115 protein-coding genes and 1 tRNA gene (2 of these 116 only partly in view) are annotated in these 109862 nt (G+C 62.8%); 66 read left to right on the top strand and 50 right to left on the bottom strand.

Features of this window, described 5'->3' with window-relative positions:
* Positions 1–598, bottom strand: partial view of an exopolysaccharide biosynthesis protein gene (locus tag ACN2XU_RS12350; RefSeq protein WP_419410748.1) — the 5' portion only. 80 nt of this gene lie to the left of the window's left edge; 598 of the gene's 678 nt are visible here — the first part of the coding sequence; its start codon is at positions 596–598; the stop codon falls past the left edge of the window.
* Complete coding sequence (locus tag ACN2XU_RS12345) at positions 564–1439, bottom strand: SDR family oxidoreductase (RefSeq protein ID WP_419410747.1); 876 nt, start codon at positions 1437–1439, stop codon at positions 564–566. Before ACN2XU_RS12345 ends, ACN2XU_RS12350 begins: the two co-directional genes overlap by 35 nt.
* Before the next feature lie 151 nt (positions 1440–1590).
* Between ACN2XU_RS12345 and ACN2XU_RS12340 the strand changes: the two genes are divergently transcribed.
* The gene (locus tag ACN2XU_RS12340; protein WP_419410775.1) at positions 1591–2058 is read left to right on the top strand and encodes a transglycosylase SLT domain-containing protein; all 468 of its coding nucleotides are present in this window, start codon (positions 1591–1593) and stop codon (positions 2056–2058) included.
* A 24-nt stretch (positions 2059–2082) separates the two neighbouring features.
* Here ACN2XU_RS12340 and ACN2XU_RS12335 read toward each other — a convergent pair whose 3' ends face one another.
* Positions 2083–2841 carry a class II aldolase and adducin N-terminal domain-containing protein gene (locus ACN2XU_RS12335; RefSeq protein ID WP_419410746.1) on the bottom strand — a complete coding sequence of 253 codons (759 nt, stop codon included), beginning with the start codon at positions 2839–2841 and terminating at the stop codon, positions 2083–2085.
* 144 nt (positions 2842–2985) lie between these two features.
* Between ACN2XU_RS12335 and ACN2XU_RS12330 the strand changes: the two genes are divergently transcribed.
* Together ACN2XU_RS12330 and ACN2XU_RS12325 are read left to right on the top strand one after the other, a co-directional pair.
* Complete coding sequence (locus tag ACN2XU_RS12330; RefSeq protein ID WP_419410745.1) at positions 2986–4470, top strand: AMP nucleosidase; 1485 nt, start codon at positions 2986–2988, stop codon at positions 4468–4470.
* Positions 4471–4601: 131 nt separating this feature from the next.
* Complete coding sequence (locus tag ACN2XU_RS12325) at positions 4602–4889, top strand: HU family DNA-binding protein (protein ID WP_419410744.1); 288 nt, start codon at positions 4602–4604, stop codon at positions 4887–4889.
* Positions 4890–5059: 170 nt separating this feature from the next.
* Here the strand turns inward: ACN2XU_RS12325 and ACN2XU_RS12320 are convergent, their stop codons facing one another.
* Together ACN2XU_RS12320 and ACN2XU_RS12315 are read right to left on the bottom strand one after the other, a co-directional pair.
* Positions 5060–5755 carry a GNAT family N-acetyltransferase gene (locus tag ACN2XU_RS12320; protein ID WP_419410743.1) on the bottom strand — a complete coding sequence of 232 codons (696 nt, stop codon included), beginning with the start codon at positions 5753–5755 and terminating at the stop codon, positions 5060–5062.
* A 4-nt stretch (positions 5756–5759) separates the two neighbouring features.
* Positions 5760–7148: an aminotransferase family protein gene (locus ACN2XU_RS12315; RefSeq protein WP_419410742.1), complete on the bottom strand. Its 1389-nt coding sequence runs from the start codon at positions 7146–7148 to the stop codon at positions 5760–5762.
* A 371-nt stretch (positions 7149–7519) separates the two neighbouring features.
* Between ACN2XU_RS12315 and ACN2XU_RS12310 the strand changes: the two genes are divergently transcribed.
* From ACN2XU_RS12310 to ACN2XU_RS12290, 5 genes are all read left to right on the top strand, one after another.
* Positions 7520–8527: a taurine ABC transporter substrate-binding protein gene (locus tag ACN2XU_RS12310; RefSeq protein ID WP_419410741.1), complete on the top strand. Its 1008-nt coding sequence runs from the start codon at positions 7520–7522 to the stop codon at positions 8525–8527.
* A gap of 152 nt (positions 8528–8679) precedes the next feature.
* On the top strand, positions 8680–9456 hold the full coding sequence (locus ACN2XU_RS12305) for an ABC transporter ATP-binding protein (protein WP_419410740.1): 777 nt from the start codon (positions 8680–8682) through the stop codon (positions 9454–9456).
* Positions 9453–10718 carry an ABC transporter permease gene (locus ACN2XU_RS12300; RefSeq protein WP_419410739.1) on the top strand — a complete coding sequence of 422 codons (1266 nt, stop codon included), beginning with the start codon at positions 9453–9455 and terminating at the stop codon, positions 10716–10718. Before ACN2XU_RS12305 ends, ACN2XU_RS12300 begins: the two co-directional genes overlap by 4 nt.
* A gap of 126 nt (positions 10719–10844) precedes the next feature.
* Positions 10845–11978 carry an alkane 1-monooxygenase gene (locus ACN2XU_RS12295; protein ID WP_419410738.1) on the top strand — a complete coding sequence of 378 codons (1134 nt, stop codon included), beginning with the start codon at positions 10845–10847 and terminating at the stop codon, positions 11976–11978.
* A 137-nt stretch (positions 11979–12115) separates the two neighbouring features.
* A complete protein-coding gene (locus ACN2XU_RS12290) occupies positions 12116–13036 on the top strand; it encodes a manganese-dependent inorganic pyrophosphatase (protein WP_419410737.1) in 921 nt (306 codons plus the stop codon).
* 88 nt (positions 13037–13124) lie between these two features.
* Here the strand turns inward: ACN2XU_RS12290 and sfsA are convergent, their stop codons facing one another.
* A complete protein-coding gene (gene sfsA / locus ACN2XU_RS12285) occupies positions 13125–13829 on the bottom strand; it encodes a DNA/RNA nuclease SfsA (protein WP_419410736.1) in 705 nt (234 codons plus the stop codon).
* Positions 13830–13877: 48 nt separating this feature from the next.
* Here sfsA and ACN2XU_RS12280 point away from each other — a divergent pair, with 48 nt between their 5' ends.
* Genes ACN2XU_RS12280 through ACN2XU_RS12265 form a run of 4 tightly spaced genes read left to right on the top strand, consistent with a single transcriptional unit; the run spans position 13878 to position 16901 of the window.
* Positions 13878–14600, top strand: a complete 723-nt coding sequence (locus ACN2XU_RS12280) for a competence/damage-inducible protein A (RefSeq protein WP_419410735.1) — start codon at positions 13878–13880, stop codon at positions 14598–14600.
* A 57-nt stretch (positions 14601–14657) separates the two neighbouring features.
* Positions 14658–15401, top strand: coding sequence for a GNAT family N-acetyltransferase (locus ACN2XU_RS12275; RefSeq protein ID WP_419410734.1), 744 nt, complete (start codon positions 14658–14660; stop codon positions 15399–15401).
* A gap of 50 nt (positions 15402–15451) precedes the next feature.
* A complete protein-coding gene (locus ACN2XU_RS12270; protein WP_419410774.1) occupies positions 15452–15985 on the top strand; it encodes a peroxidase-related enzyme in 534 nt (177 codons plus the stop codon).
* A complete protein-coding gene (locus tag ACN2XU_RS12265) occupies positions 15957–16901 on the top strand; it encodes an OmpA family protein (protein ID WP_419410733.1) in 945 nt (314 codons plus the stop codon). Before ACN2XU_RS12270 ends, ACN2XU_RS12265 begins: the two co-directional genes overlap by 29 nt.
* A 17-nt stretch (positions 16902–16918) precedes the next feature.
* Here ACN2XU_RS12265 and ACN2XU_RS12260 read toward each other — a convergent pair whose 3' ends face one another.
* Entirely contained in the window at positions 16919–17437 is a 519-nt protein-coding gene (locus tag ACN2XU_RS12260) for a DUF2937 family protein (protein WP_419410732.1), read from the bottom strand.
* A gap of 85 nt (positions 17438–17522) precedes the next feature.
* A complete protein-coding gene (locus tag ACN2XU_RS12255) occupies positions 17523–18566 on the bottom strand; it encodes a zinc-ribbon domain-containing protein (RefSeq protein ID WP_419410731.1) in 1044 nt (347 codons plus the stop codon).
* A gap of 152 nt (positions 18567–18718) precedes the next feature.
* On the opposite strand from ACN2XU_RS12255, the gene ACN2XU_RS12250 reads away from it, so the two are divergent.
* From ACN2XU_RS12250 to ACN2XU_RS12235, 4 genes are read left to right on the top strand one after another with little or no spacing between them, the layout of a single operon-like run.
* On the top strand, positions 18719–19396 hold the full coding sequence (locus ACN2XU_RS12250; RefSeq protein ID WP_419410773.1) for a cell division ATP-binding protein FtsE: 678 nt from the start codon (positions 18719–18721) through the stop codon (positions 19394–19396).
* A gap of 14 nt (positions 19397–19410) precedes the next feature.
* Positions 19411–20298, top strand: a complete 888-nt coding sequence (locus ACN2XU_RS12245) for a cell division protein FtsX (RefSeq protein ID WP_419410772.1) — start codon at positions 19411–19413, stop codon at positions 20296–20298.
* On the top strand, positions 20298–21032 hold the full coding sequence (locus ACN2XU_RS12240) for a lysophospholipid acyltransferase family protein (protein WP_419410730.1): 735 nt from the start codon (positions 20298–20300) through the stop codon (positions 21030–21032). The genes ACN2XU_RS12245 and ACN2XU_RS12240 overlap by 1 nt, the downstream gene beginning before the upstream one ends.
* On the top strand, positions 21010–21612 hold the full coding sequence (locus tag ACN2XU_RS12235; RefSeq protein WP_419410729.1) for a pyridoxamine 5'-phosphate oxidase family protein: 603 nt from the start codon (positions 21010–21012) through the stop codon (positions 21610–21612). The genes ACN2XU_RS12240 and ACN2XU_RS12235 overlap by 23 nt, the downstream gene beginning before the upstream one ends.
* A 14-nt stretch (positions 21613–21626) precedes the next feature.
* Here ACN2XU_RS12235 and ACN2XU_RS12230 read toward each other — a convergent pair whose 3' ends face one another.
* From ACN2XU_RS12230 to sucC, 12 genes are all read right to left on the bottom strand, one after another.
* Positions 21627–22076 carry a hypothetical protein gene (locus ACN2XU_RS12230; protein WP_419410728.1) on the bottom strand — a complete coding sequence of 150 codons (450 nt, stop codon included), beginning with the start codon at positions 22074–22076 and terminating at the stop codon, positions 21627–21629.
* Between the two features lie 330 nt (positions 22077–22406).
* Positions 22407–23801 carry a dihydrolipoyl dehydrogenase gene (gene lpdA / locus ACN2XU_RS12225; RefSeq protein ID WP_419410727.1) on the bottom strand — a complete coding sequence of 465 codons (1395 nt, stop codon included), beginning with the start codon at positions 23799–23801 and terminating at the stop codon, positions 22407–22409.
* Between the two features lie 85 nt (positions 23802–23886).
* Positions 23887–24276 carry an MAPEG family protein gene (locus ACN2XU_RS12220; protein WP_419410726.1) on the bottom strand — a complete coding sequence of 130 codons (390 nt, stop codon included), beginning with the start codon at positions 24274–24276 and terminating at the stop codon, positions 23887–23889.
* Positions 24276–24668: an MAPEG family protein gene (locus ACN2XU_RS12215; protein ID WP_419410725.1), complete on the bottom strand. Its 393-nt coding sequence runs from the start codon at positions 24666–24668 to the stop codon at positions 24276–24278. Before ACN2XU_RS12215 ends, ACN2XU_RS12220 begins: the two co-directional genes overlap by 1 nt.
* Positions 24665–24895 (bottom strand): hypothetical protein, encoded by a 231-nt coding sequence (locus tag ACN2XU_RS12210; protein ID WP_419410724.1) that lies wholly within the window; start codon positions 24893–24895, stop codon positions 24665–24667. Before ACN2XU_RS12210 ends, ACN2XU_RS12215 begins: the two co-directional genes overlap by 4 nt.
* Positions 24892–25248, bottom strand: coding sequence for a hypothetical protein (locus ACN2XU_RS12205; protein ID WP_419410723.1), 357 nt, complete (start codon positions 25246–25248; stop codon positions 24892–24894). The genes ACN2XU_RS12210 and ACN2XU_RS12205 overlap by 4 nt, the downstream gene beginning before the upstream one ends.
* Before the next feature lie 55 nt (positions 25249–25303).
* Complete coding sequence (gene odhB / locus ACN2XU_RS12200; RefSeq protein ID WP_419410722.1) at positions 25304–26833, bottom strand: 2-oxoglutarate dehydrogenase complex dihydrolipoyllysine-residue succinyltransferase; 1530 nt, start codon at positions 26831–26833, stop codon at positions 25304–25306.
* A 43-nt stretch (positions 26834–26876) separates the two neighbouring features.
* Positions 26877–29843, bottom strand: coding sequence for a 2-oxoglutarate dehydrogenase E1 component (locus ACN2XU_RS12195; protein WP_419410721.1), 2967 nt, complete (start codon positions 29841–29843; stop codon positions 26877–26879).
* Positions 29844–29943: 100 nt separating this feature from the next.
* Complete coding sequence (locus tag ACN2XU_RS12190) at positions 29944–30705, bottom strand: hypothetical protein (protein WP_419410720.1); 762 nt, start codon at positions 30703–30705, stop codon at positions 29944–29946.
* A 2-nt stretch (positions 30706–30707) separates the two neighbouring features.
* Positions 30708–31595: a succinate--CoA ligase subunit alpha gene (gene sucD, locus ACN2XU_RS12185; RefSeq protein WP_419410719.1), complete on the bottom strand. Its 888-nt coding sequence runs from the start codon at positions 31593–31595 to the stop codon at positions 30708–30710.
* 69 nt (positions 31596–31664) lie between these two features.
* Entirely contained in the window at positions 31665–32249 is a 585-nt protein-coding gene (locus ACN2XU_RS12180) for a hypothetical protein (RefSeq protein ID WP_419410718.1), read from the bottom strand.
* Complete coding sequence (gene sucC / locus ACN2XU_RS12175) at positions 32246–33439, bottom strand: ADP-forming succinate--CoA ligase subunit beta (protein WP_419410717.1); 1194 nt, start codon at positions 33437–33439, stop codon at positions 32246–32248. Before sucC ends, ACN2XU_RS12180 begins: the two co-directional genes overlap by 4 nt.
* Positions 33440–33662: 223 nt before the next feature.
* On the opposite strand from sucC, the gene ACN2XU_RS12170 reads away from it, so the two are divergent.
* Positions 33663–34688, top strand: coding sequence for a glycosyltransferase family 2 protein (locus ACN2XU_RS12170; protein WP_419410716.1), 1026 nt, complete (start codon positions 33663–33665; stop codon positions 34686–34688).
* Positions 34681–35694 carry a glycosyltransferase family 2 protein gene (locus ACN2XU_RS12165; RefSeq protein WP_419410715.1) on the top strand — a complete coding sequence of 338 codons (1014 nt, stop codon included), beginning with the start codon at positions 34681–34683 and terminating at the stop codon, positions 35692–35694. The genes ACN2XU_RS12170 and ACN2XU_RS12165 overlap by 8 nt, the downstream gene beginning before the upstream one ends.
* Positions 35695–35760: 66 nt before the next feature.
* Here ACN2XU_RS12165 and mdh read toward each other — a convergent pair whose 3' ends face one another.
* Positions 35761–36723: a malate dehydrogenase gene (gene mdh / locus ACN2XU_RS12160; RefSeq protein ID WP_419410714.1), complete on the bottom strand. Its 963-nt coding sequence runs from the start codon at positions 36721–36723 to the stop codon at positions 35761–35763.
* A 123-nt stretch (positions 36724–36846) separates the two neighbouring features.
* Here mdh and ACN2XU_RS12155 point away from each other — a divergent pair, with 123 nt between their 5' ends.
* On the top strand, positions 36847–37638 hold the full coding sequence (locus tag ACN2XU_RS12155; protein ID WP_419410713.1) for a sulfite exporter TauE/SafE family protein: 792 nt from the start codon (positions 36847–36849) through the stop codon (positions 37636–37638).
* 112 nt (positions 37639–37750) lie between these two features.
* On the opposite strand, the gene ACN2XU_RS12150 is transcribed toward ACN2XU_RS12155, so the two are convergent.
* Positions 37751–38044, bottom strand: a complete 294-nt coding sequence (locus ACN2XU_RS12150) for a hypothetical protein (protein WP_419410771.1) — start codon at positions 38042–38044, stop codon at positions 37751–37753.
* Positions 38045–38380: 336 nt separating this feature from the next.
* Between ACN2XU_RS12150 and ACN2XU_RS12145 the strand changes: the two genes are divergently transcribed.
* From ACN2XU_RS12145 to ACN2XU_RS12090, 12 genes are all read left to right on the top strand, one after another.
* Complete coding sequence (locus ACN2XU_RS12145) at positions 38381–39232, top strand: HpcH/HpaI aldolase/citrate lyase family protein (protein ID WP_419410712.1); 852 nt, start codon at positions 38381–38383, stop codon at positions 39230–39232.
* Between the two features lie 36 nt (positions 39233–39268).
* Positions 39269–39814, top strand: coding sequence for an NnrU family protein (locus ACN2XU_RS12140; RefSeq protein WP_419410711.1), 546 nt, complete (start codon positions 39269–39271; stop codon positions 39812–39814).
* Between the two features lie 4 nt (positions 39815–39818).
* Positions 39819–40022, top strand: a complete 204-nt coding sequence (locus ACN2XU_RS12135) for a DUF1737 domain-containing protein (protein WP_419410710.1) — start codon at positions 39819–39821, stop codon at positions 40020–40022.
* Positions 40022–41050, top strand: a complete 1029-nt coding sequence (locus ACN2XU_RS12130; protein ID WP_419410709.1) for a MaoC family dehydratase — start codon at positions 40022–40024, stop codon at positions 41048–41050. The genes ACN2XU_RS12135 and ACN2XU_RS12130 overlap by 1 nt, the downstream gene beginning before the upstream one ends.
* A 158-nt stretch (positions 41051–41208) precedes the next feature.
* Positions 41209–41352: a hypothetical protein gene (locus tag ACN2XU_RS12125; protein WP_419410708.1), complete on the top strand. Its 144-nt coding sequence runs from the start codon at positions 41209–41211 to the stop codon at positions 41350–41352.
* Between the two features lie 217 nt (positions 41353–41569).
* On the top strand, positions 41570–41953 hold the full coding sequence (sdhC, locus tag ACN2XU_RS12120) for a succinate dehydrogenase, cytochrome b556 subunit (RefSeq protein WP_419410707.1): 384 nt from the start codon (positions 41570–41572) through the stop codon (positions 41951–41953).
* 13 nt (positions 41954–41966) lie between these two features.
* Entirely contained in the window at positions 41967–42338 is a 372-nt protein-coding gene (sdhD, locus tag ACN2XU_RS12115) for a succinate dehydrogenase, hydrophobic membrane anchor protein (protein WP_419410706.1), read from the top strand.
* A 70-nt stretch (positions 42339–42408) separates the two neighbouring features.
* Entirely contained in the window at positions 42409–44211 is a 1803-nt protein-coding gene (sdhA, locus tag ACN2XU_RS12110; RefSeq protein ID WP_419410705.1) for a succinate dehydrogenase flavoprotein subunit, read from the top strand.
* The gene (locus ACN2XU_RS12105) at positions 44211–44594 is read left to right on the top strand and encodes a hypothetical protein (RefSeq protein WP_419410704.1); all 384 of its coding nucleotides are present in this window, start codon (positions 44211–44213) and stop codon (positions 44592–44594) included. The genes sdhA and ACN2XU_RS12105 overlap by 1 nt, the downstream gene beginning before the upstream one ends.
* The gene (locus ACN2XU_RS12100; protein ID WP_419410703.1) at positions 44582–44908 is read left to right on the top strand and encodes a hypothetical protein; all 327 of its coding nucleotides are present in this window, start codon (positions 44582–44584) and stop codon (positions 44906–44908) included. Before ACN2XU_RS12105 ends, ACN2XU_RS12100 begins: the two co-directional genes overlap by 13 nt.
* 7 nt (positions 44909–44915) lie before the next feature.
* Positions 44916–45686, top strand: a complete 771-nt coding sequence (locus ACN2XU_RS12095) for a suppressor of fused domain protein (protein ID WP_419410702.1) — start codon at positions 44916–44918, stop codon at positions 45684–45686.
* A 3-nt stretch (positions 45687–45689) separates the two neighbouring features.
* Positions 45690–46472: a succinate dehydrogenase iron-sulfur subunit gene (locus ACN2XU_RS12090; RefSeq protein ID WP_419410701.1), complete on the top strand. Its 783-nt coding sequence runs from the start codon at positions 45690–45692 to the stop codon at positions 46470–46472.
* A gap of 72 nt (positions 46473–46544) precedes the next feature.
* On the opposite strand, the gene ACN2XU_RS12085 is transcribed toward ACN2XU_RS12090, so the two are convergent.
* A complete protein-coding gene (locus ACN2XU_RS12085) occupies positions 46545–47159 on the bottom strand; it encodes a VPLPA-CTERM sorting domain-containing protein (RefSeq protein WP_419410700.1) in 615 nt (204 codons plus the stop codon).
* Between the two features lie 387 nt (positions 47160–47546).
* Between ACN2XU_RS12085 and ACN2XU_RS12080 the strand changes: the two genes are divergently transcribed.
* From ACN2XU_RS12080 to ACN2XU_RS12065, 4 genes are all read left to right on the top strand, one after another.
* Complete coding sequence (locus ACN2XU_RS12080; protein WP_419410699.1) at positions 47547–47690, top strand: hypothetical protein; 144 nt, start codon at positions 47547–47549, stop codon at positions 47688–47690.
* Between the two features lie 125 nt (positions 47691–47815).
* Complete coding sequence (locus tag ACN2XU_RS12075) at positions 47816–48010, top strand: hypothetical protein (protein ID WP_419410698.1); 195 nt, start codon at positions 47816–47818, stop codon at positions 48008–48010.
* Positions 48010–48723 carry a hypothetical protein gene (locus ACN2XU_RS12070; protein ID WP_419410697.1) on the top strand — a complete coding sequence of 238 codons (714 nt, stop codon included), beginning with the start codon at positions 48010–48012 and terminating at the stop codon, positions 48721–48723. Before ACN2XU_RS12075 ends, ACN2XU_RS12070 begins: the two co-directional genes overlap by 1 nt.
* A 355-nt stretch (positions 48724–49078) precedes the next feature.
* Entirely contained in the window at positions 49079–49924 is an 846-nt protein-coding gene (locus tag ACN2XU_RS12065) for an urea carboxylase-associated family protein (protein ID WP_419410696.1), read from the top strand.
* Between the two features lie 99 nt (positions 49925–50023).
* Here ACN2XU_RS12065 and deoD read toward each other — a convergent pair whose 3' ends face one another.
* The 3 genes from deoD to ACN2XU_RS12050 all read right to left on the bottom strand — a co-directional run bounded on the left by deoD (position 50024) and on the right by ACN2XU_RS12050 (position 53201).
* Positions 50024–50728: a purine-nucleoside phosphorylase gene (deoD, locus tag ACN2XU_RS12060; RefSeq protein ID WP_419410695.1), complete on the bottom strand. Its 705-nt coding sequence runs from the start codon at positions 50726–50728 to the stop codon at positions 50024–50026.
* A gap of 12 nt (positions 50729–50740) precedes the next feature.
* Positions 50741–51049 carry an H-NS histone family protein gene (locus ACN2XU_RS12055; protein WP_419410694.1) on the bottom strand — a complete coding sequence of 103 codons (309 nt, stop codon included), beginning with the start codon at positions 51047–51049 and terminating at the stop codon, positions 50741–50743.
* Between the two features lie 175 nt (positions 51050–51224).
* The gene (locus tag ACN2XU_RS12050) at positions 51225–53201 is read right to left on the bottom strand and encodes a methylmalonyl-CoA mutase family protein (RefSeq protein WP_419410693.1); all 1977 of its coding nucleotides are present in this window, start codon (positions 53199–53201) and stop codon (positions 51225–51227) included.
* A 362-nt stretch (positions 53202–53563) separates the two neighbouring features.
* Between ACN2XU_RS12050 and ACN2XU_RS12045 the strand changes: the two genes are divergently transcribed.
* The 5 genes from ACN2XU_RS12045 to ACN2XU_RS12025 all read left to right on the top strand — a co-directional run bounded on the left by ACN2XU_RS12045 (position 53564) and on the right by ACN2XU_RS12025 (position 59823).
* Positions 53564–54922: a 1-acyl-sn-glycerol-3-phosphate acyltransferase gene (locus ACN2XU_RS12045; RefSeq protein WP_419410692.1), complete on the top strand. Its 1359-nt coding sequence runs from the start codon at positions 53564–53566 to the stop codon at positions 54920–54922.
* A 167-nt stretch (positions 54923–55089) separates the two neighbouring features.
* A complete protein-coding gene (gene ccrA, locus ACN2XU_RS12040; protein ID WP_419410691.1) occupies positions 55090–56376 on the top strand; it encodes a crotonyl-CoA carboxylase/reductase in 1287 nt (428 codons plus the stop codon).
* Positions 56377–56768: 392 nt separating this feature from the next.
* Positions 56769–57458, top strand: coding sequence for a helix-turn-helix transcriptional regulator (locus ACN2XU_RS12035; RefSeq protein ID WP_419410690.1), 690 nt, complete (start codon positions 56769–56771; stop codon positions 57456–57458).
* Between the two features lie 114 nt (positions 57459–57572).
* The gene (locus ACN2XU_RS12030; protein ID WP_419410689.1) at positions 57573–58211 is read left to right on the top strand and encodes an acyl-homoserine-lactone synthase; all 639 of its coding nucleotides are present in this window, start codon (positions 57573–57575) and stop codon (positions 58209–58211) included.
* Between the two features lie 70 nt (positions 58212–58281).
* The gene (locus ACN2XU_RS12025) at positions 58282–59823 is read left to right on the top strand and encodes an ATP-dependent DNA helicase (protein ID WP_419410688.1); all 1542 of its coding nucleotides are present in this window, start codon (positions 58282–58284) and stop codon (positions 59821–59823) included.
* A gap of 129 nt (positions 59824–59952) precedes the next feature.
* Here the strand turns inward: ACN2XU_RS12025 and hisD are convergent, their stop codons facing one another.
* A complete protein-coding gene (gene hisD, locus ACN2XU_RS12020) occupies positions 59953–61254 on the bottom strand; it encodes a histidinol dehydrogenase (RefSeq protein WP_419410687.1) in 1302 nt (433 codons plus the stop codon).
* 39 nt (positions 61255–61293) lie between these two features.
* Positions 61294–61497: a DUF6324 family protein gene (locus ACN2XU_RS12015; RefSeq protein ID WP_419410686.1), complete on the bottom strand. Its 204-nt coding sequence runs from the start codon at positions 61495–61497 to the stop codon at positions 61294–61296.
* Between the two features lie 81 nt (positions 61498–61578).
* On the opposite strand from ACN2XU_RS12015, the gene ACN2XU_RS12010 reads away from it, so the two are divergent.
* The 3 genes from ACN2XU_RS12010 (at position 61579) to ACN2XU_RS12000 (ending at position 63244) form a co-directional block, all read left to right on the top strand.
* Entirely contained in the window at positions 61579–62058 is a 480-nt protein-coding gene (locus ACN2XU_RS12010; RefSeq protein WP_419410685.1) for a GNAT family N-acetyltransferase, read from the top strand.
* Between the two features lie 75 nt (positions 62059–62133).
* Positions 62134–62210 (top strand) — tRNA-His (locus ACN2XU_RS12005).
* A 104-nt stretch (positions 62211–62314) separates the two neighbouring features.
* Complete coding sequence (locus ACN2XU_RS12000; protein ID WP_419410684.1) at positions 62315–63244, top strand: SMP-30/gluconolactonase/LRE family protein; 930 nt, start codon at positions 62315–62317, stop codon at positions 63242–63244.
* Between the two features lie 32 nt (positions 63245–63276).
* Here the strand turns inward: ACN2XU_RS12000 and ACN2XU_RS11995 are convergent, their stop codons facing one another.
* Positions 63277–64287 carry an NADP-dependent oxidoreductase gene (locus ACN2XU_RS11995; RefSeq protein ID WP_419410683.1) on the bottom strand — a complete coding sequence of 337 codons (1011 nt, stop codon included), beginning with the start codon at positions 64285–64287 and terminating at the stop codon, positions 63277–63279.
* Between the two features lie 99 nt (positions 64288–64386).
* Here ACN2XU_RS11995 and ACN2XU_RS11990 point away from each other — a divergent pair, with 99 nt between their 5' ends.
* From ACN2XU_RS11990 to ACN2XU_RS11970, 5 genes are read left to right on the top strand one after another with little or no spacing between them, the layout of a single operon-like run.
* On the top strand, positions 64387–66021 hold the full coding sequence (locus tag ACN2XU_RS11990) for a long-chain fatty acid--CoA ligase (protein ID WP_419410682.1): 1635 nt from the start codon (positions 64387–64389) through the stop codon (positions 66019–66021).
* Positions 66011–66451, top strand: coding sequence for a MaoC family dehydratase (locus ACN2XU_RS11985; protein WP_419410681.1), 441 nt, complete (start codon positions 66011–66013; stop codon positions 66449–66451). The genes ACN2XU_RS11990 and ACN2XU_RS11985 overlap by 11 nt, the downstream gene beginning before the upstream one ends.
* A 23-nt stretch (positions 66452–66474) precedes the next feature.
* On the top strand, positions 66475–67710 hold the full coding sequence (locus ACN2XU_RS11980) for an acyl-CoA dehydrogenase family protein (RefSeq protein WP_419410680.1): 1236 nt from the start codon (positions 66475–66477) through the stop codon (positions 67708–67710).
* 52 nt (positions 67711–67762) lie between these two features.
* Positions 67763–68785 carry a phosphotransferase family protein gene (locus tag ACN2XU_RS11975; RefSeq protein WP_419410679.1) on the top strand — a complete coding sequence of 341 codons (1023 nt, stop codon included), beginning with the start codon at positions 67763–67765 and terminating at the stop codon, positions 68783–68785.
* Positions 68778–69179: a PaaI family thioesterase gene (locus ACN2XU_RS11970; RefSeq protein WP_419410678.1), complete on the top strand. Its 402-nt coding sequence runs from the start codon at positions 68778–68780 to the stop codon at positions 69177–69179. Before ACN2XU_RS11975 ends, ACN2XU_RS11970 begins: the two co-directional genes overlap by 8 nt.
* Positions 69180–69225: 46 nt before the next feature.
* Here the strand turns inward: ACN2XU_RS11970 and rpe are convergent, their stop codons facing one another.
* The 7 genes from rpe to ACN2XU_RS11935 form a co-directional block, all read right to left on the bottom strand.
* Positions 69226–69909, bottom strand: a complete 684-nt coding sequence (rpe, locus tag ACN2XU_RS11965; protein WP_419410677.1) for a ribulose-phosphate 3-epimerase — start codon at positions 69907–69909, stop codon at positions 69226–69228.
* A 158-nt stretch (positions 69910–70067) separates the two neighbouring features.
* A complete protein-coding gene (locus ACN2XU_RS11960; RefSeq protein WP_419410676.1) occupies positions 70068–71003 on the bottom strand; it encodes a 2-hydroxyacid dehydrogenase in 936 nt (311 codons plus the stop codon).
* Positions 71004–71019: 16 nt separating this feature from the next.
* Positions 71020–72159: a rod shape-determining protein RodA gene (gene rodA / locus ACN2XU_RS11955; protein WP_419410675.1), complete on the bottom strand. Its 1140-nt coding sequence runs from the start codon at positions 72157–72159 to the stop codon at positions 71020–71022.
* Positions 72156–74072 (bottom strand): penicillin-binding protein 2, encoded by a 1917-nt coding sequence (mrdA, locus tag ACN2XU_RS11950; RefSeq protein ID WP_419410674.1) that lies wholly within the window; start codon positions 74070–74072, stop codon positions 72156–72158. Before mrdA ends, rodA begins: the two co-directional genes overlap by 4 nt.
* Positions 74069–74608, bottom strand: a complete 540-nt coding sequence (locus ACN2XU_RS11945) for a rod shape-determining protein MreD (protein WP_419410673.1) — start codon at positions 74606–74608, stop codon at positions 74069–74071. Before ACN2XU_RS11945 ends, mrdA begins: the two co-directional genes overlap by 4 nt.
* Positions 74601–75512: a rod shape-determining protein MreC gene (mreC, locus tag ACN2XU_RS11940; RefSeq protein ID WP_419410672.1), complete on the bottom strand. Its 912-nt coding sequence runs from the start codon at positions 75510–75512 to the stop codon at positions 74601–74603. Before mreC ends, ACN2XU_RS11945 begins: the two co-directional genes overlap by 8 nt.
* Positions 75513–75621: 109 nt before the next feature.
* Positions 75622–76668 (bottom strand): rod shape-determining protein, encoded by a 1047-nt coding sequence (locus tag ACN2XU_RS11935; RefSeq protein WP_419410671.1) that lies wholly within the window; start codon positions 76666–76668, stop codon positions 75622–75624.
* A 482-nt stretch (positions 76669–77150) separates the two neighbouring features.
* On the opposite strand from ACN2XU_RS11935, the gene ACN2XU_RS11930 reads away from it, so the two are divergent.
* From ACN2XU_RS11930 to ACN2XU_RS11920, 3 genes are all read left to right on the top strand, one after another.
* Positions 77151–78122, top strand: coding sequence for a hypothetical protein (locus ACN2XU_RS11930; protein ID WP_419410670.1), 972 nt, complete (start codon positions 77151–77153; stop codon positions 78120–78122).
* Positions 78123–78329: 207 nt separating this feature from the next.
* Positions 78330–78689 carry a hypothetical protein gene (locus tag ACN2XU_RS11925; protein ID WP_419410669.1) on the top strand — a complete coding sequence of 120 codons (360 nt, stop codon included), beginning with the start codon at positions 78330–78332 and terminating at the stop codon, positions 78687–78689.
* 123 nt (positions 78690–78812) lie between these two features.
* A complete protein-coding gene (locus tag ACN2XU_RS11920) occupies positions 78813–81320 on the top strand; it encodes a GcvT family protein (RefSeq protein WP_419410668.1) in 2508 nt (835 codons plus the stop codon).
* A 94-nt stretch (positions 81321–81414) separates the two neighbouring features.
* Here ACN2XU_RS11920 and ACN2XU_RS11915 read toward each other — a convergent pair whose 3' ends face one another.
* Positions 81415–82401, bottom strand: a complete 987-nt coding sequence (locus tag ACN2XU_RS11915; RefSeq protein ID WP_419410667.1) for a sensor domain-containing diguanylate cyclase — start codon at positions 82399–82401, stop codon at positions 81415–81417.
* Between the two features lie 185 nt (positions 82402–82586).
* Here ACN2XU_RS11915 and ACN2XU_RS11910 point away from each other — a divergent pair, with 185 nt between their 5' ends.
* Together ACN2XU_RS11910 and ACN2XU_RS11905 are read left to right on the top strand one after the other, a co-directional pair.
* Positions 82587–83036: a YtoQ family protein gene (locus ACN2XU_RS11910; RefSeq protein WP_419410666.1), complete on the top strand. Its 450-nt coding sequence runs from the start codon at positions 82587–82589 to the stop codon at positions 83034–83036.
* Positions 83036–83470, top strand: a complete 435-nt coding sequence (locus ACN2XU_RS11905) for a hypothetical protein (protein ID WP_419410665.1) — start codon at positions 83036–83038, stop codon at positions 83468–83470. Before ACN2XU_RS11910 ends, ACN2XU_RS11905 begins: the two co-directional genes overlap by 1 nt.
* 83 nt (positions 83471–83553) lie before the next feature.
* Here the strand turns inward: ACN2XU_RS11905 and ACN2XU_RS11900 are convergent, their stop codons facing one another.
* The gene (locus tag ACN2XU_RS11900; RefSeq protein WP_419410664.1) at positions 83554–84255 is read right to left on the bottom strand and encodes a glutathione S-transferase family protein; all 702 of its coding nucleotides are present in this window, start codon (positions 84253–84255) and stop codon (positions 83554–83556) included.
* Positions 84256–84395: 140 nt separating this feature from the next.
* Here ACN2XU_RS11900 and mscL point away from each other — a divergent pair, with 140 nt between their 5' ends.
* Both mscL and ACN2XU_RS11890 read left to right on the top strand, forming a co-directional pair.
* Positions 84396–84824: a large conductance mechanosensitive channel protein MscL gene (gene mscL / locus ACN2XU_RS11895; RefSeq protein WP_419410663.1), complete on the top strand. Its 429-nt coding sequence runs from the start codon at positions 84396–84398 to the stop codon at positions 84822–84824.
* Positions 84825–84972: 148 nt separating this feature from the next.
* Positions 84973–85860 carry a cation diffusion facilitator family transporter gene (locus ACN2XU_RS11890; RefSeq protein WP_419410662.1) on the top strand — a complete coding sequence of 296 codons (888 nt, stop codon included), beginning with the start codon at positions 84973–84975 and terminating at the stop codon, positions 85858–85860.
* Positions 85861–86002: 142 nt separating this feature from the next.
* Here the strand turns inward: ACN2XU_RS11890 and ald are convergent, their stop codons facing one another.
* Entirely contained in the window at positions 86003–87118 is a 1116-nt protein-coding gene (gene ald, locus ACN2XU_RS11885) for an alanine dehydrogenase (RefSeq protein ID WP_419410661.1), read from the bottom strand.
* A 139-nt stretch (positions 87119–87257) separates the two neighbouring features.
* Between ald and ACN2XU_RS11880 the strand changes: the two genes are divergently transcribed.
* Positions 87258–87716, top strand: coding sequence for an Lrp/AsnC family transcriptional regulator (locus ACN2XU_RS11880; RefSeq protein ID WP_419410660.1), 459 nt, complete (start codon positions 87258–87260; stop codon positions 87714–87716).
* 129 nt (positions 87717–87845) lie between these two features.
* Positions 87846–89429, top strand: a complete 1584-nt coding sequence (locus ACN2XU_RS11875) for a GMC family oxidoreductase (protein WP_419410659.1) — start codon at positions 87846–87848, stop codon at positions 89427–89429.
* Positions 89430–89876: 447 nt separating this feature from the next.
* Here the strand turns inward: ACN2XU_RS11875 and ccoS are convergent, their stop codons facing one another.
* From ccoS to ACN2XU_RS11850, 5 genes are all read right to left on the bottom strand, one after another.
* Positions 89877–90035 (bottom strand): cbb3-type cytochrome oxidase assembly protein CcoS, encoded by a 159-nt coding sequence (ccoS, locus tag ACN2XU_RS11870; RefSeq protein WP_419410658.1) that lies wholly within the window; start codon positions 90033–90035, stop codon positions 89877–89879.
* Between the two features lie 4 nt (positions 90036–90039).
* On the bottom strand, positions 90040–92226 hold the full coding sequence (locus tag ACN2XU_RS11865) for a heavy metal translocating P-type ATPase (RefSeq protein WP_419410657.1): 2187 nt from the start codon (positions 92224–92226) through the stop codon (positions 90040–90042).
* A gap of 1 nt (position 92227) precedes the next feature.
* A complete protein-coding gene (locus ACN2XU_RS11860) occupies positions 92228–92695 on the bottom strand; it encodes a FixH family protein (protein ID WP_419410656.1) in 468 nt (155 codons plus the stop codon).
* A complete protein-coding gene (ccoG, locus tag ACN2XU_RS11855; protein WP_419410655.1) occupies positions 92695–94119 on the bottom strand; it encodes a cytochrome c oxidase accessory protein CcoG in 1425 nt (474 codons plus the stop codon). The genes ACN2XU_RS11860 and ccoG overlap by 1 nt, the downstream gene beginning before the upstream one ends.
* Before the next feature lie 94 nt (positions 94120–94213).
* Positions 94214–95122 (bottom strand): LysR family transcriptional regulator, encoded by a 909-nt coding sequence (locus ACN2XU_RS11850; RefSeq protein WP_419410654.1) that lies wholly within the window; start codon positions 95120–95122, stop codon positions 94214–94216.
* 130 nt (positions 95123–95252) lie between these two features.
* On the opposite strand from ACN2XU_RS11850, the gene ACN2XU_RS11845 reads away from it, so the two are divergent.
* Complete coding sequence (locus tag ACN2XU_RS11845) at positions 95253–95423, top strand: hypothetical protein (RefSeq protein ID WP_419410653.1); 171 nt, start codon at positions 95253–95255, stop codon at positions 95421–95423.
* Between the two features lie 325 nt (positions 95424–95748).
* Here ACN2XU_RS11845 and ACN2XU_RS11840 read toward each other — a convergent pair whose 3' ends face one another.
* Positions 95749–96396 carry a TetR/AcrR family transcriptional regulator gene (locus ACN2XU_RS11840; RefSeq protein WP_419410652.1) on the bottom strand — a complete coding sequence of 216 codons (648 nt, stop codon included), beginning with the start codon at positions 96394–96396 and terminating at the stop codon, positions 95749–95751.
* 129 nt (positions 96397–96525) lie between these two features.
* On the opposite strand from ACN2XU_RS11840, the gene ACN2XU_RS11835 reads away from it, so the two are divergent.
* The 6 genes from ACN2XU_RS11835 to ACN2XU_RS11810 all read left to right on the top strand — a co-directional run bounded on the left by ACN2XU_RS11835 (position 96526) and on the right by ACN2XU_RS11810 (position 103307).
* A complete protein-coding gene (locus ACN2XU_RS11835) occupies positions 96526–97359 on the top strand; it encodes an FAD binding domain-containing protein (protein WP_419410651.1) in 834 nt (277 codons plus the stop codon).
* Positions 97356–97856, top strand: coding sequence for a (2Fe-2S)-binding protein (locus ACN2XU_RS11830; RefSeq protein WP_419410650.1), 501 nt, complete (start codon positions 97356–97358; stop codon positions 97854–97856). Before ACN2XU_RS11835 ends, ACN2XU_RS11830 begins: the two co-directional genes overlap by 4 nt.
* Complete coding sequence (locus ACN2XU_RS11825; RefSeq protein WP_419410649.1) at positions 97853–100234, top strand: xanthine dehydrogenase family protein molybdopterin-binding subunit; 2382 nt, start codon at positions 97853–97855, stop codon at positions 100232–100234. Before ACN2XU_RS11830 ends, ACN2XU_RS11825 begins: the two co-directional genes overlap by 4 nt.
* Positions 100235–100282: 48 nt before the next feature.
* The gene (locus ACN2XU_RS11820; RefSeq protein WP_419410648.1) at positions 100283–101335 is read left to right on the top strand and encodes a C4-dicarboxylate TRAP transporter substrate-binding protein; all 1053 of its coding nucleotides are present in this window, start codon (positions 100283–100285) and stop codon (positions 101333–101335) included.
* Between the two features lie 77 nt (positions 101336–101412).
* Positions 101413–101979: a TRAP transporter small permease subunit gene (locus ACN2XU_RS11815; RefSeq protein WP_419410647.1), complete on the top strand. Its 567-nt coding sequence runs from the start codon at positions 101413–101415 to the stop codon at positions 101977–101979.
* Complete coding sequence (locus tag ACN2XU_RS11810; protein ID WP_419410646.1) at positions 101976–103307, top strand: TRAP transporter large permease; 1332 nt, start codon at positions 101976–101978, stop codon at positions 103305–103307. The genes ACN2XU_RS11815 and ACN2XU_RS11810 overlap by 4 nt, the downstream gene beginning before the upstream one ends.
* 486 nt (positions 103308–103793) lie before the next feature.
* Here the strand turns inward: ACN2XU_RS11810 and ccoP are convergent, their stop codons facing one another.
* From ccoP to ccoN, 4 genes are read right to left on the bottom strand one after another with little or no spacing between them, the layout of a single operon-like run.
* On the bottom strand, positions 103794–104687 hold the full coding sequence (gene ccoP / locus ACN2XU_RS11805; RefSeq protein WP_419410645.1) for a cytochrome-c oxidase, cbb3-type subunit III: 894 nt from the start codon (positions 104685–104687) through the stop codon (positions 103794–103796).
* Positions 104688–104699: 12 nt separating this feature from the next.
* Complete coding sequence (locus ACN2XU_RS11800; protein ID WP_419410644.1) at positions 104700–104891, bottom strand: cbb3-type cytochrome c oxidase subunit 3; 192 nt, start codon at positions 104889–104891, stop codon at positions 104700–104702.
* 11 nt (positions 104892–104902) lie between these two features.
* Complete coding sequence (ccoO, locus tag ACN2XU_RS11795; RefSeq protein ID WP_419410643.1) at positions 104903–105631, bottom strand: cytochrome-c oxidase, cbb3-type subunit II; 729 nt, start codon at positions 105629–105631, stop codon at positions 104903–104905.
* A gap of 15 nt (positions 105632–105646) precedes the next feature.
* Complete coding sequence (gene ccoN, locus ACN2XU_RS11790; protein WP_419410642.1) at positions 105647–107260, bottom strand: cytochrome-c oxidase, cbb3-type subunit I; 1614 nt, start codon at positions 107258–107260, stop codon at positions 105647–105649.
* Between the two features lie 214 nt (positions 107261–107474).
* Here ccoN and ACN2XU_RS11785 point away from each other — a divergent pair, with 214 nt between their 5' ends.
* The gene (locus ACN2XU_RS11785; RefSeq protein ID WP_419410641.1) at positions 107475–108314 is read left to right on the top strand and encodes a universal stress protein; all 840 of its coding nucleotides are present in this window, start codon (positions 107475–107477) and stop codon (positions 108312–108314) included.
* A gap of 95 nt (positions 108315–108409) precedes the next feature.
* Here ACN2XU_RS11785 and fnrL read toward each other — a convergent pair whose 3' ends face one another.
* The gene (fnrL, locus tag ACN2XU_RS11780; RefSeq protein ID WP_419410640.1) at positions 108410–109156 is read right to left on the bottom strand and encodes a transcriptional regulator FnrL; all 747 of its coding nucleotides are present in this window, start codon (positions 109154–109156) and stop codon (positions 108410–108412) included.
* Positions 109157–109217: 61 nt separating this feature from the next.
* Here fnrL and hemN point away from each other — a divergent pair, with 61 nt between their 5' ends.
* On the top strand, positions 109218–109862 hold the 5' portion of the coding sequence (gene hemN, locus ACN2XU_RS11775) for an oxygen-independent coproporphyrinogen III oxidase (RefSeq protein ID WP_419410639.1). 711 nt of this gene lie beyond the right edge of the window; only the first 645 of its 1356 coding nucleotides appear in the window; its start codon is at positions 109218–109220; the stop codon falls past the right edge of the window.

Raw genomic sequence — 109862 nt, 5'->3', positions numbered from 1 at the left:
ACAGTGCGGTGCCCTGAACGTAGCCTGCGACCACGTAGGCGCCGTCGCGGGTCATCATGCCGAACATGATCATCGCAATGGCCCCGGCACCAAAAGAGGTGACAAACGGTAGGATTTCCAACACCGGCCACGACACGGCAATCGCAATGGTTGCGACGTAGGCAAGCCATTTCAAGGGTTTGCGCGTCAGGAAGCACAGGCGTCCATGGCTATGCCTGTCCATCCACGCCGCCGGTTTGCGCAGCCAATCGACACCGCGTTGCAGTTTTCCGGCCTTTATCTTGCGACGGGTCAGGAACCCGGGCAGCCAAAGATGCTTGCGCCCGAAGAGCGCCTGCAGGGCGACAATCACCATGATGAGCCCCCCGAATGTCGGCACGGTCGGAATGCCGGACACCGGCGAGACGAGCAGCACAGCCGGGGCAAGCATGATGGCCGGGAAGGAGCTTGTCCCGATGCGTTCGAGCATGGTTTCCACGGAGACAGCGTCTTCGCCATCGCGCGGTTCGACCCGGTCCAGCACGTCACACAGGCTTGTCGGGCCTGTGTCTTCCTCGGGGATGTCAGGAGGGTTTGTCAGTGTGGTGACCTTGCTCATCCAATAGCGCTCTCAGTCCGCTGCGATAATCCGGGTGGTACAGCGCGACGCCAAGCTCATGCTTGATGCGGGTGTTGGAGACACGCTTGCTTTCCGAATAAAAACTGCGCGCCATCGGGGAAAGTTCCGCTTCATCGAATGGAATCTCCGGCGGGACGGGAAGGCCGAGCAATTCGGCGGCATAGGCGATGACATCCTGCGGCGGCGCCGGGTCATCATCGCAAAGGTTATAGGCCGCGCCGGGGTTCGGGGCCTTGATCGACGCTTCGAGACACTGCGCGATGTCGTCGACATGGATCCGGCTGAACACCTGTCCGGGTTTGATGATGCGCCGCGCCGTGCCGTTGCGCACCTTCGAGAAAGGACCGCGCCCGGGGCCGTAGATCCCGGCAAGGCGGAAGACATGCAGTGGCAGACCCGGGATCGCGCCCCAGGCGGCTTCGGCGGTGACACGGGCCTTGCCGCGTTTCGTTGTCGGCTCCAGCGGCGTGCTCTCATCGATCCACGCGCCGTCATGGTCGCCGTAGACGCCGGTGGTGGACAGATACCCGGCCCAGTGCAGATCCGGCGCCGCCCGTTCCAGGGCCGCGCCCAGCAGGCGCAGGGCGGGATCGCCATCCTCGTCCGGCGCGGCAGAAATCAGCAGGTGGGTTGCGCCGTGGAGCGCGTCGGTCACCGCCGCCTTGTCCCAGAGCACGGGCGTCACGCCTTCCGCCTGCAACGCCTCGGCCTTGTCCAAAGATCGCGTGGTGCCGCGGATCGTCCAGCCTTGCGGCAGGAGCCGGGCGGCGAGAGCGCGGGCGCAGTAACCATGCCCAAGAGAGAGTAATGTTCCGGTCATGACGCATACCTATCGCGATCCCGCAGCGATGCAAGATGATGTACAGGGAAGCGGCGATGCGCGGGGCTTTGCCGACGGCTTTTCAGGGGACTCGCCCGGACGCCTGCGCTCGCGTAGAGACATCAGCGTTGGTTCTCCGGAGTTGTCCTCGATGCTTGCCCGACGCGCGTTTCTGCTCTGCCTTGCAAGTCTGCCTATCGCCTGCGCGGCCCCCAAGGAGGCGCCGTCTCCCGCGATGGCCTTTAGTCCGCCGCTCTACCCGAACGAAACCCCGCAACTGCGCGCGCAGATCAACAGATGGGCAGACCACTATGCCTTGCCGCGCGCGCTGGTGCACCGGCTGGCGATCCGCGAAAGCACGCACCGGCCCTGGGCGCGCAACGGCCCATATTGGGGCCTGTTCCAGATCCTGCCGCAGACCGCGCGCGGTATGGGGTTCGACGGCTCCAACGAGGAGCTGCTGGAGGCGGAAGTGAACCTGAAGTACGCGCTGAAGTACCTCAGGGGTGCCTATCTTGTCGCGGGGGGCGATCAGGACGCGGCCATCGGCTGGTACGCGCGCGGCTACTATTACGAGGCCAAGCGCAAGGGGCTTCTGGAAGAAACCGGCCTGCGCTGAGCCCACTCTGGCCGCAAGCCACGCTCAGGACGCGTAGCTGTCGCCCTCTTCGTCCAGGATCAGGCGCAGTTCTTCGAGGAAACGGGCCTCCTGCGGGACCGGATAGTCCTCGATTTCCTGCGCGGTCTTTTCCGCCACTTCATCCGAAAGCACATCAAGCGGCTGGCCGGTTTGCAGGGCGCGGATGTAGGTCTCGGCGGCGCGCTCGAAGTAATACAGGCGATTGAACGTGTCCGCCACGCTGTCGCCGATGACCATGACGCCGTGATTGCCCATGACCATCACTTTCTTCTTCGGATCGTCAAAGAGCGCGGCGCAGCGCGCGCCTTCGTCCTCGAAGGCCAGCCCGCCATAGCCCTCGTCGATGACCGTGCGGTTGAAGAACATGGCGCAGTTCTGATCCACGGGCGGCAGCCGTTTGTCCTTCAGCGTCGCCAGAACCGTGGCATGGATCGAATGCACATGCATGGCGCAGCGGGCATGGGCGCAGGCGCGGTGCAGACCGCCATGCAGGCCCCAGGCCGTCGGATCCGGCGCGTCCGGGCGGTTCATGCTTTCGGGATCATTGGCGTCCATCAGCAGCAGGTCGGAGGCGCGCACCCGCGAGAAATGCTTGAGGTTCGGATTGATCAGGAATTTCGTGCCGTCATCGTTCACGGACAGGCTGAAATGGTTGGCCACGCCCTCGTGCATGTTCATCCGGGCGGTCCAGCGGAAAGCGGCGGCAAGATCGCAGCGCTCTTCCCAGAAGTCGATATTGGCGATGGGGTTCGGTGCGTTCATGGGGGCCTCCTGTTTTACCGCCATAGAGACAGCGCCGGCGCGGGATGTCAATTTTGGAAGGTCAGTTTATGTGACCAATTGGCCACCTTGCAGGCCCAATGACAAGCTGTCACCTTATGCCGCAAATCAAGCTTGGAGGCCGTCATGCAGGATCAGACATCGGGGTTGGAGCTGGTGGTGCCGGATGCGCCCGGCTTCGAGAGCTTTGACGATCCGCGCCCGGCGGTCGAGCGACTTTGTACGCTTTATGACGATGCGGCGCGCTTCCTGCGCGATCGCTTTCTCAAGGCCATGTCCGAGGGTCATCCGGGGGTGCGGATCCGTGCCTACTACCCGGAAATCCGCATCACCACGACAAGCTTTGCCAAGGTCGACAGCCGCCTCAGCTTTGGCCATGTGACGGCGCCGGGCAGCTATGCCACGACGGTGACGCGGCCGCGCATGTTCCGGCACTACCTGGAACAGCAAATCGGCCTGCTGATCGGCAATCACGGGGTCAGTGTGCAGGTGGGGCTGTCCGATACGCCCATGCCGGTGCATTTTGCCGTGGCCAATTTTCCCGATGTGACTGTGCCGCAGGAAGGCGCTGCAGAGTTCATCCTGCGCGATGTCTTCGATGTGCCGGATCTGGCCAGCACCAATGACGACATCGTCAACGGTGTGGCCGCGCCGCGTGACGACGGAACTTTGCCGCTGGCGCCATTTACAGCCCAGCGGGTGGATTATTCCCTGGCGCGGCTGGCGCACTACACGGCCACGGCGCCCGGGCATTTCCAGAACCATGTTCTGTTCACAAACTACCAGTTCTATGTCAGCGAATTCGAGGCCTATGCCCGCGCCATGCTGGCCGATCCGGACAGCGGCTATACGAGCTTTGTCAGCACGGGAAACACGGAGATCACGACGCCGGACGGCGTGCTGACCGAAGCGCCGCGCATGCCGCAGATGCCGACCTATCACCTGAAAAAGTCGGACGGGGCCGGTATCACGCTGGTCAATATCGGGGTCGGCCCGTCGAACGCGAAGACTGCGACGGACCACATCGCCGTGCTGCGCCCGCATGCCTGGTTGATGGTGGGCCACTGCGCCGGGTTGCGCAATTCGCAAAGCCTGGGGGATTTCGTCCTGGCCCATGCCTACCTGCGCGAAGACAAGGTGCTGGACGATGATCTGCCGGTCTGGGTTCCGATCCCTGCGCTGGCGGAGATCCAGATCGCCCTTGAAGAAGCGGTGGAGAAGGAGACAGAGCTTGAGGGATACGATCTCAAGCGGGTGATGCGGACGGGGACCGTGGCCAGTGTCGACAATCGCAACTGGGAGCTGCGCGATCATTCCGGTCCGGTGCAGCGGCTGAGCCAGAGCCGTGCCATTGCGCTCGACATGGAAAGCGCCACGATCGCCGCGAATGGATTCCGGTTCCGTGTGCCTTATGGAACGCTGCTGTGCGTGAGCGACAAGCCGCTGCATGGCGAGTTGAAGCTTCCCGGCATGGCATCGGAATTCTATCAAACGCAGGTGACTCGTCACCTTCGGATCGGGATTCGCGCGATGGAAACCCTGTCGAAAATGCCGTTGGAGCGTATTCACAGCCGGAAATTGCGCTCTTTCGAGGAAACAGCCTTTCTTTGACGTTGAGAAAAGCACGCGAAACCGCAGTAAAATATGGGTTTTGAGACGCTAGCAGTTGTGTTTGCCCGCTATATACGGTTTTAATGCAGCACAGAGGCCCCATGGATGGGCAGTGAAGGAGATATAAAACAATGTCCAAGCCGATGACGAAAACCCAGCTGGTCGCTGCACTGGCGGAAAAGATGGACAGCGACAAGAAGACCGCGGGTGCGGCTTTGGACGCGATCGTCGAGATCATCACCTCCGAAGTGTCGGGCGGTGGCGCCGTGACCCTGCCGGGCGTTGGCAAGATCTATTGCCGCGAGCGTCCCGAGCGCATGGTCCGCAACCCCGCGACCGGTGAGCAGTTCAAGAAGGAAGCCGACAAGCAGGTCAAGATGACCATTGCCAAGGCCCTGAAGGACAGCGTGAACGGCTGAGCCGCGTCTGGATTGACGGTTTTGAAAGGGTCGCCTTGGGCGGCCCTTTCTCTTTTGGCGACGGGGACGGCGCTCGTCCGGCTACGCCGCACATCGCCCCGCCCACCGTCCCATCGGCGGGGCGCTGCCCCGAACCCCGAGGTATTTTCAGACCAAAGACGCGGGGGTGGTCAGCAGTTTTGCAGGCGGCGAATCTGTTTGCCCGAAGCGTCGAAGTTGGTCGCTTGCAGCCAGTTGGTGAAGCGGGTGTTCAGCGCGGGCCATTCGCCATCGAGGATCGAGAACCACGCGGTGTCGCGGTTGCGGCCTTTGTAAATCGTTGCTTGTCGGAACGTGCCCTCGTAGGTGAATCCTAGCCTCTGGGCGGCGGCTTTGGACGGGCCGTTGAGCGCGTCGCATTTCCATTCGAAGCGGCGATAGCCGAGGTCGTCGAAGGCGTGGCGCAGGAGCAGGACCATGGCTTCGGTCGCGGCGGCGGTCTTCTGCAGCCGCGGGGCGAAGTGGATAAAGCCCGCCTCGATGCTCCCGACCGCAGGGTCAATCCGTAGCAAAGAGCAGAACCCTGCGATGATGCCATGGTCGTCGGTGATGGTGTAGAACATCGGATCGGCGGAGCCCTGTGCCCGGCGGCAGAAGGCTTCGGCATCTCCGAGGGTTTGCCATGGTGCATCGGGCAGGTAGGTCCAGCCGGCGCCGCGCGTATCCTCGGCGAAGGCATCCAGCAGCCCCTGCGCATGGCGCTCTCGTGTGGGCGAGAGGGTCACGTAGTGGCCGGCAAGCGGCACATGCGGCGGGCGCGGGCGGGGATAACTTCCCTCTGCGGGCAACCCGACGGGTTGCCCGAGCTCGTTCAGGACATGGTCCATGGTGTCAGCCGAACACCCGGGTCAGGGCACTATCGACCGCGTCCAGGATCTGATCGATGTCATCCTTTGTGGCGATCAGCGCAGGGCTGAAACACAGGGTGTTGTTGTAGCCGGGAACCGACCGGTTCGTGGCGCCGATGATGACACCCTGCGCCATGCAATCCCCCACAACCGCCTGAACCTGCGCTTCGGGAGCCGGGGTTTTCGCATCACGGTCGGTGACCAGTTCGGCCCCCAGGAAGAGCCCCTTGCCGCGCACGTGACCGATGATTGCGTGTTTGTCCTGCATTTCGGCGAGACGGCCAAGCATGTAGTCGCCCATGGCGTTGGTGTTCTCCAGAAGCCCCTCATCCTCGATGATGCGCATGTTTTCCATCGCGGCGGCGGGACCGGCCGTGCAGCCGCCGAAAGTGGAGATATCGCGGAAATAGTTCATTGGATCTGTTGCATCATCCTTGAACAGATCGAAGACCGCTTCGGTGGTGGTGAGGCAGGCGATCGCGGCATAGCCGGAGGCAACACCCTTCGCCATGGTCACCATGTCCGGCTCGATGCCGTACTGCTGATAGCCGAACCATGTGCCGGTGCGTCCGAGCCCGCAGACCACCTCGTCGATGTGCAACAAGATGTCGTACTTGCGGCAGATCGCCTGAACCTTCTGCCAGTAGCCTTCGGGGGGTGTGATGACGCCGCCGCCTGCTGTCACCGGTTCAAGGCACAGCGCGCCGATGGTGTCCGGACCTTCGCGCAGGATCACCTGCTCGATCTGATCGGCGGCCCATTCGCCATAATTCTCGCTTGGTGCGCCCTGATCGGCAGCGCGGTATTCAAGGCAGTGCGGGACGCGCACGAAGCCGGGCGCGAAGGGGCCGTACTGGGCGTTGCGCTCGTCCTGCCCGCCCGCTGAGAGACAGCCGATGGTCGTGCCGTGATAATCGCGGTCGCGGTAGAGAATCTTGTGCTTCTTGCCGCCATAGCGCTTGTGCGCGATCTGGCGAACCATTTTGAAGGCCTTCTCGTTCGCCTCGGAGCCGCTGTTGCAATAGTAGACGCGGCTTTGGCCCGCCATTTTGGAGATCAGTTTTTCGGCAAAAAGCGCCCCGGGCACCGATCCGGCGGCGCCGGCGAAGTAATTCAGCGTCATCAGCTGGTCATAGACCGCCTTGGCAATCGATTCGCGGCCATAGCCGACGTTGACCGTCCAGACCCCGCCGGAGACCGCATCGAGGTGTTCCTTGCCCGCCTGGTTCCAGACGCGCATGCCTTTGCCTTCGATGATGATGTTGGGGTCCTTGGTTTCGAAAGCCTTGTGCTGAACAAGGTGGTGCCACACGTGGGCTTTGTCCGCCTCGACGATGTGGCTCAGGTCATTTTGTGAAAGCGTGCCGTCCATGGGATCCTCCTGAGTGGGCCGGGGCAATGATAGCGGGTTGCGGGCACATGAGCCACAAAAGCGGGCAGCCGATAGGGCCAGTTGTTTTGCGCCTGTAGGGCCAGATGGGGGTGTGATCGGCGGCGCATATGCGCCGGTCGGTAGGGAAATGAATGATTTTCAGGAGCTTAACAAGCCGTTGATTGTCGTGGAGAGGGCGGAATCGCGTCCGGGTTACCCAGCGGCTGCCTGAAAATCATTGATCGGTTGCCTGTTTTCCGGTCGGATCATCTCAGAGCGCCAGCAAGGCGCCGGATCAGGGGCGGGCCGGGGGCTTGCCTGAACAGACTGCGCACCGGGGCCCTCCCGGTGCAAAACAGGGGAGTATTTCCATGACATTCAAGACAGTTTTGAAAGGCGCCGTGGCCGGATGTGCCGTGCTTGCGGGAACCCAGGCGGCCTTGGCCGAGGGCCATGGCGGTGTGACGGTCGGCTATTTCCTCGAATGGCCGATGCCCTTTGAATTTGCCAAGGTCGAAGGCATGTACGACGAGGCTCTGGGCATGCCGGTGACCTGGGTCAGCTTTGACACCGGCACCGCGATGAGCGCGGCGATGGCCTCGGGCGACGTGCAGTTGAGTGTCTCGCAAGGGGTCCCGCCCTTCGTCGTGGCGGCCAGCGCCGGGCAGGATCTGCAAATCCTCGACGTGGCGGTGAGCTATTCCGACAATGACAATTGCGTCGTGCGCGAAGACCTTGAGATCGACAAGGACAGCGCCGGAGAACTGGCGGGCAAGAAGGTCGCCGTGCCGCTCGGCACCGCCGCGCATTATGGCTTCCTCAAGCAGATGTCGCACTTCGGTGTCGATATCGGCTCAATGGAGATCGTCGACATGGCGCCGCCCGATGGCGCGGCCGCGATCGCGCAAGGCTCTGTCGACATGGCCTGTGGCTGGGGTGGCTCGCTGCGGCGCATGAAGGAGCATGGCAACGTGCTGCTGACGGGTGCGGAGAAGGAAGACCTGGGCATTCTGGTCTTCGACGTCACATCTGGCCCGGCGGGCTGGGTCGCGGAAAACAGCGATACCGTGGCGAAATTTCTCGCGGTCACGGCAAAGGCGAACGCAATGTGGGCCGATGAGGCCAACCACGCCGAGATGCTGCCGGTGATCGCCAAGGATGCGGGCATGGACGAGGAGGCCACCATGGCCACGATCTCGACCTTCATCTTCCCCACGGTCGAAGAGCAACTGTCCGAAAAATGGCTCGGCGGCGGCGCGCAGGACTTCATGAAAGGCGTGGCGGATGTGTTCGTCGAAGCCGGGAGCATCGACGGAGCACAGGACAGCTATGCTGACAACGTGAACATCGGCCCGCTGCAAGCGGCCTCCGAGATGTAAGCGCCCGTGCGGCCTGATCGGGCCGCGCAATCCCGTCGACGGACCGGGCACCGGCCGTCGACGGCTTTTGGCCGCCTCGCGGGGTGGGACCTTGAGGACACAAAAGAGGGGTTGTCTTGACCGAAACGGGCCTTTCCATACAAAATCTGTCCATGCGCTTCGACCTGCCGAACGGCACATCGGTACAAGCGCTCAAGGACGTCTCCATCGACATCCAGCAAGGCGAATTGCTGAGCGTTCTCGGCCCGTCCGGCTGCGGCAAGACCACGCTTTTGAACATCATCGCCGGGTTTCTGGCGCCTACAGAGGGCCGGATCTCCCTCAAGGGGCACCCGGTCAACGGCCCGGACGCGGAGCGCGGCATGGTGTTCCAGCAGGGCGCTCTTTTCGAATGGATGGACGTCCGCGCCAATGTCAGTTTCGGTCCCCGCATGGCGGGCCGCCGGGAAAGCGACTGGGGCAGCCATGTGGATCACCTGCTCGACGTGGTCGGGCTGAAGGATTTCAAGGAAAAGGCGGTTTATGAGCTGTCGGGCGGCATGCAGCAGCGCGTGGCGCTGGCCCGCTGCCTTGCCAATGAGCCCGACGTGATCTTGATGGACGAGCCGCTGGGCGCGCTGGACGCGCTGACCCGCGAGAAGATGCAAAGCCTTGTTCTCAAGCTCTGGAAAGAGACCGGCAAGACCATCATCCTGATCACCCATTCCGTCGAAGAGGCCCTGCTGCTGGGGGAGCGGCTGATCGTCATGGCCCCCCGTCCCGGGCGCATTCACACCGAATATCGTCTGCCTTTCGCCGATCTGGGGGTGAACGCCGATCTGCGCGAGGTCAAGAAACACCCCGAGTTCGGGCCAAGGCGCGAGGAAATTCTCGGCATGATCTGGGACATGGAAGAAGAAATCATGGGTCGCACGGAGGAGAGCGCATGATCGTCCTTCTGATCTATGTCGCCATTTTCATGGCGGCCTTCTTCATCGTGAAATTTGCCGCGCACAAGACGGTGCGCGACTATACATCGCTCAAGACCGTGACCTTCGGCGACGAGAGCGCCGTGACCCCGAACCGGATCGCATCCGTGGTGTCCATACTGGCGATTTTCCTGCTCTGGGGCGCCTTTACCGGATCCACGTTGCTCCCGTCCTTCCTGCATGCGCCGGGGCCTTTCATTGGTAAAGCGACGTTCACCTATACCGCAGAGGCCGACGGCGTGGCGCCGGACGATGCGGAGGTGACGGTGCTGGTCTTCGAGGTCGGCAACGACGTCGAGGCGCCAGCGGTGACGCCGGGCAATGGCTGGGCCAAGAACGACAGCGACACCGTCGGCGCGTGGCGCTCGGGGCTGATTCGCGTGGACCGCAATGACGACTATGGCCGCGATCAGGGCCACGTGGTCACCGCCATCAACGGCACACCGATCGAACCCGGCGGCTCGGTTGAAACGGAGTTTGGCCGCGTCGGCATGAGCCCGAAAGGCACGCTGAATTTCGAACCGGCCAAGGGCTGGCAGATGGAGCCGATCTGGCTGCCCGCGCCGGAGGCGGTGTTCTCGCGGCTGGTCGAAATCGCGAAGGAAGGCTATCGCGGCAGCACCCTCCTGGAGCATCTGGGCTATTCGCTGTTCCGCGTGGTCGTGGGCTTTGTCCTTGGCGCTCTGGTCGGCATTCCGCTGGGCTATGCCATGGGGCTGTCCAACTGGTTCCGCGGCTGGTTTGATCCGATCGTGGAATTCATGCGCCCGGTGCCGCCGTTGGCGCTGATCCCGCTGGTCATCATCTGGGCGGGCATCGGGGAGCCTGGAAAGATCATTTTGCTGTTCCTCGCCGCGCTCTGGATCATGGCCATTTCGGCCCGCGCCGGGGTCTCCGGGGTCAATATCTCCAAGGTCCACGCGGCTTACTCCCTTGGCGCGAGCAAGGTGCAGATCATGCGCCATGTCATCGTGCCGAACTCGCTGCCGGAGATCTTCACTGGCGCGCGGGTGGCCATGGGGGTTTGCTGGGGCACCGTCGTGGCGGCCGAACTTGTCGCTGCCGAGAAGGGGGCGGGCATGATGATCATGGTCGCGTCCAAGTTCCAGCAGACGGACATCGTCATCATGGGGATCATCCTGATCGGCATCATCGGCTTTGGCATCGACATCCTGATGCGACTTGCCGAGAAGGCGCTGGTGCCGTGGAAGGGGCGGAGCTGACGCACGAGGCCCGCGTCTCCCCGCCGATCGACGACAGGGAAAACCGCTGCTGCCTCCTGCGGCGGTGCGACCTCTTCTTCCGGCCACAATCCGGGGATATACTGCGCGTCAAAACCGGAGCCGAGCATGATCCCCGCGCAGACTCTTGGCAAGGCCACCTCCGCCATGCCGTTCTTCTTGTCCTTTGTCCTGATCCCTCTGGTCTGGATCGGGGCGGTGAAGGGCGGGCTCTGGATCCTGCTTACACCGCTGTGCACTTGGTATCTGTTTTCTGCCATCGACATCCTTGTCGGGCTGAATACGGAAAATGCCGATCCGGAAACCGGTGAGGAGCACCTCTACTGGTACAAATTGCTCACGCAAATCTGGGTGCCGATACAGTGTGTCACGCTCTTTGGCCTTATCGCCTACGTCAGCGGCGCGCAGCATCTCGATACGCTGGAGAAGGTCGGAGTGTTCTTTGGCACCGGCGTGATGACCGGGACGGTTGGCATCGTCTACGCCCATGAGCTGCTGCACCAACGCAATGCGCGTGAGCGCTGGCTGGGGGATATTCTGCTGGCCATGGTGCTCTATTCACATTTCCGTTCCGAACACCTGCTGGTGCATCACCGCTATGTCGGCACGCCGCGCGACCCGGTGACGGCGCGGTACAACGAAGGCTTCCATCGGTTCTACCCGCGTGTGCTGCGCCAGAGCCTGCTGTCCTCCTTCAAGGCGGAGCGCGACATGCTGGCCCGCAAGGGGCGGCCCTGGCATGACCTCGGCAATCCGTTCTGGCGGTATTGGGGCCTGCAGGGGGCGATGCTGGCGCTTGCGGGCCTGCTGGGCGGATGGGGCGGGGTGTTGCTCTTTGTGCTGCAGGCGGGGGTGGCGATCTGGCAGCTTGAAGTCGTCAACTATGTCGAACACTACGGGCTGACGCGCAAACATCTGGGCGAGGGAAAATACGAACATGTCCTGCCGCGCCATTCGTGGAACGCCGCGCACAAGGCGACAAACTGGCTGATGATCAATCTTCAACGCCACTCCGATCACCACTACAAGCCCGACCGACGCTTTCCTCTGTTGCAGAACTACGCGGAAGCCGAGGCGCCGCAGCTGCCCTACGGCTATCCGCTCATGGCGATCCTGGCGATGATCCCGCCGCTTTGGCGGCGTATTATGAACCCGAAGGTCCGGGCATGGCGCAAACGCTACTACCCCGAAATTACCGACTGGTCGGACTATAACAAAGCGCGCACGCCTCTGCCGCGATGAGGGCGCGTGAGCTGACCTTGCCAAGCGGCTGTGCCGGGGGCTGAACGAAGGTCGCACCTTGTCCGTGGCGGGGTGACATATCGAACGCGTGCAGGTAAAGGGGCGTCAAAACACCCATATTGACGTGAGGATTCCCAATGACCACGCAGGTTTTCGGCCACAAGAGCCCCGACACCGACAGCACCGGCAGCCCGCTCATCTGGGCCTGGTATCTCAATGAAATCAAGGGCGAGGCGGCCAAACCCGTCCTGCTGGGCGAGCCGAACACCGAAGCGGCCTTCGTGCTTGAGCGCTGGAAACTCGACAAGCCGGAAATCATCTCCGACGTCGAAGCGGACGCGCCGGTTGTTATCGTTGACACCAACAACCCGGCCGAGCTGCCCGCCTCGATCAATTCTGCGGACATTCGCGCCATCATTGACCACCACAAGCTGGTGGGTGGTCTGGAAACCAAAGGTCCGATCGACATCACGGTGCGCCCGCTGGCCTGCACGGCGACGATCATGATCGACCTGATGGGCGATGACGCGGCAAAAATGCCCGACGCGATCAAGGGCGCGGCGCTGTCCTGCATCCTGTCCGACACGCTGGAATTCCGCTCGCCGACCACCACCGCGCACGACAAGGCCGTGGCCGAGAAACTGGCCGCTGACCTTGGCGTGTCGATCTCTGACTATGCTGCCGAGCTGTTCGCGGCCAAGTCAGATGTTTCCGCCTTCTCCGACGCCGAGCTGATCCGCATGGACTCCAAGGAGTACGAAGTGGATGGAACCAAGTTCCGCGTCTCCGTTCTGGAAACCACCGCGCCGTCGATCCCGCTGGACCGCAAGGACAGCCTGATGGAGAGCTTCAAGACGGTTGCCGCAGAGGATGGCGTCGATGAGGTTCTGCTCTTTGTCGTGGACATCATCCGCGAAGAGGCGACGCTGCTGGTGCCGAACGATCTGGTGAAGGGCGTAGCCGAGAAGAGCTTTGGCGCGACGGTTTCCGGCGACACCGTGGTGCTGCCCGGTATCATGAGCCGCAAGAAGCAGATCATCCCGAATCTCAAGGTCTGAGGCCGGACCGGGGGCTGCCACCCCCGGACCCCCGCGGATATTTGGACAAAGAAGAAGCAGGGGCTTTCGCTTTGGCGGGGCCCCTTTTTTATGCCTCGAAGGGCAGCGACCGGCCGAGTGTGACGCCGCCGGGGGTGATCCTGCAGTCGAAGCAAAGGATTTCGACGCCCCTCTCGCGGGCTTCGGTGCAGGCGGCGGCGTAGGCCGGGTCGATGTCCGCCGCGAGGGTCACGCTTGCGCAATCCGTGCGCTGTACGAGGTAGAGCATGACCGCGCGGCGGCCTGCGTCGGCCATGTTTGCAAGCTCGCCAAGGTGCCTGGTGCCCCGGGCTGTGACGCTGTCGGGGAATTCGGCGAGGCCGGGGCGGCGCGACAGCGTCACCGATTTCACCTCGACATAGGCATTCCGCCGCCGCTCGCCGGTCAGCAGGAAGTCGATCCGCGAATTCTCTCCGTATTTCACCTCGGGCCGCACAAGATCATAATCGTCCAGTCCCGGCACCGCCCCGGCCATCAGCGCGGCTTTCAGCATTCTGTTCGGCACGCCGGTATCGACGCCGGTGAAATGGCCGTCTGCATGTTCGACCAGCCGCCAGGCATATTTCAGCTTTTTCTTCGGATCGTCGTTCGGCTCCAGCCAGATACGCAGCCCCTCGTCCTTCAATCCAAGCATCGAGCCGGGATTGGCCACATGGGCGGTGACATCTCGGCCATCTTCGAGACGGCAATCGGCGAGGAAGCGTTTGTAGCGCCGGATCAGCGTTGCGGGGATGAGATCGGTTTGAAAGCGCATGGTAGAGAGCTATACCGTGCCCAAACCCCGCGCAAGGAGAGCCGCATCATGCCCAACCCCACCGCCGCAATGCTGGTCATCGGAGACGAGATCCTCTCGGGCCGCACCCGCGATGCCAACATGCACTTCCTCGCGCAGGAATTCACCAAGCATGGGGTGGATCTCCAGGAGGTGCGCGTGGTCAGCGATGACCGTCCGGCAATTGTCAGCGCGCTGAATGCGCTGCGCGCGGCGTTTGACGTGGTGGTGACCAGCGGCGGCATCGGGCCGACCCATGACGACATCACTGCGGATTGCGTTGCCGAGGCCTTTGGCGCCCATATCGACGTACGCGAAGACGCGCGCGCCTTGCTTGCCGCGCATTACGAGCGGCAGGGGGCCGATTTCAACGCTGCCCGCCAGCGCATGGCGCGTATTCCCGATGGCGCGGTCCTGATCGACAACCCGGTGAGCATCGCGCCGGGGTTTTCGATGGAAAACGTGCATGTCATGGCGGGTGTCCCGTCAGTGTTTCAGGCCATGGTGGCGAGCCTTCTACCCAGGATCACCGGCGGTGCTCCGCTTTTGAGCCAGTCCCTGCGCATCTATCGCGGGGAAGGCGAGATTGCCGAACCGCTTGGTGCGCTGGCGCAGCGCCACCCGGAGCTGTCCTTCGGTTCCTACCCGTTCCAGCGCGACGGGGTCTATGGTGCCAATGTGGTGGTCCGGGGCCACGATGGCGCGCAGGTCGACTGCGCCATGGCGGAGCTTGCCACGCTTTTCCCCGAGTGAGGCGGTCGCGGCATTCAGGCGATGGACAGTGACCCGCCCTCGCGTCATAAACAGGGCGTGAGTGATCAACGCCCCTCTGACGATCGGCTTTTTGCAACGATCAGCGCCACTTGGCCCGCTGCCGCGACGGTGGAGGCCGGTCCTTGGCTCCTGCGTGAAGGGCGGGGCGGGGGCAAGCGCGTCTCTGCGGCCTCGGCGATTGGCGCGTGGCAGGAGGATGATATTTCCGCCGCCGAAAAGGCCATGCGCCTGATGGGGCAGGTGCCGCTTTTTACCCTGCGCCCGGGGGATGCCGCGCTCGATGCGCAGCTTGAAGCCCGCGGCTACAAGGCGGTCGATCATACCGTGATCCGTGCGGTCCGGGCCCGGGATCTGACTGACCAGCCGCTGCCACGTGTCACGGCCTTCACCATCTGGGAGCCGCTCGCCATCATGCGCGAGATCTGGGAAACCGGCGGCATCGGCGAGCGCCGGCAGGCAATCATGGACCGCGTGGCGCAACCCAAGACCGGCGTCTTCGGCCGCGTTTCCGACAGCCCCGGCGGAACCGCCTTTTGCGCCATCCATGATGGCATCTGCATGTTGCACGGGCTCGAAATCCTGCCGCATCAGCGCAAGAAGGGGCTGGGGGGATGGATGATGCGCGCCGCTGCCTTCTGGGCGGTGGACAATGGCGCAGACTGGCTCGCCATTCTGGTGACAAAGGCGAATGTCGGCGGAAACGCCCTCTACGCTTCCCTCGGGATGGAGATCGTGGGAGAGTACCACTATCGCATTCTGACCGAGCCTGACGAGAGCTGACCCCCGTGACGAAACAAACCACCGATAGCCCGACCGCCCTCGACCTGCCCATGGTCGATCCGCTTCCTGCCGAGACGCAGAAGTATTTCGACATTTGTCAGGAAAAGCTCGGCATGGTGCCGAACGTGCTGAAATCATACGCATTTGATGTCGACAAGCTGAACGTCTTCACGGCGCTCTACAACGACCTGATGCTGGCCTCTTCGGGCCTAAGCAAGCTCGAACGCGAGATGATCGCCGTTGTGGTCTCGTCGGTGAACAAATGCTTCTACTGCCTGACCGCCCATGGCGCAGCCGTGCGGCAGCTGTCGGGCGATCCCAAACTGGGCGAGATGCTGGTGATGAACTGGCGTGTCGCGGACCTCGATTACCGTCAGCGCGCCATGCTGCACTTCGTGGAAAAGATGACCAAGGCCAGCGCCGAAATCATGGAGTATGACCGCGAAGCGTTGCGCGATGCCGGGTTCTCGGATCGGGATATCTGGGACATTGCGAATGTCGCGGGCTTTTTCAACATGACGAATCGGGTGGCCAGCGCAACGGATATGCGGCCGAATGACGATTACCACGCTCAGGCGCGCTGACTTCGCGGCCCTTCTGACGCTGCTGGCGGGCGGGGCGATGGCGCAGGACCTGTCCCTGCCGCAAGGCTCCGTGTTGACCCGGGAATTCACGCAAGAGGCCGGGGCCTACGATCTTCCCGTGGGCGTCTGGCAGCGCGAGGCCGGGGTGCCCACCCGCCGCGTCGAAGGCACGATCACCGCGCAGAGCTGGCGCATCGAAGCCACCAGTCTCACACCTTTTCAGCTTGTCGCACCGTTGCGGGAGCAGTTGATCGCGGACGGCTATGACATTGTGCTCGACTGCACGGCGCGGGCCTGTGGCGGCTTTGACTTCCGCTTTGGCACGCTGGTGCTTCCGGCACCGCAGATGTTCGTGGATCTGACCGATTACATCGCGCTCTCGGCGCTCGCGGAGGAGGGGGACGCCGTCTCCATGATAGCCAGCCGCGATGCCACCTCTGCCTATCTGCAGATCATTCGCGCGGGCGGCGGTGTCGAAGAGGCCGAAACCCGCACGGACGCGGTGCCGGTCCCTGGCACAGGGGGCGATGGCGCGAGCGAGGATGTTGTGACGCGTCTGGAAACGCGGGGCCATGCGATCCTGCATGACATGATCTTCGAAACCGGGACATCGGCGCTTGGGAATGGCGCGGTGCCTTCGCTCGACAGCATCGCGGCCTATCTCAAGGCGAACCCCTCGCGGCGTGTGCTGTTCGTCGGCCACACCGATGCGGTCGGCTCGCTGCAGGGCAATCAGGCTTTGTCGCGCAAACGGGCCGCTTCGGCGGTCAGCTACCTGCAAACGCGCCACGGCATTCCTGAGGCACAGATCGGTGCCGACGGGGTCGGATACCTGTCGCCAGTGGCCAGCAATCTGACCGCCGAGGGGCGCGAGGAAAACCGCCGCGTCGAAGCGGTGCTGATTTCAACGGAATGAAGGCGTGCGCGCGGGCCTCAGACCCGGCGTCTGGGGGTGAGCAATCGCCGCAGGCTCGAAAAACCGCCGGCCAGAAACGCGACCAGCGCGCTGATCCCAAGCCAGCCCGCAAGAAAACCGGTGCCCGCGAACACCGCGCCTTCGAAGGTCACCGGCATCGCGGGTTTGAAGGTCTGCAACGCCCGCCGCGCGACGTCTCGATCGCCCAGATGCGTGGCGAGCTTGGCGCGCATGAACGGCCCGGCGCTCTTGAGCGCGTCCAGGTCGGCCAGCAACCGGGCGTGGCGTGCTATGTCGGCGCGGATGTTCCCGGCTTGAACCGAACTCAGCGGCCCTTCGGTGCCAAGCTGCGTTACCAGCCCGTCCAGCGTCAGCCCAACGGTCGCCGCATCGCGCTCATAGCGGACAATCTGCCGTGACAACTCATCGACGGCCCCGCCGAGCCGCTGTGTATACTGTTGGGAATACTCGGGAAATTGTGAAAGGCCAGCCGCGCCACTCACGCCGCCCGCCAAGGCCAGAGCCCTCAGCATCATATCCCACACTCCTGCTCAACCACGCTCTCGCGGCGCATGGCAACAGGGTACCACACCGCTGTGCCCTTTGTCCAAGCGACGCGGATCACTCCGCCGGGGCGGTTTCCGGCTCGGCGGCGTTTTCGGAGCTCATGCTGTCGAGTGACGTCATCAGCCCGGTCACCTGCTCGTCGAGCCAGAGGCGCAGGCTGTCAACCTTGTCGACATAGCTGTCGATCATCGGCGCGGCTTGCGGCGCGGCAGATTTGATCTGCGGCGCAGAGACATAAACCGCGAGCGCGATCGCCACCAGCATGACAATCAGGAAGAATCCCCGGGCAAAGCCGCCGCCGCCGCGAGCGGGTGTCTCATCGCTGACGGAAACGCGGCCTTCCTCGGAATCGGTCACCCGCCGATCAGAGGTAGCGCGCAGGGTCTGGTTGATCTCTTCGACATCGGGCAGCAATTCGCGCCGCGATTCGACCGCTGCGGCGCTTGACGATGCCGAGCGCCCGGTGCTGTCCGACAGGTCCGCGGGGCGGCGCTCGCGGCGGCGGGGCGGCGCGTCCGGCGCTGGCTCGGGGGCGGGCGCGGTCTCTGCTTCCGGCTCAGCCTCTACCTCTGCCTCTGTCTCCCGTGCCAGATCCTCGCCCCGGATATGGGCCATGCGGGCGCGTGCCTCACGGGCACGGCGGGCCTGCTCGTCCTCGTCTGGCTCGGCCAGGCCAAGATCCGGCTGCATTTCAAAGGCTTCCGCTTCGGCCTGACGCTGGCGCCGCTCGCGCTCGGCCTCTTCGCGCAAAACCTCCGCAATCTCCGGATCGAGAGACCGGCGCCGGGTCTGCGGCATCGCGGGGGGATCGGCGAAATCGTCGTCATCCTCTTCATCGAAGAGGGCCGCCTCGGGTGTCGGCGGCGCGTCATCCTCAAGGGCGTCATCGTCGTCGCCTTCGTCCTCAGGCTCCCATTCCTCCGGGTCCGCAGGCTCGCCAAGCTCCTCTGAAAGCAACGGATCGTCGCCTGGATGGTTCTGGAACCACGTATGCGCACAATTCGAGCACTGCACGTCGCGCCCGCCTTCGGGAATGACTTCGGCGGGCACCTCGTACTGGGCACCGCAGTTGGGGCAGATCAGCCGAATTCTGCTCACGTCCTGTCCTTCTTTTATTCGAGGCACGGTTTCTCATGCATAAGTTGCCCGGAGGTCGGGGAAAAGTCCAATCCTTAACCACGGAACATTGAAACCCGCCGCAACCTGTAGCAAATAGGGTGAACCACGGAAAAGGGGCGGGGCAGACGGGCGTGATCGAGCTGGAAAACGTGGCATATTCGTACAGCGGCGACGCCTTGCTGACGGACCTGAGCCTGACGCTGCCTGCCGGGTCGTTTCATTTCCTCACCGGTCCGTCCGGTGCGGGCAAGACGACCTTTCTCAAATTGTGCTACGGGGCTCTGCGACCGACCTCGGGGACGCTTCGGCTCTTCGGAGAAGACATGGCCGGCTTTGATCGCGACGCGGTGGCCTATGCCCGGCGGCGGATCGGCGTGGTGCATCAGGATTGCCAGTTTCTCGACCACCTGCCGGTGATCGAGAACATTGCGCTGCCGCTGAGCGTCTCCGGCGGCTCGCCGCAAGCGCAGCAGGACAACCTGCTCGAACTTCTGACCTGGGTCGGATTGACCGGGCGGGCCGATGCCCTGCCGCCGGAGTTGTCGGGCGGTGAAAGGCAACGCGCCGCGCTGGCCCGCGCGCTGATCCTCTCGCCCGATATCATCCTGGCCGATGAGCCGACCGGCAACGTCGATTGGGAAATGTCCCAGCGGCTTCTGCGCCTTCTCGTCGAGCTCAACAAGATGGGCAAGACGGTCATGATCGCAACGCATGACCTCGGCCTGATCCGTGCTGCCAAGGCACAGGTGCAGGCCCGCGTTCTGCGCATTTCGGACCGCAGCATTCAGTCGGCGGGGGCGGATCTGTGAAGGCCTGGCTGGAAATGATGCGGGCGGTTCTGACTCGCGATGCCGGAGCCGACCGCGTCGTGCCGCCGGCCGGATTTACCGTTTGGCTGACCGTGTTTACCAGCGGTGCCATGGCCTTTCTGACGGTCTTTGCTCTTGCTCTGTCGCTGGCATCCGGTCGGCTCGCCGCCAATTGGGACAACGAACTGGCGCGCAGCGCCACATTGCGTATTTCCGCGCCCGCCGGGCAGATGGCCGAGCAAACCGCCGCCGCGCTCAAAGTGCTGGACCAGACGCCTGGGGTTGCATCCGCGCGGGCGCTGAGCGCGGCCGAGCAACAGGCGCTTCTGGAGCCGTGGTTCGGCCCGGACCTGCCGATCGACACGCTCCCGGTGCCGCAACTGATCGAGTTGATCGAGAGTGCGCAGGGCTATGACAGTGAGGGCCTGCGCCTGCGGCTGCAAGCCGAGGTGCCGGGCGCCGTGCTGGATGAACACACCCGCTGGCGCCGCCCGCTGATCGCCGCCGCGTCCAAGCTGCGCCTGCTCGGCTGGGTCTCGATCCTGCTGATCGGCGCCGCCACCGGGGCCATGGTCACCCTCGCCGCCAATGCCGCGCTCGCCGCCAATTCCCGCGTGGTCGCGGTGCTGCGGCTGGTGGGCGCAACCGACGCCTATATCGCGAGCGCCTTTGTTCGCCGCTTCACCCTGCGCACCCTGATCGGCGCCGGGGCGGGGGCCGCGCTTGGCCTGCTTGCCGTCGCCTTCATGCCCGGTGCCGGTGACACCGGCGCGTTCCTCACTGGACTGCGCTTTCAGGGGCTGCACTGGCTTTACCCGATCCTCGTGCCGCCGCTTGCCGCGCTGGTGGCCTTCCTCGCCACCGGCTATGCCGCGCGGCGTGTTCTCGAAAGGCTCGACTGATGTTGCAATGGCTGCGTTCGTGGATTTTCCTGATCCAGATGTATCTGATGATGGCGGTGATCGGCATCCTGTTCTTCCCCTTCGCGATCTTCTCCCGGGGGGCGGCGCGTCTGGCGTGCCGTGTCTATGCCAAATGGGTCCGCTGGAGCGCCTCCTGGATGGTTGGCCTCAGGAGCGAGATCCGGGGCGTTGTCCCGACAGATGAGGTGGTCGTTGCCGCCAAGCACCAATCGTTCTTTGACATCATCATGATTTTCAGCGCCGTGCCCGCGGGCAAGTTCATCATGAAGCGGGAGCTGCTCTGGACGCCCTTCATCGGGCTCTATGCCTGGCGCATCGGATGCGTGCCGGTTGATCGCGGCAAGCGCGCGCAGGCGATCACCCGCATGAAGCGCGACGTCGAAAAAGGCAATGTCGATCCCGGCCAGCTGATCATCTATCCACAGGGCACCCGTGTCGCGCCGGGCAAGCATATTCCCTACAAGGTCGGCGCCGCCGTGCTGTACAAACAGTTGAAGCAACCCTGCGTGCCTGCCGCCACCAACGTTGGCGTGTTCTGGCCGCGCACCGGCGTTTATCGCAAACCGGGGCTGGCGGTGGTTGAATTCCTGCCTGCGATCCCGCCGGGTGTTGATCAGGGCACGTTTGTGCGCAGGCTTGAACAGGAGGTCGAAACCGCCTCCAATGCACTCATGCGGGAGGCCGGCTTCGATGCGGACGCTACAAACACTTGAAGACCTGAACGTGCTCTACGGGGAGCCTGTGCCGCTGTCGTTGACCAAGGTGGCTGCGCATCTCACACCAAAATATCGCGCCTGGATCGAAGGCAGCCGCTTTTGCATTCTCTCCACGGTTGGCCCCGATGGCGTCCACGGCACACCGCGCGGCGATGACGGAGCTGTCGTGCGGGTTCAGGATGAGAAGACACTGCTGATGCCGGACTGGTGGGGCAACAATCGTCTCGATGCGCTGCGCGACATCATCCACGATCCGCGCGTGGCATTGCTGTTCCTCGTGCCGGGCTCGGGCACCACGGTGCGCGTCAACGGCCGTGCGGTGCTGACGGATAATGAACCGCTGCGGGAAAGCTTCCGCAAGAAGACGCGCCTGCCCGCGACCGTCATGGTGATCGATGTCGACGAGGTCTACACCCAATGCGCAAAGGCGCTGATCCGTTCCGGTATCTGGGGGCGGGACGACAGTGGCACGGTGCCGACGGTCGGGCAGATTATGGCCGAGATAACCGAAGGCCGCGAGGGCGGTACGGAGTACGACCGCACCTATGTCGAACGAGCGCAGCCCAAGCTCTGGTGATGCATTCGGGGCGGTCACGCCCTCGCGCGAAACAACCGCGCGGGCCGGACCCATCGGGTGCGCCCGATGTTCAGCGCCGCGAAACTCAGCATGAGTACCGCCAGCGGGATCAAGCCGCGAAGACCCGCAGGCAGTGCCCCGTCCGTCCTAGCGGCCTCCATCGGTAACAGCCCCTCAGCCCGAAATGCCACAACCGCGCCGGGTGACAGCGGCAGCACACTTTCCGCCGCGCAACTGTGTGCGGCCAGCGCGTGGCCCAGTTTTTGCCGTTGAATCGTCCAGCCGAGGAGCTGCATCGCCTGCTCCTCGGCGCACAGGCGCATGTATTGCCCATCCGCCCCCGGAATGGCGCTTTCGCCCATATCCACACGGCTATGCAGCATCGCAAACGGTCCCGCCTCTGCGCCGGGTGCAATCATACAGGTGGCGAGGCCGATGGCCGCAATTGACCCCTTGATCTTCATCTGTCCGACTCATCACTCCTGGAACAGTCCCCAGAGTGACAGGGACTTTGGGCAGCAGTTTTACGCACTCAAGGTTAAATCGGGGCAACCATGAGACACGAAAATCCCGGCCAGATCGCTCTGGCCGGGGCATTTTCGTTCAAATTGTCATTGCCGATCAGGCGTGGATCGCGCCGTCGCCAAAGGCCAGAGCCGCCTCGCGGACCGCCTCGGAGAAGGTCGGGTGGGCGTGGCAGGGTGAGGCGCGGTCTGGCTTGCCGGATGCATCGCTCCGGTAGAGCGATGCATGGGCCGAACGCCCGCTGCCGATGGCAGTGGGCCGCTGACCGATCAGGCGTGGATCGCGCCGTCGCCACAGGCCAGAGCCGCCTCGCGGACCGCCTCGGAGAAGGTCGGGTGGGCGTGGCAGGTCAGCGCGATGTCCTCGGCACTGGCGCCAAACTCCATACCGACGCAGATCTCGTGGATCAGGTCCCCGGCGCCCGGCCCGATGATGTGACAGCCAAGGATGCGATCCGTCTCCTTGTCGGCCAGCAGCTTGACGAAGCCTTCGCCCTGGAACACGGCCTTGGCGCGGCCATTGCCCATGAAGGAAAACTTGCCGACCTTGTAAGCCACGCCGTCCTTCTTCAAGTCATCCTCGGTCTTGCCAACGGAGGCGACCTCTGGGGCGGTGTAGATCACGCCGGGGATCACGCCATAATTCACGTGGCCATGCTTGCCCGCGATCACCTCGGCGACGGCCATGCCCTCGTCCTCGGCCTTATGCGCCAGCATCGGCCCTTCGATGGCGTCGCCGATCGCATAGATGCCCTTGACGTTGGTCTGCCAATGGCCGTCCGTCTTGATCTGCCCGCGCTCGGTCATCTCGATGCCCATCGCTTCAAGGCCGAGACCGTCGGTATAGGGGCGGCGACCCGTGGCGCAGAGCACCACATCGGCGTCGAGGCTCGCTTCGCTGTCATCCTTGCGGAGCGTGTAGGTGACCTTCGCCTTGGTCTTCGTGGCCTCCACCTTCTGCACGGCGGCGCCCATGATGAAGTTCAGGCCCTGCTTCTTCAGGATGCGCTGGAAGGTCTTTTGCACCTCGCTGTCCATGCCGGGCGTGATGGCGTCGAGGAATTCGATCACATGCACTTCCGTGCCGAGACGGGCATAGACCGACCCCATCTCCAGCCCGATCACACCAGCGCCGATGACGATCATCTTTTTCGGGATCTTCGGCAGCTCCAGCGCGCCGGTGGAGGTCACGACGACCTTTTCATCCACCGTGACATCGGCCCCGGGCACCGGGGAGGCTTCGGAGCCGGACGCGATCACGATGTGCTTGGCCTCATGGACCTCGTCACCGACCTTTACCTTGCCAGCCTCGGGGATGCTGCCCCAGCCCTTGAGCCAGTCGACCTTGTTCTTCTTGAACAGGAATTCGATGCCCTTGGTGTTCTGGCCGATCACGTCGTCCTTGTAGGCGAGCATCTGCTTCCAGTCGACCGAAGGCGCTTTGCCCTTCAGGCCCATCTTGGCAAAGTTGTGCTCGGCCTCGTGGAGCTGATGCGAGGCGTGCAGCATGGCTTTGGACGGGATGCAGCCAACGTTGAGGCAGGTGCCGCCGAGCGTCTCGCGGCCTTCGACACAGGCGGTCTTCAGACCGAGCTGCGCGCAGCGGATCGCCGAGACATAGCCGCCGGGGCCGCCGCCGATGATGATCACGTCATAAGATGCCATTGTGCTGTCCTTTCATAGGAAGGGGAGGGGCGCGTTGCCCCTCTTCCCGAAGTATTTGAGCCAGGAAGAAACAGGCCATTGCCCGTCATAGCAAGGCCCGGATGAGCAGGTAGGTCGTGGCAAGAAAACCGACGACCCAGATGAGCGAGCGCCACGGGGCGAGGCCGAACAGATAGGCGGGCAGGTAGAGCACGCGTGCGGCAAGATAGATGAATGCGACAAGGGCCGTGCTGTGCGTGGCCTTATCCGCAAAGGTGATCACCAGCGCGGCGATGGCAAAGAGGATGAGACCCTCGAAATGGTTGTTCATCGCCCGTTGCGCGCGGCCCGCGACGCTGGTGAGCTCTCGCGGCGTGTCGCGCGGAGAGAGAGCATAGCCGGTGCCAACCTGCATCTGCGCCGTGACGGAGTAGATGACGAAGTGCACCACTTGCAGCAGCGCGGCGAGGGTGAGGGCGGTGAGTTCGGGAGACATCAGAACAGGCTCGCCACGATCATGACAAAGCAGGCCAGAAAGCCCGCTGTGAACAGGAGCGAGCGCCAAGGCACCCAGGCAAAGCGGTAGGCGGGCAGGTACAGCGCCCGGGCCGCAACGAAAATCCACGCGGCAAGGGCCGTGACCCAGCTGTTGCTCTCGGTGAAGGAGACCAGCACCACGGCGATGATGAACAGGCCGGTATTCTCGATATGGTTGCCAAGCGCGCGACGCAGGCGGAGCGAATTCTCCGACAGCCGCTCTTCGAGGTTCTCACGGGTGCCGACATTGCCCTCCCGGCCAATATCCTGCTCCAGCGATCTCTGGGACCAGAGCACCGCGATCAGGTGAATAAACGTCGTAGCGGCCAGGGCGGCGAGTTCGTAGGTCATGCGGTCCTCAGGAAATGCGCGGCGGCGGGAGCGTGGCCGAGGGCGGCGGACTTGTCCAGCCAGGCTTTTGCCCGGGCCTCGTCTGCGACCTCGTAGAGCTGCCAACTCGCGCTTCTTTCGGTCCAGCGTTGTAGCAGGGAGAGGCCCGCATTGGCGCGGTTTTCCGCTTCGCTTTCGAAGGTGGCGGCATCGAAGGAGGCGGTGCGAGTGAGAAGCTGAAGGCTCATGGTCTGGTCTCCGGTTTAGGTTGCCGGGCGGCGTCCTCTTTGAACGGTCTGCCCCGGATCGCCTCGTAGCGATGATGGAACAACGCCGCCTGGTCCGGTCGGTTGCGCGTCATGTCCTTCAGACCCAGCCGCATGTCCGCGAGCGCGGAGTGAACCCCCGCTAAGATCTGCGAAGGAGTGGATTTTCCCAACGCGATCCAGAACAGCATTTGGTCGCGGGTCGCGACATGATCGGAAAGAATCTCGCGCTCCCACATGGTGCCAAGTCCCTGAAATGCTTCGATGGCGGCCTCGAAACAGTCGTAGAGCCGGTGGAATTCGGCAAGGACCTCGTCTCGGGTGCGGCGCGGCATGAAGCCTTCTCCGAAGGGGAAGCCGGGCAGAACGGGTCTGCCCGGCAAAGATCGATTACAGGTCCATCAGCAACCGGCGCGGATCTTCGAGCGCTTCCTTGACGCGGACAAGGAAGGTCACCGCGCCTTTGCCGTCGACGATGCGGTGATCGTAGGACAGGGCGAGGTACATCATCGGGCGGATCTTGATCTCGCCGTTGATGACCATCGGGCGGTCCTGAATCTTGTGCATGCCGAGGATGCCGGACTGCGGCGGGTTGAGGATCGGCGAGGACATCAGCGAGCCATAGACGCCGCCGTTCGAAATCGTAAACGTGCCTCCCTGCATTTCCGCCATCGACAGCTTGCCGTCACGGGCGCGCTTGCCCTTCTCGGCGATAGCCTTTTCGATCTCGGCAAAGGACATCTGGTCGGCGTCGCGGATGACCGGGACGACGAGGCCCTGCGGTGTGCCCGCAGCAATGCCCATGTGCACGAAGTTCTTGTAGACGATATCGGTGCCGTCGATCTCGGCGTTGACTTCCGGCACTTCTTTCAAAGCGTGGCAGCAGGCCTTGGTAAAGAACGACATGAAGCCCAGTTTGACGCCGTGCTTCTTCTCGAACAGCTCCTTGTACTCCTTCCGAAGCGCCATGGTCTCCGTCATGTCCACCTCGTTGTAGGTGGTCAGGATCGCGGCGGTGTTCTGCGCGTCCTTCAGGCGGCGGGCGATGGTCTGACGCAGGCGGGTCATCTTGACCCGCTCTTCGCGTGCGGCGTCGTCGGCCGGAACCGGCGCGCGCGGCGCGGAGGCCGATGTGGACGCGGCGGGCGCCGACTTGGCGGCGGCTACGGCGGCGGCGACGTCGGACTTGCTGGCCCGGCCATCGCGGCCGGTGCCGGTCACCTGATCGCGGCTGATATTCGCCTCGGCCATGGCTTTCTCGGCGGCGGGGCCGTCCTTGATGTCCCCCTTGGGACCCGCGTTGCCCGCCGGCGGTGTGGCATACTGCTCTCCGCCAGTGGCCTCATCCTTCTGGGCGGCGGCCCCTTCACTGGCGGAAATCACCGCCAGCTTGGCATTGGCCTGAACCGTGTCGCCTTCGTTGGCCACGATCTCCGTCAGAGTGCCGGACGCGGGGGCGGGCACTTCGACACTGACCTTGTCGGTCTCCAGCTCGCAGAGCATCTCGTCCTGCGTGACCGCATCGCCGACCTTCTTGAACCAGGTCGACACGGTTGCTTCGGACACGCTTTCACCCAGGGTCGGAACCATCACATCAACCGCATCGCCGCCACCAGAGGCGGCGGGGGCTTCGGCTTTCGGCGCCTCTGCCTTCTTCTCGGCGGGCTTGTCGGCAGAGCCGCTGTCGCCTTCGGAGATATTGGCCAGCAGCGCGTCAACACCTACGGTCTCGCCCTCGCCTGCGACGATGTCGGACAGCGTGCCCGCAACCGGCGAGGGCACCTCGACCGTCACCTTGTCGGTCTCCAACTCGCAGAGCATTTCGTCGACAGCCACGGCATCGCCCGGTTTCTTGAACCAGGTCGCCACGGTTGCTTCGGTTACCGATTCCCCGAGCGTGGGGACGCGCACTTCGGTCATTGTCTCAATTCCTTTTCTTTACCCAACCGCTTGGCTTGTGGGGTCATTCAATGGTCAGCGCTTCGTCTACGAGCGCCGCTTGTTGTGCTTTGTGCTGGCTGGCCAAACCCGTCGCGGGCGAGGCCGAGGTGGCGCGGCCCACGTAACGCGGCCGCTTGTGCGTGGCCTTGATACGCCCCAGCACCCATTCGAGATTCGGCTCGATGAAATGCCATGCGCCCTGGTTCTTCGGCTCTTCCTGACACCAGATCATCTCCGCGTTCTTGAACCGCTCCAGCTCCTTGACCGCCGACATCGCCGGGAAGGGGTAGAACTGCTCGAAACGCAGCAGGTAGACGTCGTCGATGCCGCGCGCGTCACGCTCCTCCAGAAGATCATAGTAGACCTTGCCCGAACACATCACCACGCGTTTGATCTTGTCGTCGGAGACCAGCGTGGTGTCCGAATGCCCCTGCTCCGCATCGTCCCAGAGGACGCGGTGGAACGACGACCCGGTGGTGAACATATCGGCATCCGAAATGCACAGCTTGTGCCGCAGCAGCGATTTCGGCGTCATCAGCACCAACGGCTTGCGATAGCTGCGGTGCAGCTGTCGGCGCAGGATGTGGAAGTAGTTCGCCGGGGTCGAGCAATTCGCCACGATCCAGTTGTCCTGACCGCACATCTGCAGGAAGCGTTCCAGACGCGCCGAGCTGTGCTCGGGACCCTGACCTTCGAAACCGTGCGGCAGCAGGCAGACAAGGCCCGACATCCGCAGCCATTTGCTTTCACCCGAGCTGACGAATTGATCGAACATGATCTGTGCGCCGTTGGCGAAGTCGCCGAACTGCGCCTCCCACAGGGTCAGCGCGTTGGGCTCGGCGAGGCTGTAGCCATACTCGAAACCCAGAACCGCATATTCCGAAAGTGCCGAATCGATCACCTCGTAATGCGCCTGGCCCTCGCGGATGTGGTTCAGCGGGTAGTACCGCTCTTCCGTCTCCTGGTTGATGAAACCGGAGTGCCGCTGGGAGAAGGTGCCACGGGTGCTGTCCTGACCGGCCAGACGCACCGGATAGCCTTCGGTCTGCAGCGAGCCAAAGGCCAGGGCCTCGGCGGTCGCCCAATCAAAGCCCGTGCCGGTTTCGAACATCTTGGCCCGGGTCTCGATAAGCCGCCCCACGGTCTTGTGCAGCGGGAAGCCCTCGGGAACACGGGTCAGCGCATCGCCGACCTCCTTCAGGGTTTCCGGCGTCACCGATGTCTTGCCGCGCTGGTACTTGCCGTGCGTTTGCTTGTCGAGATGCGACCAGCGACCATCCAGCCAGTCGGCCTTGTTCGGCTTGTAGGTTTTCCCGGCTTCGAACTCCTCGTTCAGATGCGCCTGGAACGCCGCCTTCATGTCCTCGATCTCACCCTCGGGGATCAGCCCGTCCTTGACCAGCCGCTCGGTATAGAGCGTCAGCGTGGTCTTCTGCTTCTTGATCTTGGTATACATGATCGGGTTGGTGAACATGGGCTCGTCACCCTCGTTGTGACCAAACCGGCGGTAGCAGAAGATATCAAGCACGACATCCTTGCCGAACTTCTGGCGGAATTCCGTCGCCACCTTGGCCGCGTGCACCACGGCCTCCGGATCATCGCCGTTGACGTGGAAAATCGGCGCCTCGACCACCAGCGCGTTGTCGGTGGGGTAGGGCGAGGAGCGCGAGAAATGCGGTGCGGTGGTAAACCCGATCTGGTTGTTCACGACGATATGGATGGTGCCGCCGGTGCGGTGACCCCGCAGACCGGAAAGCGCAAAACACTCCGCAACAACACCCTGACCGGCAAAGGCCGCATCGCCGTGCAGCAGGATCGGCATCACCTTCTTGCGCTCGGTGTCGCCCATCTGGTCCTGTTTGGCACGGACCTTGCCAAGCACGACCGGGTTCACCGCTTCGAGGTGGCTCGGGTTGGCGGTCAGCGAAAGGTGCACGGGGTGGTCATCGAACTCCCGGTCGGACGATGCGCCGAGGTGGTATTTCACGTCGCCGGAGCCGTCCACGTCCTCGGGCTTGAAGCTGCCGCCCTGGAACTCGTTGAAGATGGCCTTGTAGGGCTTTTGCATCACGTTGGCGAGCACCGACAGACGGCCCCGGTGCGGCATGCCGATGACGATCTCCTTGACGCCGAGGTTGCCGCCGCGCTTGATGATCTGCTCCATCGCGGGGATCAGGCTCTCGCCCCCATCCAGACCAAAGCGCTTGGTGCCCATGTACTTGACGTGCAGGAACTTCTCGAAGCCCTCGGCCTCGACCATCTTGTTCAGGATCGCCTTGCGGCCCTCGCGGGTGAAGGCGATTTCCTTGCCATAGCCCTCGATCCGCTCCTTGAGCCAGGCCGATTGCTCCGGGTCGGAGATGTGCATGTACTGCAGTGCGAAGGTGCCGCAGTAGGTGCGCTTCACGATCGACAGGATCTCGCGCAGCGAGGCGATCTGCAGGCCCAGCACGTTGTCGATGAATATCGGGCGATCCATGTCGCCATCGGTAAAGCCATAGGACTTCGGATCAAGCTCCGGGTGGCTGGTGTTGTCGCGCATGCCAAGCGGATCGAGATCGGCGGCAAGGTGGCCCCGGATCCGGTAGGCGCGGATGATCATCAGCGCCCGGATGCTGTCCAGAACGGCGCGCTGGATGGCGTCATCGCTGACCGCGACGCCCTTGGCCTCGGCGGCTTCCTTGATCTTCTTGCCCGCACCCTTGGCCTCGGCGGGCACCATCGGCATCGGCCACTCCCCGGTCAGCGCGCCGGTCAGGTCGTCATCGGGCACCGGCGGCCAGTCGGCCCGCGCCCATGACGGGCCAGCGGCCTCTTTCTTGACGTCCATGCCGTCGTCGCCAAGCTGGGCGAAGAACGCCTGCCAGGACGCATCCACCGCGTTGGGATCGCTCGCGTAGCGCGCGTACATCTGTTCAAGATATTCGGCGTTGTGCCCCTGCATGAAGCTGGAGGCGTGGAAGAGGTCGTTGGGGCTCTGATCGTTCATTGTGGCACCTCGGGGTTGCGGGGGCGTTGGGTCGCGTTGGGCATGGTGTCTGGATTATTGGATAGGGGTCGGTCCCGCGAGACCATCAGGCATCGCGGGCTCATGTCAGTGCTTCCCGGGTTACCGAGGGAAGGCAGTCGGTCGGCCCGCTCCAGCCCGGCAAGCGGCAGGCCGGAGGCAGCAGTGCATCGTCGGGATGTCGGGAATAGCCATAGCGATCGAAGATCCAGCCATAGGCTGCCTCGATCCGGCGGCGGGTATCCGAGGAGATGAACTCGCTCGGGTGTCGGGATTTGAGGGCATTGTCATTCGCCTGCAGGCGGGGCCGGGACGGGGGCGGCGCAGTAAAACCGCGATCCGCAGCCAGCGCAGTGATATCGCTTTCGAGGGTTTCGGTGAACAGCACATGGGTCAGCGCGTATTGCCCGTCCAGATGTGTCAATTCCCGTGTTCTCTCTCCCATGCCTTCGAGGTCCATGGCGTCGACCTGGCTGCGCACGACATTCGCATCCTCGCTGGCTTCGATCCGGCTTTGGCGTTCCCACACGTTCCGGATCGACATCGTCCGCGTATAGGGGTTGCGCATGTTGGACACGATGGCACAGCGGTCCCAGATGTCGGCCCCGACCCCTGCATGGATGGCGTCGAGCGCCATGTGGACCTGAAAACGCGGCTCCACACTAAAGGCTTCGCGCGCGCCAACACGGCCAACGACGCCGTCGTTCGATATGATCTCCGGCGTCCAGGGGGTCGTGGGAGTGAAGTCGGGGCCACAGAACTGACGCAGATAGAGAGCGGTCGAAGAACTCCCCGTCCGGTTCAGCTGCGAATAGATAAAGGCGTGGCCCCGACTGTACAGCATGGTCAGCCTTTGTTGATCGCTTCCAAGACGGCCTCGCCAAGGGTGGCGGGGCTGTCTGCGACGACGATGCCAGCGGCCTTCATCGCTTCGATCTTGTCCTCGGCGCCGCCCTTGCCACCGGCGACAATCGCGCCGGCGTGGCCCATGCGGCGTCCCGGAGGCGCGGTGCGCCCGGCGATGAAACCGGCGGTCGGCTTCCAGCGGCCCTTTTTCTTCTCATCGGCCAGGAACTGCGCCGCTTCTTCCTCGGCGGAGCCACCGATCTCACCGATCATGATGATCGAGGTGGTTTCGTCATCCGCAAGGAACATCTCCAGCACGTCGATATGCTCGGTGCCCTTGATCGGATCGCCACCGATGCCGACAGCCGAAGACTGGCCAAGGCCCATATCGGTGGTCTGCTTGACCGCCTCATAGGTCAGAGTGCCGGAGCGGGACACAACACCGACGCTGCCGCGCTTGTGGATGTGGCCGGGCATGATGCCGATCTTGCAGGCGTCCGGGGTGATGACACCGGGGCAGTTCGGCCCGATCAGACGGCTCTTGGAGCCATCCAGAGCCCGCGCCACGCGCATCATGTCAAGCACCGGAATGCCTTCGGTGATGCAGACAATCAGCTCCATCTCTGCGTCGATCGCTTCGAGGATGCTGTCGGCGGCGAAGGGCGGCGGCACATAGATCACGGAGGCGTTCGCCTCGGTGACGTGCTTGGCTTCATGAACCGAGTTGAAGACCGGCAGGTCAAGATGCGTCATGCCACCTTTGCCGGGGGTTACGCCGCCGACCATCTTGGTGCCGTAGGCGATCGCCTGTTCGGTGTGAAACGTGCCCTGCGAGCCGGTGAGGCCCTGACAGATCACTTTGGTGTTTTCGTCTACGAGGACGGCCATGTGTTAGGCTCCTTCTATGATTTGCGCTTCTGTCGCGACGCGCCAACGCAAGGTTTTCTAAAACAGCGATTATTGACTTGAAGGCGATTGGGCCATGCTGTGGATGGCGATGCCGCAGCAGTGCAGGCGGATAAGAGCAGCCTGTTCACTGTCCTGCGCCCATCCCGTTGCAACAAACTCGCGAGACCCCCACCATATGAGACCGAGGTCTTTTCGACTGTCGCCGTTCAGCTCTCCACCGACGATAACAGAATCAGGCCGCATTTCCTTCATTGCCTCGAATGTCAGCTCACGGAGCGCGTCTTGATCGCCTTCCTCTTCAAGAGAGCAATCGAACGAACACGTGACATTTGTCGAGCTTCCAACTGTAGCGAGGTTGATCCGTTCCCAAATCCCTGCGCCACTTTCGAGATCCGTGGCCGAAGTCACCGATGCGATCCGGGTAAGGTTGTCCGTGGTCGTGTAGACCGTGGCATTCGTTCGAGCGGAAAACGCTTCGACAAAACTCTCCGGGTCGGAGGTTGCCGCGCTGCAGGTTTCGACAAATTGCTTCACGCATTGGGACACCAATGGCTCTGCTTCACCGCAGGTCGCAATGAAGAGCAGAGGCAAAGCCAAATGTGAACCGACAATTTTCGGCATATGAAAGCTCACCCCTTGACCGCCTTCACGATCTTCTGGGCACCGTCCTTCAGGTCGTCGGCGGCGATTACATCGAGGCCAGAGGTGCGGATGATCTCCTTGCCCTTCTCGACGTTGGTCCCTTCGAGACGCACAACGAGCGGAACCTGCAGGCCGACTTCCTTGACTGCCGCGATCACGCCCTCGGCGATGACGTCACAGCGCATGATGCCGCCGAAGATGTTCACGAGGATGCCTTTGACCTGCGGGTCGGAGGTGATGATCTTGAACGCCTCGGTCACCTTCTCCTTGGTCGCGCCGCCGCCCACGTCGAGGAAGTTGGCAGGCTCCGCGCCGTAGAGCTTGATGATGTCCATCGTCGCCATGGCAAGGCCCGCGCCGTTCACCATGCAGCCGATTTCACCGTCGAGCGCGATGTAGTTCAGGTCGTACTTGGACGCCTGCAGTTCCTTCGCATCTTCTTCGGTCTCGTCGCGCAGCTCGGCCACGTCGGGCTGCCGATACATGGCGTTGCCGTCAAAACCGACCTTGGCGTCGAGCACCTTGAGGTCGCCCGAGGGCATGACGATCAGCGGGTTGATCTCCAGCATCTCCATGTCCTTCTCCATGAAGGCCTTGTAGAGAATGCCCATCAGCTTGACGCACTGCTTGACCGCGGCCCCTTCGAGGCCGAGCGAGAAGGCAACGCGGCGGCCATGGAACGGCTGGTAGCCGGTGGCCGGGTCAACGCTGAAGGACAGGATTTTCTCCGGCGTGGAGGCCGCGACCTCTTCGATGTCCATGCCGCCCTCGGTGGAGCAGACGAAGGACACGCGCGACGTCTGGCGATCCACCAGCAGCGCGAGGTAGAGTTCGCGCGCGATGTCGGAGCCGTCTTCGATGTAGATGCGGTTGACCTGCTTGCCCGCCGGGCCGGTCTGATGCGTCACCAGCGTCTTGCCGAGCATCTTCTTGGCTTCTTCGGCGGCCTCTTCGACCGACTTGGCAAGGCGAACGCCGCCCTTCTCGCCGGCTTCGGCTTCCTTGAAGGAGCCCTTGCCACGGCCACCGGCGTGGATCTGAGCCTTGACCACCCAGAGCGGGCCATCGAGTTCACCGGCGGCGCGCTTGGCGTCCTCGGCCTTCAGCACCACACGGCCGTCCGAGACCGGTGCGCCGTACGAGCGCAAAAGCGCCTTGGCTTGATATTCGTGGATGTTCATGGGTCGTCTGTCCCCGTTTTGCTACGATTTGGTGACGGTATAGGCCCGCTTACAGTGCCGGGTTAAACAAAAAATTGCCACACGGCGGAAAATACCGCGCTTTTTCGACATTTGTGATCACACGTTTGCAAGCTGTGATCACAAGTTGAATTCCTGTTAGCGCTTGGCAGGGATTCGCGCTGCGGTTACGCTTCGGGCGGTTAACGAACGCAAGGGGTGGGGCGTGCAAAGCTGGGCCATAGTCATGACCGTGCGCGAGCCGCCACAGCTCGTTCTCGCCAACGTTGCCTGGCACAGGGGCACAGGCGCGGCGGAGGTGCACGTCTATCTTGATGATCCGGACGATCCGGTGGCGTCGCTGCTCAAGGATATGCCGGATGTGCACGTGAGCTGCTGCAATGACAGGCACTGGCGCAACGTCGCGCCCCGTCGAAAACGGCCGGACTCGATCAACCGCCGTCAGGCGCTCAACGCCAACCACGCGCTGTCACAGGCCGGCGCAGACTGGCTTTTTCACATCGACGCGGATGAATTCCTGCTGCAGGCGCGCCCGCTGGGCGAGGAGCTCACCGTTGTCTCCGAGCTCAACGTCGAATTGCACCTGCCGGTGGCCGAACGCCTCTATTGCGCCGACACCCCGCGCGAGACGATCTTCGACGGGCTGTTTCGCACGTCCACGAAGGGGCTCAACCGCCGCGCCGATGGCACATCGCATGATCCGAAGATCTTCGGCGATCACGACGCTGTTCTGTTACACGGGGTGCTTGGGCATTCCGCCGGAAAATGCGGCGTTCAGCGCGGGGCCGGGCATCGTCTCGGCATCCACTGGGCCTTCAAGGGCGACACCCGCCACAGGGCCGAGCGCTATCGCAGCACCTCAACCCGGCTGCTGCATTTCGACGGGCTGACGCCGCTGCACTGGATGTCCAAACTGATACGCTACCGCGATACCGATCCGCATGTCATGAGCATCGCCGATCACCGCAAGGAACAGATCGCTCTGATGCAGGCGATGGCGGCCGATCCCGGCGGTCTGGCCCAGCTGCATGACGAACTGCGGGTGATGAGCGGGCCGAGCCTGCAACGGCTCCGCGCCTTCGGTCTGCTCTTTGAACGGCCCTTCGATCCCCGGCCAATCCTCGCCGGGCAGCTTCCTGCAGTGCCGGATCTCTCGCCGCAGGCCTTCGATGCAGCGTTGTTGCGCGGCAATCCGGATCTGGCATCGCTCGCGGAGACTTTCGATGCCTGACAGCCACCCCACCTGGGGCACCGTCTCCACCGTGCTCGAACCACCGCAGGTCCTGCTGGCCTTTGCCGCGCATCATTTGCAGGCCGGTGCGTCGGAAATTCACCTCTATCTCGATCAGCCGTGCCCACAGCTGCAGGAATGGGTCGCGGACAATCCGCGCGTGGTGATCACCCTGTGCGACGCCGCGTACTGGCGCCGCGAACATGGCCGCGACCGGCCTCCGGACTCGCGCTACAGGCAGATCCTCAATGCCGGCCATGCCTATGCCCGGACGCGCTGTGACTGGCTGGCGCATGTGGACGGCGATGAGTTTTTCATCCGTGTTCCGCAAATCCTCGCCTTCTTGCGATCCCGGCCTCAAACCGTCACCGCCGTCACCGTGCTCAATGCCGAGCTGGTGCAGCTGAGAGGGCGGCCGCCCAAGACAATCTTCGACGGGGTTTTCCGCAAGCCGTTTCCGCATGGCTATGACGCGGCGCAGCGCCGGGTCTATGGTGCCGGGGCGGATTTCCTTCTGCGCGGCCTGTCCGGTCATGCCATCGGCAAGACTTTCTTTCGCACCGGAGCGGGTCTTGTGCCTGACCTGCATGAACCGGCGCCGGTCGCGGAATGGCGGGACCGGACCAACCCGGCAAGGCACTGGTTTCCCCGGATCGGCCTGCTGCACGTCGACGGGTTCACCCGCACCCACTGGCAGGCCAAGCTCGCTTCGCGCGTGCAAAGGCTGCGGGGCACGGTGCTACACGGCCACAATCCCGCCCGCACCCGCCAAATCGAAATCTTTCTTCAAAGCGGACCGGAGGCCCCGGAGGTCGGTGCGCTCTATGACGCCACCCGCACGCTCACTCTCTGGCAGATCCTGCTCTTGCTGCGCTATCACAAACTGCTGCCGGCGCGGCTCCGCGTCAGCGATGCCCTGGCCAGCCAGTTTCCCGGTGTGGCGGTCGATCTCTCTCCGGCGGCCATCGACGCCGCCCATGCGTCGATGCATCGCAAGACCGCATGAAAAAACCCGGGCGCCGCCATGGCTCCCGGGTTTTCGCTGTCTCTTGTCTATCGGGGCAGTTGCAGCTTACGCCAGCGCGCTGTCGATGCCTTTGCACGCCTCGACAAGGCCCTTCACCGCGTCGACCGACTTGTCGAACATTTCCTGCTCTTCCTTGTTGAGCTTGATGTTCACGATCCTCTCGACGCCACCGGCGCCGATCACGGTCGGCACACCGACATACATGTCCTTCACGCCGATCTCGCCATCGCAGTAGGCGGCGCAGGGCAGAACACGCTTCTGATCCTTGAGGTAGGCCTCGGCCATCTCGATCGCGGAGGTCGCGGGCGCATAGAAGGCCGAGCCGGTCTTCAGCAGGCCAACGATCTCGGCGCCGCCATCACGGGTCCGCTGTACGATCGCGTCCAGCTTGTCCTGCGTGGTCCAGCCCATGTCCACGAGATCCGGCAGCGGGATGCCGCCAACGGTGGAATAGCGCACGCAGGGCACCATGGTGTCGCCATGACCGCCCAGCACGAAGGCCGTCACGTCCTTCATCGACACGTCGAATTCGAGCGACAGGAAGTGGCGGAAGCGGGCGCTGTCCAGAACGCCGGCCATGCCGCAGACCTTGTTCGCGGGCAGGCCCGAAAACTTCTGCAGCGCCCAGACCATCGCATCGAGCGGGTTGGTGATGCAGATCACGAAAGCGTCCGGTGCGTTCGCGGCAATGCCTTCGCCCACGGACTTCATGACCTTGAGGTTGATGCCCAGAAGGTCGTCGCGGCTCATGCCCGGCTTGCGCGGAACGCCCGCGGTCACGATGCAGACGTCCGCACCGGCGATGTCGGCATAATCCTGCGTCCCCTTCAGCTTGGCATCGAAGCCTTCGCTCGGACCCGACTCGGCGATGTCGAGCGCTTTGCCTTCCGGCGTGCCCTCTGAAATGTCGAACAAGACAATATCGCCGAGTTCTTTCATTGCGGCGAGGTGCGCGAGCGTGCCGCCGATCTGTCCTGCGCCGATGAGGGCGATCTTGGGTCTGGCCATGGATATCTCTCCAGTCCTTCGTGAAATTTGACGTTTGCCTAAGCCTTTAGGCCGCGCCGCGCAAGAGCGCTGCGCTGCGGCAGATGGCCTGATAGGGCTACCACTCACGATCCATTCGGGATAATGGCTGATTATTCGACAGCTTACGGGGGATTGTCTTTGGAGCTTTTCAGCCTCTCCGTCTTCGCCTTTACCATACCGGCGGTCATTTTCGCTGGGATTTCAAAGGGCGGGTTTGGCTCCGGCGTGGCCTTTGCCAGTGCGTCGATTCTGGCGCTGGTGCTCGATCCGGGCGTGGCGCTCGGGCTGATGCTGCCGCTCCTGATGCTGATCGACGTGAGCAGCCTGCCGGCGTATTGGCGCAAATGGGACTGGTCCGCGGCCAAGGTGCTGCTGATCGGCGGCATCCCCGGCACCCTCCTCGGTGCGCTCTTCTACGCCTGGGCCGATCCGGATGCGATCCGCCTGATCATCGGCCTTGTTGCCGTGCTCTTCGTGGCGTGGCAGGGGGCGCAGAAATCGGGTCTCATTCGTCTCGGGGCCACGAAGTTCGGCCAGAAGACCGGCCTCACCGCCGGTGTCGTTCTCGGGTTTACCAGTTTTGTCAGCCACGCGGGCGGTCCGGCGGCGGCGGTTTACCTGCTGGGGCAGGGGCTTCAGAAAACCACGTATCAGGCCACCACCGTGCTCGTTTTCTGGGCGGTAAACCTCTTCAAATCGGGGTTTTACGCCGGTATGGGCATTTTCACCAAGGAGACGCTCCTGATGGATCTCGCCCTCGCGCCTTTTGCCATCCTCGGCACATGGCTGGGCATCAAGGCGCACCACAAGGTGCCTGAGAGTGTCTTTTTCGCCATCACCTATGTGGCACTGACGATCACCGGCCTGAAATTGATCTGGGACGCGCTGACCTGATCCGCGCGTATGGTCCGCCGTCTTTGTCGCTATGCCTGTGGGGGAGCGCCCGTTGCGACGGGGGCGTCGCCCCCATACGGTTTTCACTCAAAAACCGTCTCCCCCCTTGGGGTCAAGCGTCGTCACCCTTGGGCGGCAGCGCCTCGGCAAGCTCTTCGAAGGCCTGGCCGCTGGCCACAAGGCAGGTCACGCCCTGGGCGGTGGTGACCGTGATGGTCCACGAACCGGTTTCCAGAGAGGCGTAGACTTCCATCATGTGGTTGTTGGCACCTAGGCCCATGGATTGGCGGGTCTCGCCGTATTTGTCCGCAAGGCGGGAAACCACCTTGTCGCGCGGTGCGCAATTCTGCGTGCCCTCCGCCTTGACCATGGTGGCGGCACCCAGAAGGAGTCCCGCGGAAAGCATCGTCAGTTTCACAAATTTATCCGTCATCGCTCTGACCTTTTTGGCTACTGCCCGGCGATGGTGCGGCTTTGCCGCTTGCCGGGGCGTTTGGACCCTCTCGTGGTTGTCGGGCGATCCCTTGTGCACCCGCGTCTTGCCGTTATTCGGCTTGGTCCAAATGTCCGCCTCAGCTTCCAAGAAAAGGTTAATGCGGCGCACGGTCCTTAGAATCTGACTCATTTCGCCCGGTCTCGCGGCAAAAATTCCTGCAATTCTGCGCTGCGGCACATTTCGCCTTGAACTTTCCGGTAAAAAATGCCCTTTCTCGCGCAACAATATTGCTCAGAGGACTCTCCCATGGACATGGCAGCCCGCCCGTATCGTTCCGTTCTGTACATTCCCGCCTCCAAGGAGCGGGCGCTGGAAAAGGCGCGCAGCTTGCCGGTCGACGCGATCATCTTCGACCTCGAAGATGCTGTCGCGCCGGGAGAAAAAACCGCCGCGCGGGACACGCTCAGGGCGGCGCTTGGCCAGTCTTACGGCAATCGCACGCGAATCGTCCGAATCAACGCGCTCGACACCGAATGGGGGGCTGAGGATGCGAAAGCAGCGGCGGCCATGGACTGCGACGCGATTTTGTTGCCCAAGGTCGAAAGTGCCGCACAGCTCGATGCCCTCGCCGCCCTGTGTGGGGACACGCCGCTCTGGGCGATGATGGAAACGCCCAAAGGCATGCTCGCCGCTGCCGAGATCGCGGCCCACCCCCGCCTCAAGGGCTTTGTCATGGGCACCAATGATCTGGCCAAGGAGCTCAATTCCCGCTTCCGCGCCGACCGTCTGCCCATGCTGCCCGGCATCGGCCTGTGCCTGCTCGCGGCCAAGGCGCATGGCGTGGTGATCGTCGATGGCGTTTATAACGCCTTCAAGGACGAGGACGGGCTGCGCGCCGAATGCGAGCAGGGCCGTGATCTCGGCATGGACGGCAAGACCCTGATCCACCCGGCCCAGATCGACGTGGCCAACACGGCCTTCGCCCCCTCCGATGCGGAAATCGACCTCGCCAAACGCCAGATCGAGGCGTTCGAAGACATCGTCGCGCAGGGCGGCGGCGTGGCCGTGGTTGACGGCAAGATCGTGGAAAACCTGCATGTCGAGACCGCGCGCAAGACCCTGGCCAAGGCCGAAGCCATTGCGGCCCTCGTCGAATAACGCCACGGTCCGCGCAGCACAGCAAAGGAGACAGCCATGCTGCTTTTGATTCTCGGCGTCGCGCTCTGGTGCGCGGCACATCTGTTCAAACGGGCCGCGCCCGGCGCGCGCGCGGGCATGGGCGACAAGGGCAGGGGCCTGGTCGCCGTCGCGATTGCCGCGTCGATCCTGCTGATGATTTTCGGCTATCGCATGGCCGATGGCACCTTCTTCTGGGGCCGCCATCCCGCGACCGTGGGGATCAACAACCTGCTCATGATCGCCGCGCTCTATTTCCTGTCCCCGGGGCCGAGAAAGGGCGCGCTCTTTCATAAAATGCGTCACCCGATGCTCACCGGCTTCCTGCTCTGGGCCGTGGCGCACCTCCTGGTCAACGGCGATACGCCCTCCTTCGTGCTTTTCGGCGGTCTCGGCCTTTGGGCCATCGTCGAGATGGTCGTCATCAACCGTGCCGAGCCGAACTGGACGCCTCCCGCCAAGGGCAGCATCAAGAAGGACGCGATCTTCCTTGTCGCCTCTGTCGTGCTGCTTGGGGTGATCGGCATGGTCCACACCTGGCTTGGCTACCCAACGTTTGGATAAGCATATGAAACTCTACCGCTTTCTCTCCGCCGATGACACCTCGGCCTTCTGCCACAAGGTGACCGCAGCGCTCAACAAGGGCTGGGCGCTGCATGGTGATCCGACCTATGCCTTTGATGCGGCCAACGGCGTGATGCGCTGTGGTCAGGCTGTGGTGAAGGACGCGCCGGGCGAATACACCCCCGACATCAAGCTGGGTGAGCAGTGATGGCCAAGACCAATCCCGGACGGTTCTTCGAAGATTACAGCATCGGCCAGATCCTCGACCACGCGGTGCCGCGCACGGTCTCGGGCGGTGAGCGGGCGCTCTATCATGCGCTCTATCCCGCCCGCCACGCGCTTTATTCCTCGGATCAGTTCGCCCAGGCCTGCGGCCTTCCGGCCTCGCCGATCGACGAGCTCGCCGCGTTTCACATCGTATTTGGCAAGACCGTCCCGGATGTCTCGCTCAACGCCGTGGCCAATCTGGGCTATGCCGAGGGGCGCTGGCGCCTGCCGGTCTATCCCGGCGACACCCTGCGGTCGACCTCCGAAGTCATTGGTCTGAAACAGAACTCGAACGGCAAGACCGGCGTGGTCTATGTCCGCACGCGCGGTCTCAATCAGCGCGACGACGTGGTCATGGAGTATGTCCGCTGGGTCATGGTCCGCAAGAACGACCTCGATGCAGCCGCGCCTGACACCGTGCTGCCGGAGCTGAAAAAGGCGCTCGCGCCGGAGGACCTGACGATCCCCGCAGGGCTCGATTTCTCCGACTACGACTTCACCCTCTCGGGCGAGCCGCACCGCTGGGGCGACTATGCGATCGGCGAAAAGATCGACCACGTCGATGGCGTGACGATCGAAGAGGCGGAGCACATGATCGCCACCCGCCTGTGGCAGAACACCGCCAAGGTGCACTTCGACCTGACCTTCCGCCCCGAGGGCCGGCTGATCTACGGCGGGCACGTCATCTCCATGGCGCGCGCGCTCTCGTTCAACGGTCTTGCCAACGCGCAGATGATCGTTGGGCTCAACGGCGGCGCCCATGCCAACCCCTGCTTTGCCGGGGACACGGTGAAGGCCTGGAGCGAAGTGCTGGACAAGGCCGAAACCGCCGCGCCCGGCGTCGGGGCCATCCGCCTGCGCCTCGTGGCGACAAAGGGTGGAGAGGCCTTCACCCTGCGCGGCGAGGACGGAAAATACGACAAATCCGTGCTGCTCGACCTCGACTACTGGGCGCTTTTGCCGCTCTGACACAAATCGCGGTCAGAAAAGAGTCACACTCCCGTTAACCTGCCGGTAAAATTTCGGCGGGGAAGAGATTCGTTTGCTCGACAAGGGGGCTTTCATCCATGCCGCATCACGCACTGCCAACCGCGCCCACCGAGGTTCTCAAAATTCCGGAACCCGATATGCCACGGGTCGTCCGGGCGCTGATCGACCATCGCAAATTGTCGCCGCTGATGCGCCGTATCAACGCTGACCTGGCATCTGGCGACCGTGAACTCCGGCAACAAAGCCGCAGCGCGCTGAGACGGCTGGGTTTTCCCGAGTAAAAAAATCAGACTTGGAATCAAGGGCATCTTTCTCAGGTTGCCCTTTTTTCATGCGCGGACTCAATTTGTGATCACACATTTTCCACTGTGATCACAAATTAATGGAAAACATCGGAATTGCGCCAAAAAACCGCGCTTGTTAGCGCTCATCCCTCGTGACTTGGGCTGCAAAAGCGTTACAACGCGTGGCAAGGGAACTCATTCAGGGATATCTCGCATGGCTGACGTCAACCGGGGCAATCGCCCGCTTTCGCCGCATCTGCAAATCTACCGTCCGCAGCTGAACTCCGCGACCTCCATCTTCATCCGCATCACCGGCAATGGCCTGATCGTGGCGTCGATGATGATCGTCTGGTGGCTGATCGCTGCCGCGACCTCGGAAAGCTACTTCAACCTGGCGAATGGCTTCATCACCTCCTGGTTCGGCGACATCGTGATGTTCCTCTCGCTCTGGGCGCTGTGGTTCCACACGCTTGGCGGCGTCCGGCACCTGATCTGGGACAATGCCAAGATGCTCGATCTCGACAGCGCCGAGAAACTCAGCTGGATCATGATCGGCGGCTCTGCCGTGCTGACGATCCTGACCGCCCTGATCGTATAAGGAGACCCGACACATGGCATTCCTGACCGACCGCAAACGCGCCGTAGGCATGGGCTCCGCCAAGAGCGGGACCGAACACCACTGGTCGATGAAGAAAAGCTCCGTTGCGCTGCTGATCCTGATCCCCTTCTTCGTCTTTACCTTCGGCTCCGCGCTGGGTGGCACCTACGAAGAGGTCATCGAATACTACAGCCATCCGTTCCCGGCGATCATCGCCGCGCTGACGCTGGCCGTGGGATTCAAGCACTTCAACGATGGCGCGCAGGTGATGATCGAGGACTACGTCCACGGCACCGCCGAGAAATACGCCATCATCGCGGTGACCGTCCTCAGTTATGGCTTGGCCGCCACGGGCATCTTTGCCATCGCGCGTCTGGCCATCTGACGCCCAACCGGAATTCACGGAGGGGTAACCCGAAGCGGGTATGACCCTCCCCAAGCACAGGTAAAACACAATGGCTGCATACGAATACGAGACGCATGACTATGACGTCGTGGTCGTCGGTGCCGGCGGCGCTGGTCTGCGCGCCACGCTCGGCATGGCCGAGCAGGGGCTCAAGACCGCCTGCGTGACCAAGGTCTTTCCAACCCGTTCGCATACCGTCGCGGCACAGGGTGGCATCGCCGCCTCGCTCTCCAACATGGGCCCCGACAGCTGGCAGTGGCACATGTATGACACCGTGAAGGGCTCCGACTGGCTCGGCGATACCGACGCGATGGAATACCTCGCGCGCTCCGCGCCCGCCGCCGTTTATGAGCTTGAGCATTACGGCGTGCCGTTCTCGCGCACCGAAGAGGGCAAGATCTATCAACGTCCCTTCGGCGGCCACACCACCGAATACGGTGAAGGTCCCCCCGTGCAGCGCACCTGCGCCGCCGCCGACCGCACCGGCCACGCCATCCTGCACACGCTCTATGGCCAGTCGCTGAAGAACAACGCCGAGTTCTACATCGAGTACTTCGCCATCGACCTGCTGATGGAAAACGGCGAATGCAAGGGCGTGCTGTGCTGGAAGCTCGATGACGGCACCATGCACGTCTTCAACGCCAAGATGGTCGTTCTGGCCACCGGTGGCTATGGTCGCGCCTATTTCTCCGCCACCTCCGCGCACACCTGCACCGGGGACGGCGGCGGCATGGTCGCCCGCGCCGGGCTGCCGCTGCAGGACATGGAGTTCGTTCAGTTCCACCCCACCGGCATCTACGGCTCCGGCTGCCTGATCACCGAGGGCGCGCGCGGTGAGGGCGGCTATCTGACCAACTCCGAAGGCGAGCGCTTCATGGAACGCTACGCCCCGACCTACAAGGACCTCGCCCCGCGCGATTACGTCTCGCGCTCCATGACCATGGAAATCCGCGAGGGCCGCGGCGTTGGCGAGGAGGGGGATCACATCCACCTCAACCTCAGCCACCTCCCCGCCGAAGCGCTGGCCGAACGTCTGCCCGGTATCTCCGAATCCGCCAAGATCTTCGCCGGTGTCGACGTCACCAAGGAGCCGATCCCGGTTCTGCCCACGGTGCACTACAACATGGGCGGCATCCCGACCAACTACTGGGGCGAGGTGCTCAACCCATCCAAGGACGACCCGCAGGCCATCGTGCCGGGCCTCATGGCCGTGGGTGAGGCGGGCTGCGCCTCCGTGCACGGGGCCAACCGCCTCGGCTCCAACAGCCTGATCGACCTCGTGGTCTTTGGCCGTGCCGCTGCCATTCGTGCCGGCAAGGTGGTGAACCCGGAGACCGCAACGCCCAAGGCGCCGGTGTCCGAGATCGACAAGGCCTTCGACCGCTTCGACGGTCTGCGCAATGCTACCGGCGGCACCCCGACCGCCGAGCTGCGCCTTGACATGCAGAAGACCATGCAGCGCGACGCCGCCGTCTTCCGCACCGGCAAGACCATGGCCGAGGGTGTGGAGGCGATGACCGAAATCGCGGGCAAACTCTCCGATCTCAAGGTCACCGACCGCAGCCTCGTGTGGAACTCCGACCTGATGGAGACGCTGGAGCTGACCAACCTCATGCCCAATGCGCTCGCCACCATCGTCGGCGCAGAGGCCCGCAAAGAAAGTCGTGGCGCCCACGCGCATGAGGACTACACTGATCGGGACGATGAAAACTGGCGCGTGCACACCATTGCCCGCGTCGATGGCAATGCGGTCAACCTCAGCTATCGCCCCGTCATCACCGATCCTCTGACAACCGAGGACGAAGGCGGCATCGAGTTGAAGAAGATCGCTCCCAAAGCGAGGACTTTCTGATGCGCACGCCCCTTCTTCTCTCCGCCGCCATGGCCGCTTTCACCGGCGCGTTCCTGTCCACGGCCGCGCTTGCGGATGACACCTCGGCGGAATCGGAGCAGGGGCAGCGCGACATTCTCGTGGCCTGCAATGATCGCCTCTTCGGGGTGCCGCATGGCGGGCAGGAGATCGTGATGGAAACCACATGGCGCAACAACATGCCCATGGTCCGCGTGATCGAGGGCGGTGCCCGCACCGGGCATGAGGCCTACGAGGTCAACGCCTGCGCGGCGCGCCATCTCGGCCTGAGTGCCGTGACACGCGGGGCCGGGGGCATGAGCGTCGGCGGCTGCTATCCCGGCGCGCCGAAAATGATCCGGGGCACGCTCTATTGCTTCAATTGACATGGCATAAGGCCGCTCTGGCCTCGGCGCTCCTCCTCGCCGCCTGCACCCCGCAGGCGCAGGATCAGATCGCCCGGGAGGCCGCCCGCTCCACAGTCACCCGCGTGGTGACGGACCGTTTCCCCGGCGTGCCGGTGGAGCCGACGATCAACTGCGTCATCGACAACGCCACCGCCGTGCAGATTCGCGCGCTGGCCATCGACACTGTCGGTGGGCCGACCCAGTCGAGCATCGAGATCGTGACCCAGATCGTCTCGAAGCCCGAGGCCCTCACCTGCCTGGCGGCCCAAGGCCTGCCGGCGCTGCTTCGATAGGCCCGCCATGCAGGAGCAATGGGAAGTCGGTGACAGAACTGAGGCGGGAGACCCGATTATCCTGGGCACACCGCGGCAATCGACCTGGGAAGCGCCGGAAACTCACGCCGAGAACATCGAGATCATCGAAGCATTTCTCGAACCGATTTTTGGCACCGGGCCGACCGTCTTTCATGAGATACTCTCGGACAAGATTCACCTCGACGTCCTCGTTTACCCGCCGACCGATACCCGCGACGACTACATCTATGTGACCTGCGGAATGAGTGACTTGCCGATGGCGCTGCCAGAGGGGGTTCCGCCGTTGGAGTTCGCGCGGGCCGAACTCATGCTGGCCCTTCCGCGGGACTGGGGAGACCGTATTGCCGCACTGGAAACGACCACACCGGAGGGAGACCCCGATGATGTGTTCTGGCCTGTTGGTGCAATGAAATGGTTGGCCCGCTACCCGCATCTTGCCCGGACCTTTCTCGCTCCGGGACATTCCCTGGATCATGGCGGTGCGTTTTCCGAGAGCACACGCTTCAACGGCTTCATGCTGACAGTCAGCAGCCTGCTGCCGAGCGACCGCGAACTCCCGGTGTTGTCCACCGGAGAAGTCCTGAATTTCTACGGCGTCGTTTACCTTTATCCGGAGGAGATGGAGCTGAAGACGAAAAAGGGCGCGGAAGTCCTGTTTGATCGCCTCTCTGCGCAGGGCTCTCCCGAGCGACTGACCCTCACGCGACCGTCCGTCGTGAGCAAAAACCCGATCCTTCGCCTTTTGAAAGGAGACTGAACCATGGTTCAATTCACTCTGCCGAAAAACTCCAAGATCCGCACGGGCAAGACCTGGCCCAAGCCGGACGGCGCCAAGAATGTGCGCAAGTTCCAGATCTACCGCTGGTCGCCCGATGATGGCGAAAACCCCCGTGTCGACAGCTACTTTCTCGACATGGACAAATGCGGGCCAATGGTTCTCGACGCGCTGATCAAGATCAAGAACGAGATCGACCCGACGCTGACCTTCCGCCGCTCCTGCCGCGAGGGCATTTGCGGCTCCTGTGCGATGAACATCGACGGGATCAACACGCTGGCCTGCATCTACGGCCTCGACGAGATCGCGGGCGATGTGGTAAAGATTTACCCGCTGCCGCACATGCCGGTGGTCCGGGACCTGATCCCCGACCTGACGCACTTCTATGCGCAGCACGCCTCGATCATGCCCTGGCTGGAGACCAAGACCAACCGCCCGGCCAAGGAGTGGAAGCAGTCCATCGAGGATCGCAAGAAACTCGACGGCCTCTATGAATGCGTGATGTGCGCGTCCTGCTCGACATCCTGCCCGTCCTACTGGTGGAACGGCGATCGCTACCTCGGCCCGGCCGCGTTGCTGCACGCCTACCGCTGGATCATCGACAGCCGCGACGAGGCCACGGGCGAACGTCTGGACGATCTCGAAGATCCGTTCAAACTCTACCGCTGCCACACCATCATGAACTGCGCCCGCACCTGCCCGAAGGGGTTGAACCCGGCGCTGGCGATTGCGGAAATCAAGAAGATGATGGTCGACCGCGCGGTCTGACCGTCTCACAACCGCAGACAGCCAAAAGGGCCGGATCACTCCGGCCCTTCGCGTTTCTGTCTCGACGGCGTCTCAGCTCTTGCGACGGCGCGCGGCCACCAGGCCGCCAAGCCCTGCAATCAGCATCCAGCCCGCCGCGGGAAGCGGCACCTGGCCCGGGTTCGGGTTGCCCGGTCCGGCCCCGTCCGTCGTCAGCACCGACTTGGACAGCGACACCAGCCAGCCGCCGGAAAGCACGTCGATGTTCATACGCACACTGAGCCCTGCAGCAATATCGTCGAGCAACGCGCCGCCCCCTGCGCTCACCAGATCGAAGGAGGAGAAGGAAAACGCGTTGTTCGCCCCCGCCAGCGAGCCAAGCGTGATCCACGAGCCGCTCAAAGCGTCATAAGCCTCGATCACATCGTCTTCACAGACCGTAAACCCACAGGGGGTTTCATCGACGTCATAGGCGCTGATGTTCAGGCTGGCGGTGGTGAACGGCGAGCCAATCGCACCGTGGGTCCATCCCCAATCCTCGGTGGAACCGCGATAGTACGGGGACGATGTCTGCTGGCCGAGTGTCGGTACGAAATAGGTGCCCGCCTGGCCGGTCCCGGCATCGACGGTATTGATAACAGCGGCCTGCACTGCGGACCCGATGGCCAAAGCGGAACAAACAAGCAATCCAGTCTTGAGAATTTTCATTATAGAACTCCGATCAAGAATAAACACATGTCGAAGGCCGAAAAAAAAGGGCCCTGACAAAGACAGGGTGGGTGCCTGCTTGCCCATGCGTCAATCACAGGGATGTCGAATTCACGATAGAGCGGCAATTATATGCGATAGATCAGCGATAGGTTGCATAATCGGCGGTCAAGCCCCCGGCTCATTCGGCCAGAACCCGCTCCGTGACGCAGCAACTAGCGCGCCTCAGACCGATTCTCCGCTGGCTGCAGAGCCCAGATTGCCTTGACCCAACGACAGTTGCACTCTCCGCAGACCGAACATGCGCATTCATGGGGTGCGCCACGGGCCGAACAGGCCTAATCTTTTTCCAGGGAGGAGACGCCAGTGACGTGAAAGGCATCTCCGATGAATGAGCAGCAGAGCAACCCGCAATCCAAGTCCGCAGCCGCAGCGCTCGAAGCGTTGGAACAGGCTTGGGCCTATTTTACCCCCGAACCGCGCAAGGCGGGCAACAGCCCGGTCTACGAAGACATCCCGCTCGCCGCGTGATCCGGCCACCCTGCGCCGCCCTGCCAAACCGGCAGGGCGCGTCAGGCCAAGCCCGCACAGAGGCGACGCCCAAACTCACGCGCCAGACCTTGCCAAGCCGCCCCGGCATGCATAACGCTGAAGGCATGTTCATCGTCGTCGGTCTCATCATCGCCTTCATTCTCGTCGCGCTGTTTTCGAACCGCGCAACCCGGCAATGCCGCTGGCGCGAATACAGAAGCGAGACGGACAGCCGCTGGACCTGCATCACCTGTGGCCAGCAAACACGCGGTCCCCAGCGCAAGGCGCCCCAAACCTGCTTGAATCCGGACGCGCCGTGATGACGCGGATCAGCTTCCTCTGCCCGCCGGAACTCGACGGCCTCATTCCACCGCCCATGCCCGCAGGCCGACTCCTGCCGGAGTGGTTTTGGACCATGCCGCGCGCCATGGGGGTCCACCTCCCGGCCAGCACGATCCGGGCCTGCCTCCCGGTCACGGACATCATGACCCTCGGCTGGCTGCTTCGGCTGCCCTGCGACATCCGCATGATGCGCGATCCTGCCACTGGCCAAATGACCTTCCAATGGGATCAGAGCGGCCCGATCACGCCGCTGGCCTTGCACCACCCGTCGCAGATCGGCGCCGACCGCCCGCCTTTCCGTGGCAAGCAACCCATGAAATTCATCAATCCTTGGCGCGTGGTCCTGCCTTCGGGCTGGTCCGCCCTGTTTGTGCAGCCGGCCAATCACTTCGATCTGCCGTTCAAAACCTTCGAAGCGTCGGTCGATTGTGATGCGCTCGACGTACCGGTCAACATCCCGTTCCTCTGGACGGATGATGCGCCGGAATACAACCTTCCCGCCGGAACTCCCATCGTGCAGGTTGTCCCGTACCAGCGGGCCGCGATGACGCTGACCGGGGAGATCCGCGCCGAAACACCGCAGGAAGCAGAGGCCCGTGCAACGGCCAAACACCGCAAGCACAGCGAAGAGTCCGTCTACGTTCGCGAATGGCGCCGCCGCCACGAACGTATGGACCCGCCGGATCGCTAAGCTCCGCATCGGATTTCATGCTTGAAGACCCGACAGATCAATGCCGGCTGTAGGCGCCATTTTGAGTATTTAAAAAGAGAAGAAGACAGAACCCGCGCGCATCCGGTCCAAAGTCCACCCCGCCATCCCGGCCGGAGAAGGCAGGGGACGGCGGGGCTTCTCCTCTTGCGGTCATCGGCTCTCCAGCCTGTACCGCACAGCCAAAATCCCTCAACTGTGGTTAAATCGGCGTTAAAATTGCTCCACTGCGCTTCTTCTCTTTCTAAATACTCCAAAAATCCCGGGGTTGCATCGCGCCGCGCTCTGGACAGCGCCGCGGCGTCGGGTTTTACCTGCGTCATTCAAAGGAGGGCCAATGACCAAATCCCCGCCTGACGCCGACGTGCGCCGCGCTATTTCGCCGGTGATCTGCTATCCCGTCGAAACCCTGCCGAAACCGGATCTTGGCCTTTACGCAACGGCGTTTCGAACGGCAGAGGTCACGCAAACTCACATTGCGGCCCCGCGCGAGGCCTGCGCATTCGAGGTCGCGCGGGGGCAGTTCTTTCGGATCTCCTGCACGGAGGGGGCGCAGGTTGGCGATCTCAACCTCTGGAACGCGCATGACCTGACCGAGCGCTTCTACTCCGGCAAGACCCGCGCCCTGCACGGCACGCACGTCAGCACCGGCGACCGGCTCTGGTCGAGCTTCCCGGCGCTGCGTCCCATGGCCACCATCGTGGAGGACAGCCTCGACTGGTACGGCATCGATCCACATGGCGGTTCTGTGCATGATGTGATCGGTACGCGCTGCGATCCCTACACGAACCACCTCTTGTCCGGTGGCCAATATCATCATTGCTGCCACTCTAATCTCACGCGTGCCCTAGCGCAGGCTAGGGGGCTGTCCCGGACGGAAGCAGAGCCATTTGTGCATGATGTGCTCAACGTCTTCATGTGTACCGGGTTCACCCGCGACACGGGCGCGTATTTCATGAAGGCAAGTCCTGTGCGTCCCGGCGATCATTTGACGTTTCTTGCCGAGATTGACGTGCTCGGTGCGATCAGCGCGTGCCCCGGCGGTGATTGCAGCACCAAACACAGCTCGGACCTCGCCCCCTGCCATCCGCTGCGCATTGACATCCTGACACCCGCGCCGGGCGCATTGGGCGATTGGCAAAGCCCGCCCTGCAACGGCTATGACCGGAGCCACGGTCGGTAGGGCGGACTTCTCCGCCCCCCACGGCGAAACCACGGCACAAAACAACCCGCCCGCGGCGATCAGGCGCGCGGGCGGGTCATGTCTTCCTCGCGAGGCCTTTCAGGCGAAGGCCGCTTCCAGCGCGATCTCCACCATCTCGCCAAATGACCGCTCCCGCTCTTCGGAGGGCAGCGCGGCATGGGTGAGCAAGTGATCCGAGACGGTCAAGACCGCGAGAGCCCGGACGCCATGGCGCGCAGCAAGATTGTAAAGCTCCGCCGCCTCCATTTCGACGCCCAATATGCCATGGCGGGTCATCTGCTCGTTCAGATCCGGACGTTCATCGTAAAAGACATCCGACGAATAAATCCCGCCAACGTGGTGAGTGATGCCACGATGTTCGGCGATTTCTGCGGCATTGCGCAACAGCCCGTAATCCGCACAGGGCGCGAAATTCAATTCCTTGAAAATCCCGCGCGACGGCGTCGACAGCGAAGAGGCGGTCATTGCCAGAATGACATCGCGGATCCCGACGCTCTGCTGCATCGCGCCGCAGGAGCCAATCCGGATCAGTGTTTTCGCGCCGTAATCGCGGATCAGCTCATTGGCATAGATCGACAGGCTCGGCATCCCCATGCCAGAGCCGTGAATCGTCACCGGATTGCCTTTGTACGTCCCGGTAAAGCCGAGCATGCCGCGCACGCGATTGACGCAGACCACATCATCGAGAAAGGTCTGCGCCGCCCATTCGGCCCGCAACGGGTCGCCCGGCAGAAGGACGGTTTCCGCGATCTGACCGGGATTTGCGCCAATATGAACCGTCATGTCAAATCCGGATCAAAGGCTGAGATCATCAAGCGATTTGCCGGCCTGAAGCGCTTCGATCACCCAATTGGGTTTGCGCCCACGGCCGGTCCAGGTCTGGGACGGATCGGCGGGATTGGCGTATTTCGCCACCCCTTTGGACCCCTTGGTTCCCGCGCCGAGAACCTCATCCAGCGAATAGCCGTATTCCTTGGCCGCATTTTCCGCCGCGCGCTTTGCTTTTGCGCGATTGCGGGCATCAACGGATTTCAGAGCTTTTTGCGCATCCTTGATAAGCGTTTGCAGCTCATCGCGGGACAGTGTTTCAAGGTCAATAGTCATTGTGTCTCTCCATCGTGTGATCCGACAAATAAAAACTACAGGAGAATTAACAAGGTACGTTTTGTGTCAAAAGGTTAATGAGTCTTGAGAGGCCGCGTAATTTGACGCTGATTAGCAAAAAGCCGCTCACCAATTAAGGGAGCGGCTTTCAATGGCATCAGTTCACGGTTGCGAATTACTGTGCGGCCACGGCTTTCGGATCAGCAAGAGTGACCACGTCGCGCATGATGGCATTCAATTCGAAGTCTTTCGGCGTGTATACCTTCGCCACGCCCATGGCCAGCAGACGCCGCGCGTCCTCCTCCGGAATAATTCCGCCGACAACAACCGGGATATCGAGACTCTCCGCGCGCAGGCGTTTCATCACGTCCTCCAGCAGCGGAATATGACTGCCGGACAGGATCGACAGGCCGATCACATGGGCGCCCTCCTTGGCCGCCTCCACGATCTGCTCCGGGGTCAGGCGGATGCCTTCATAGTCGATCTCCATGCCGCAATCCCGCGCGCGGAAGGCGATTTGCTCGGCGCCGTTGGAATGCCCGTCCAGACCGGGCTTGCCGACAAGGAAGCGCAACCGGCGGCCAAGCCGGTCCGACACGGCGTTGACCATGTCGCGCAGCTCATCGAGCCCTTCGGTCTTGTTCGACATGGCCTTGGACACGCCCGTGGGCCCACGATATTCGCCATGCACGCTGCGCATTTCCCCGGCCCATTCCCCGGTCGTCACCCCCGCCCTGGCGCAGGCAATGGAGGCGGGCATGATGTTCTCTTTCGTCCGGGCCGCCTCGCGCAGCGCCGACAGCGCGCTGCGCACCGCGGCCTCGTCGCGCTCGTTGCGCCAGGCGTTCAGCCGCGCCACCTGCTCCTGCTCAACCGCCGGGTCGACGACCATGATCCCGCCGTCTTCCCCGACCAGCGGCGACGGCTCGCCCTCGGTCCAGCGGTTCACGCCGACGACAACCGTTTCATTGCGTTCGATCCGGTTCAGCCGCTCCGCATTCGAATCCACGAGGCGGCCCTTCATATAGTCAATCGCCCCGATTGCGCCGCTCATGCTGTCGATATTGGCCAATTCCGCGCGCGCCCCCGCTTTCAGCGCCTCGACCTTGCGATCCACCGCCGGGTTATTTTCGAACAGATCGTCGTATTCCAGCAGGTCCGTCTCATAGGCCAGGATCTGCTGCATCCGCATTGACCATTGCTGATCCCAGGGACGGGGCAGACCGAGCGCTTCATTCCAGGCCGGCAATTGCACCGCTCGCGCCCGGGCTTTCTTCGACAGGGTCACGGCCAGCATTTCGATCAGGATGCGATAGACATTGTTCTCCGGCTGCTGTTCGGTCAGGCCAAGCGAATTGACCTGCACACCATAGCGAAACCGCCGGAACCTGGCATCCTGCACGCCATAGCGCTGCAGCAGGATCTCATCCCACAGATCGACGAAGGCGCGCATCTTGCACATTTCGGTCACGAACCGAATGCCTGCATTCACAAAGAAGGAAATCCGGCCGCACAGCGCGGGGAAATCCTCCTCCGCCACGCGCGGCTTCAATTCGTCCAGAACCGCAATGGCCGTGGCCAGCGCAAAGGAAAGCTCCTGCTCCGGCGTCGCGCCCGCTTCCTGCAGGTGGTAGGAACACACGTTCATCGGGTTCCATTTCGGCACGGTGTGATAGCAGTATTCCGCCACGTCTCCGATCATCTTCAGACTCGGTTTCGGCGGGCAGATATAAGTTCCGCGCGACAGGTATTCCTTGATCAGGTCATTCTGCACCGTGCCTTGCAATTTCGACACATCCGCACCCTGCTCCTCGGCCACGGCAATATAAAGGGACAGCAGCCAGGGCGCGGTCGCATTGATCGTCATCGAGGTGTTCATCTGTTCCAGCGGAATGTCCTGAAACAGCGTGCGCATATCGCCGAGGTGACAGACCGGAACACCGACTTTGCCAACCTCGCCGCGGCTCAGGATATGGTCGCTGTCATAGCCCGTCTGCGTCGGCAGATCGAAGGCCACGGAGAGGCCGGTCTGCCCCTTTGACAAATTCGCGCGATAGAGCGCATTGGATTTCTCGGCGGTCGAATGCCCGGCATAGGTGCGGATCAGCCACGGCTTGTCCTTGGGGGTCTCGGCGGGTTTGGGTTCGGTCATCGGGGCCTCCGTAAGGCAGGGATATCACGGCAATCATATTGCGTTCAGTGGTTGTTATACGAAAGATTATGACCCTGTCAATTCGCCGCGTCGCAGCGATCAACACAGGATACCGCAGTTGCAGCATTTTCGGGAGCGGTGAAGCCATGGCCAAGAGGGCAGGGCCGAATTTTGTACCAAACCGGGCGAATTTTGTACCGAATCCGCAGCGCGCGATGGGGTAACCCTGTGGCTTGCGCCGTGACGCAACGAAATTACCGGGAAAACCGGGGAAGCGGGTGGAGTTTGGTACGATTCGCGCGGAGTTTTGTACAAAACGTGGCTCTTGCCTGCCGTTGCCTGCCCTGCGAGGCTCCTTAACCATGACGCAAACGGTGACGCTCCCGCTCTGGCTTTTCGCTCTCATTCTGCTCTTTGCGGGGGTAACCTTTGCGTCGCACTTTCTCTTCCCGTCTGTTCGTTGGTTTTTCCGCCGCCGGATGGAGCGCGCCGTGGCGCGGATCAACACCCGCCTGCAGCGGCCGATCCAGCCGTTCAAATTGCTCCGGCGCTACGATTTGATCCAGAGGTTGTGCTATGATCCGGAGGTGACACAAGCCATTGTGGCTTACGCGCGGGCCCACGGTGTCCGCGAGGACGTCGCCTTCGAGCGCGCGCGGCGCTATGCGCGGGAAATCGTGCCGTCGTTTTCCGCTCTTGCCTACTTTGGCTGGGGGGTGCGCGGCGCACGGTTCCTCTCCACGGCGCTCTACCGGGTGCGCCTTGGACATGCCGATCCCGAAGCGCTCGCCGGAATCGATCATGAAGCGGCAGTAATTTTCGTTATGAATCATCGCTCTAACATGGATTACGTCCTGGTGACCCACCTCGCCGCCGACCGGACAACGCTGTCCTATGCGGTGGGGGAGTGGGCGCAGGTCTGGCCGCTGTCGCGGCTGATCCGTTCCATGGGGGCCTACTTCATCCGCCGCCGCTCCCGCGACGCGCTCTACCGCAAGGTCTTGCGGCGCTATGTGCAGATGGCCACAAGCGGTGGTGTCACGCAGGCCATCTTCCCTGAAGGCGGGCTCAGCCTTGACGGTGCCCTTCGCACGCCCAAGCTGGGCCTTCTGAGCTATATTCTCGAAGATCTGGACCTTCAGGCACGGGACGTCGTCTTTGTTCCTGTGGCGTTGAACTATGATCGGATCCTGGAAGACACTGTTCTGATTCAAAAGGATAAATCGGGATCAGATCGCTTTGGCGCCTCGATCGGCGTGGTGGCCTGGGCGGTGCTGAGGCAGATCTGGCTGCGGCTCACTGGCCGCTTTCATCGTTTCGGCTATGCCGCTGTCAGTTTCGGCACCCCGCTCTCACTCCGCGCCAATCCGGAAATTTCCGATGATCCGGAAGCACTTAGCAGTCTATTGATGGCGCAGATCGCGACCATCGTGCCGGTGCTTCCGGTGCCGCTGGTCAGTCATCTTCTGTTGATCGGCCCTCACAGCCGCGCGGAGTTGGAGATCGCTTTTGGCAAGGCTCTGAAAACATTGGAACATAGCCATGTTCATCTGCCGCGCGGCAACCGCGATTACGCCGTTGAAACCGGCCTGCGCGCGCTGCTCGAACGCGGCATCGCCATTGAAAAGGCGGGCACCTTCCACCTCGTTCCCGAAAAGGCCGAGATCGCAAAATTCTACGCAAATTCAATCAAACATCTTCTGCAAGCCAAGGAGACTTGAGGATTTATGCGAGCGCAGCAGAAATTCTGCGACTGCTCGGTTATAAAATTACAAAAAGCAACTTCTTTACGTTGCAATGTTGCGCGACCCCGCGTATTCAAGGCCTCAGGCCACGATTCTGCGCTGCAGAGGCAAAAGGTTAACAAACGGATACACAGGAGGCCGCCATGGCACTTGATCTGCAAACGGGGATCGCCCAATACGACGCGCCGGAAAAAGAGCTCTATGAAGTTGGCGAGATGCCGCCTTTGGGCTTTGTTCCCAAGAAGATGTACGCTTGGAACATCCGCCGCGAACGCCACGGCGATCCGGATACATCGTTCCAGCAGGAAGTCGTCGACACCTGGGAGATCGACAGTCACGAAGTGCTGGTTCTCGTGATGGCCGCAGGCGTCAACTATAACGGTGTCTGGGCCGGCAAAGGCGTTCCGATCAGCCCCTTTGACGTGCATGGCCAAGAGTACCACATCGCCGGCTCCGACGCCTCCGGGATCGTCTGGAAAGTGGGCGACAAGGTGAAGACTTGGAAGGTCGGCGACGAGGTTGTTATCCATTGTAATCAAGACGATGGCGACGATGAAGAGTGCAATGGCGGCGATCCGATGTTCTCGCCCACCCAGCGCATCTGGGGCTATGAGACCGGCGACGGATCCTTTGCCCAGTTCACCCGCGTGCAGGCGCAGCAGCTCATGCCACGCCCCAAGCATCTGACCTGGGAAGAGGCGGCGTGCTACACGTTGACGCTGGCCACTGCCTACCGCATGCTCTTCGGGCACCACCCGCATGAGCTCAAGCCCGGCCAGAACGTTCTGGTCTGGGGCGCCTCGGGCGGCCTCGGCTCTTATGCCATCCAGCTTGCCAACACGGCCGGGGCCAACGCCATCGGCGTGATCTCCGACGAATCAAAGCGTCAGTTCGTGATGGACCAGGGCGCCAAGGGCGTCATCAATCGCAAGGATTTCAACTGCTGGGGTCAGCTGCCTACGGTCAACACGCCGGAATACAACGACTGGCTCAAGGAAGCCCGCAAGTTCGGCAAGGCAATCTGGGATATCACCGGCAAGGGCGTCAGCGTCGACATGGTCTTCGAGCACCCCGGCGAAGCCACGTTCCCGGTTTCGACATTGGTCGTGAAAAAGGGCGGTATCGTCGTGATTTGCGCGGGCACCTCGGGGTTCAATTGCACGTTTGACGTGCGCTACATGTGGATGCACCAGAAGCGCTTGCAGGGCTCGCATTTCGCCAACCTCAAGCAAGCCGCCTCCGCGAACCGGCTGATGATCGACCGTCGCCTCGATCCGTGCATGTCCGAGGTGTTTCCATGGGCTGAAATCCCGGACGCCCACATGAAGATGCTGCGCAATGAGCACAAGCCCGGCAACATGGCCGTGCTGGTTCAATCGCCCCGCGCCGGGCTGCGCACGTTCGAGGATGCGCTGGAAGCGGGCAAGTAAACCGATTCCCTTTTTGTCCCAACGCCCGCGAATCGCCTGCCCGGCCTTCGCGGGCGTTTTGCGTTTTGGGGCGTCCTCGGGAAAACAATGACTTGAAAACCGCCCCCTCGCAGTTTTTGGGGAGGAGTTTTTCGCGAATACTAACGGAAACGACCTCATGCTAGAGTTGTTTTAACGCTTCATTAACCACCTGAAAGTGAGACTCTCCATGGGACATGATTGGATACTCGACGTTCTGACCGACCTTGAAACATTCGCACGTGCGAACGGGCTTCCTACGCTCGCCACACAGCTGGATGAAGCGCATTTGATTGCGCAGGCCGAGTTGGCGTCCCGGGTTGAGGGGACAAAAGGTGGTATTTGCGGAAACCGTACCGCAGTTGGAAAAACTGATGGAGAATTTAGAGTCCGCGGGCTCTCTTGATGATCTGCAAGGGGTCATTGAGACCCTGCGCGATGCTTTCGGTGTGGATCATCTGATCTATCACTGGGTCAACAGTAATGGGGATCAATATGGCTGTGGCACCTATGACATGGTCTGGGTCGAACGGTACATCGCCAATGGCTATCTGCGCATCGATCCGGTCATCGTCGGCTGCTATCAGCAGTTCCATCCTGTGGACTGGAAGCAACTGGACTGGTCAAGCAAGGCGGCGCGGGCATTCATGCAGGATGCCATCGTCCATGGGGTTGGAAACCAAGGCTATTCCATCCCGATCCGGGGGCCGAACGGGCAATTCGCCCATTTCACCCTCAGCCACAACTGCAGCGACGAAGAATGGGAGGTATTTACCAAGAAACACCGCCGTGACCTGATCCTGATCGCGCATTCGTTCAATCAAAAGGCGCTGGAATTCGAGCCAGGGCGCAAGCCCGAAGCGTCCCAGCCCCTGTCCCCCCGCGAGATCGAGGCCATGACCCTGCTGGCCAGCGGATACAATCGGGCGCAAGCGGCGGATTCCCTGTCGATTTCCGAGCATACACTCCGCGTTTATGTCGAAAGCGCGCGTCACAAACTTGGCGCGATGAACACCACCCACGCAGTGGCCCGCGCGCTGAGCCGGGGCTTGATCGTTGTATAATTGTTAAGCTGGGTAAAGACCTGCTTACCAAGCCGTGCGCCGTGGTGAAACGTCGTTAACCACGGCGACGCAAATTCTCCTCATCGACGATCTTTCGTTCAGGGGAAAAAGACAATGATCCGTTACGTTTATGCCGAAGACCTCCACAAGTTTCCGCGCCTGGCCCGTACCATGTTTCAGGACCGCGCGGCGCAGTTCAAATCCCGTCACGACTGGGATGTCAGCGTCGATGAGGACGGTCTGGAGCGCGATGAGTACGACCATCAGAACCCGCTCTACATCATCTGGCAAAACGCCGATGGCACGCACGGCGGCTCTTTGCGGTTGATGCCGACGATGGGGCCGACCATGGTCAACGATCATTTTACGCATCTGACCGATGGCGTGACGATCCAATCGCCGCTGATCTGGGAATGCACCCGCTTCTGCCTTGCGCCGGGCGCCCGCGCCGGTGTGGCCGCAGCGCTGATGCTGGCCGGCGGTCATGTTATGGAGGAGTTCGGCGTCGAGCACTTCGTCGGCGTGATTTTTGCCCATATGGTTCGCGTGTTCCGCCGCATCGGTTCGTGCCCCGAAGTTCTTGGCACCGTCGGCGAAGGCCGTGAGGCGATCAGCGTCGGTCTGTGGGAGTTCACTGACGAGACACAGCGCGCCGTGGCCAAGAGCGCCGGAATTTCGATCGACCTGTCCAAGCGCTGGTTCGAGCTGTCCTTTGGCACCCCGATGCGCACCGAGGAACTCGCCGCCGCCTGACGCCAAATCCCGGGCCGGATCCGGGGTGCTTTTGCTGGCGCCCGTCCGGCCCCGAGGGTAATGTGCGCCCATGAACGCGCCAGCCCTTATTCTCTCCGACGATCAGGCCCATGCTTATGACCAGGTGACCACGCTTTTGCGCGGCGCCGGGGTGGATTTGGTCGAAGGAACATGCCAGCCGGCACAGGAAGGTCGTCAGCGCGTGATGGCTCTGATGGGAAAGGCGGGCAGCGGCAAGACGCTGCTTCTGGCAGAATTGGTCAAGGCGCTTGAGGCCACGGGCGTCGAGATCGTGTCCGGCGATTTCGAAAGCAAACGCCGCAAGGAGCGCCGCACGCTCGCTGTCCTCGCGCCCACCAACAAGGCCGCCAGCGTTCTGCGCATGCGCGGCGTTCCGGCCACGACAATTCACCGTATCATTTACACGCCGGTCTATGACCCGGAATACGAAAAGCTTGCCGAATGGCTCATGGGGAACGGAGAAAAGCCGGATCTCGAAGAGCTGACAGACGAGGCCTTCGCCCGGGCGCAGGCGAGCTTCGAGGCGCATAAATCCGTGCCTGCGGCCCTGGCGGCGGCCGGGCTTCGGGGCAGCGATTTCATCACCGGGTGGAAACGCCGTGATGAGCCTCTGGACATTGGCTTCGTCGATGAGGCGTCGATGTTGGATGACCGGCAATTTGATGATCTCAAAGAGATTTTCCCCAATCTTGTGCTGTTTGGGGATCCCGCGCAGCTGGCACCTGTGAACCAGTCCGGAAAACTGGTTTTCGACACGATCCCCGACAAGCAAAAGCTCGAACTCAGCCGAATCCACCGGCAGGCGGCGGACAATCCGATTCTCGACCTGGCCCATGCGCTGGCCGACCCACAGCTTGGTTTCGAGGACTTCGAGCGGCTGGTGGAAGAGAAGGCCGCACAGGATGAGCGCGTGGTCTGGGCGGGCCGCGTCGAGGTCGATCTGATGGCCCGCAGCCCGGTGCTGGTATGGCGCAATGCCACGCGCATTCGGCTGATCAAGGCGTTCCGCAATGTGCATGGCGCGCCGGAGACTGAGCTTCTGCCTGGTGAGCCGCTGATCTGCGACGGGATCGAGCTGCCACTGAAGCATCGCAAGAAGCGTCTGGATCTGGAGGCGCGCGGCCTGATCAAAGGGGCGCAAGTCATCTACCTTGGGCCGGGCCGCAAACCGGGATTTTCCAAGCTGCACGTGATGGGCGCGATCGAACCGCAGGTCTCGGCGGCCTCAATCGTCAAGATCGAAAAGCCGGACGAGGAAGAGCCGTTCATCCCTTACGCGGCGCGCATGGGCGCGACCTTTCTGCACGGAGCGGCCGTCACCATCCACAAGGCGCAGGGCTCGCAATGGGATGCGGTACAGGTCTTTGCACCGGACCTCTACGCCGCTGCCCGCATGAACCGGACAGAGGCGGGGCAGCCGCTGTGGAAGCGACTCGCCTATGTGGCGATCACCCGGGCGCAATCGCGGCTGCTCTGGGTGGTGCGCAACCGTCTGTCGCGACCCACGGGCGGGCTGCGGATCGACGATCTCGGCGGCACACCCGCGCCACTGGCACTGGAGATGGAACAGGACGGGCCGCCGATGCTCTGAGATCAGGTGCCGGCGGCATCTGTCTTCACTGGTCGAAAAATATCCCGGGGTAGCCCCGTCAGGGGCGTGGTGGCAGTGCCCCCGCAGCCGCGCCTGAAAGGCGTGGCTTCCGGCCTGCGCGGCGACGCGTCAGCGGTTCAGCTTGTCGAGGCGCGCAGTCACGCTCAGCCCATGAGCCTCAAGGCTTTCCGAGCGGGCCAGCACTTCGGCGCCTGGGCCAATGGCCTTGAGCGCTTCGGGCGACATGCGCGCCATGGTCGTGCGTTTGATGAAATCCATCACCGAAAGCCCCGAGCTGAACCGTGCGGAGCGCGCCGTGGGCAGGACGTGGTTGGGGCCGCCGACATAATCGCCGATCGCCTCCGGCGTCCATTGCCCGAGAAAGATCGCCCCCGCGTGCGTGCACTGCGCGGCAAGGGCCTCCGGGTCGGCGACGCAAAGCTCAAGGTGTTCCGGGGCTATGCGGTTCGAAAGCGTCGCCGCCTCGCCGAGATCGCGCACGGTGATCACCGCGCCAAAATCGCGCCAGCTTGCGCCCGCGATGGCGCGCCGCTCCAGCGTCTGAAGCCGCGCCTCGACCGCCTCGGCCACGGCCTGGCCAAAGGCGGCATCGGTGCAGATCAGCAGCGACTGCGCGCTTTCGTCATGTTCCGCCTGGCTCATCAGGTCAAGCGCGATCCAGTCGGGATCGTTGTCCGCATCGGCAATCACGAGGATCTCTGACGGGCCGGCGATCATGTCGATGCCGACCTTGCCGAACACGCGGCGCTTCGCGGCGGCAACGAAGGCATTGCCGGGTCCGGTGATCTTGTCGACCGGCGCGATGGTTTGTGTGCCATATGCGAGCGCGGCAATCGCCTGCGCCCCGCCGATGCGGTAGATTTCATCGACACCCGCAATCCGCGCCGCCAGCAGCACGGCTGGATTCGCCAAACCATCGGGGGTCGGCACGGTGATGGCCAGCCGCTCGACGCCGGCAACCTTGGCGGGAATCGCATTCATCAGCACCGAAGACGGGTAGGAGGCCAGCCCGCCGGGCACGTAGAGCCCCGCCGCCGACACCGCAGTCCAGCGCCAGCCAAGGGTCGCCCCCTCCGGGTCGGTCCAGGAGGCATCGTCGGGCATCTGGCGGCTGTGATAGGCGCGGATGCGTTCGGCGGCCTGTTCCAGCGCGCGGCGTTCGTCGTCGGGAACCTGCGCACACAGGTCCTCGATTTCGCTTTCCGAGAACCGCATGCCGCCCGCGTCCAGCTCAAGGCGGTCGAACTTTGCGGTCAGTTCCAGCACCGCTGCGTCCCCGCGCGCGCGCACATCGGCAATGATACCGGCGACGGTGTCATCCACGTCCGGGCTGTCTTCGCGCTTGGCATTCAGCAACGTGGTAAAGGCGCTCTCGAAATCATCCTGCTGGCTGTCCAGAAAGACCGGCATTGCTCTGTCCTTATCGCAATTTGGAAGGGCGGCGGGCGCTCAGCGCCCCTTCTTGGGCGGCTTGACCTTGCGGGCCCCTTTGACGGCGGCGAGGATTTCCTCGGCGATTTCCTCGGCTTCCTCGGGTTCGAAATCCATCGGAATTTCCAGCCCGTCGCCATAGATGAACAGGCGCACCATGCCCAGTTCGGTCGGCCCGATCTGCAGGTTCGCTTCGATGTCGCGTTCGTCGTTGATGCCCATGGGATGGTCCGCCTTGTTTTGCCATGGACAGGTAGCGGCAGAGGGCTTGCTTTGCAAGGCAGGCCGGGCGCAACATGGCGCATGACCATCACCCTCAAACACCTCGGCCCTGGCGACATCGACTGGCTTGTCGAGCAGCATGGCACCCATTACGCAAAAGCCGAAGGCTTCGACGACAGCTTCGGCGCGCTGGTGGCGGACATCCTGCACGACTTCGACGCGCGCCATGATCCCACCTGCGAGCGCGGTTTTATCGCGTGGGAGGGCGCGCAACGCCTTGGCAGCATCTTTTGCGTGCGCATCGACGCGGAAACCGCCAAGCTGCGCCTGTTTCTGCTCGTGCCCGAAGCGCGGGGCAAAGGCCTGGGAAAACACCTGCTGAAGGCCTGCATGACCTTCGCGCGCCAGGCCGGGTATCGCCGCATGCAGCTGTCCACGCATGAAAGCCACCGCGCCGCCTGTGCGCTCTATGCCTCCACGGGTTGGACCATGACACGTGCCACCCCCGTGCACAGCTTTGGCGTGGACCTTGTAGAGCAGGCTTGGGAAATCGAACTGTAGCTGTTAGAATTTTGCTCTCGAACGTCGGGATTCGGTCTTGCATTCGTTTTTTGCAGATTGTATCCCGCCGCCAGTGCCGCCTTAGCTCAGTAGGTTAGAGCGCCTGATTGTGGATCAGGAGGTCCCCCGTTCGAGCCGGGGAGGTGGTACCACTCCCCCCTTTCCGGAACACCAGAACAGACCGCGTTTGGGGCTGTTATCCGCAGCGCGGGCGCTGCTATTCTCTGCGCCGAACACGAATGCAGGGAGGCCCCCGATGTGGCAACAATCCGAAAGCTACCCGGATCCGAGGATCGAGATCCTCGATGAGCGGTTCCGGCCGCTGCTTGTCACTCACGCCGCCGTCGAGCGCCTCCACACGGGCATGCGCTGGGCCGAGGGGCCGGTGTGGTTTGGTGATTTGCGCTGCCTTCTGGTCAGTGACATTCCGAACAGCCAGATCCTCAAGATCGAGGAAGAGACCGGCGCGGTCTCCGTCTTCCGCCGCGGGCCGTTCACCAATGGCAACACGCGCGACCGTCAGGGACGGCTGATTTCCTGTGAACACGGGCCGCGCCGTGTGACGCGCACGGAGATCGACGGCACCGTGACGGTGCTGGCCGACAGCTACGAGGGCAAGCGCCTGAACGCGCCGAATGATGTGGTGGTCAAGTCCGATGGCTCCGTCTGGTTTACCGATCCGACCTTTGGCATTCGCGACTACTATGAGGGCTACAAAGCCGCGCCGGAATTGCCCACCAATGTCTACCGCATTGATCCGTCCGGCGAAATCACCGCAGTGATCGAAGACATCGACCACCCCAACGGGCTGGCTTTTTCGCCGGATGAAGACAGGCTCTATGTGGTGCAATCCGGTATGCCGCGTTGCATCCACGCCTTCGACGTCGGCGCCGATGGCCAAAGCCTGTCCAACGCCCGCCGCCTGATCGAAGCGGGCGAGGCGGGAACGCCGGACGGCTTTCGCCTCGACACCGAGGGCAATCTGTGGTGCGGCTGGGGCGTGGGTGCGGGGCTGAACGGCGTGCGCGTGTTCGCCCCGGATGCCACGCCGATCGGCATGATCCATCTGCCGGAGCGCTGCGCCAATGTCTGTTTCGGCGGCACCCATCGCACACGGCTGTTCATGGCGGCGAGCCAGTCGGTCTATGCCCTGCACGTCCGGGCACAGGGGGTGCCCTACGCCTGAGGGCGTCCCGCCTGGCCGGACCTGAACTTGCCTCAGACCTTGATGATCGTTTTGCCGGTGTTGCCGCCCTTGAGCATCGCAATGAAGGTTTCCGGGCCCTTGTCCAACCCGTCGGTGATGTCTTCGAGATAGGCAATCTCGCCCCCGGCGACCTTCGGCGTCATTTCGTCAAGGAAGTCCGGGAAGGCATCCCAATGGTCGAAGATGATGAAGCCGTTGACCGACAAACGCTTGGTCAGGATCGAGCGCCAGACCTGCGGCAGCTTGTCTGACGCGCCGCCGCCATACCACGCGATGGTGCCGCAGACCGGCACGCGCCCGCCGATATTCATCAGCGGCATCACCGCCTCCAGCACCTTGCCGCCGACGTTCTCCCAGTAGATGTCCACACCATCGGGGCAGACCTCGGCCAGCGCCTTGCGCAGGCTGGCGGCGTCGCCGTGTGCGCGGTGGTCAATCGCCGCGTCAAAGCCGAATTTATCGAGCGCCAGCTTGCATTTCTCGTCGCCCCCGGCGATGGCGACCGTGCGCAGACCCTGCGCCTTGGCCAGTTGCCCGACCATCGCGCCCACCGGGCCGGTGGCTGCCGCGATCACCAGGGTCTCGCCGGCCTTCGGGCGACCGTATTCGCGCAGCGCCTGCCAGGCGGTAAAACCCGGCATCCCCAGCACTCCGAGCGCGGTGGTGGCTGGCACGCGGCTGTCGAGTTTGCGCAACTCCCCGCCCCTCAGCACCGCGTGGCTGGCCCAGCCGGTCATGCCGGTGACGCTGTCGCCCTCGGCAAACCCCTCCGCCCGGGACGCCAACACAACACCGACCCCTTGCGCGATCATCGTCTCGCCAATGCTCAGGGAGGCGGCATAGCTGCCCGCATCGTCCATACGCCCGCGCATGTAGGGATCCAGCGAATGATGCGTGACCTGCACAAGCACCTCGCCCGCCGCAGGCTCCGGCACCGGGCCGCGTTCAAGCAAAAAATCGTCCGGCACCGGCTGGCCTTCGGGCCTGCGGGCCAGCGCAATGCGGCGCATCTGGTCGGTCATCGTATTCTCCCGTAACGTCATTTCGCACTCGGGGCTTGCACCCCGTGCGGTCTGTCGCTCACTGTAGGCTCGAAACAGCAGACGGCAAGGGAGGGCCCGATGCACGGTATGATGATGAATATGCCGCTCTCGATCATCGAGATCCTGCGGTACGCGGCAGAGGCACACCCGGGCGGAGAGATTGTTTCGGTCCGCACCGAGGGCGACCTGCACCGCGAAAGCTACCAAGAGGCGTTCAAGCGCACGGCGCAGCTGGCGCATGGGCTGGCCGGGCTCGGGGTTGGCCTTGGTGATCGCGTCGCCACGCTGGCGTGGAACGGGTATCGCCACTTCGAGCTGTATTACGCCATCAGTGGCATGGGCGGGGTGTGCCACACGATCAACCCGCGTCTGAGCGCCGAGCAGATGCTCTATATCATCGGCCATGCCGAGGATAAGGTGCTCTGCCTCGACCTGACCTTCCTGCCGATCATCGAAGCGCTGGCCGAACATCTGCCCAAGGGGCTGAAGCTGGTGGTGATGACCGATCGCGCGCACATGCCGGAAAGCGCGCTTGATCTGTTCTGCTATGAGGATCTGCTGGACGGCCAGCCGCAGACCTACGACTGGCCCGACCTGCCGGAGGAGACCGCTGCGGCGCTGTGTTATACCTCCGGGACGACGGGCAACCCGAAGGGCGCGCTTTATACCCATCGCTCCACCGTCCTGCATGCACTGTTTCTGTGCGTGACGCTGCCGCGCAGCCTGTATGAAGGCAGCCGCATCCTGCCCGTCGTGCCGATGTTCCACGTCAATTCATGGGGGCTGCCCTATGCCGCGCCGATCGCGGGGGCCTCGCTCATCATGCCGGGCGGTAAGCTGGACGGCGCTTCGATCTATGATCTGATGGAGAGCGAATCCGTCACCGCCAGCTGGGGTGTGCCGACCGTATGGCTTGGCCTGCGGGCCGAGATGGAAAAGCGCGATGCCGTGCCGTCCGCGCTCGATCAGCTGGTGATCGGCGGCAGTGCCGCGCCGCGCTCGATGATCGAGTTCTTCGAAAGGCGCGACGTGGATGTCTGCCACGCCTGGGGCATGACCGAAATGAGTCCCGTGGGCACCCACGGCCAGCTTTCCAAACCGATGCAGGACGAGCCGTTCGAGACGCGCATGGCGCTCAAATCCAAGCAGGGGCGGCGCGTCTTTGGTGTCGAGCTGAAAATCGTCGGCGAAGATGGCACGACCCTGCCGCACGATGGCAAGGCGGTGGGCGAGCTGTTCGTGCGCGGAAACAGTATCATTTCGGGCTACTTCAACAACGAAGAGGCCAGCGCGAGCGCCTTTGACAAGGACGGCTGGTTCGGCACCGGCGACGTGGCGAGCATCGACGCTCACGGCTTTCTCTATATCCAGGACCGCGCCAAGGACCTGATCAAATCGGGCGGCGAGTGGATTTCCTCAATCGACCTGGAAAACATCGCCATGGCACACCCCAAGGTCGCCGCCTGCGCGGTCATCGCGATTCCGCATCCCAAATGGGACGAACGGCCGCTGTTGGTGGTGGTCCCGCGCGAGGCGAATGACCCACCGGCGCTGCCCGAGATCCATGAGATGATGCTGGAACACATGGCGAAATGGCAGTTGCCGGATGCCATGGAATGTGTCGAGGATCTTCCCCTGACCGCCACCGGCAAGGTCTCCAAGCTCACGCTGCGCAAGCGGTTCGACGGATACGTCCTGCCCGATGCTGGCTGACGATCTGCGGGGCAAGGCTCCGGTCACGACCGATTGGTTCACGCTGGGGCCGGAGCGGGTTCAGGCCTTTGCCGACGCCACCGAGGATTGGCAATTCATCCATCTGGATGAGGCCCGCGCTGCCGCGGAAACCCCCTTCGGCGGGGCCATTGCCCATGGGTTTCTGACGCTGTCAATGCTCTCTGCCATGTCCTATCAGGTGGTGGATGCCCTTCCGGGGGTAGCCAGCAGCGTGAACTACGGCTTCGATCGCATCCGCTTTGTCAGCCCCGTGCGCGTCGGCAGCCGCATTCGCGGCCTCTTCACGGTGGCCTCGGTGGATGAACGCGACGGCGCGCTGGATGTGCATTGGGACGTCGAAGTGCAGATCGAAGGGGCAGAGCGTCCGGCGCTTGCCGCCAACTGGATCACCCGGTTTTTTCTCGAATAATCCGCAATGGGCAGGAGGGTTTCATGGACCTTGGAATGACAGAGCGGGTCAAACCGCTGATCGAGGCGGTGCGCCGCATGGTCGAGGACGAGATCGCGCCGCTGGACGCCGAATTTCACCACGAGGTAGGCAAGCACCCCTCAGGCGACCGCTTTCAACACACGGACCGGCAACTTGAGATCCTGAACGGGCTGAAGTCCAAGGCGAAAGAGCGCGGCCTGTGGAATTTCTGGCTCACGGGCAGCGATCGCGGCTATGGGCTGACCACGGTGGAATATGCCTATCTCGCGGAAGAGATGGGAAAATCCCACCTTGCCGCCGAGGTCTTCAACTGCAACGCGCCCGATACTGGCAATATGGAAGTGCTCGAACGCTACGGCGAGGACTGGATGAAGGAGCGTTGGCTGTCGCGCCTGCTGGAGGGGGACATCCGTTCGGCCTATGTCATGACAGAGCCGGATGTTGCCTCCTCCGACGCGGCGCAACTGGCCTTCGAGGCCAGGCGTGACGGCGGCGATTTCATCCTGAACGGCGAGAAATGGTGGATCAGCGGCGCCGGTGATCCGCGGTGCGGCCTCTACATCCTGATGGCGTGTACCGACCCTGACGCGCCGAAACATGCGCGCCACACCATGTTCGTCATGGACCCGGACCTGCCCGGCATCGAGGTGCTGCGGCCGATGCAGGTCTTTGGGCAGGACGACGCGCCGCACGGCCATATGCACATCCGCTTCACCAATGTCCGCGTTCCGTCACGGAACATCGTTCTGGGTGAAGGGCGCGGTTTCGAAGTGGCGCAGGGGCGGCTTGGGCCGGGGCGCATCCACCACTGCATGCGCGCCATTGGTCATGCGGAAAAGGCGCTGGAAATGATGTGCCGCCGGGGCCTCTCCCGCGAGGCCTTCGGCAAGCCGATCGCGGAGCTGGGTGCCAACTACGACATTCTCGCCAATGCCCGCATGGAGATCGAAATGGCGCGGCTCCTGTGCCTCAAGGCGGCCTGGATGATGGACACCGCCGGGGTGCGCGCCGCGCAGCCATGGATTTCCAAGATCAAGGTTATCGCACCGCTGATGGCGGGCAAGGTGATCGACGAGGCGATGCAGATGCATGGCGCGGGTGGCATCAGCCAGGATCAGGACCTCTGGCAGCGCTGGACCCACGTGCGAACCCTGCGCTTTGCCGATGGCCCGGACGCGGTGCACCGGCGGCAGGTGGCCCGCGCCGAGCTGCGCAAATACACCAACGGCGGCGCATGAGGCGCAGGCCTGATTCGACGATCCGAACCAGAAAAAAGCCGGGAGGCGCGGCATGAATTCCGAAGACTTGGCGCGTGTCATGGACTGGATGGGCACACATGTTCCGGGCTTTGACGGTCCCCTGACAGCGACGAAATTCGACGTGGGACAGTCGAACCCGACGTACCTGCTTGAGGCGCTCTCGGGGCGGTATGTTCTGCGGCGCAAGCCTCCGGGCGTGCTGCTGAAATCTGCGCATGCCGTCGACCGCGAGTTCCGCGTCCAAAAGGCGCTCTCCAGCAGCGCGGTGCCCGTCGCCCGTATGCGGGCGCTCTGCGAGGATGAGGCGGTGATCGGCTCCATGTTCTATGTCATGGACCACGTGCCGGGGCGCAGCTTTGTCGATCCGTCCATGCCGGGGGAGACGCCACAGACCCGCGCGGCGATCATCGACGAGATGCTGCGGGTTCTGGCCGCGATCCATGATGTCGATCTGGAGGCGACGGGGCTGACGGAATTCGGTCCGCCGGGGAATTATTACGAGCGGCAGTATGGCCGCTGGGTAAAGCAATACAGGGCGAGCCAGACCGACGTTATCCCCGCTATGGAGACCCTGATTGACTGGCTCGGGGCGCATATGCCGGAGGATGACGGCAAGCGCACATTGGTGCACGGCGATTACCGCATCGACAACATGCTGTTCGCGCCGGAGGGCACTGCGTGCCGCGCCGTGCTCGACTGGGAGCTGTCAACTCTCGGCCATCCGTTCGCGGACCTCGCCGGGCTGATCATGCAATGGCAGCTGCCGCCAGGCAGCGAGGGCCGGGGCCTTGCCGGGCTGGACCGTGCGGCGCTGGGCCTGCCAGAAGATGCGCAGGTGATCGCGCGTTACTGCGCCCTGCGCGGCCTCCCCGAAATCGAAGGCTTCGGGTACTACGTGGCCTTCGCGTTCTTCCGCATGGGAGCGATCTTGCAGGGGGTGAAAAAACGCGCGCTTGACGGCAACGCGGCCAACCCGGAAAAAGGCCTGAAACTCGGGGCCTTCGTGCCGCGCTTTGCCGAATTGGGGCTGGAGGCCCGCGCCGCCTATGGATGACAGATTTCTGGAAGACCCCTACGCCTGGCAGAACCATATCGGAATGAAAATGCGCGATTGGTCGGACGGTTATGCCGCGTTCGAACTGCCCCTCGCACCCTTTATCATGAACCGCCATGGAAACCCGCATGGCGGCGCCCATGCCTCGCTGCTGGATACGGTCATGGGCTATGCGGGCTGCTGGACCGGCGATCCTGAGCGGGCACAGATGTGCCTGACCCTGAGCCTCACCGTGCAATATCTTTCGCGCCCCAGGGGCGAGATCTTCATCGCCACGGGGCATAAGACGGGCGGCGGGCGCAGCACCTTCTTTGCCGAAGGCGCGGTCCATGACGAGACCGGCGAACTTATCGCCAAGGGGACCGGCACGTTTCGCTATCGCAAAGGCAGCTGACCGGGGGCGTGCCCCGGTTCGGGGCCGGGTCGGGCGGCTTGCGTGTTCAGGCCGCCGCGATGGCGTCGCGGATGGCCGTCATGTTGGCGCCGTAGACCTCGGGTTTGTCCACAGATCCGCCCCGGAACACCGCCGATCCCGCGACAAGCACATCCGCCCCGGCCGCTGCGACCAGAGGCGCGGTCACCGGATCGACGCCGCCGTCGATCTGTATGTGGATCTCGCGATCGCCGATCATCTCGCGCACGGCGCGGACCTTGGCGGTCATGTCGATGAACTTCTGCCCGCCAAAACCGGGATTGACCGTCATCACCAGCACCATATCCGCAAGATCCAGCACATCGCGCACCGCCTCGGCCGGGGTTCCGGGATTGAGCGCGACGCCCGCCTTCATCCCCGCGCCGCGAATGGCCTGCAGCGTGCGGTGGATGTGCGGGCCTGCCTCGATGTGGGCAGTCAGCATATCGGCCCCGGCCTCGGCGTAGGCGTCGATATAGGGATCGACCGGCGCGATCATCAGGTGCACGTCCATGAAGGTCTTGACGTGCGGACGGAACGCTTTGACGGCGGGCGGGCCGAAGGTCAGGTTCGGGACGAAATGCCCGTCCATGACATCGACATGAACCCAATCGGCGCCCTGCGCCTCGATGGCGCGGATCTCTTGTCCGAAGTTGGCAAAATCGGCGGAGAGGATCGACGGGGCGATCTTGATGGAACGGTCGAACGGCATGGCAGGCCTCCTGATCAGATGGTCCAGACCGCTTTAGAGCGCAATCCGAAAAGTGGGAACCGGTTTTCGGGCCAAATTGCGCGTCAAACTGCGATGCCCGCGCGCAATCCGAAAAGTGGGAACCGGTTTTCGGGGTTAATTGCGCGTCAGTCCAGGATTCAGTACCCGACCAGCCGATCAACGAGGTGCATGAGCGGCAGACCGGCCTCTTTGCGGCGAATGTTCTCGGCAATCACCCGTGCGGCGGAGGCTGGCCGCGTTTCGGAGGCCACATGCGGGGTGATGGTGACCTTGGGGTGGGTCCAGTATGGATCGTCCTTGGGCAGCGGCTCGACCCGGAAAACATCCAGCGTCGCATGGCTGATGTGACCGCTGTCCAGCGCGGCCAGCAGCGCCGCATCGTCGATCAGCGGGCCGCGTCCGGGGTTGATCACCACCGCGCCGCGCTCCAGCAGCGACAGCGCCGGGCCGCTGAGGATGTTCTCTGTCTCGCGCGTCTCCGGCAACAGAAGAACGAGGATCTGGGCACCGCGCAGCGCCTGCGCCAGCCCGGCTTCGCCATGCACGCAGTTGACGTTGGCAATGCGTTTCTCACTGCGGCTCCAGCCGGTGACCGGAAAGCCCAAATGCCGCAAGGTCCGTGCGCAGGCCTTGCCAAGCGCGCCCATGCCGAGGATCGTCACCGGCCGCTCCGGCGCCAGCGGCGGTGCCTCATGGTCCCAGAGATTGCCGGGGTTCACGATGTGGCGGTCCATGCCGAGGTGATGGCGCAGCACATGCCCCGTCACCCATTCCACCATACCCTGCGTCAGCCCCTCTTCATCGACCATCCGGGTCAGCGGCGCGGTCAAGGTCGGGTTGAAAACGACCTTTTCCACCCCGGCCCAGAGGTTCAGGACCGCCTTGAGACGGGTGTAGGGGGTAAAATCCTGCACAGCGGAATCCGGCGCATAGACCATGTAATCCACCGTGCCCGGGGGCAGGTCGGTGGCCAGGGCATAGTCCATCCCCGTGGCTTTCAGGGCGTCGGTCAACGGTGCTTCGTAGTCCGCCCACTGTTCAGAGGGGGCAGCGAAGAGGATCTGTACAGTCATCGAGAAGCCTTTTGTCTTATCTCGGCCTGTGGATGTGCGCGCTCTGCACGAGACCGAATGCAATCATCAGCACCAACATCGCAGAGCCGCCATAACTCACAAGCGGTAAAGGAACCCCTACCACCGGTGCAAGCCCCATGACCATGGACATGTTGACCGCAAAGAACAGGAAAAAGGTCAGCGCAATGCCAAGCGTCAGCAGGGAGCTGAATCGGTCCTTGTTCTGGATCGCGGAGACGATGCAGAAGAGCAGCACAAGCACATAGAGCGCCAGCAACGAAAACCCGCCGATAAAGCCGAATTCCTCGGCCAGCGTGTTGAAGATGAAGTCCGTGTGCTTTTCCGGCAGGAAGTTGAGCCGGGATTGCGTGCCCTGCATGAAGCCGCGCCCGGTCCAGCCGCCGGAGCCCATGGCGATCTTGGCCTGGGTGATGTGATAGCCCGCGCCGAGCGGATCGGTGGAGGGATCAAGGAAGGTGTCGATGCGCTTGAACTGGTATTCCTTCAGCAGCTGCCAGTCGGTGCCCCGGCTCTCGAACACCGCCCAGATGCCGCCGACCCCGGCCGCGATGACAGTGGCGAAATAGGCCCAATGTACGCCGGCAAGGAACATCATCAGCCCGCCACCCACGGTCAGCAGGATGGCGGTGCCGAGGTCCGGCTGCATCAGCGTCAGAAAGGTCGGTACCAGGATGATGATCACCGGCAGCAGCACCCAGAGCGGCCGCGACGTCTTGTTCAGCGGCAGCCAGTCGTAATAGGCGGCGAGGAACATCACCAGCGTGATCTTCATCAGCTCGGATGGCTGCAGGCGCATGAAGCCGAGATCGATCCAGCGCTGCGCGCCCATGCCGACAGAGCCAAAGAACTCGACCAGCAAAAGCAGGAACAGCGCCCCGAGATAGGCCAGAAGCGCGAGGTTGCGCCACAACCAGATCGGCACCATGGCGACCATGAACATCGCCGTCAGCCCAAGGGCATAGCGCTTCATCTGGGGTTCGGCCCAGGGGGAGAAGCTGCCGCCTGCCACCGAATAAAGCATCAGAAACCCGACACTCGCCACCGCGGTCAGCAGCACCACCAGAGGCCAGTTCAGATGCAGGATCTTGCGCCAACCGGTCGGGACGGTTTTGACGGAATACTCAAGATAGGTCATGCGCGGCTGTTCCGCTGCGCTTCGCGTTCCTCGCGTTCGCGTGCCATCCGCGCCCTCTGTTCTTCGATCGTGCCGCGCACCCCTGCCGGATAGGCGTCAAGCGGCGGATCGCCCTTGTAGAGCGCCTGCAGGGTCACGTCGCGGGCGATCGGCGCCGCCGCCGTCGAGCCCCCGCCGCCATGTTCGACCACCACGGAGACGGCGATCTGCGGCGCATCGAAAGGGGCGAAATTGACAAACAGGGCGTGGTCGCGTTCTTCCCATGGCGCATCGTTCTTGACGATGCGGTTCAGCACCTGCGCCGTGCCGGTCTTGCCCGCCATGCGGTAGCCTTCGCCGATGATGCGCGAGCGGTAGGCCGTACCACGGCGGTTGTTGCTCACCGCGTACATGCCGCGCCGCACCTGACGCAGATGGTTTTCGTTCAGCCCGAGCGAGACCCCCCCGCGCGAGGGCGTCTCGATGCCATTCGCGCTCTTGACCAGCCGGGGCGAGATGTCGCGGCCGGTCGCGATGCGCGCCGCCATCACCGCCAGTTGCAGCGGCGAGGTCAGGACAAAGCCCTGACCGATGGAGGCGTTCACACTGTCGCCGATCACCCAGGCGCTGCCGCGTTCGCGCAGCTTCCACTGCTTGTCCGGCATCAGCCCGGCGGTCACGGCGGACATTTCCAGATTATGCGCCTCGCCGAGCCCGAGCCTGCGGCCCATGGCGGCGATGTTCTCGATCCCGACCTTCAGGGCGAGATCATAGAAATACACGTCGCAGCTTTCGCGCAGCGCGGTCTCAAGGTTCATGTGGCCATGGCCGACCCGTTTCCAGCAATGGAAGCGGCGGCTGCCGACCTCCATGTGACCGGGACACCAGACCGTGTCCTCCGGCCCGACAACGCCCGCTTCCATCGCCGCAAGTGCGGTGACCATCTTGAAGGTCGAGCCGGGCGGGTAGGCGTCCTGCACCGTCTTGGAGGCCAGCGGGCGGTGATCGTTGTCACGCAGCACGCTGTAATCGGCGACGGAAATCCCGCGCACGAACTTGTTCGGATCGTAGGAAGGGGCCGAGGCGATGGCCAGCAGGTCGCCCTTTTCCAGGTCCATCACCACGACGCTGGCGCTCTCATGGCCCAGCCGCGCCTTGACGTATTCCTGAAGATCGCTGTCCACGGTCAGCTGCAGATCCGCCCCGGCCTCGCCCTCGCGGCGGTCCAGTTCGCGCATGACCCGTCCAACAGCGTTGACCTCGACGCGTTTGGCCCCGGCATTGCCGCGCAGCTCTTCCTCGAACTTGGCCTCGACGCCGACCTTGCCGATCTGAAAGCGCGGAATACGCAGCAGGGGGGGCGGGTCCTCGAAACGCGCAAGATCCCGGTCCGACACCGGCCCGACATAGCCGACCACATGGGCAAAGGTGTCGTGCTGCGGGTAAACCCGGCTGAAGCCCTCTTCGGTCACGATGCCGGGCAGGGCGGGCGCGTTGACCGCCACCCGGCTGATGTCGCTCCAGCTGACGCGATCGGCCACGGTGACGGGAAAGAACGGCGGCGTGCGCTTCATCTCCGCCTGCGCGCGGTTCAGATCGTCCTCGTCCAGCTCGACCAGCATCGAAAGCCGCTTGATCACCTCTTCGACGTCCCCGGCATCCTCGCGCACCAGGGTGATGCGATAGGTCGGTTCATTTTCCGCGATCACCGCGCCGTTGCGGTCAAAGATCCGCCCGCGCGATGGCGGGATCAGTCGGATGTTGATGCGGTTTTCCTCGGCCAGCAGGCGGAATTCATCGGCCTGATCGACCTGCATGTGCCGCATGCGCAGCCCCAGAAGCCCGGCAAAGGCCACCTGCCCGCCGCCGAGGATGAGCCCGCGGCGGGTGATGCGCATCGCGCTGTCTGCGGTTTCGCGTGGCGTGCGTCTCATGTCCGCCGTCCCATCGGATCAAGTTCTCCCGGTGCCCTGCGCCGCACGCGCAGGATCACATGGCTCAGGCCCACGACCGCCGGGTAGACAAGCACGGTCATGGCGCATTGCATCACTGATAAGAAAAGCGCGCCGCCGGGTACAATCAAGACCCCGAGAGTGAGCCGATAAGCGATCTGCAGCAACACAAGCACCACGGCGACGGTGATCCATTCCGCCACGAAGGTGGTGTCCCGCATCCGCCGGTCGCGGCGTTTGAGCCATTCGGTCGCGATCAGCACCAGCGCCGCCCAGAGCCCCGGCGGACGCCCGAACAGCAGATCGGCCAGCAGCATTACCCCGGCCACCAGCACCATCGGCACGTAATCCGGACGCCGCAGCGCCCAGGCAAAGGTCAACGCTACAAGCAGGTCTGGCCCGGCGAATTGGCGCGGCATGGTCTGAAGCGGCAGCAGATGCAGGAAGATCACCACCATGGCCAGCGCGAGATAGGTGCCGCGCATCGCCCAGATGTGGGCCGGTCCGCGCTCAACCATCGTTGCCTCCCCCGGCTTGTGAGTCCGGTGTATCCGCGTCGGGCAGTGCCTCGGGCAGGATCAGCGCGCTGGGGCTTTCGACCCGCCGTGCGCCATGATCGCGCAGCACCCGCAGAAATTCCAACCGTTCGTAATCCGCGGCCAGCCGCGCCCGCAGGCGTCCACCCGGATCCTTGGCGATCTGCCCGACAAGCAGGCCGGGCGGGAAAACCTCGCCATCGCCGGTGGTGACGATGCGGTCCCCGGCACGGATCTGGTCCGGATCCTCGACAAAGGCGACGGGCGGCGCGGCCGTGTTGTCGCCCGCAACCATGGCGCGTTGGCCAGAGGGTTGGATTTCCACGGGAATCCGGCTCGTGGTGTCGGTCAGCAGGATCACCCGGCTGGTCTGTTTGCCGACGCCGCTGATACGCCCGACAAGCCCGATCCCGTCCATCGTGGCCCAGCCATCGACGATCCCGTCGCGGCTGCCGACGTTGATCAGCACCGATTGCCGGAAGGGCGAGCCGGAATCGGCCAGCACCACGCCGGTGATATAGGTCAGGCGCGGATCGAGCTGTACGTTGTTCAGATCGCGCAGCCGGGCATTCTCCTGCTCAAGCTGCAGCGCCGCCTCTTTCCACGCCGTCATTTGCCGCAACTCGCGCCGCAGCTCCTGGTTTTGTTCGTGAATGCGCTGGTAGCTCTGGAAATCGCGCAGGATGTTCACCGCGCCGGTGACCGGAGCCATGGCCCAGTCCATGCTTGGCACCACCGCATCGACGACGCGGGCGCGAAACCGCTCCACGCGCGGGCTGTCGATGCGCCAGACCAGAAAGATCGCCAGCAGACACAGCGCCAGAACCGCGAAAAGCAGACGCTTCAGCGGAGTGGTGAAATTGTCGCTGTTCCGGTCATAGGCCATGGGCTCTCCGACAAGCTTCTGTCCCAGATTACAGGCTCAGGGCGCCCCGGTACAGCCGGGGTGCCGGTAAGCGGGGGCCAGTCCCGAAACCGGCTCCCGGAGCCTGGCATCAGCTGTCGTAATCAATTGCGTGGCGCAGCTGTTTTTCGAATTCCAGCGCCTTGCCGGTGCCCAGCGCCACGCAATTCAGGCTCTCATCGGCAATCGACACGGCCAGGCCGGTCTGCTCGCGCAGCGCAAGGTCCAGATCGCCCAGAAGCGCACCGCCCCCGGTGAGCATCACACCCCGGTCGACGATGTCCGCAGCGAGATCCGGCGGCGTGCTTTCGAGCGCGGTCATCACCGCTTCGCAGATCGCCTGCACCGGCTCGGACAGCGCTTCGGCCACCTGCGCCTGGCTGATTTCCGTCTCTTTCGGCACGCCGTTCAGCAAGTCCCGTCCGCGAATCTGCATCGAGGAGCCGCGTCCGTCGTCGGGCATCCGCGCCGTGCCGATGGATGTCTTGATCCGTTCCGCCGTGCTTTCCCCGACCAGCAGGTTCTGCTGACGCCGCAGGTAGTTGATGATTGCCTCGTCCATCCGGTCGCCGCCGACGCGCACAGAGCGGGCATAAACGATGTCGCCCAGCGACAGCACCGCAACCTCGGTGGTGCCGCCGCCGATATCGACAACCATGTTGCCGGTGGGATCGGTGATCGGCATCCCGGCACCGATGGCGGCCGCGATCGGCTCGGAGATCAGGCCCGCCTTGCGTGCCCCCGCCGACAGCACCGACTGTCGAATTGCGCGTTTCTCCACCGGCGTTGCGCCGTGCGGGACGCAGACGATGATCTTCGGTTTGGAGAAGGTCGAGCGCTTGTGAACCTTGCGGATGAAGTGCTTGATCATCGCCTCGGCGGTGTCGAAATCCGCGATCACGCCTTCGCGCATCGGGCGGATTGCCTCGATGCTGCCGGGCGTGCGGCCCAGCATCAGCTTGGCGTCCTCACCGACGGCCAGCACCTTCTTGACGCCGTCCTTGATGTGGTAGGCCACAACCGAAGGCTCGGACAGGATCACGCCCCGGCCCTTGACGTAGACAAGCGTGTTCGCCGTCCCGAGATCAATCGCCATATCTGACGAAAACGCGCCAAGTAGCTTGTCCAGTCCAAACATTCGAGCTCTGCCCCATAATCTGATGGGTCCGCGACTCCCCAAAGTCCGGACCGGGTGCCCTTATAGGGCCGTGCCCCCTAAGGGAAAAGGCCCGGAATTGTCCGAATCAGCGTGAAACCGCCGCAGGGGAGCGGCGCGGCTCGAACTGAACAGCATTGTCACCTTTCGCGGGGGCTGGGAATGGAGATTATGCGGTTAGCACGAAACAGTGACAACGCCCCGCGATCTGGCCGCCCCGCGGCCGCAGGGGGCGCGATCCTGGCAAGGTCCGCACCGGCCGCGCTGGCCGCGATCGTCCGGGAAAAAACCGCTGAAACGGCCCGACTGGCGTGATAGTGACGGCACCCGGTGGCGCGCGATCTGGCCGGGAATTGCTCTGTATGTTCCGAAAATTTGCGCCAAATTGCCGGAGCCGTGCCGTGCTCTTGCCTTTTTATCGGTTTCTATTGCGGAAACAGACGCAGTGACCGGTTGAAAGGGGTATGGACGTGATCCGTGCAGGCTATGGTATGATTGTCAATTATATCGCGGGTTCAATTGTCGCGATCATCATCGGCCTCTTCGGCTTTGCATTCATGGATTACCATGAGCAGGCCATACGCGCAGGCGTTTCGACATCTGATTTCGGCCTGTCCGGCTGGACCCAGAGTTTCGTGGAACGCGGCAAGGCGGCGGCGCGCCGTGCCCAGCTCGAAGCCCGGCGGGACGGTCCGCTCAACAGCTATTTTCCCGACTCCGTCGCCGGATGGCAGCGCGTTGATTGGGCGCCGTCTTATGAAATTGCGCTGAAAGAGCAGCATAACTGGCAAGGCGAGCCGAGCGACACCCAGCGGGCGATCGAGAAGGACCGCGTGGGCTGGGCGATCAGCGCAGCGCAGGATACGCTCGCAGAAATACGGGACAAACGCGCCGCTCGCCGCGCGGCTGTCTACCTCAAGGGGGACAAGATCCTCGTTCTGAAGGCGCGTTTCATCGACCCGACGAATTCCGGCGGTCTCGCGTCCTTTGTCGCCATGCAGATGGACAACGATTTTTCCACGGGGACGTTGGCTGCGGCCTACAGCGGCGTCGCTTTCAACCGGCTGCGCACCAACAACTGGACGCGCGAATTGCACGGTCGCGGCTACTGGCTCGAAGGGATGATCAGCGAGGAACTGGAGCTGCGGGCCATGACCAATGCCGCGATCTCCGAGGTCGGACAGGTGCTGAAAAAGATCGACTTCGCCGGACTGCGCACTTTGGTCGATATTCCGCACGCGGTGGCGAGCGAGAAGCAGACCGATCTGACGGCAGAGCTGCGACGCAAGCAAAATGAGGCGAGACTGCAGGCCGCCGAAGACCGCCGCAAGATCGACCGCGAGCTTGAGCGCATGGCCTCCCGCGCCAAGGGATCGGGTCAGCAGGAGGTCTGTCTCAACAAGAACGGCAAACGGTACTGCGCGTGGGTTGATTGAGGCCTGAACTGTCAGGCCGACAGCCGACAGCCGGGAGCGAATACCGCCTATGATTCAACGAATGTGCTGCCAATACTGTGCCGCCAACAAGGACACTTCGTGTTCTTTCCCATTCAGCGTCGAAAGGATTTTCGGAACGGGCGCCTTGCCCCAACACACTTCATTACCTGAAACAACAATGCTTCACCCGCTGCGCAGGGCCCGTTCTTGGCGACGCTGACAAAAGGCGACGCCGATATCACAGATGAAGCCGGTGATTCTGTCATGGCTTTCCCGGATGGCGATACCTGCCTTGCGAGCGTTTCGATTGATGGCCAGGATTGGCCGGAATTCACCTGTGATCCCGTTCCGCAACTCCGCTGTGTTCATGGGCCAGGCATTGATTTCGTGCCGCTGTCCGGGTGCCGCAACCGTTTGACCGATGATCGCCACGATCCTGAAACCCATGAAATGAATCCGGCCGATGGTGTTGCCGCCGGGATGTTCCCCGGTGCGGGCGCGGTTGGACATGGCACCGACGATCAGCCGTATTTTACCGCCGCGACCGAAGCCGGCAGCAGCGCCTGATCACAGCGGTTTTTCCGCTTCGGCGGAGCGGCGTCGTTTTCCGACAATGACAGGTCGGGCAGGCCCTTTGTCCGGGCCGTCCGACAGGGTATGGAAGCCTCGAAACATGCGGAGTCCTGCCCAATGAAAACCCACGTCAAAGCCCTCGTGGTCGGCGGCGGTGCCGTCGGCACCTCGATTGCCTATCACCTCGCCAAAGCCGGATGGGACGATGTTGTCCTTCTGGAGCGTGACGAGCTGACGTCGGGCAGTACATGGCATGCGGCGGGACTGCTGCCGCTGTTCAACATGTCCTACGCGACGACCCACATCCACAAATACTCCGTGGACTTCTACAAGACGCTGGAGGAGGAAACCGGCCTCAACGCGGGTTTTGCGGTCGTCGGCAACCTGCGCATGGCCCAGACCCAGGAGCGCATGGACGAGTACAGGCTCTATGCCTCCACCGCAGAAACCTGCGGTGTGTCCTACGAGTGGCTGACCCCGGACGAGATCAAGGAACGCTGGCCGCTGATCGAAACCGGTGACCTCAAAGGCGCCATCTACCACACCGAAGACGGCTACATTAACCCCGCCGACGTCACGCAGGCGATGGCCAAGGGCGCGCGTCAGCGCGGTGTCGAGATCGTGCGCAAGATGCAGGCGGATGCTTTCCACTGGACCGGCACCCATTGGGAAGTCACTTGCACCAAGATGGTGGAGAAGGGCGGCAACCTCGTCGCGAGCGACGAGCAGGTGGTGATCACCGCCGAGCACGTCGTCACGGCGTCGGGCAACCACGCACAGCGCACCGCGAAGCTCCTGGGCATCAAGATGCCCGCGATCCCGGTCGAGCACACCTTCATCGTCATGGACAAGGACCCCGAGCTGGTCAAATGGCGCGAGGCGGGCAACCCGGAGCACCCGGTCGTGCGCGACGCCGACAATGAATCCTATGCCCGCGAGGAGCGCGGCGGCTGGATCCTCGGCATCTATGAACACGGCGCGCCCGCACGCTTCGAATATGGCGTTCCGGACAGCTTCCGTGCCGATCTCTTCCCGCTCGACCTCGACCGTATCGCCGAGCAGTACATGGCCATGGCCGAGCGCGTGCCCTCCTGCGCCGAGAGCGGCCTGAAGGACGATTTCAACGGCCCGATCTGCTACACGCCCGACGGCAACCCGCTGGTCGGTCCGGCACCGGGTCTGCGCAACATGTGGCTGGCCGAGGGCTTCTCCTTCGGGATCACTGCCGCGGGCGGCACCGGCTATTACCTTGCCCAGATGATGGTGAACGGCGAGGCCGAGATCGACATGGCCTCGCTCGACCCCAAGCGGTATTCGTCCAACTGGATGACCACCGAATTCGCGGCCCGCAAGAACGAAGAATGCTACAGCCACGTCTATATCCTGCACCACCCGGACGAAGAGCGCCCGGCCTGCCGCCCTCTGCGCTGCTCGCCCGCTTATGATCGTCAGGCCGCGCGCGGTGCGCAATTCGGCTGGGTCAATGGCTGGGAACGCCCGAACTACTTCGGCCCCGTCGACGCGCCCGAGGACTTTGACGCACAGGCGCGTTCGTTCCGCCGGGGCGGCTGGTGGAAACACGCTGTGGAAGAGGCGAAAGCCATCCGGACCGGCGTCGGCCTTGTGGACGCGACTGCCTTTACCAAGCACATCGTCAAAGGCGCGGGCGCAACCGCTTTCCTAGACTGGTTCACCTGCAACAAACTGCCGAAAGTGGGCCGCATCAACCTGACCTACGCGCTGACCGCGATGGGCACCACGCGCACGGAATATACCATCGTGCGCCTGAAGGACGACGAATATTACCTCGTCTCCGCCGGGGCCTGGTCCGAATATGACGCCGACTATCTCAAGAAGGCCATCGAGGACAAAGAAGCCGAGTTCGGCCGCATCGACCTGCAGGACGTGACCACACAATGGGGCGTCTTCGCCATCGCCGGGCCGAAGTCGCGCGACGTGCTCAAGGAGGTCATCAAGGACGCCGATCCGGACACCGCCTTGTCGAACAAGCGATTCCCGTGGCTCTCCGCGCGGCAGATCGAACTGGGCATGTGCCCGGTCAATGCGATCCGCGTCGCCTACACCGGCGAGCTGGGCTGGGAGCTTCACCACCCGATCGAAATGCAGAACTATCTCTTTGATCTGCTTGAGAAAGCGGGCGAAAAGCATGGGATGAAACTGGTCGGCGCGCGGGCGCAGAACTGGCTGCGTCAGGAGAAATCCTACCGGGCGTTCGGCAACGAACTGGGCCGTGACGCGACCCCGCTTGAGGCCGACCTGCCGCGCTTTGTCGACCTCAGCAAGGACTTCTACGGCAAGGACAAGCTGGAAGAGACCGGCGTGCGGGTGAAGTGCTGCACCCTGCTGATTGACGGACCGGAAGACGCCGATCCGTGGGGCCGCGAGGTGCTCTACACCGAAGACGGCGAGCGTGTGGGCCGTCTGACCTCCGGCGGCTATTCCGTGGCCTTCGAGAAGTCGATCGGCATGGGCTACGTCAAGCCCGAGCAGGCGGTCGAAGGCACCAAGCTCAAGGTCAAGATCATGGACCAGCTCTGGGACGCGACCGTCACCTGCGACAGCCCTTATGACCCGAAGAACGAAACCATCCGCAAGGACGGCTGAAGCCAGACGGACGCGCGGCGGCGCGGTATTTGGATCGTGAAAACAAAGGCCGGGCGGAAACACGCCCGGCCTTTTGACGATATCCGCCCCGTGTTCAGGCGGCCAGGACCACGCAGTTGCGCCCGGCTTTCTTGGCCTTGTAGAGCGCCTCGTCGGCACGGGTCATCAGCCGGTCAATGCTGCTGTCGCGCCCGGTGATTTCCGTGATCCCAATGCTCAGCGTCACACGCAGGCTCTCGTCCCCATAGGCCACGATTTGCTGCTCAGCGACGGTGCGGATGCGCTCGGCCACCTTGCGTGCTTCGGCCGCGTCACTGTTTCCCAGCAGCACCGCGAATTCCTCACCGCCAAGCCGGGCCAGCAGATCGGTCTTGCGGATGGCACTCCGGAATTGCGCCGCCAGATTTGCCAGAACCGCATCGCCTGCCGCGTGTCCATAGGTGTCATTGACCGATTTGAAATGATCGAGGTCGATCATCAGCAACGAAAACGGCGCGCCGCCATTTCGAAACGCCCAATACATATCCGCCGCGCGCTCGATAAAGGCCCGGCGGTTGGCGGCCCCGGTCAACATATCGGTCTGACTCAGATGCCGGATTTCATCGAGCTGTTCCAGAACCCGGAGCCGGGATGCGATCCAGCGGGCAATGCAGGACAGCCGCACACCGTCGCTTTCCGAAAAATGGTTGGGTGTCTTGTGCAGGACATTCACCGTGCCAAGGCAGAGATCCCCGGACATCAACGGTGCCAGGGCCAGCGACCGATACCCCGCATCGACCAAGGGCTTATGGAGCGGGAGGCCCTGTAATCTCAGGTCGGAGATCATCATCGGACCTCCATGCGCGATAGCCTTTGAGGCAAAACCACTTCCGTCGAGCGGCAAGACAAGGTCCGTGTCGAAAATGCTGCGACTGGAAAGGCTCTTCACAAACAGGGAATTGCCCTGTTTTCGGGCAATAGTGGCCCGGCTTGAAGCCATCGCGACGGGCAGCCAATCCGCGGTGGCCTGAAAAAGCTCTTCCTCGGAGGCCGCATTCGAAACGGCATCAATCAATCCAATCGGAAGCTGAACAGTGTCCATAAGACGACCTTCGGGAAATCACACACGCAATACTGTCAATCTGGCGGCATACAATGCCGCTCGGAGCACGTCTGTAAAGACTGAACATGTGTCAATGCACCCGGCCTTGCCATTGTGCCACAGGGCCATATGGTTCGGGCGAACGGGCAGAGCTGCCCGGCAAACCTTGGTAACAGGAGCACGACATGGGCCTGACAGTCTATCTTTCCGGTGAGATACACACCGATTGGCGCGAGCAGATCATCGAAGCATCGCAGGGGCTCGACCTGAGTTTTTCAGCGCCGGTGACCGATCACGCAGCCAGCGACGACTGCGGTGTGGCGATCCTTGGCGAGGAGCCAGACAAGTACTGGCACGATCACAAGGGCGCCATGGTCAACGCGATCCGCACCCGCAAGGGCATTCAGGATGCCGATGTGGTCGTGGTGCGCTTTGGCGAAAAGTACAAGCAATGGAACGCCGCCTTTGATGCCGGCTTTGCGGCGGCGCTGGGCAAGTCCTTGATTATCTTGCAACAGCCAGAGCATGACCACGCGCTCAAGGAGGTCGACGCCGCGGCGCTTGCCATGTGCCGCACACCGCAGCAGGTGGCGGAGATCCTCGCCTATGTGCTGACAGGGAAGCTGCCGGGGTGATGCGCGCAGTCTCTCTTGCCTTGTTGCTGACCGCCGCATTGTCTCAGCCGGCAGCCGCCCAATCCAGCAACGCGGCGCAGTACCTGCTGCGACAGAACCTCGTGGAGGCCTGCGGCGGCGCGGGCGGAACAGCGGCACCGGGCACGGTGATCGAAGCGGATCTGGACGCGGACGGGCGGCAGGATCTGCTCATCGCGCATGAAATGATCGAATGCCGCACCGGAAGCGCGCCGTATGGCCGAAGCATGCTCTGCGGGATGCAGGTCTGCACGGTGCGGATTTATCTGCGCCGGGGCAATCTGCTTGCCCTGACGACGGATTTTCTGGGCGGTGGCGTCACCGTGAACCGGAATGCGACGCCTCCGCTTATCAGCGGCTATGCCCATGGTGGTGGGCCTTGGGCGATCCGCTGGCGGGACGGGGCTTTCCGATGATCAGGTGACTTTGCCGCAACCGCCTGCACGACCGCGCTGATCCGCAATGCGGCCTGCGGCAAAGTCGCCCGTTCTGCTCCTGGTCAACCCTCGCGCGGCGGTGTGTTCAGGCCGATCTGCACCGCCGGTCGGGCCTCGAACCGTGTGATATAGGCCACGCAATTGGGGTGCTCGTCCCAGCCGACAACCTCCTTCGCGCCATAAAAATCCAGGGCCCGCAACCACGGGGCCAGCGCAATATCCGCAATGGAATAGTCACCGGCGATCCATATCTTTCCTTCAAGCGCCCCTTCGACCACGCTCAGCAGTCGCTTCGCCTCCCCGACATAACGCTCGCGGGGAAGCGGGTCGTCGATCTTGCTGCCCGCAAACTTCCAGAAGAACCCGAGCTGCCCGAACATAGGCCCGACGCCGCCCATCTGGAACATCAGCCATTGGAGCACCTCTGCCCGGTTCGCCGCATCCGTGCCGATCAGTTTCCCGGTCTTCTCCGCGAGATAGATCAGGATCGCGCCACTCTCGAACAGGCCAAGCGGTTTGCCGCCTGGTCCATCGGGATCGAGAATTGCCGGAATCTTGTTGTTCGGATTGAGGCTCAGAAACTCAGACGACTTTACGTCCGCATCCGACAGGGTGACGCGATGCGCCTCGTAGGGCAATCCAAGCTCCTCCAGCGCGATCGCCACTTTCACGCCGTTCGGCGTCGGAAAGCTGTACAGCTGAATGCGCTCAGGGTGTTGCGCGGGCCAGCGCCGGGTGATGGGGTGGTCGGTCAAAGCGGTCATTTCGTGTTCCTTTTCTCCAGTGGGGAGAGCCGAAATCATTTTCCCACTGGTATCCCGTGCATTTCCCGAAGGATATGGACGCAGATACGTTAAGATCAATGTGCGGCAATGCACCGCTTTTGTGGACAGTGGGAAGACTCATGCTTCAGGAATTCAAGAACTTCATCGCCAAAGGCAATGTCATGGACATGGCTGTCGGTATCATCATTGGCGCGGCCTTTACGGCCATCGTCACGTCGCTGGTCGGTGATATCATCAACCCGATCATCGCGCTGTTTACCGGCGGGATTGACTTTTCGGGCTGGTTCTACGCGCTCGACGGCAGTGATTACGCCTCCATCACGGCCGCCGAAGAGGCCGGTGCCCCGATCTTTGCCGTGGGCCGGTTTGTCATGGCGATCATCAATTTCCTGATCATCGCCTTCGTCGTCTTCATGCTGGTCAAGATGGTCAACCGCATCAAGGAAACCGCCATCCGCGAAGAAGAGGGCGTGCCAGCCGAGGAGAAACCCGCCGGTCCGACCGAGCTCGACGTGCTGCTGGAAATCCGCGACTCGCTGCGCAAGTAATCCACACCAAGAACACACAGCCAAAGGCCCGCCCAACCGGCGGGCCTTTTCAAAGGGTCATGGGCAAAGCGGCGCAGGGGCGGGTGCTGCGTGGTTGCCGCGCGCGGCGCATGGGGCTATCACGCAGCCGCACACCAAGGACGCGCCGATGACCCACGCCCTGAAACTTGCCTACGGAAGCGTCGCTGTCGCTTTGGTCGTGCTTGCGATCAAGGCGCTGGCGTGGTGGCTGTCCGGCTCCATCGCGCTGATGTCCGATGCGCTCGAAAGCATCGTCAACGTCGCCACCGCCATCGCTGCGCTCTGGGCCGTCCATGTCGCCTCCATCCCGCCGGACGAGGGCCACCCCTTCGGCCACCACAAGGCCGAGTATTTCAGCGCCGTGCTTGAAGGGGTGCTGATCGTCATCGCCGCCATCTTCATCCTGCGCGCCGCCTGGACCGGTTTCACCAGCCCGCCTCCCGACATCCAGGTCTGGCCCGGTCTCGGCGTGAATATCCTTGCCTCCGTGATCAATGGCGCGTGGTGCTGGGTCCTGCTCCGGCAGGGGCGCAGGCTGCGCTCGCCCGCGCTCATGGCCGATGGCCGGCATCTGCTCTCGGACGTGGTCTCCTCCGTCGGGGTGACGATCGGTGTGCTGCTCGCCGTGGCCACCGGCTGGCTCTGGCTCGACGCGGCGCTCGCGGCGTTGGTGGCGGCCAATATCCTGTGGTCCGGCTGGCAGGTGATCCGCGTTTCGATCGGCGGGCTGATGGACGAGTCCGTGCCGGGGGCGGACCTTGAAGCGATGCGCAGCGTTATCGCCGAAAATGCCGATGGGGCGGTCGAGGCCCATGACCTGAAGGCCCGCCATGCAGGGAGCGCCACCTTCGTGGAATTTCACCTCGTCGTTCCGGGAGAGATGAGCGTCGACGCCGCCCACGACATCTGTGACCGTATCGAAGCGGCGCTGCGCACGGAGATCAGCCAATGCACGGTCACGATCCACGTCGAACCGGAGCACAAGGCCAAGCACTCGGGCATCGTCGTTCTGTGATCAGGCGACTGTTTACCGAAACAGGACTGTGGTCCGGGGGCTTCCCCCGAGGATCTTGATGGCGCAACGATACCGGGGGCGGCTTCGTCAGACACCGCCCCCGGTCGACGCGCGTCAGCGCGGTGAAATCGCTCTTTCGGCCTCAGCTGACCAGGGAGGCGGGCGATACGGTTTCGATGCCAAGCGCCTCGCCGACCGCGGCATAGGTCAGCTGGCCTGCGTGCACGTTCAGACCATTCAGCAGGTGCCTGTCGTCGGCACAGGCCTTTTTCCAGCCCTTGTCCGCAAGCGCCAGCATGAAGGGCATGGTCGCGTTGCCAAGCGCAATCGTCGAGGTCCGCGCGACAGCGCCGGGCATGTTGGCGACGCAGTAGTGCATGATCCCGTCCACCTCATAGACCGGATCGGCATGGGTGGTTGCCTTGGAGGTCTCGAAGCAGCCGCCTTGGTCGATGGCCACATCGACCAGCGCCGCGCCCGGCTTAATCGTGGCAAAGTCCGCCCGCTTGACCAGCTTTGGCGCTGCCGCGCCGGGAACGAGGACCGCGCCGATGACCATATCGGCCTGGCTCAGATGCTCGGCCAGAAGGCCCGCGCTGGAGTAGCCGGTGCGGAAGACGCCGCCAAAGACATCGTCGAGATACCGCAGACGGTCGAGCGACCGGTCGAGCACCGTGACCTCCGCGCCCATGCCCGCCGCGATGCGCGCCGCATGGGTGCCGACGACGCCGCCGCCGATCACCAGAACCCGCGCCGGTCCAACACCCGGCACGCCGCCCATCAGCACGCCGCGACCGCCATTGGCCTTCTGCAGCGTCCAGGAACCGACCTGCGGCGCAAGCCGACCGGCGACCTCGGACATCGGCGCCAGAAGCGGCAGGCCGCCGCGCGCATCCGTCACCGTTTCATAGGCGATCGCCGTGCAACCGGAGGCCAGCAGATCCTTCGTCTGCTCCGGATCGGGCGCGAGGTGCAGATAGGTGAAAAGCAACTGGCCCTCGCGCAGCATCTTGCGCTCTGCGGCCTGCGGCTCCTTGACCTTGACGATCATGTCGGCGCTGGCAAAGATCTCCTCTGCCGTGTCGATGATGACCGCTCCGGCGGCGACATAATCGTCATCGGCAAAGCCCGCGCCAATGCCCGCGCCTTTCTGCACGATGACGTCATGGCCATGCAGCACCGCTTCCTGTGCGGCATTGGGTGTCAGGCCAACGCGGAATTCCTGGGGTTTGATTTCTGTCGGGCAGCCGATTTTCATTGGGGGAACCTCCTTGTTTCTTTGGCGCCGATCATCGTTGATTTCGCTTGCAATTTGCTTGTGAATTTGATGCGCTGCGGCGATCACTTTCGAAGATTTCTTCGAACATCTGCGCGCATCGCGGGAGGAATCTTCGAAAATGCAACTTGACGAGACAGATCGCCGTATCCTGCGCGTGCTTCAGCGCGAGGGCCGCATCTCCAACGCCGACCTCTCGGAGCGCGTCAACCTGTCTGCCTCCGCCTGTCACCGCCGGGTGCAACGGCTGGAGGCCAGCGGCGTGATCCGTGATTACGTCGGTCTGCTCGATGCGCGCAAGCTGGGCTTTCCAACCACCGTCTTCGTCGAAATCAAGCTGCAGGCGCAGGCCGACGATGTGCTCGACGCCTTCGAAAAGGCGGTCTCCCGCGTGCCGGATGTGCTCGAATGCCACCTGATGGCCGGAACGGCGGATTACATCCTCAAGGTCGTCGCCGAAGACACCGAGGATTTCGCCCGCATACACCGCCAATACCTCACGCGGTTGCCCGGGGTCGCGCAAATGCAATCCTCCTTTGCCCTGCGCACGGTGTTCAAGACGACGGCGCTTCCGGTCTGACGCTCCGCGCGCAGGGTCCCGCGCAAAACGCCCGATTGCGCCGAAATCCGATGCAGATTGCGACGTCCTGCCGTTGTCCTGCCGAAGAGGTTAGGCCATTCTGCCGGAACGGAAAATCGGGGGGTGAAGATGAGCTGGGATCACATCATTATCGGGGCGGGCAGCGCGGGCTGCGTGCTGGCCAAGCGGCTCAGCGATGCGGGCCGCCGGGTGCTGCTGCTCGAAGCGGGCGGGCAGGACAACTACCATTGGGTCCATATTCCCATGGGCTACCTCTATTGCATCAACAATCCCCGAACCGACTGGTGCTACCGCACGGCGGAAGAGCCGGGCCTGAACGGGCGGTCTCTGCTCTATCCGCGCGGCAAGGTTCTCGGCGGCTGCTCGTCGATCAACGGAATGCTCTACCTGCGCGGGCAGGCGGCGGATTATGACCATTGGCGGCAGATGGGCCTGCCCGGCTGGGGCTGGGATGACGTTCTACCCTATTTCAGGAAGTCCGAAGACTATGTTGACGGCCCCTCCGAAATGCACGGCGCGGGCGGCGAGTGGCGCGTCGAGAATCAACGCCTGCACTGGGACGTGCTCGACGATTGGATGGACGCCGCCGAGGCGGCTGGCCTGCCGAAGACCACGGATTTCAACACCGGCAACAACGAGGGCGTTGGCTATTTTCGCGTGAACCAACGCAACGGCTGGCGCATGAACACGGCAAAAGCCTTCCTGCGCACGCGTGAGACGGAGAACCTCAAGGTTGAAACCCAGGCCCACGCCAAGCACCTTCTCATCGAGAACGGGACAGTCGTAGGGGTCGCCTACGACCGCGCAGGCGAGGCGCGCGAGGCCCGCTGTTCCGGCGACGTGATCCTCTCGGCGGGGGCCATCAACTCGCCGCATCTGCTGCAACTGTCGGGAATCGGACCCGGCGCACTGCTGGCAGAGCATGGCATCGCCGTGGCCGTCGATGCGCCCGGGGTTGGCGCCAACCTGCAGGATCACCTGCAATTGCGCTGCTCCTGGCGCCTGACCGGGGCAAAGACGCTGAACACCATGGCCAATTCGCTTTGGGGCAAGGCGATGATCGGGCTGGAATACGCGCTCCGTCGCAGCGGGCCGATGTCCATGGCGCCCTCGCAACTCGGCGCCTTTGCCAAATCGCGCGCGGATCTGGAAACGCCGGATCTCGAATACCACGTGCAGCCGCTCTCGCTCGGAGCCTTCGGCGAGCCGCTGCACGATTACCCTGCTGTCACGGCCTCCGTCTGCAACCTGCGCCCCGAAAGCCGGGGAACGGTGTCGCTGACCTCGGCGGACTACCGCGACGCGCCGCGCATTGCGCCGAATTACCTGTCGACCGAGGGCGACCGCATGACGGCCGCCCGCGCCATCCGCCTGACCCGCAGGATCATGGCGCAGTCCCCAATGGCGCGCTACCAGCCCGAAGAGGTCAAACCGGGGATCGCCTTCGAGACGGACGAAGACCTCGCAGCGGCGGCAGGGGATATTGGCACGACGATCTTCCACCCGGTCAGCACCGTGCGCATGGGCACCGACGCGGATGCGCCATTGGACGCGGCGCTGCGATTCAAGGGGGTAGGCGGGCTGCGCGTGGTGGATGCCAGCGTCATGCCGACGATTTGCTCGGGCAATACGAATTCGCCGACGATCATGATTGCCGAGAAAGCGGCCGATATGATTCTCGCGGCGCGCTGAGGGGTTTCGGATCGCTTGCGCGATCCGACGTGGACAGGGGGCGCAGCCCCCTCGGCCTGCGGCCTCACCCCCGAGGTATTTCGAGGACCAAAGACGCATGGTGTGGCGCAGATCCTCGAACCTGTGCCACGCGCTGGATTTTTTGGGGCGTTAACCATGATCTTGGCGGAAACCGCCGGGCGTTCTGGCTGGCGCCTTGTGTTTTGTACCAAATCGACCGAGAATCGTACCAAACTCTGGTTAACGGCAGCCGGGCAGGGGCGAATGTCTGGGGCAGCCTTGTGGTGCAGCCCTGCAGGACCCCCTGCATCTTGATTAAGGATTTCGGCGTACGCTCCGTTACCCTGCGTGCGCCATATTAATACTTCGGCGTGTTGCACCCCGGTTAACGCGCCGAAACACGCCGCTGAGCCGCGTGGCCAGCGCGTCACGCCCTCGCTGGACGCCTCAGGGTTTCGGGTGGTCGTCATACTCGCCCGACAGAATGCGCCGGGCGTCGCCTTCGGGGTCGTCGTATTGGTTTGTCTTGATCGTGAAAACAAAAAAGGCGAGCCCGGCACCGCCGAGGATCAGCGAGATCGGTATAAGATATGTCAGGATATTCATAGTGTTACCTCAGGCGCAGGGCGTTGAGAGAGACGGTGATTGAGCTCGCGGACATCGCCAGTGCCGCGATCAGCGGCGAGCAGAGTCCAGCGATGGCCAAGGGCACCGCAATGACATTGTACCAGCTGGCGATGGTGAAGTTCTCCCGGATGCGCCGCACGGATTTTTCCGCCGTGTCCAGCGCCTCCGGGATCGGCTCCAAGCTATTGCCTAGCAACACAATATCCGACGCGACCCGCGCCGCATCAAGCGCACTCGCCGGAGAGATCGAGGCATGCGCGGCCGTCAGCGCAGCGGTGTCGTTCAGCCCGTCTCCGACCATCAGCACTTTGGCACCATCGTCCGTAAGGGACTGAATCCGTGCGGCTTTATCCTGTGGCAGGGCCTCTGAAAGCCAGTGCTGGATGTTCAGCCGGCTGGCCAGTGCCTCGACCGCTGCGGTGGTGTCGCCGGACATGACGATCACCCGCTTTCCCGCGCCTTGCAGGGCTGCAACTGCCGCTTCGGCGCCATCGCGCAGCCGGTCGGTGAAGGTGAAGGGTTGCGGCGTGCCGCCTTCGATGGAAAGCCAGGCGGAGGTCATCTTGGAGCTGCCTCCCCCGACCCAGGCGGCCCGGCCAAGGCGCACCCGTTGCCCGCACCAGAGGCCCTCGGTCCCGAACCCGGGAACTTCCGTGATTTCAGTGACTTCCGCCGGCAGGATGCCCGCCTCCCGTGCGGCTGCGGTCAAGGAGAGAGACAGCGGATGGGCGGAGCCCTGGGCGAGCGCGAGTGCAATTTCCAGGTCGCGGCGGGTGAAATCGTTGAGGTTGGTCAGCTCCGGCGCGCCCGCCGTCAGCGTGCCGGTCTTGTCGAACACCACCGTGTCGACCTGTGCCAGCCGCTCCAGCGCTGTGGCGTCCTTTATCAGCAATCCGCGCCGGAACAGGCGGCCGGACGCGGCGGTGGTGACAGCGGGCACGGCGAGGCCCAGTGCGCAGGGGCAAGTGATGATTAACACGGCTGCGGCAATGTTGACGGCGACCCGCAAATCACCCGACCACAGCCACCAGCCGATAAAACTTAACGCCGACAGGATATGAACTCCGGGCGCATAGAGACGCGCCGCCTTGTCGGCGATTGAGGTGTAGCGCGAGCGCCCGCTCTCTGCGACGGCGACCAGATCGGCCATGCGATGCAGCGAGGTGTCGCGGCCCACGGCTGTGGCGCGGATCAGCAAAGGCCCGGTCAGATTGACTTCACCGGCGCTGACGGTGCGGCCCGGTTCGGCCAGAACCGGCAGCGTCTCGCCGGTCAGAAGAGAGCGGTCCAGCTCGGATGTGCCGTCGACAATCACGCCATCCACGGGCATTCGGGCCCCGGGTTTGATCCGCAGGATATCGCCCGTAACCAACTCGGATACCGACACTTTTTCCTCTGCCCCATCCACGACGCGCCACGCGCGCGGCACCTCCAGAGCGGCCAGTTCCTCGGCGGCGGAACGCGCCACGGAGCGGGTGCGATGGTCCAGATAGCGGCCCGTGAGCAGGAAGAAAGTCAGCGCGATGGCCGCGTCGAAATAGGCGTGCTCGCCGGACAGGGACGTCTCCCAAAGGGAGGTGCCCACGGCCAGCAGAATGGCCAGCGAGATCGGCACATCCATGTTCAGCGACCGGGCCTTCAACGCGGTCCATGCGCTCTTGAAAAAGGGCTGCCCCGAGAAGGCAACGGCGGGCAGAACGATGGCCGCTGAAATCCAGTGGAACAGATCGCGCGTCGCACCCTCCGCGCCGGACCAGACGGCGATGGAAAGCAGCATCACGTTCATCGCGGCAAAGCCCGCCACCGCCAGTCGCATCAGCAGATCACGCCCGGCGCGATCTGTCGCCGTGGCGGAAATCATCGTGGAATCAAGCTCATGCGCCTCATATCCGGCACCCTCGACCACCGGGATGACGTCGGCAGCGGTCACCTGCGGGTCGGCTTCGATGCTCACGCGCTTCATCGTCAGATTGACGCGCGAAGAGCGCACTCCGGGCGCTGTGGCCAATGCGCGCTCGACCGAGGCCATGCAGGCGGCGCAGTGGATCGTCGGCAAGGAGAGGACGATATGCGCCTCCGCCGGAGCCTGCGCCGCGGCCAGCGCTTCGGCGGCGGGTGCGGCAGAGCAGGCCGGGCAGGCGGACACCGGGGGGCGCATTGTCGCAGTCATCTCAGCCTCCGATTGTCATTTCCAGACGTTGCTCGAACGGGATTCCGTCAAGCGAAACAGCCTTCAGCCAGACGTCCCAGTTGCCCGGGTGCAGATCGACATAGGCGACGTATTCCCTGCCGTTGTAGTTGAAATCCGGGTTCAGGTCATCGCTTACGTTGGTTGGACGGCCGACCTTGGCTTCCAGTTTTCCGGCCTGCACCGGGCGCCCGGCCTCATCGGTGATCGAGAGCAGCAGCATGCCATCATCCAGCGTCGCCTTGATATCCCAGCCAAGGGATTCCTGCGCCGCCTTGCGATCGTTGAAGGTCTGGCTGGCGACGTAGGAGTTCGCCACCTCCAGCCCCGGAAAGGTTTTTACGGCGTTGTAAGCCAGCGCGAGGTTCACCGCGATGATCACGCCGAAAGCCCCGCCGAAGATGCCCAGCACGTGCCAGCCTGTCAGTTTGCGTTCTTTTGCCTTCGCCATCAGTTGGCCCTTCCGTTGAAGATGGTATCCTTGTAGGCGCGGTCGCCGTTGGTCAGATCCTCGACCCAGACGCGGACGTCCTCACGCTCGCTTTCTGCCGGTTCGGACCCGCGTGGGGCAATGATAAAGACCTTCTGCAAATAGGTCTCGTTGGCAGGCACGGTGACCGTTTCATAGGGGGTGCCTTCCAGCTGGATCCGGAAGAATTCGTTTCCGCTCAGGGTGATCCGGAACGGGCGATCCTCTCCGTGCTTGTTCAGAAGGCGCACGTCATAGCTGTTGCGGATGGAGCCATCCGACAGGGTGACGAAGGTCGGATTGCGCACCGGGGCGACGGTCAATTCGATCTCAGGTCGGATGAAGAGGGCAAAGACGAGGCCAACCCCGACAAGCGACCATAGCGTAGTGTAGAGGATCACCCGCGGCCGGAAGATGTGTTTCCAGACCGAGCGCGGTTCGTGGCCCGCGCGTTCGCGTGTCTCATCCGACAGGGCGAGATAATCGATGAGGCCGCGCGGTTTGCCCACCTTGTCCATGACATCATCGCAGGCGTCGATGCACAGCCCGCAGGTGATGCAGGCCATCTGCTGGCCGTCGCGGATGTCGATACCCATCGGACAGACGTTGACGCAGGCATTGCAGTCGATGCAATCGCCAAGCCCCTCACGGGCCTTGCCTTTTCCGCGCGGCTCACCGCGCCATTCGCGATAGCCGATGGTCAGGGTGTCTTCGTCCATCATCGCGGCCTGAATACGCGGCCAGGGGCAGGCATAGATGCAGATCTGCTCGCGGGCAAAGCCGCCGAAGAAAAAGGTGGTCAGGGTCAGGATCAGCATCGTCGTATAGGCGACAGGATGGGCGTTACCGGTCACCAGATCCACGGCGAGCGTCGGCGCGTCGGTGAAATAGAAAACCCATGCGCCCCCGGTGGCGAGCCCGATCAGGAACCAGATCGTCCATTTGGTAAGGCGCAGGCGGATTTTGTGGGCGTCCCAGTTTTTCTGGCGATGAAGGCGCAGGCGGGCGTTGCGGTCGCCTTCAACCCACCGTTCGACGAGGATGAAGAGGTCGGTCCAAACGGTCTGTGGGCAGGCATATCCACACCACACCCGGCCTAGCGCCGAGGTGAAGAGAAAAAGGCCAAGCCCCGCCATGACCAAAAGCCCGGCAACAAAGTAGAATTCGTGCGGCCAGATTTCGATCCAGAAAAAGAAGAAGCGGCGCCCGGCAAGGTCCAGAAGCACCGCCTGATCCGGCAGTTCCGGACCGCGATCCCAGCGAATCCAAGGGGTTATATAGTAAACGCCCAGCATCAGCGTGAGCAGGACCCACTTCATGTTGCGGAAGTTGCCCGAAACGCGGCGGGGAAAGATCGGCTCGCGTGCTTGGTAGAGGCTCGGTGCTGGGGGTGGGGTGTCAGACACGGGGAATCGCTCGCTTGGGTCGTGTTGGTTGCCAGTCTTTTCACAGCTTGCGCGGTCGGACTCTTTGACCTGCATCAATATCTGCATCTTTGATCTAGCTTTTCGGGACGCGGAGGCCTTCACCATTTCCGGAGCCCGCCGCTTCCCTGCGCAGCCAGGCCAGGAAATCGCGCAGCGGCGGGCGGTGCACACCGGGACGGGTAACCAGATAGTAACCCTTCTTGCGCGCGTCCTGAAACAACACTTTGAGCCGCCCGGCGCGCACATCATCCTCCACGAAGACACCTGCGACGATGGCCACGCCCTGATCCTGCCGGGCGGCCTCCAGCATCATGTTGCCGGGCAGCGCGGTCATGCCGTGACCGGGCGAGCGGGTGACGCCATTCTCGGCCAGCCAATTGTTGGCCTCGTTGGTGCCAAGCTCCTGGAGCCAGTGATAGTCCTCCAGATCCGCAGGGCTGGTGATTTCCTTGCCGCTGACCAGCCGTGGAGAGGCAACAACGACGATGGGCGATCTGACCAGAAGCTCGGCTTCCAGACCGGGCCAGTCCCCGGAGCCATAGCGCAGGGCGAGATCAATACCGCCGGGTTCGAGCGGTTTGACTGCCGCCGTGGGGTCCAGCATCAGATCAATTTCCGGGTGCTTTGCGCGAAAGCTGCTCATGCGCGGCATGAGCCAGGCCGAGGCGAAGGTCGGTGTGGTCGAGATCTGCAAGGCTCTGTGCGCGTCGGCGCCGGTCAGCGCGTCGATGGTCTGGACGATCTGACCAAAGCCTTCATTCAGGCTATGCGCCAGAGTCTCGCCCTCGGCGGTCAACACCAGCTTGCGCCCGGACCGGTTCAGCAAAGTCACGCCCATGTGTGCCTCTAGGCTGCGCATTTGTTGGCTGATGGCGGCGTGGGTCACGTTGAGCGCCCGCCCGGCGGTCTCGACAGAGCCGGTGTCGGCATAGGCCGCAAAGGCGCGCAGGGCGCTGAGAGGGGGCAGGCTGGTCCAGTTCATATGTTAGTTCAGTTTACATTTCAGAATTTTTGCTGAGTCGTCCGAAAACCGGGAATGGACCATAGATAGACGCACATACATCAATCAACGAAAGGATAGACCGTTGTTCAACGTCTTTGCAAAAACTTTCATGACTGCTACGCGGACCTCGTCGGAGTTTCGCGATCGCCAGACCCTGCCAAAGCTGCGCTGGAGCAAGGAGGACCTGCCGTTCTGCACCCCCGCGGGCGGCAGTCTGCCAAGCGTGCGACGCTTTGATCCGATAACAAAGCGTGGCGGATGCGGCGCGGCGGACGATTGACCCCAAGACGCGGGGCGGGCTGCAGAGCAAAAGCCGCTTCAAGCTGTAATCACCCGGCGATCGGCAGCCCTGCTGCATCCACTCTTTTGCGGCAGGGAATTGGCCGATCCCAGCGCGGCACTTGAGCCCTTGTGGAATCCGCGATCCCGGCCAGACGCGTGTTCGTGCCTGACGGTGAGGCCGTCGTTTTCGGCATTGGGCGATCAACCGGGCGATCCGGACCTGATGCGGCAACCATTGGCGCGTGTCACGGAAACATGTCTATCCGATCTTTTGTTCGGGACAGCGAAGCGGCCCTCCAAGGTCCGGCACCGAATAAAGACGTTTATCGGTCCTCGGTGTCGATATCGAAGAACTGGAGATATTTTTCGATCGCCCGCGCGATTTCGTCCTCCGGTTTGTCCGGTTCGGGCATCTGGTATATGTGTTGGCGTATGCCGATATAGACGATGCCGCCATGCAGGTTCCAAACGTCTTCCATCTTTGGCAGGGTGCCCGTGCGCGCCATGGCCTGTGTTTCAACCAGGAGAGGCATCAGGATCACGTTCGCCAAATGGTCGAGATAGCGTTGGTTCAGCGATGCGCCGGCAAGCCCCGAGAACATAAAGATGCGCATCCAGTCCCGCTCAAATATCAAGGCGCTGTATTCGCTGTAAAAGGCAAGAAGGCGTTGGCGCAGCGGTACGCTGCGATCTGTCAGGCGTTCGGGCCAGTCGGGTGACAGACGACCAATATAGACTTTTTCATACACCGCTTCGATCAGCTCGTCCTTGGTCGCGAAGTAGTTGAAAATAAGCGATTGTGTGACGCCCAGACGCCGCGCCAATTCGCGCGTCTTTCCGTCCAGCCCAACCTCCGCGAAAAACCGCACAGCTTCGTCAATGATCTGTTGGCGACGCTCAGCCGGAGGCAGGCGCTTCCGCGTGGCGCCCTCGTCGCCATCGCTGGCGGGTTTGTCGACGTGTCCGTGCATTGTGCGCCCTCGGGATTTTGGTAGTCGCAAAAATTTCTGCTTGCAACGACTCAGTTTTAAAGATCATCTGCTCAATACAATTGATCAAGCGCTTAATAAGGTGCGGGTCACAATTGAAGGGAGGACGCCATGAAGGCATCAGCGGGCGGTTATGCCCGGGCCGAAAGCGTGCGGCATGCGCTTGATTTGCTGGCCGGCTCAGACGGTCAAGGGCGTGTGCTGGCAGGCGGGCAAAGCTTGATCGCAGCGATGAACATGCGCCTGTCGGTTGGTGATCTGTTGGTCGATATCTCGAAGATCAGCGACCTTTCGGGGATTTCCGTCGAGGGCGACACGCTTCGGATTGGCGCGCTGACCCGCCACGCGAAAGTCGGCTCTGATCCGCAGGTGAAAGCGCACGCGCCGCTCTTGAATGACGCCGTCATCCATATTGCCCATGCCGCCATTCGCAACCGTGGCACAATCGGAGGGGCGCTGGCCCATGCCGATCCGGCGGCGGAATTCCCTGCCTGCGCTCTGGCGCTTGGCGCAACGATGCATGCAGAAGGGCCGGACGGTCCGCGCACCATTGCTGCGGAGGATTTCTTTGAAGAGGTTTTCACCACGGCACTGGACGAAACCGAGATCCTGACCGCCATCACGGTGCCCATCGCAGAGCAAAACGAGGTTCATATCCTCGAAGAGGTCGCGCGCCGTTCGGGCGATTACGCTCTGGTCGGGTTGTGTCTTGTCAAACGCGCGGCGGGCCATCGCATCGCACTTTTTTCGGTCGGACCAAGACCGGTATTGGCAAGCGGGGCAATGGTCGCGCTTGACGCGGGTGACCTCGAAGCCGCCGTCGCGGCCCTGGCTGAAGACATCGATCCGCCGTCTGACACGCAGGCTAGTGCAGCCTATCGTCGGCATCTGGCCGGTGTGCTGCTGCGCCGTGCCGTCGCGCGCCTGGAAGGAGACAAGGCATGACCGGGATGTTTCGTGAAAGCGTGGACGTGTCCCTGACCGTCAATGGAGAACCGGTCGAGGCGCGTGTTCCCGCCGGCCAGCACATGATTGATTTTCTGCGCCTCCAGTTGGGCCTGACCGGCGCGCACGCCAGTTGTGAGCATGGCGTTTGCGGTGCCTGCACGATTCGCGTGGATGGAGACGCGGTGCGGGGCTGTCTGATGCTGGCGGCGCAGGCGGATGGCGCCGAGGTCTGGACCGTGGAAGGTCTGACGGAAACCAACGCGATCGCGGACCTGCAGGATGCGTTCGTGGCGCGCAACGCATTGCAATGCGGGTTTTGCACGCCGGGCATGCTGGTCGCTGCAGAGGAGTTGCTGTCGAAAGGCGGCGTGCCGAGCCGGGCGGAGATCCGCGAGCACCTGTCGGGCAATTACTGCCGCTGCACGGGTTACGAAGCCATCATCGACGCTGTCGAAAGCGTCGCGCATGGCCGCACCGGAAAGGCAAAAGCATGACGATTGCATTCAACAATCCCGACCGCCCGAATTCCTACATAGGCAAGACCGTGCCGCGCCCGAACGCCGCCAAGCTGGTTCAGGGTCGTGGCCGCTATGTCGATGACATCGTTCTGCCGCGTATGGTGCACGTGGCGTTTTCCCGCTCGCCCGTGGCGCATGCAAAGATTGGGACCATTGATCTTGACGAAGCAAAGAAAGTCAAAGGCGTCCTGCGTATCTTTACGGGCAAGGATCTGGCCGAGGTCTGCACCCCGTGGGTCGCTGTTCTGGCGCATCTCAAAGGGCTGAAATCGCCGCCCGAACATCCGCTTGCCGTGGACCGGGCCTGCTGGGTCGGGGAACCGGTCGTGGCCGTTGTCGCCACGACCCGTGCCGCTGCCGAGGAAGCGTCATCCCTGGTGATGGTCGATTACGAAGACCTGCCTGTCGTGACGGATACGATGAGCGCACTGGACAAGGACACACCGGTCATTCATCCCGAATTGGGTGACAACCTCGCCTTTCAGCGCCTGCACGAGGAAGGCGACGTCGACGCGGCGTTCGAGGGCGCACACAAGGTCATATCGGCCAGTTTCCGAACCGCGCGTCATACCGGTGTCACGCTGGAGCCGCGTTCGATCCTTGTCGATTGGAACCCGGCAGACCAGCAGATGACCGCGTATCATGCGACGCAGGCGCCGCATATGATGCAGACCGTCCTTGCCAAGCATCTCGACATCTCCGAAAGCCGTGTGCGTGTGATTTGCGGGGACGTGGGCGGATCCTATGGCATCAAGGTACACGTCTATCCCGACGAGGTGGCGACAGCCGCCATTGCAAAAGTGATGGGTCGCCCGGTCAAGTTCATCGCCGATCGCCTGGAGAGCTACACATCGGATATCCATGCCCGTGATCACCAGATCGAGGCCAGGATCGCGGTCGATGAAAATGGCAGGATTCTTGCCATGGATGTCGATGACTGGACCGGGATCGGGCCTTATTCGGTCTATCCCCGCACCTCCGCAATCGAAGGCAATCAGGTCGTCAACCTGTGCGGCGGCCCGTATGATTTCGCCAATTACCGCGCACAGACCACGGTGGTGTTCCAGAACAAGGCGCCAACCTGTCAGTACCGTGCAGTCGGCCACCCCATCGCCGTGGCGATCACCGAGGGATTGGTCGATATGGCAGCGGCCGCACTCGGCATGGACCCGGTCGAGATCCGGCGGCGCAACATGTATGCCGACGATGCGTATCCGGTGACGTCGCCCGCCAAGATGCGGTTCGAAGGCCTGTCTCATCATGCGTCGATGGACAAGCTGATGGAGATGATGGACTACGACGCGCTGCGCGCCGATCAGGCCGAAGCCAGCAAGCAGGGCAAGCATCGCGGTATCGGCATCGCCAGCTTCATCGAACTCACCAACCCGTCGCCCTTCATGTACGGCATTGGTGGCGCGCGGATCTCGGCGCAGGATGGCTGTACCGTTCGAATGGACCCGGATGGCTCGGTCGTTGCGCTTTCGGGTGTGACAGAGCAGGGGCAGGGCACCGAGGCGATGCTGAGCCAGATTGTGGCCGAAGGGGTCGGCGTCAAACCATCGAACGTGCGGGTGGTGACCGGCGACACGCAGGTCACACCTTACGGTGGCGGAACATGGGCCTCGCGCGGCGCGGGTATCGGCGGCGAGGCGGCTTTGCAGGCGGCCCGAGCGCTGCGCGGCTCGATTCTTGAGGTCGCGGCTGCCATGCTTCAGGCGGATGCGGCAAACCTGGATATCCGCGATGGTCAGGTGGTTGACGCGGGCAGTGGAGACGTGCGGATGCCGCTCGAAGAACTGGGGCGGATCGTGTACTTCCGGGGCGATACCTTGCCCAAGGATCTGCCGCGCGAACTCGTTCAGACCCGGCACTTCATCACGATGGAGTATCCGTTCGCCTTTACCAACGGGGTTCAGGCCTCTTACCTGGAGGTCGACACCGACACGGGCGTCGTGACCCTGCTCAAACATTGGTGCGTTGAGGATTGCGGGCGCGTGATCAATCCACAGCTGGTTGATGAGCAGATACGGGGAGGCATCGTACAGGGCCTTGGTGGCGCGCTCTACGAGGAAATCCACTACGACGAGGATGGCCAGCTGCTCAATGGCTCCATGGCCGACTACCTTGTGCCGATGGCCGCAGAAATGCCGGACATGCAGATCGGTCACGTGGAAACGCCCACCAAGGAAAGCGAATTGGGAGCCAAAGGCGCAGGCGAGGCCGGAACCGCCGGCGCCCCTGCCGCCGTGATGAATGCGATCAACGATGCCCTGCGCCCGCTTGGGGCGCAGGTGACGGAAATGCCCTTCACGCCGGAACGTATCCTGCGGGCATTGGGAAAGATACAAGACTGAACCAAAGGGCGCCGGGGGAGCGGCGCCCGATCAAAGGGAGGAACCCGAATGAAACTGACTGCCCTCACGACGGCCACGGCCGTTCTCTTCGGTGGCGCTGCGTTTGCGCAGCAACAGATCACCGTCAACATCGGCTCGTCGCATCCAGAGGCCAATATCTGGGTCTACGCAATGAAGAACACCTTTCAACCCGAGGTGAACCGGATCCTTGCCGAGAACGGCAACGCGTATCAGGTGAACTGGGCCGAGAGCTACGCCGGGACGCTTTACAAGTTCACCGACACCCGCGAAGCGGTCATGGACGGCATCGTCGATGTCGGCATGGTCGGCACGGTGTGGGAAGGCGCGAACATGCCGCTTCAGAACGTGACTTATTTCACGCCTTTCGCGACCGAAGATCACCGCATGATCATCGAAATTTTCGACGACCTTTCGGAAAACCTGCCGGAACTGAAGAACAGCTGGGCCGAGAACGGCATGGTGCACCTGTCGTCGCTGATCACCGACAGCTATGACATCTATGGCACCTTTCCGGTCAACACGATGGCGGACCTGCAGAACCGCAAGCTGAACGCGCCGGGCACCTCGGCCAACTGGCTGCGTGAAACCGGTGCGACCCCGGTCGATGGGGCGTTGACCACTTACTACACCAACATCCAGACCGGCGTGACCGAAGGCACCCTGTCCTTTGCGTCGGGTATCCTGCCGACCCGCGTCTATGAAGTCGCGCCGGAACTGACCCGCGTCGGTATCGGCTCGATGTATTTCGGCGGAATTGCCGCGAACAAGGACTTCTTCGACGCATTGCCCGCGCCGGTTCAGGCCGCGTTCCGCGAGGCAGCCCAGGCAACCTCGATCGCCCATGGCGATTACGTGGGTGATCTGGCGGCACGCGCGCTGGACGAAATGCAGGCGGCGGGTCTGACCATCCACCAGCTGTCCGATGCGGAAAAGGCCAAGTGGGTCAACGGCCTGCCCAACATCATTGAACCGTGGTTGGAACAGACCGGCGATGCGGGCAAGACTGTGCTCAAGGCCTATTTCAACGCTCTGCGCGACCGCGGCGCAACACCGCTTCGGAACTGGGACGAAGGTCTCTGAGAGCGCAATACGAACAAAGCGCCTGCCGGGCTCCTTGGGATCGGGCGGGCGTACCCTTGGCAGCAGGACGCCCGGCAATGAGCAATGAAGACACATCAGAGTTGCAGGAGGACCGCTTTGTTCCGGCCTTTTCGCAATCTCCGTATGGCGCGGTTCTCGGATCGGTTGCGGCGGCCATGTCTGCGGTCGGCACGGCCAGCATCGGTGCGCTGATGCTCCTGATCGTTGCGGATGTGATCGGAAGAAACTTTCTCGATGCGCCCATCACCGGTGTATCGGAGATTGCTGCCCGCGGGGTCGTTGCCATCGTCTTCTTGCAGGTGCCAGCCGCAATCCTGCAGCAGCGTCTGACCCGCGCCGATTTTCTGGTTCGCCGTCTGAAGAGCTCCAGCCCTCTGTTGGTGGCCTGGCTTGAGGCGCTGTTCTGTCTCGCCGGTGCCGTTGTCTTTGCCCTGGTCTTCTGGGCCTCATGGCCGAAATTCCAGAGCGCCTGGCTCAGCGCCGAGTTCTTCGGGGTGCAGGGGGTCTGGACCATTCCGACCTGGCCATTCCGCGCCATCACCGTCGTTGGCTGCGCAGTCGCTGCGCTTGCGGCGCTTTACAGAGCGCGCAAAGAAATCCGCAGCGTCAGGAGCACGGCATGACGACCTTGACCATCGGCTTCATCCTCATCGCCGTGTTGATCGCGCTTGTGCTGCTGGGGATGCAGATCGCCTATGCATTGTTTGGCGTGGCTTTTGCCGGGATCTGGATCATTCGCGGCAATATTGACCTGTCCTTTCGGATGCTCGAACTGACCGCCTATTCGGGGATTGCCGACTACCTGTTCGCCACCATTCCGCTGTTTGTCTTGATGGGGCTTTTGGTCAGCGTGTCCAATGTCGGGCGCGACACCTTCGAAGTGGCGGAAGAGCTGTTGCGCCGGATGATTTGCGGTCTTGGCGTCGCCACAGTTGCCGCAAACACGATCTTTGCCGCGGTCACTGGCGTGTCGATCGCCTCGGCGGCGGTCTTCACCCGCGTCGCGGTGCCTGAAATGACCCGCCACGGCTATCGCCCCGCGTTTTCTGCTGGCACCGTCGCCGGGTCGTCGGTTCTGGGAATGTTGATCCCGCCGTCGCTGTTGCTGATCATCTACGGCGTTCTGGCCGAGGTTTCGATCGGCGGAATGTTCATTGCGGGCATCATTCCCGGATTGATGCTGGCGCTGGGGTTCGTCGCCATGCTGATCGGAATCACGATCGCCTTTCCCGGTTTCGTGCTGAATGATCCGGACGCCGTGCGCGAGCGACGGCTGGACCGTGATTTCACACCGATGCCGCTGAAACAGCTTTTTCTCAAACTGCTGCCCATCGTCCTGCTGGTCATCCTGGTTCTGGGCGGACTGTACACCGGGTTCTTCACCCCGACGGAGGCAGGCGGTATCGGCGCATTTGGTGCCTTGATCGTCGCGCTGTCCCGCCGCAGCCTCGATCGGCACAAATTGTGGCAAGTGATGAAGCAGACCGGTGTGATTTCGGTGTCCATCCTGTTGCTTTTGGTCGCAGCATCCTTCTATTCGCGGATGCTGGCCATCGCAGGACTGCCCAATGCCATCGCGGGTCTGGTCGCGGGCTCCGGCTTTGGCCCGATGGGGTTCCTGTTCTTCTACGCCATGATCATCCTGCTGATGGGAATGATCCTCGACAGCACGTCGATCCTGTTGATCATGGTGCCGATTGCTGCGCCGATCGCACAGGGCCTTGGGCTCGACCTCATGCACTTCGGCATCGTGACCGTGATTGCGGTAGAGATCGGCCTTCTGACGCCGCCCTTCGGGATTTCGGTCTTCACGGTTCACAACACGCTGAATGATCCGGATGTCTCGGTTGAACAGATCTTTGCGGCCACCTTGCCGTTCATCGCCGTCATGCTCGTGGTTCTTGTGATCGTGTCACTTGTGCCCGCGACCGTGACCATGTTCCTGTCTTGACGGGACGAAGGCCAGCTTGATCCCGCTGCGCAGGCGATCATGACGCGTCCGGTGCTCAGCGCGCTTCATTCAAGACATTGCGCCGGTGTTGGGCCCTGTAGAAGGCGTCCGTATCCGGGCTGTCAGTTGGTGCGCGTCAGGTCCGGCTTCGGCCTGCTGAAACGTCGGGGGTGGTGGCGGGCGGGATGAGGAAAGGACGCCGGTGCTTCAGGAAACGCGCGAACAGGACGAAGCACCGGCGCCAGGACCCTGCCTTTGGAGCGGGGTTTTCATGTGATCCGGGGAAGCCCCCTGATCTATGCCACGAGTGTCGCGCGTTTGCCGGCATGAATCATTGATGCAAATCAAATCCTTCACACCCATACGCAGGTTTTTGAATATTATTTCGAATACATGTTTCCATCTGGCGCAGCCGGGCAATGGGCCAATAGAAAACGGGCCGGAGATTACCCCGGCCCGCGTCGCGATCTGAAGGGACGTCAGATCTTATTCGCCGCCACCGAGACCGTGGACATAGGTCGCCACGGCGCGAATCTCGGCTTCGGAGAGGCGCTCGTTCCAGTTCGGCATGACGCCATAGCGGGAGTTCATGACCGTCTCGTGGATGGCGTCATAGCTGCCACCATAGAGCCAGATCTGATCGTTCAGCACCGGTGCGCCCTGCATCCGGTCACCGCCACCATTCTCGCCGTGGCAGGAGGCGCAGTTGTTGAGGAAGACCTCTTCGCCTGCGGCGGCCATCTCGGCGTTCTTGGGTTCCGCGCCTGAGAGCGTCATGACGTAATTGACCACTTGCTCGATCTGCTCGGGCTCAAGCAGCTCGTCGCGACCAAAAGCGGGCATCTGCGATTGCCGCAGCCAGTCTTCGTCAGACGGCTGGCGGATACCGACGCTGATCGTGGTGTGAATGTCCTCGATCGTGCCGCCCCAGAGCCAGTCGTCGTCCTGCAGGCTGGGATAGCCGGCTGCCCAACCCGGTTCGCTGGAGCCGTTGGCACCGCGTCCGTGGCATTGCACACACCAGCTGTTGAACACGGCCTCGCCTGCGTTGCGGGCATAGGTGTTCAGCTCGGGATCGGCGGCGATCTCGGTCAGCTCGACAGACGAGAGCCGTTCGTTGATCGCGGCGTTGGCTTCCTCGACGACCGCGATCTCCTCTGCGACCTCGGCGCGCGTGGAATAGCCAAGCACACCGGCCGTCGCCGAATTCACCAACGGCCAGGCCGGGTAGGCGATGGTATAGCCAATGCCCCAGACGATACAGGCATAGAAGGTATACAGCCACCAGCGCGGGAGCGGTTTGTTGTACTCCTTGATGCCGTCCCAGCTGTGTCCCGTCGTCTCATAGTCGAGATCGTCGTTGTTCTTGTTGTCACTCATGTCCCGGCCTCCTTATTCGGCTGGTTTGTCGCCCGTGACGGGCGCAGGGCGATCATCATGGCGAAAGGGAATGTTGGCCGTGTCCTGATGAACCGAGGAAGAACCGGGCCGCATGGCCCAGATTACGATCCCCAGGAAAAAGGCGAACATCGCCAGAAGCGCCCAGCTGTCTGCGAGTTGGCGCAGGAAAGAATAGTGTTCCATCTGCTGTCTCCTCAGCGGCTTGCGTCAGGGGTGAAGGTCGAGAAGTCGACCAAGGTGCCCAGCATTTGCAGATAGGCGATCAGTGCGTCCGCCTCCGATATGCCCGGCTGTCCATCGAAGTTGCGCACGTTCACGTTCTCCCCGTAGCGCTCCATGAGACCGTCATAATCGCTCTCCGGGTCCGCCTGTGCGGCGAAATCGGCGCGGGCGGTTTCGATCATCTCGTCGGAATAGGGCACACCGACAAACGCGTTGGTGGCCATCAGATCACCTATGTACTCGCCTTCGATCATGCGGGTTTCAAGGAAACCGTACTTGGGCATGACCGACTCCGGCACCACCGATTGCGGGTTGCGCAGGTGGTCGACGTGCCATTCGTCCGAATAGCGGCCGCCGACGCGGGCGAGGTCCGGACCGGTGCGTTTGGACCCCCACTGGAACGGATGGTCGTACTGCGACTCCGCCGCCAGAGAGTAGTGGCCATAGCGTTCCACCTCGTCACGCATCGGGCGGATCATCTGACTGTGACAGACATAGCAGCCTTCACGGATATAGATGTCGCGCCCCGCCAGCTCCAGCGGCGTGTAGGGACGCATGCCTTCGACGTCTTCGATGGTATTGTCGAGATAGAAGAGCGGAACAATCTGCACCAGCCCCCCGATCGTCACCGTGAGGAAGGCAAAGATGGCCAGCAGGGTGACGTTCTTCTCGAGGACGGCGTGTTTGTCTAGAATTGCCATTGGATCCGGTCCTCCTTATTCGGCCGGCGTGGCATGGGCCGCGGCGGTGCTGGCTTCTACGGCCGGCGAGCGCTTTGCGGTCATCCACAGATTGTAGCACATGATCAGGGCACCGGCGACATACATGCCACCGCCAAGAGCGCGGACAACGTACATCGGGAACTTTGCGGCGACGGTGTCGGCGAAGGAGTTCACGAGGAAGCCGTTCGCATCCACCTCACGCCACAACAGGCCTTCCATGATGCCGGTCACCCACATGGAGGCGGCGTAGAAGACGATGCCGATGGTGGCGAGCCAGAAGTGCCAGGACACCATGCTGAGCGAGTACAGGCGTTGACGGTTCCAGAGCTTCGGCACGAGGAAGTAGAGCGCGCCAAAGGTGATCATGCCGTTCCAGCCAAGCGCGCCGGAGTGGACGTGACCGATGGTCCAGTCGGTGTAGTGCGACAGCGAGTTGACCGCGCGGATCGACATCATCGGGCCTTCGAAGGTCGACATGCCGTAGAAGCCGATGGAGATCACCATCATGCGGATCACCGGGTCGGTGCGCAGCTTGTCCCATGCGCCCGAGAGCGTCATCAGACCGTTGATCATCCCGCCCCAGGACGGCATCCACAGCACGATGGAGAACACCATGCCAAGGGTCGACGCCCAGTCAGGCAGCGCGGTATAGTGCAGGTGGTGCGGACCGGCCCAGATATAGAGGAAGATCAGCGCCCAGAAGTGAATGATCGACAACTTGTAGCTGAACACCGGACGTTCGGCCTGCTTCGGCACGAAGTAGTACATCATGCCAAGGAAGCCGGCGGTCAGGAAGAAGCCCACGGCATTATGGCCGTACCACCACTGGACCATGGCGTCCTGCACACCCGAGAAGACCTGAACCGACTTGCTGCCCCAGATCGAAACCGGAATGCTAAGGTTGTTGAACACGTGCAGCATGGCGACGGTCAGGATGAAGGACAGGTAAAACCAGTTGGCGACGTAGATATGCGGCTCCTTGCGGCGCACGATCGTACCGACGAACACGGCGAGATAGACCAGCCAGACGATGGTCAGCCACAGATCGACGTACCATTCCGGCTCTGCGTATTCCTTGGATTGGGTGCCACCCAGAAGGTACCCTGTCGCTGCGAGAACGATGAACAGGTTGTAGCCCCAGAACACGAACCAAGCCGCGTTGCCGCCCCAGAGGCGCGCCGCCGAAGTCCGTTGAACCACGTAGAAGGACGTCGCGATCAGGGCGTTGCCGCCAAAGGCGAAAATCACCGCAGAGGTGTGCAGCGGGCGCAGGCGTCCGAAGTTCGCGTAGCCCTGTGCCCAATCAAAGTTGAGCACCGGAAACGCAAGCTGCGCTGCGATGAACGTCCCGGCGAGGAAGCCGATGACACCCCAGAAGGCGGTTGCGATCACGCCGGCGCGCACGACGCCGTCCATGTATTCGTTTTGTGGATGCACTGCGATCACATCCTCATCGGTGTTGCGCAGTGTCCAGATGAAAAGCCCGGCCGCGACCAGCAGAATGATGAACGCGTGGACCTGATAAGCCAGATCGCGGGCATAGTTGGTGGCGACCATCGCGAAAATCACCACCAAACCAAGCGCGATGAGCTTGATATAATTCGACATTGTTCGTCCCTTCGTCTTCCCTGCGCGATTCGGATTTCCGGCAGGCGGTTATTAGACTGTCGGCGTTGTGCGATACTCGGGTAAAGAGGACCTTGATCTGCATCAATGGATTGGCGGTTGGCACTTGATGCGTGTCAATGTGATGCGTTTGGAGCGGCTGTAGCCTGTTTTGGAGCAACCCTGCCTTGTGACCGAGGAAACGCGAGGATTTCCCATGAGCTACAAAACGATACTGACCGTCGTCACCGATCCTGATCTGGCCGAAAGCACCGTTGAGCATGCCGTTTCGGTGGCACAGGGGGCTGATGCCCATCTCGATGTCATGTGCCTTGGCGTGGATCGCACGCAGACCGGGTATTACTATGCCGGGGCCAACGCGATGGTCCTGCAGGAAACGCTGAACCGTGCCACGACCGAAGCCGATGCGCTTGCGCAGCAGGTCAAACAGATCCTTGGCCGGTTCGATGTGCGCTGGGCCGTGGTGCATGGCGTGGCGCAGCTTGCCGATATTGGACGCCATGTCGCGGCGCACGCGCGGTTTTCGGACCTTGTCGTGCTGCCCAAGCCATACGGACCCAATCGCGGCGTCGAGCTGGAACCGGTTGTCGAGGGTGCGATGTTCGACGGGCAGGTGCCTGTGGTGGTCGTGCCCGACGATGTCGATCCTCCGAGAAGCCCAAAGCGCATTGTGATCGGCTGGAACGAAAGCTCTGAAGCGCTGCGTGCCGTACGGGCCGCCCTGCCAATCCTGCGCCGCGCCGATGCGGTGCATGTGGTGGTCATTGATCCGCCGCAGCATGGGCCGAGCCGCTCTGATCCGGGCGGCATGCTGTCACAGTTTCTGGTGCGGCACGGCGTAAGGGCGGAGATCGACGTTCTGTCGAAGACGATGCCACGGCTGTCGGATGTGTTGATGCGCCATGCCACGGATGTGAACGCCGAAATGGTGGTCATGGGAGCCTACGGGCACTCGCGCTTCCGCGAAGCGATCCTCGGCGGGGCGACGCGCAACATGCTGGAACAGGCCAACCTGACGGTCTTCATGGCGCATTGAAGCGACCGGGTGGGCGGGCGCCTCTCGCCGCCTGCGCGGCATCGCCCGCCCACCGACCCGCAGAGGCCTGCGCGCAATTCCAAGGCTGATCCGGATCAGGCGAACACGCCACCGTCGGCATCGTCGCCAGCTTCATCGAGCAGGCGCCCCATGTCCGGAATGGTCACATGGCGCTTGCCTTCTAGAACGATCACGCCGTCCCGTTTCAAAGCGGAGATCTGGCGGCTGACGGTTTCAAGGGTCAGCCCGAGGTAATCGGCCATGGCCTCCCGCGTAAGGGGGAGGTCAAAAACCAGCGGTCCGTCGGACCCCTTGAGGTTGAGCGACGCATCGCGCCGCGCGATGATGGAGAGGAGCGAGGCGATCTTTTCCCGCGCAGTCTTGCGTCCCAGAACCAGCATCCATTCCCGCGCCGCATCCAGCTCGTCCAGTGTCATTTCCAGCAGCCGTTGAGCGATATGCGGGGTGCGCGCCATCATGTCTTCGAAAGGCGTCTTGCGGAAGCAGCACATCACCAGGTCGGTGGTTGCGACCACGTCATACGCGGCGGTTTCCCGGCCCGGACGTCCGACAAAATCGGAGGGCAGCAAAAGGCCGACCATCTGCGTGCGACCATCTTCCATGGTTTGCGTCAGCGTCGCGATTCCCGATACGACCGATCCGACGAATTCCATGCGATCCCCCGACCAGATAACGGTCTGGCCGGCTTCGAACTTGCGATAATACTTGATGTCCTCAAGACGCTCCAGCTCATCGCTCTCGCATCGCGCACAGACGGCCCGATGGCGGATCGGGCAGCTGTCGCAATGCTGGGAGGTCGCAAGGCTTCGGTCATTCAGCATGGTTTTTCCGTTTTGATCTGGGTCAAGGTCCGGCACCTTTTCTCGCACTAAGTGTACGCGCATGGATACGCGAACACAACTCGCCCGCCTGGGCCTCTTTGACGCGAAAGTACCGCGTTACACCTCCTACCCTACCGCGCCGCAGTTTGCCGGCGGGGTGGGGCCTGACACCTTTGTTCGGTGGATCGAGGCGTTGCCCGAGAATGGCGAAATTTCCCTTTATTTACATATTCCTTTTTGTCGCAGGCTCTGCTGGTTCTGCGCCTGCCGCACGCAGGGCACGTCCACGCTGAGCCCGGTGGAGGCCTATGTCGAGACGCTCAAGGCGGAGTTGGCCCTTCTGCGCCGTCATCTGCCTAAGGGTGTAAAATTGTCGCGGTTGCACTGGGGCGGGGGCACACCGACGCTTTTGTCGCCGGATATGATGAAGGGTTTGATCGAAGCCATCCGCGAGGTTGCGGATTTCGCCGAAGGAGCCGAGTTCTCCGTCGAAATCGACCCCAATGAGGTGGACGGGGCACGACTGGATGTGCTGGCGGCGAACGGGATGAACCGGGCGTCGATCGGTGTGCAGGACTTCGATCCGCAGATCCAGGAAACCATTGGTCGCCCGCAGAGCTTTGACATCACGCGGCAGGCCGTGGACCTGATCCGGGAGCGCGGCGTGAGCAGTCTGAATGCCGACATCCTGTTCGGCCTGCCGGAT

Origin of the sequence: Pacificoceanicola niger, assembly GCF_048553275.1 — a bacterium.
Taxonomy (GTDB): Bacteria; Pseudomonadota; Alphaproteobacteria; order Rhodobacterales; family Rhodobacteraceae; genus Pacificoceanicola.
The sequence above is the reverse complement of the archived record's forward strand: the minus strand, read 5'-3'. Positions and strand labels throughout refer to the sequence as shown.

Bases quoted from the DNA above. Each gene is read 5' to 3' on its own strand.
- ACN2XU_RS12345 (WP_419410747.1), bottom strand. From the start codon at position 1,439: ATGACCGGAACATTACTCTCTCTTGGGCATGGTTACTGCGCCCGCGCT.
- ACN2XU_RS12340 (WP_419410775.1), top strand. From the start codon at position 1,591: ATGCTTGCCCGACGCGCGTTTCTGCTCTGCCTTGCAAGTCTGCCTATC.
- ACN2XU_RS12335 (WP_419410746.1), bottom strand. From the start codon at position 2,841: ATGAACGCACCGAACCCCATCGCCAATATCGACTTCTGGGAAGAGCGC.
- ACN2XU_RS12330 (WP_419410745.1), top strand. From the start codon at position 2,986: ATGCAGGATCAGACATCGGGGTTGGAGCTGGTGGTGCCGGATGCGCCC.
- ACN2XU_RS12325 (WP_419410744.1), top strand. From the start codon at position 4,602: ATGTCCAAGCCGATGACGAAAACCCAGCTGGTCGCTGCACTGGCGGAA.
- ACN2XU_RS12320 (WP_419410743.1), bottom strand. From the start codon at position 5,755: ATGGACCATGTCCTGAACGAGCTCGGGCAACCCGTCGGGTTGCCCGCA.
- ACN2XU_RS12315 (WP_419410742.1), bottom strand. From the start codon at position 7,148: ATGGACGGCACGCTTTCACAAAATGACCTGAGCCACATCGTCGAGGCG.
- ACN2XU_RS12310 (WP_419410741.1), top strand. From the start codon at position 7,520: ATGACATTCAAGACAGTTTTGAAAGGCGCCGTGGCCGGATGTGCCGTG.
- ACN2XU_RS12305 (WP_419410740.1), top strand. From the start codon at position 8,680: ATGCGCTTCGACCTGCCGAACGGCACATCGGTACAAGCGCTCAAGGAC.
- ACN2XU_RS12300 (WP_419410739.1), top strand. From the start codon at position 9,453: ATGATCGTCCTTCTGATCTATGTCGCCATTTTCATGGCGGCCTTCTTC.
- ACN2XU_RS12295 (WP_419410738.1), top strand. From the start codon at position 10,845: ATGATCCCCGCGCAGACTCTTGGCAAGGCCACCTCCGCCATGCCGTTC.
- ACN2XU_RS12290 (WP_419410737.1), top strand. From the start codon at position 12,116: ATGACCACGCAGGTTTTCGGCCACAAGAGCCCCGACACCGACAGCACC.
- sfsA (WP_419410736.1), bottom strand. From the start codon at position 13,829: ATGCGCTTTCAAACCGATCTCATCCCCGCAACGCTGATCCGGCGCTAC.
- ACN2XU_RS12280 (WP_419410735.1), top strand. From the start codon at position 13,878: ATGCCCAACCCCACCGCCGCAATGCTGGTCATCGGAGACGAGATCCTC.
- ACN2XU_RS12270 (WP_419410774.1), top strand. From the start codon at position 15,452: ATGGTCGATCCGCTTCCTGCCGAGACGCAGAAGTATTTCGACATTTGT.
- ACN2XU_RS12265 (WP_419410733.1), top strand. From the start codon at position 15,957: ATGACGATTACCACGCTCAGGCGCGCTGACTTCGCGGCCCTTCTGACG.
- ACN2XU_RS12260 (WP_419410732.1), bottom strand. From the start codon at position 17,437: ATGATGCTGAGGGCTCTGGCCTTGGCGGGCGGCGTGAGTGGCGCGGCT.
- ACN2XU_RS12245 (WP_419410772.1), top strand. From the start codon at position 19,411: ATGATGCGGGCGGTTCTGACTCGCGATGCCGGAGCCGACCGCGTCGTG.
- ACN2XU_RS12240 (WP_419410730.1), top strand. From the start codon at position 20,298: ATGTTGCAATGGCTGCGTTCGTGGATTTTCCTGATCCAGATGTATCTG.
- ACN2XU_RS12235 (WP_419410729.1), top strand. From the start codon at position 21,010: ATGCGGACGCTACAAACACTTGAAGACCTGAACGTGCTCTACGGGGAG.
- ACN2XU_RS12230 (WP_419410728.1), bottom strand. From the start codon at position 22,076: ATGAAGATCAAGGGGTCAATTGCGGCCATCGGCCTCGCCACCTGTATG.
- lpdA (WP_419410727.1), bottom strand. From the start codon at position 23,801: ATGGCATCTTATGACGTGATCATCATCGGCGGCGGCCCCGGCGGCTAT.
- ACN2XU_RS12220 (WP_419410726.1), bottom strand. From the start codon at position 24,276: ATGTCTCCCGAACTCACCGCCCTCACCCTCGCCGCGCTGCTGCAAGTG.
- ACN2XU_RS12215 (WP_419410725.1), bottom strand. From the start codon at position 24,668: ATGACCTACGAACTCGCCGCCCTGGCCGCTACGACGTTTATTCACCTG.
- ACN2XU_RS12210 (WP_419410724.1), bottom strand. From the start codon at position 24,895: ATGAGCCTTCAGCTTCTCACTCGCACCGCCTCCTTCGATGCCGCCACC.
- ACN2XU_RS12205 (WP_419410723.1), bottom strand. From the start codon at position 25,248: ATGCCGCGCCGCACCCGAGACGAGGTCCTTGCCGAATTCCACCGGCTC.
- odhB (WP_419410722.1), bottom strand. From the start codon at position 26,833: ATGACCGAAGTGCGCGTCCCCACGCTCGGGGAATCGGTAACCGAAGCA.
- ACN2XU_RS12195 (WP_419410721.1), bottom strand. From the start codon at position 29,843: ATGAACGATCAGAGCCCCAACGACCTCTTCCACGCCTCCAGCTTCATG.
- ACN2XU_RS12190 (WP_419410720.1), bottom strand. From the start codon at position 30,705: ATGCTGTACAGTCGGGGCCACGCCTTTATCTATTCGCAGCTGAACCGG.
- sucD (WP_419410719.1), bottom strand. From the start codon at position 31,595: ATGGCCGTCCTCGTAGACGAAAACACCAAAGTGATCTGTCAGGGCCTC.
- sucC (WP_419410717.1), bottom strand. From the start codon at position 33,439: ATGAACATCCACGAATATCAAGCCAAGGCGCTTTTGCGCTCGTACGGC.
- ACN2XU_RS12165 (WP_419410715.1), top strand. From the start codon at position 34,681: ATGCCTGACAGCCACCCCACCTGGGGCACCGTCTCCACCGTGCTCGAA.
- mdh (WP_419410714.1), bottom strand. From the start codon at position 36,723: ATGGCCAGACCCAAGATCGCCCTCATCGGCGCAGGACAGATCGGCGGC.
- ACN2XU_RS12155 (WP_419410713.1), top strand. From the start codon at position 36,847: ATGGCTGATTATTCGACAGCTTACGGGGGATTGTCTTTGGAGCTTTTC.
- ACN2XU_RS12150 (WP_419410771.1), bottom strand. From the start codon at position 38,044: ATGCTTTCCGCGGGACTCCTTCTGGGTGCCGCCACCATGGTCAAGGCG.
- ACN2XU_RS12145 (WP_419410712.1), top strand. From the start codon at position 38,381: ATGGACATGGCAGCCCGCCCGTATCGTTCCGTTCTGTACATTCCCGCC.
- ACN2XU_RS12140 (WP_419410711.1), top strand. From the start codon at position 39,269: ATGCTGCTTTTGATTCTCGGCGTCGCGCTCTGGTGCGCGGCACATCTG.
- ACN2XU_RS12135 (WP_419410710.1), top strand. From the start codon at position 39,819: ATGAAACTCTACCGCTTTCTCTCCGCCGATGACACCTCGGCCTTCTGC.
- ACN2XU_RS12130 (WP_419410709.1), top strand. From the start codon at position 40,022: ATGGCCAAGACCAATCCCGGACGGTTCTTCGAAGATTACAGCATCGGC.
- ACN2XU_RS12125 (WP_419410708.1), top strand. From the start codon at position 41,209: ATGCCACGGGTCGTCCGGGCGCTGATCGACCATCGCAAATTGTCGCCG.
- sdhC (WP_419410707.1), top strand. From the start codon at position 41,570: ATGGCTGACGTCAACCGGGGCAATCGCCCGCTTTCGCCGCATCTGCAA.
- sdhD (WP_419410706.1), top strand. From the start codon at position 41,967: ATGGCATTCCTGACCGACCGCAAACGCGCCGTAGGCATGGGCTCCGCC.
- sdhA (WP_419410705.1), top strand. From the start codon at position 42,409: ATGGCTGCATACGAATACGAGACGCATGACTATGACGTCGTGGTCGTC.
- ACN2XU_RS12105 (WP_419410704.1), top strand. From the start codon at position 44,211: ATGCGCACGCCCCTTCTTCTCTCCGCCGCCATGGCCGCTTTCACCGGC.
- ACN2XU_RS12095 (WP_419410702.1), top strand. From the start codon at position 44,916: ATGCAGGAGCAATGGGAAGTCGGTGACAGAACTGAGGCGGGAGACCCG.
- ACN2XU_RS12090 (WP_419410701.1), top strand. From the start codon at position 45,690: ATGGTTCAATTCACTCTGCCGAAAAACTCCAAGATCCGCACGGGCAAG.
- ACN2XU_RS12085 (WP_419410700.1), bottom strand. From the start codon at position 47,159: ATGAAAATTCTCAAGACTGGATTGCTTGTTTGTTCCGCTTTGGCCATC.
- ACN2XU_RS12080 (WP_419410699.1), top strand. From the start codon at position 47,547: ATGAATGAGCAGCAGAGCAACCCGCAATCCAAGTCCGCAGCCGCAGCG.
- ACN2XU_RS12075 (WP_419410698.1), top strand. From the start codon at position 47,816: ATGTTCATCGTCGTCGGTCTCATCATCGCCTTCATTCTCGTCGCGCTG.
- ACN2XU_RS12070 (WP_419410697.1), top strand. From the start codon at position 48,010: ATGACGCGGATCAGCTTCCTCTGCCCGCCGGAACTCGACGGCCTCATT.
- ACN2XU_RS12065 (WP_419410696.1), top strand. From the start codon at position 49,079: ATGACCAAATCCCCGCCTGACGCCGACGTGCGCCGCGCTATTTCGCCG.
- deoD (WP_419410695.1), bottom strand. From the start codon at position 50,728: ATGACGGTTCATATTGGCGCAAATCCCGGTCAGATCGCGGAAACCGTC.
- ACN2XU_RS12055 (WP_419410694.1), bottom strand. From the start codon at position 51,049: ATGACTATTGACCTTGAAACACTGTCCCGCGATGAGCTGCAAACGCTT.
- ACN2XU_RS12050 (WP_419410693.1), bottom strand. From the start codon at position 53,201: ATGACCGAACCCAAACCCGCCGAGACCCCCAAGGACAAGCCGTGGCTG.
- ACN2XU_RS12045 (WP_419410692.1), top strand. From the start codon at position 53,564: ATGACGCAAACGGTGACGCTCCCGCTCTGGCTTTTCGCTCTCATTCTG.
- ccrA (WP_419410691.1), top strand. From the start codon at position 55,090: ATGGCACTTGATCTGCAAACGGGGATCGCCCAATACGACGCGCCGGAA.
- ACN2XU_RS12035 (WP_419410690.1), top strand. From the start codon at position 56,769: ATGGAGAATTTAGAGTCCGCGGGCTCTCTTGATGATCTGCAAGGGGTC.
- ACN2XU_RS12030 (WP_419410689.1), top strand. From the start codon at position 57,573: ATGATCCGTTACGTTTATGCCGAAGACCTCCACAAGTTTCCGCGCCTG.
- ACN2XU_RS12025 (WP_419410688.1), top strand. From the start codon at position 58,282: ATGAACGCGCCAGCCCTTATTCTCTCCGACGATCAGGCCCATGCTTAT.
- hisD (WP_419410687.1), bottom strand. From the start codon at position 61,254: ATGCCGGTCTTTCTGGACAGCCAGCAGGATGATTTCGAGAGCGCCTTT.
- ACN2XU_RS12015 (WP_419410686.1), bottom strand. From the start codon at position 61,497: ATGGGCATCAACGACGAACGCGACATCGAAGCGAACCTGCAGATCGGG.
- ACN2XU_RS12010 (WP_419410685.1), top strand. From the start codon at position 61,579: ATGACCATCACCCTCAAACACCTCGGCCCTGGCGACATCGACTGGCTT.
- ACN2XU_RS12000 (WP_419410684.1), top strand. From the start codon at position 62,315: ATGTGGCAACAATCCGAAAGCTACCCGGATCCGAGGATCGAGATCCTC.
- ACN2XU_RS11995 (WP_419410683.1), bottom strand. From the start codon at position 64,287: ATGACCGACCAGATGCGCCGCATTGCGCTGGCCCGCAGGCCCGAAGGC.
- ACN2XU_RS11990 (WP_419410682.1), top strand. From the start codon at position 64,387: ATGCACGGTATGATGATGAATATGCCGCTCTCGATCATCGAGATCCTG.
- ACN2XU_RS11985 (WP_419410681.1), top strand. From the start codon at position 66,011: ATGCTGGCTGACGATCTGCGGGGCAAGGCTCCGGTCACGACCGATTGG.
- ACN2XU_RS11980 (WP_419410680.1), top strand. From the start codon at position 66,475: ATGGACCTTGGAATGACAGAGCGGGTCAAACCGCTGATCGAGGCGGTG.
- ACN2XU_RS11975 (WP_419410679.1), top strand. From the start codon at position 67,763: ATGAATTCCGAAGACTTGGCGCGTGTCATGGACTGGATGGGCACACAT.
- ACN2XU_RS11970 (WP_419410678.1), top strand. From the start codon at position 68,778: ATGGATGACAGATTTCTGGAAGACCCCTACGCCTGGCAGAACCATATC.
- rpe (WP_419410677.1), bottom strand. From the start codon at position 69,909: ATGCCGTTCGACCGTTCCATCAAGATCGCCCCGTCGATCCTCTCCGCC.
- ACN2XU_RS11960 (WP_419410676.1), bottom strand. From the start codon at position 71,003: ATGACTGTACAGATCCTCTTCGCTGCCCCCTCTGAACAGTGGGCGGAC.
- rodA (WP_419410675.1), bottom strand. From the start codon at position 72,159: ATGACCTATCTTGAGTATTCCGTCAAAACCGTCCCGACCGGTTGGCGC.
- mrdA (WP_419410674.1), bottom strand. From the start codon at position 74,072: ATGAGACGCACGCCACGCGAAACCGCAGACAGCGCGATGCGCATCACC.
- ACN2XU_RS11945 (WP_419410673.1), bottom strand. From the start codon at position 74,608: ATGGTTGAGCGCGGACCGGCCCACATCTGGGCGATGCGCGGCACCTAT.
- mreC (WP_419410672.1), bottom strand. From the start codon at position 75,512: ATGGCCTATGACCGGAACAGCGACAATTTCACCACTCCGCTGAAGCGT.
- ACN2XU_RS11935 (WP_419410671.1), bottom strand. From the start codon at position 76,668: ATGTTTGGACTGGACAAGCTACTTGGCGCGTTTTCGTCAGATATGGCG.
- ACN2XU_RS11930 (WP_419410670.1), top strand. From the start codon at position 77,151: ATGGACGTGATCCGTGCAGGCTATGGTATGATTGTCAATTATATCGCG.
- ACN2XU_RS11920 (WP_419410668.1), top strand. From the start codon at position 78,813: ATGAAAACCCACGTCAAAGCCCTCGTGGTCGGCGGCGGTGCCGTCGGC.
- ACN2XU_RS11915 (WP_419410667.1), bottom strand. From the start codon at position 82,401: ATGGACACTGTTCAGCTTCCGATTGGATTGATTGATGCCGTTTCGAAT.
- ACN2XU_RS11910 (WP_419410666.1), top strand. From the start codon at position 82,587: ATGGGCCTGACAGTCTATCTTTCCGGTGAGATACACACCGATTGGCGC.
- ACN2XU_RS11905 (WP_419410665.1), top strand. From the start codon at position 83,036: ATGCGCGCAGTCTCTCTTGCCTTGTTGCTGACCGCCGCATTGTCTCAG.
- ACN2XU_RS11900 (WP_419410664.1), bottom strand. From the start codon at position 84,255: ATGACCGCTTTGACCGACCACCCCATCACCCGGCGCTGGCCCGCGCAA.
- mscL (WP_419410663.1), top strand. From the start codon at position 84,396: ATGCTTCAGGAATTCAAGAACTTCATCGCCAAAGGCAATGTCATGGAC.
- ACN2XU_RS11890 (WP_419410662.1), top strand. From the start codon at position 84,973: ATGACCCACGCCCTGAAACTTGCCTACGGAAGCGTCGCTGTCGCTTTG.
- ald (WP_419410661.1), bottom strand. From the start codon at position 87,118: ATGAAAATCGGCTGCCCGACAGAAATCAAACCCCAGGAATTCCGCGTT.
- ACN2XU_RS11880 (WP_419410660.1), top strand. From the start codon at position 87,258: ATGCAACTTGACGAGACAGATCGCCGTATCCTGCGCGTGCTTCAGCGC.
- ACN2XU_RS11875 (WP_419410659.1), top strand. From the start codon at position 87,846: ATGAGCTGGGATCACATCATTATCGGGGCGGGCAGCGCGGGCTGCGTG.
- ccoS (WP_419410658.1), bottom strand. From the start codon at position 90,035: ATGAATATCCTGACATATCTTATACCGATCTCGCTGATCCTCGGCGGT.
- ACN2XU_RS11865 (WP_419410657.1), bottom strand. From the start codon at position 92,226: ATGACTGCGACAATGCGCCCCCCGGTGTCCGCCTGCCCGGCCTGCTCT.
- ACN2XU_RS11860 (WP_419410656.1), bottom strand. From the start codon at position 92,695: ATGGCGAAGGCAAAAGAACGCAAACTGACAGGCTGGCACGTGCTGGGC.
- ACN2XU_RS11850 (WP_419410654.1), bottom strand. From the start codon at position 95,122: ATGAACTGGACCAGCCTGCCCCCTCTCAGCGCCCTGCGCGCCTTTGCG.
- ACN2XU_RS11845 (WP_419410653.1), top strand. From the start codon at position 95,253: ATGACTGCTACGCGGACCTCGTCGGAGTTTCGCGATCGCCAGACCCTG.
- ACN2XU_RS11840 (WP_419410652.1), bottom strand. From the start codon at position 96,396: ATGCACGGACACGTCGACAAACCCGCCAGCGATGGCGACGAGGGCGCC.
- ACN2XU_RS11835 (WP_419410651.1), top strand. From the start codon at position 96,526: ATGAAGGCATCAGCGGGCGGTTATGCCCGGGCCGAAAGCGTGCGGCAT.
- ACN2XU_RS11830 (WP_419410650.1), top strand. From the start codon at position 97,356: ATGACCGGGATGTTTCGTGAAAGCGTGGACGTGTCCCTGACCGTCAAT.
- ACN2XU_RS11825 (WP_419410649.1), top strand. From the start codon at position 97,853: ATGACGATTGCATTCAACAATCCCGACCGCCCGAATTCCTACATAGGC.
- ACN2XU_RS11820 (WP_419410648.1), top strand. From the start codon at position 100,283: ATGAAACTGACTGCCCTCACGACGGCCACGGCCGTTCTCTTCGGTGGC.
- ACN2XU_RS11815 (WP_419410647.1), top strand. From the start codon at position 101,413: ATGAGCAATGAAGACACATCAGAGTTGCAGGAGGACCGCTTTGTTCCG.
- ACN2XU_RS11810 (WP_419410646.1), top strand. From the start codon at position 101,976: ATGACGACCTTGACCATCGGCTTCATCCTCATCGCCGTGTTGATCGCG.
- ccoP (WP_419410645.1), bottom strand. From the start codon at position 104,687: ATGAGTGACAACAAGAACAACGACGATCTCGACTATGAGACGACGGGA.
- ACN2XU_RS11800 (WP_419410644.1), bottom strand. From the start codon at position 104,891: ATGGAACACTATTCTTTCCTGCGCCAACTCGCAGACAGCTGGGCGCTT.
- ccoO (WP_419410643.1), bottom strand. From the start codon at position 105,631: ATGGCAATTCTAGACAAACACGCCGTCCTCGAGAAGAACGTCACCCTG.
- ccoN (WP_419410642.1), bottom strand. From the start codon at position 107,260: ATGTCGAATTATATCAAGCTCATCGCGCTTGGTTTGGTGGTGATTTTC.
- ACN2XU_RS11785 (WP_419410641.1), top strand. From the start codon at position 107,475: ATGAGCTACAAAACGATACTGACCGTCGTCACCGATCCTGATCTGGCC.
- fnrL (WP_419410640.1), bottom strand. From the start codon at position 109,156: ATGCTGAATGACCGAAGCCTTGCGACCTCCCAGCATTGCGACAGCTGC.